Raw genomic sequence first — 113,619 nt, 5'->3', positions numbered from 1 at the left:
CGACTTCGGTCCGACCGTCATCGGCATGCTGATCCTCTCGCTCGCCCCCTTCTGCACCTGGGTATCACTGGCACTCGCCGGAGTGCTCTCGGCGGCCGTCGTCTCGATCCTCGTCGTCGGGGCGTCGATGTACACGGTGTCCGATGCGCCGGTCGCTGCGCTCATCACCCTGAACTCCGCATCCGTGCTCGCGATGTCCGCCGCGGCGGCCGGCTACTCCTACGGGATCGTCGCCGAGACGCTCGCGTGGCAGCGGGAGGCCAACAGGGCCGCGCTGCAGCGCGACGCGGAGCTGCGTGCGGGCATCGCCCGTTCGGTGCAGCAGAGCCGCGTATCGGTGCTCGGGCGGGAGGTGCTGCCATTCCTCGCGGGCGTCATGATGGCGGAGCGCATCACGGTGGCCGACGCCGATCGGGCGCGCGAACTCGCCGAGGCGCTCCGTCGCGCGCTGCGAGCGGGAATCGAATCGACGTGGCTCGACGATCTCGCCGCGAACATCCGGTTGAATCGCGGCGTCGACACGATCGTCGACGACCCGACCGGCGCCGCAGCGGCACTCACCGCCGACCAGCGCTCAGCGCTGACCGCGCTCATCTCATGGCTCGGCGATGCCGCCCGATCGCGGCTCATCAGAGTCGCCTTCACCGGCAGGGGCGAGGGCGAGGCGCACGGCGACATCGTGCTCGTCGCTGATGCAGGAGCATCCCCGCCCAGCCGGCGCGAGCTCGACCGCTTCGTCGCAGTGGCGCGTGCGGTCGCATTGCGAGCGGATGCGGCCCTGACGCGAGAGAATGTGACGGTGGGGTTGAGTTATGACATCGATTGAGCACGCACCGAAACAGGGTCCGGCATCGCCGTATCGACTGGCGCTGCTCGACGATCACGAACTCATCGTCGACGGACTCGCCCGTTGGTTCACCGATGTCGCCGCCGACTTCACGGTCGTGATCCGTGCGACGAACTGGATGGACCTCATCCGCGACCCCGAGTTCCCCGTCGACCTCGTGCTGATGGACCTGCAGCTCGGTGACACCGTCTCGATCGAGTCGCGCATCCGGGTGTGTCGAGCTGCCGGAGCGAAGGTCGTCGTCGTCACCGCGGTCGACGACGACGAGTCGCGCCGTCGCTCGCTCGACGCAGGCGCCGCGGGATTCGTCTCCAAGACACTGCCGGCCGACGAACTCGTCGACTACGCGCGGCGTGTGATGCGGGGCGAGCGGCTGCAGCGGCACGCGTCGTCTGCAGCACGCGCGGATGCCGCGGGCACGGTCGATCGCACTGACCGTCACGGCGTGGCGCTGAGCGCAGCCGAGGAGAAGGCGCTGCGCTACTACGCCCAGGGCCTCAGCACGGTCGAGGTCGGTCGGCGCATGGATGTCGGCTACGAGACGGCCAAGACCTATCTGCGGCGCGTGCGCGAGAAGTACGCCAAGGCCGGTCGGCCGGCGAGCCGCAAGGCCGAATTGATCCGCCGTGCGGCGGAGGACGGGTATCTCGAATAGATGGCGAAGCTGTACTTCCGCTATGGGGCGATGAATTCCGGCAAGTCGACGGCGCTGCTCCAAGCGGCCTTCAACTACGAGGAGCGCGGCCACGAGGTACTCCTGGCGAAGCCCGCGATCGACACCAAGGGCGACTGCGACATCGTGTCCCGACTCGGCGTCGTGCGCGAGGTGGATTTCACGATCGGGCCCGATTCGAGCGTTCGAGCGCTGTTCGCGGCGCATCGTGAGCGCGTGATCGAGCAGCGCGGGCGCGACGTGAGCTGCCTGCTCGTCGACGAAGCCCAGTTCCTGAATTCCGACCAGGTCGACGACCTGCTCCGCATCGCGCTCATCGACGGTGTTCCGGTGCTCGCGTACGGCATCCGTACCGACTTCCAGACCGTGGCCTTTCCCGGCAGCAGGCGCCTGCTCGAGGTCGCGCACAGCCTCGAGGAGCTGAAGACCATCTGCCGATGCGGCCGCAAGGCCATCTTCAACGCGCGGCTCATCGATGGCCAGTTCGTCTTCGACGGGGCCCAGGTCGCCATCGACGGCGAAGCGGTCACCTACGAGTCGCTCTGCGGAGTCTGCTACCTCGCCGAGAGCGGTGGAGTGCTGAACGGGCGTCACTGACCCTTCCCGACGACTCGATCGCGGATCGTTCGCAGCGCGGGACTGGTGCATTCGGCGCGCGGCGCGTGAAGATGGAGCAAGACTCCACGGAGGTGCGCCATGAATGAGATCGCAGTGGGTGTCAGCACGGGCGGCTCCGCCACCATGCGCGCCGTGCGCTGGGCGGCGGAACGTGCATCAGCATCGGGCAGCACCCTGCGGCTCGTGCATGTCGTCGACGAGGCGTCGGCCCTCGGAGCGCGCGCGGCGGCCTCACCGGAGCAGGCGACCGAGGCGGCGATCGCCGCCGATGCTCACCCGCGGGAATGCCTCGACCAGGCGGCGGCGCTCGCACTCGAGATCGACGACCGCATCGAGGTCGTCACGACGCTCGAGCGCGGTTCCCCCGTCGATGTCTTCGAACGCGTCTCGGCCGACGCCGAGATGCTCGTCGTCGGCAGCGACTGGCACGGCGGCCGTCGGGCCAGCCGCCGTCGAGTATTGAGCCTCCGCATCGCGGCGGTGAGCCGAGCCGCGGTCGCCGTCATCCCCGACCTGGAGCCCGTCGAACGCCGAGGCGTCGTCGTCGGGGTCGACGGCTCGCACATCTCGGATCACGCTCTCGCGTTCGCCGCCGACGAGGCCGACCGCATGGGCGAACCGCTCATCGCGGTGCATTCGTGGGACGTCGTCGCGATGGTCGGCGGCGAGTACGGCTACGGGGCCCCCCTCATCGCGGGCGACGACCTCGCCCGAGCCGAATCGGAGATCCTCGACGCAGCGCTCGCGCCGGTCGTCGCCGAGCATCCCGGCCTCGAGGTGGTCCGCTCCGTCGTCGCGGGCGACCCCGTGCACGATCTCACCGAGGCCGCGTCGGAGGCGAGCATGCTCGTGGTCGGCAGCCACGGACGTGGTGCGCTGGCGCGGTTCCTGCTCGGCTCCGTCAGCCAGGGCGTCCTCGCCGACCTCGTGGCGCCGACGATCGTGCTCAGGTGACCGACGCAGCTCGCCTCGACACCACGGCGTCCGTCGTGCCGGCCGCACGGAGGGTCGACGGCGTCGATGCCGCACGGGGCCTCGCCCTCATCGGCATGTTCGTCGCGCACGTCGCGCCCGCTGCGACATCCGCTGATCTGGCCTCGCTCATCGCGATCGCCGATGAGCGGCCCCGACTGCTGTTCGCGCTCACCGCCGGCATGGGGCTGGCCTTCATCTCGGGCGGCACCAGACCGTTGGCGATCGGGAGAGGGCTGCTGCGGCGCCAGATCGCGATCCGCGCGGTGATCCTCATCGTGCTCGGCCTGGTCATCGCCGTGACCCTGCATCCGCTCGTGTTCATCATCCTCGACGTCTACGGGGTCGCATTCCTCGTCATGCTGCCGCTGCTGTTCATCCCGGCGCGCGCGGCGCTCGCCATCGGTATCGCCCTGCTCGCCGTCATGCCGGGATTCGCCGAGCTCGCGAGCGCCTCCGATCTCGTGGTCGAACTGCAGCTCGGCCCGTTCGCGATCGTCGTCGACTGGTTCGTGAGCGGTGCGTACCCGGTCGTGGAGTGGGTGCCCGTCATGATGATCGGCCTCGCGCTCGTGCGCTTCGACGTCGCATCGCCGCGCGTGGTCACGTTCGCCGCGCTCGGCGGTGCTGCGACGGCCGCGATCCTGCTGCCGATCGTCGCGCTGATGCCCGGTGGGGTCGCTGCGGCATCCGAGGGCGAGACCGAACCCTGGATCTCGGCCCTTCGCACCTCGCTCGAGGCGCTCGGCAACGTCGGTGTCGGTGTCGTGATCGTGGCGGCGATGCTGCTGCTCACGTTCTTCGCACGTCCGCCGGTGCGACGGGTGGCAGGCGCCGTGCTCTCGCCGATCATCGCGATGGGGTCGATGCCGTTGACCGTCTACACGCTGCACCTCATCGTGCTCGCCGCATCGATCCGCGTCGAAGACGGCTTCTACACCGACGACTCGCTCGAACTCCTGCTCGGCTTGATCGTGGGATCGATGATCTTCGCCTGGCTCTGGCGACGCTACCTCGGCCGTGGGCCGCTCGAGCGCATGCTCAGGTGGGCGAGCGGTCGGAGTCGAGCGGACGCCGAGCGCGAGACCACCACAGGATGAGGCCGAGGCCGACCGCAGTGCCGATGGTGTTGGCGACGACGTCGGAGACGGACGGGAACCGGGTCGGCAGAGCGACCTGCACGACTTCGATCCCGATGCTCGTGAGTGCGCCGGCGAGGACGACCTTCCACCACCGGACTGTCGGGAAGGCGAGTGCGACGAGCACGCCGAACGGGACGAACAGGGCGATGTTCGCGAGGAACTCCAGCACGATCGCGCTGGCCTCCCTCGGCGCCCCGAGGTCGGCCAGTACGTCTGCAGCCCAGCCCACCACGCCGGTGATGCGGCCGGCCGCGGGCGCCGGGAGGAAGACGACGAGCCCGACCAGGACCAGGTACGGGGGCAGAAGCCACCGCGCGATGAGGCTCGCGACGCGATGGCGCGTCGCGCCCGCTGAATCGAGACGCGATGAAGCGTCCGCGTGCGAGTCCATCGGTTCAGGGTAGCGGCCCGTGGTCGGGCGAGCCTGCGGCGCGATTCCGGGCCGGTGGGCGATCCGGGAGTCGCGCGTGGGAATCGGGGATGCCGATGCACGCGTATGCAAGACTGGCTGACGGCAGCGCTGTGGGGGTGCGCCGACCGAGAGGACGTTCCGTGGAACTTCGCGACTATGTGCGCATTCTTCACAAGAACTGGGTGCTCATCGTCGCGAGCATGCTGCTCGGAATCGGCGCCGCAGCCGTGTACTCCCTCGCAGTCACGCCGAAGTACGAAGCGGCCACGGAACTCTACGTCTCGGTGCGATCGGGCGACACCGCCGTCACCGGCGACCTCGTGCAGGGCACGAACTTCGCTCGCCAGGCGGTGACGAGCTACGTCGACGTCGTCGACAGCGCGATCGTGCTCGACCGTGTGATCGCAGAGCTGGCGCTCGACACCTCGAGCGGCGCGCTCGCCGGCCAGATCGACGCGAGCTCGCCGTTGAACACCGTGTTGATCCAGATCTCAGTGACCGACAGCGATCCCGAGCTGGCCGCCGAGATCGCGAACGCGACCGGCCGCAACTTCGCCGACGTCGTGGTCAACGACCTCGAGAAGCCCGACGGCGACGGCGCCAGTCTCGTGAAGATCGAGACGATCCAGCCGGCGACGGTTCCGGCGGCACCGTCGAGTCCCAACGTCGGGCTCAACCTCGTGCTCGGTGCGCTCATCGGCCTGGCGGTCGGCATCGGCGTCGCGGCCTTGCGAACCGTGCTCGACACGCGCATCCACTCGCTGCACGACATCGCCCAGGTCACCGACAAGCCGCTGCTCGGCGGCATCGCCCTCGACCCGGATGCGAAGCGGCGGCCGCTCATCGTGCACGCGGACCCCCGCAATCCCCGCGCCGAATCGTTCCGCAGCCTGCGCACGAACCTGCAGTTCGTGAACATCGAGGGCGGACCGCGCAGCTTCGTCGTGACGAGTGCCCGCCCCGGCGAGGGCAAGTCCACGACCACCGCGAACCTCGCGATCTCGCTCGCCGAGACGGGCGCCAAGGTCGCACTCGTCGACGGCGACCTGCGCATGCCCAAACTGGCCGATTACCTCGGCGTCGAAGGCGGTGTCGGCCTCACCGACGTGCTCATCGGTCGCGCGCAACTCGTCGACGTCTTGCAGCGATGGGGCCGAGGGCAGCTCTACGTGCTGCCGGCCGGGCGCATCCCGCCGAATCCGAGCGAGCTGCTCGGCTCGGCCGCGATGGCGCGGCTGCTCGAGACCCTCACCAACCAGTTCGACTACGTCCTCATCGATGCTCCGCCGCTGCTGCTGGTAACGGATGCCGCGGTCGTCTCGAAGCTCGCAGGCGGAGCGATCGTCGTGGCGGCATCGGGATCGACGAAGAAGCAGGAACTCGCCGGTGCCGTGCGCGCCCTCGACGCGATCGGCAGCCGACTGCTCGGCATCGTCGTCACCATGCTCCCGACGAAGGGGCCCGACAGCTACGGGTACGGCGCGTACACCTACGGAATGACCCACGACCTGTCCGGGGAGTTCGACGTCGAGGCTCAGGCGGGCGGGCGACCATGACCTTCCGCATCCTCACGGTCTGCTCCGGGAACATCTGCAGGTCGCCGCTCGCCGAACAGTTGCTGCGCAACGGACTCGCCGATGTCGAAGGCGTCTCGGTGGGCAGCGCCGGCACGATCGCCATGGTCGGAGAACGGATGCCGCCGGAGGCTGCCGCGCTCGCCGCTCGCTTCGGTGCGACGGATGCCGCGGCGCACCGCGCGCGTCAACTCGACGAGCAGCTCATTCGTGATGCGGATCTCGTGCTCGCCCTCGCGCGGGAGCATCGTCGCTTCGTGGTGGAGACCGTGCCCGCAGCCACCCGTACGACATTCACCCTCCGGGAGTTCGCGCACCTCGCGGCATCCGTGAGCGAGGCCGATCTCGCCGACATCGATCCCGCTCCGCGAGGTGAGGGTGTGCGGCAGTGCTTGGGGGCTGTCGTTGCGGCGACGGCGGCGCTGCGCGGCGTCGTGGAGCCGCTCGCATCGGTCGATGATCTCGATGTGATCGACCCGTATCGTCGCGGTGCGTCGGTCTACGAGGAATCCGCGGCACAACTCGTGCCAGCTGTCCGGTCGAGTGTCGACTTATTCAGACGTGCCGCAGGGCGGACAGCCGCTGGGCGGACGTAGGAGCAGCGTTGGGGGGACAGCGTCGAAATTCGGGGGGTCGTCGTACGACGACGTGGGCATGGAGCGGTCTCGCGGCGCTCGCAACGGGTGTTCTCGTGCTGTCGATCATCGCCCTCGATCGTCATCGCCCGATGACGGTGGAGGGTGGAGTGCCGGGCGGGGCGCTCACGGCGGTCGCGACGGATGCCGCCGAGGCCACTCCGGAGCAGCCGGAGGTCACGGCCACGCCGACGACGGTCGGGAGCCGCGTGCTCGCCTCGCTCGATGCGAATACGGCGGTGCGGGCGTCCGTCACGACGTGCCCGACGCCGACCAGCATCGAGGTGACGGCTGACGGCGGCGCGACCTGGGAGGCGTTCACTGCAGACCGCATCGCCGCGGTGCAGCGCATCACGGTCGGCGCCGACGCGTTCATCGGAATGCTCGGACTCGCGGTCGAGGGTTGCACGCCCACATTCGAGCGCTCGTTCGTCGGCGGAGCTGCGTGGGAGGCGGCCCCCGGGGAAGCCGCATCGTCGTGGTACGTCGACGCCTCGAACCGGGGCGTCCTTCACACGCCCACCGGTGACCGATCTGCACCATGCGCAGCCGCGGTGCAGATCGCGGTTGTCGATCAGCTCGCCGCCGGGGTGCTGTGCGATGACGGCACGCTACACGCGACGGCCGATGCAGGGGTGAACTGGATGCCGCCGATCTCGATGCCCGGCGCGGGTGCCATTGCAGCGGGCGGCAGCGGGTACCTCGTCGTGGATCTGCACCCCGACGAGTGCGCCGGGGCCAGGTTGATCGAGGTGTCCATCGCGGTCGGCGGCCTCAGTCATGGCGCTGCAGGCGCATGTCTCACGGCGACGGCCGCGGCCGGCGAGGTCGCGATATCGACGGCCGCGGATGGAACGACGTGGTTGTGGGCGGGCGACGCACTCGGCCGAACCGACGACGGGGGCACGACATGGCTGTGAAACGCGAGCGTGCGGGCATTCTCGAGCGTGGATACCGGGTGCTGCCGGTGCGGTTCGGCACGCAGTTCGGGCTCGACGCCGTCTCTTGGGCTCTGGCGATCGCACTCGCCGAAGTGCTCAGGTACGAGTTCGAGCTGAGCCGGATCTCGATCGCCCCGATGATCCTGCTCATCGCGTGCGCGGTGGTGCTGCAACTCGCGGTCGGGTGGATGTTCAGCCTCTATCAGGGGCGGTTCACCTACGGCACATTCGAGGAGGTCCGAGCGCTCGGGGCAGCGGTGCTCGTCGTCGCGGGGATCCTCTCGGTGCCGGTCGTACTGTTCGGAACCTCCGTCGGCGTGCCTCGGAGTACTGTTCTGATCGCCGTGCCGATCGGATTGCTCCTGATGTTCGCCGCCCGCTACCTGAAGCGGCTGTACGTCGAGCACCAGCAACGGCCGCGTGCGGACGCGGATCGCACGCTCATCTACGGGGCGGGCGATCTGGGTGCGTCCCTCGTACGCCGCATGAAGACCGAGACCGAGTCCGGATTCCTGCCGGTCGGCCTGCTCGATGACGACGCGACCTACAGCAATGTTCGCCACAGTAACGTTCCGGTTCGCGGTACGCTCGCGGATCTCGACCAGGTCGTCCTCGACACGAAGGCGACCGTCCTCGTCGTCGCGATCGCCCGAGCGGATTCGGCGATGCTCCGACGGGTCTCCGACGAGGGCCGCCACCTCGGGCTGCAGGTCAAGGTTCTTCCCAGGCTCGACGAGATACTGGCTGGTGGGACCGGTCTCCACGAAGTTCGAGATGTCTCGATCGAAGACCTCATCGGGCGGAACCCTGTCGACACCGATGTCGGGTCGATCGCTGGGTATCTCGCGGGCAAGCGAGTACTGGTGACTGGCGCGGGCGGCTCCATCGGATCGGAGCTCTGCGGACAGATCCTGAAGTACGCTCCTGCCGAGCTCATCATGCTCGACCGCGACGAGACCGGGCTGCAGGGTGCCCAACTGCGCACCGTTGGCCATGGGCTGTTGGACACTCGCGATGTCGTACTCGCCGACATCCGTGACGGCAGGGCGATCGATGGGCTGTTCGAAGAGCGGCGGCCGGAGGTCGTCTTCCATGCGGCGGCGCTGAAACACCTGCCGATGCTCGAGCAATATCCCGATGAAGCCTGGAAGACGAACGTGCTCGGCACCCTGAACGTGCTGAACGCGTCGCGTCGTGTCGGCGTCGAGACATTCGTCAATATCTCGACCGACAAGGCGGCGAATCCCACGAGTGTGCTCGGGCGCTCCAAACGGGCTGCCGAGAAGCTGACCGCCTGGATGGCTTCCGAAACCGGTCTCCGCTACCTGTCTGTGCGGTTCGGCAATGTGATCGGCAGCCGCGGTTCGATGCTGCCGACGTTCCATGCGCTCATCGAGGCAGGCGGACCGGTGACGGTGACACATCCGGAGGTGACTCGGTTCTTCATGACGATTCCGGAGGCGTGCCAGCTCGTGGTGCAGGCCGGCGGCATCGGTGCGCCGGGAGAGGTGCTCATCCTCGACATGGGAGAACCAGTACGTATCCTCGACGTCGCGAAGCGCATGATCGAGATGTCGGGCAAGGAGATCGCGATCGTCTTCACCGGGCTGCGGGATGGTGAGAAGTTGCACGAAGAACTCGTCGGCGCCGCCGAGACGACGGAGCGTCCGCGTCATCCGAAGATTCGGCACGCCATGGTTAAGGGCGCTTCGCCGACTGAACTCGAACTCGATGGTTGGCAGGCACTCGTCGGGGTGGTGCGGGGTGAAGGCGATTCCAGGCGCGATCTCCGTGTTCAGCCCGACGCACACGGGAAGGGCAGAGATGTCTGACCGGATCTACCTGTCGTCGCCCGACATCGGCTCGCTCGAGGAGGAGTTCGTCGTCCGTGCCCTGCGTTCGGGTTGGATCGCTCCATTGGGTCCTGAGGTCGACGGCATCGAGGCCGACTTGGCTGCACGCGTGGGCAGGCAGCACGCTGTCGCGCTCTCATCGGGAACGGCTGCACTGCACCTCGGCCTCGTTGCACTCGGTGCAGGCGTTGGAGACGTCGTCGTCACCTCGACGATGACATTCGTCGCAACTGCGAACGCCATCGTCTACACGGGCGCTGAGCCGTACTTCGTGGACTGCGATCCGACGACCGGCAATATGGATCCCGCCCTGCTCGCCAGGGCGCTGGACGAGCTGATCGACGAAGGGCGTCGGGTCGCGGCGGTCGTGCCGGTCGACCTGCTGGGCAAGTGCGTCGACTACACCTCGATCGAGAGCGTCGTCGCCGACCGAGGGATCCCGTTGATCGCCGACGCTGCCGAATCGCTTGGCGCTTCGCATCGCGGTGGGGCGGCCGGTTCGTTCGGACACGCGGCGGTCTTCTCGTTCAATGGGAACAAGATCATGACGACGTCAGGCGGTGGGATGCTGCTGACCGATGACCCATCGCTGGCGGAGCGCGTGCGGTACCTGTCGACGCAAGCGCGGCAACCGGTGGCCCACTACGAGCACACCGAGGTCGGCTTCAACTACCGCATGAGCAATGTGCTCGCCGCATTGGGGCGGGCGCAGGCTACCCGGCTGGACGAGATGATCGCGCGGCGGCGCACGCACCGTGAGCGGTACGCGGCACAGTTCGCCGGTGTCGCGGGTGTGGAGATATTCGGAGCGGAAGGCGACGAGCACGACAACGTGTGGTTGACCGCGATCATCGTGGATGAGAACGTCACCGGGTGGAGCCCGACCGACCTCACGAGCTGGCTCGACGCTTCATCGATCGAGTCGCGCCCGCTGTGGAACCCGATGCATCGGCAGCCGGTGTTCGCGGGGGCTCGCAGGAAGCTCTCCGGCGCCGCCGACGAACTGTTCCGCACTGGACTCACGCTGCCGAGCGGGTCCGCGCTCACGCCAGAGCAAGTGGAACGTATCGATGATCGCATCGAGGCTTTTCTGGAGGCGAGGGCGTGACGACGGTACGAACCTATGATCCCGTCAAACGCGCGCTGGATGTGATCGGAGCAGCGGTCGGCCTGATCGTGCTCTCACCGGTGATGCTCGGCGTCTCGATCGCCGTAGTGGTCCGATTCGGCCGGCCGATCCTTTTCACGCAGGAACGTCCCGGACTCGGCGGAAGGCCCTTCCGGCTCGTCAAGTTCCGCAGCATGCTCGACGCGGATCCGGTCAGGGGGCTGACGAGCGACGCGGACCGGCGCACGCCTTGGGGGAACGCGTTCCGTTCGACGAGCCTCGATGAGCTGCCCGAACTCTGGAATGTGCTTCGCGGAGAAATGAGCTTCGTCGGACCACGGCCATTGCTGCCCTCTTACCTCGATCGGTACACGCGACAGCAGGCTCGCCGGCATGAGGTGCGGCCTGGCATCACCGGTCTGGCGCAAGTGAACGGGAGGAACATGCTGTCCTGGGATGACCGTCTCCGCCTCGACGTGGAGTACGTCGATCATCGGAGCTTCCTCTTCGATATCCGGATTCTGGCACGAACGGTCCTACCGGTGCTCCGAGGCGCGGGCGTCACCGGGCCCGGAGGCGCAGCATCGGAGGAATTCCTGGGCACCGCCGAGAGTGCCGCGGAATGAGTGTCGATATCGTGATCGTCGGTGCTGGCGGGTTCGGTCGCGAATGCGCGAGCATCGCCGCCGCGCGGAACCGTGCTTTCCCGGACTCGGTCCGAGTCCTCGGCGTGCTCGACGCATCGCCGTCGACGCGAAATCTGGAACGACTCGAAGCACTCTCGATTCCCTACCTCGGAACCCCCGAAGACTGGATCGCCGGCCAGGTCGATGCCGAGCACGTGATCGCGATCGGCGATCCGATGGTCCGATCACGGATTGCGGAGCAGTTCGCCGTGCAGGGCCGTACCGCGCATACCCTCGTCCATCCGGGGGCGTCGATCGGTGAGGAATCGGTGCTCGCGCCGGGCGTCGTCGTGTGCGCCGGAGCGACTGTCTCGACAAACGTCATCCTCGAGCGAATGGTCCACGTGAACCCGGGCGCAGTCATCGGGCATGACAGCATCCTGCGCGAGTACGTCTCCGTGAACCCGGGCGCAGTGATCTCCGGCGACGTGCTGGTCGAATCGCAGGCGCTCGTGGGCGCAGGGGCGGTTGTTCTCCAGGGGATTCGAATCGGGACGAGAAGTGTGGTGGGTGCTGCCGCCTGCGTGGTTCGGGACGTGCCGGACCGAGTGACAGTGAAAGGAGTGCCCGCCAGATGACCCGTACGGTACTGATCACCGGCGGAGCCGGCTTCATCGGCTCGAATCTGGCTCGCCGCCTCAGCGATGACGATTCAACCGACGTTCGGGTGCTCGACGACCTCAGCACCGGTCGGATCGAAAGCGTGCGCGATCTCGGCGTCGATGTGATCATCGGGTCGATCCTCGATCGCGCCGTATTGAGCGATGCGATGCACGAGGTCGATGCTGTCGTGCATCTCGCCGCACTCGGCAGCGTGCCGGCATCGGTCGCCGACCCGCGTATGACCCACGACGTCAACGTCAATGGCACGCTCAACGTATTGGAGGAAGCGAGAGTCGGTCGCCCGCACGTGATCTTCTCGTCTTCGAGCGCTGTGTTCGGCAGCAATCCCAAAGTGGCGAAGGATCCCGATGACTGGACACGCCCGATCAGCCCGTATGGGGCCAGCAAGCTCGCGGCCGAGGGGTACGTGAATGCCTACGCGACGAGCTACGGGCTATCGACACTGGCACTGCGATTCTTCAACGTGTATGGTCCCGGCCAGTACGCCGACCACGCATACGCCGCGGTGATTCCCCGGTTCGTCGAGGCCGCGCTCACCGGCGACCCACTGGAGATCCACGGAGACGGACTGCAATCGAGGGACTTCACCTTCGTCGACACGGTGTGCGACGTGATCGTCGACGCCCTCGATCGTCGCTTCGAGCTTCCGCATCCGGTGCACTTGGCCTACGGCACGTCGGCGTCGCTCCTCATGGTCGTCGATGAACTCGAGCGCGCAGTCGGCCGGCCGCTCGATCGTCGATTCGTCGCTGCGCGCATCGGAGATGTCCGGGCATCGCAGTCGAACACCGCCGGCGTCTTCGAGTACTTTCCATCCGTGTCCTCGATCGGCCTGGAAGACGGCCTCGCTCGGACGCTCGAATGGGCGAGGATGCAGCCTCGATGACCCGTGTCGCCGTCATCGTGAAGACAAGCGAAGGCGCGAGATGGATCGTGCCGCAGATCAAGTCGCTGCTCCTGCGCGGAGGCGAGGTCGTTGCAGTGATTCCGTCGGGGCCGGGTCGGCTGGCGACGGAACTCGACCGGCTTGCAGCAGACGAACGCCGGTTCGAGGTGATCCGCACGCCGTTCGACTTCAGATTCGCGCCGCACATCCGGACACTGCGGGGGCTCCTGCATCTTCGCCGGGCCCTCCGCCGGGTCGACGCAGATGCTGCGCTCTACCACCTGTACGCGAGCGCGCTTGCGAGTCGTTTCGCGCTCTCAGGCACCCGAACCCGACGGGTGCACATGGTCGCCGGCCCGCTGTATCTCGAATCGCCGGTGATCAGGACGGTCGAGCGTCTCGCCGCACGCTGGGACGATGTGCTGATCGCGGGCAGCGACTACACAGCGCGACGTTACGCCGCGCTGGGCGTCGCATCCGACCGGATCTACTCGATTCCATACGGCGTCGACGTCGAGCGATTCGCCCCGGGCGAGCCGAGCGGGGCAGCCCCGCCCCCGGGCGTCGTGCAACGTGGGGCCTTCCGAGTCGTCATGGTCGCCTACGTGTACGCGCCGAAGCGACTCGCGCACGCAGGTCGGGGCATCAAAGGCCACGACGTGATGCTCGAGGCCTGGAGCCGATTCTCGCGACGACATGGGGAAGCGGAGCTCCACTTCGTCGGCGGCGGATTCGACGCGGCGGGGGAACGCTACCGTCGGCGGGTGATATCCGAGTTCGAGTCGGTCATCCTCGACCGGGGGATCACCTGGTCGGAGTCGCTCGATGAAATCCGCACCGCATACGCGCATGCCGATCTGAGCGTCAGCCCGTCGTTGTCGGAGAACCACGGTGCAGCACTGGAGGCTTCGGCGATGGCCGTGCCATCGATCGTCAGCGACGCGGGAGGCCTGCCGGAGACGGTGCTCCCCGATACGGGCTGGATCGTCCGCGCTGGATCCGTCGATGACCTCGACTCTGCTCTCGAGTCCGCCTATCACGAGTGGCGCAGTGGTGCATTGGCCGATCGCGGTCGGCGAGCAAGGATGTACATGACACGACGGTTCGATGGGCGCGCCGCAGCCGACCGCGTCGCTGATGTGGTGCTTGATTCGGGCGGAGTCCGCCGATGAGCGGCCGGCGTGACGGCGCCATCGCCCTCTTCGTCGAATCTCGAGCGACGCGGGGGGACGGCGGCCGGGGCACGTACACTCGCGATGCCGGAGTGAGCGGGCGGAATTGGCAAGCGGACCTTCGTGAGCACCAGGATCTTCGTCTCGTGCTCCGCGTCGATGACGCGACGGCTCTCGAGGGCGTGCAGATCGATGGCACGGTCGTGGCTCTCCCCACATACGTCGGACTCGCAGCGATGGTGCGGAGACTGCCGAGGCTCGTCATGTCGGTGGATCGCGCCGTACGGAACTCCGATGTGACCTGCGTCAAGCTTCCCGGGATCATCGGCCTGATCGCAGTCTGGCGGGCGTACCGCCGACGGCGGCCGATCGCTGCGCAAGTCGTGGGAGATATCGACGATGTATTGCGAACCGGGGTGGCCGGGAAGGTCGGCTCGATGCTCGCACCGCTCGCCGTTCGACTCACGCGTCGTGCCATCCGTCGTGCTGACACTGTGCGCTACGTCACCGAGCAGTCACTCCAGCGCAAGTACCCGGCCCGTACCGGAGCTGTGCGCGTGGCCTATACCGACGTCCGTGCCGAACCCATCGCCGTGCCGGGATCGCGCGTACGCATCCCAGGAAGAATCATCGCGGTGGGGTCGCAAGAACAGTTGTACAAGGGGCACCAGGTCCTCGTCGACGCCGTCGCAGCCCTCGTGCGAGACGGGATCGATGCCCAGCTCGATCTTGTCGGCGACGGGCGGAGGCAACCGGAGCTGAGCGCACTCGTCGGCTCGCTCGGCATCGCTGGTCGGGTGCGCTTCCTCGGGCACATCGACGATCGATCGTCGTTGCTCGCGCTGCTCGACCAGGCGGAGGTCTTCGCGATGCCGTCACTGACAGAGGGTCTGCCGCGGGCGCTGATCGAGGCGATGGCCAGGGGCCTCCCGTGCATCGGCTCCGATGTGGGAGGCATCCCGGAATTGCTGCCGCGGGCAGCGCTCGTGCCGCCCGGCGACGTGATCGCACTCACGAGAAAGCTTCGGCGCGTGCTCACCGACCGGTCGTTTCAGGCCGACCTCGAGGCTGCGGCGATCGAGTCCGCGGAGCGATTCAAGCCCGAAGCGCTCGAGCGCAGGCGACAGATCTGGTCCGCGAGTGTCGGTGCCCTCGTCAGCGGTCGCGGGAGCAGCTCATGAGCACCACCACCGTGGTCCACCTCATCGGTTCTCTCGACCGAGGCGGCGCGGAGTCGGTCGCGCTCGACCTCTGTCGTCGAATCCCTGCTGGGGAGGTGCAGCAGGTATTCCTGTGTCTCTCGGGCAGAGTCGGGATGCTCGCGCCATCGTTCGAGACTGCTGGGGCGATCGTCGAGGCGATGAATGTCCGCTCTCCGATCGAGGCCGCGAGACTCGTACGAGCGGCGGTGCGGCGTTACCGACCTGACGCCGTCGTATCGCACGTGTCACTCGCGAGTGGATGGTTGTTGACAGCGGCATGGGCGGCCGGCGCGAGGATCAGGATCGCTCGCCTCCATTCGGTCGGCGATGGACGGGGCAATGACTTCGGACGTCGGGTCTACCGTGTCGTATCGCGTCTTCTCATGGTCGGCTTCGCGACACGGATCGTTGCAGTCTCTCGCTCGAGCCTCGAATTCGGCCTCGGAAGATGGGCGCCGTTCATCCCTCAGCGTCGATCGTTCGTTCTGGGGAACGGCGTGGACACAGAGCGATTCGCTCCGTCCGTCGATGTCCGACCTGAGGGGGAACCGCGAGTGATCCACGTCGGCCGCGGCTCCCCGGAGAAGAACCGAGCGGCACTCGTGCCCATCTTCCTCGCGCTCGAGCGAACGATTCGCACTCGCTGGTGGATTGTCGGCCCGGGCGACACAACGGATCTCGGGACGCTCCCCGGAGATCGTTTCGAGGTGCTCGGGGACAGGTCGGACGTTCCATCGCTGCTCGGAAGGTCAGATGTGCTCGTACTTCCCTCGCTCCGCGAGGGCCTCCCCGGAGTCATCCTCGAAGCGCTCTCCACGGGTGTGCCGGTCGTCGCATCCGATCTGGAGACGCTCAGAGAGCTCGCGACGGTTCTCCCTGGCATCCGGCTGGTACCGCCGCGCGCCGCGCCGAAGGTCTGGGCGGACGCGATCGCCGAGGTGATCGCGCTCGATCGTTGTGACGCGGAGGGGCTTCGATCCGCCGTGGTCGACTCCGAATTCGCCATCGAGAGGAGCGTGCGTGACTGGCGTCACCTATTCGGCGCCCGGTGACACGCTCGTGAATGACGAGCGAGTCGCGGGCAGTCCACTTCGCCGCATGTTCGGAATCGCATGCAGCGCCGCAGCGCTCGTGACACAGCTGAGTGTTCCGGCAACGTTGCAGCTGTCGGCTTTGGTGCTCGCCGTGAGTCTGCTCGGCGCGATGATCGTCTCCTGGCGGCGCGACCGCGGCGTCGGCGGGGCGGCGTTCATCTACACCCTGGTGTTCGGGCTGTTCCATGGCGGGCTCGTATTCGCCGTCGCCCTCGGTGGTGAGAGCATGATCATCGGTCAGGGCAACAACGATTGGGTGCTCTCGAGCGAGGTGCACAGCGCCGTGACGGCTGTCTGCGTGGCTGTCATCGCTTGGGAGTTGGGTCTGCTCGCGAGCCTGCCGAGTCGACGGGCACCGCAATCGGGTGCGGCGCGGACGAGTCGGAGCAGGACGGATCTCGTCGGGTACGCGGGGGTCCTCCTCGGTCTCGGTCTCATCACGCTCGCTCTGCAGCCGGGCGGGGGCATCGGTGTGCTGTTCTCCGGATATCTCGTGTTCCTCGAGAAGGTGGCGAACGACGGCATCTTCGGATATGGAATCGTGATGCTGGGGTACGGAGTGGGATTCCTCGTCGCCAGCGGCGGGCGCGCGCGTCTGATCGGGTGGGCCGTGATGGCGGCGATCGCGCTCGTCGGCCTTCCGCTCGGCCTGCGCGGCACCGTCCTCTTCCTGCTCGCCACGGTGCTGGTCGTGGAAGCGAAGCGCACACGGATTCGCTCTGGATTGTTCGCGCTCGCCGCGTTGCTCGTCTTGGCTCTCGTGTCCGTGCTGCGGACGACGCGGACCGGCGGCCTCAGCGCTCTGCTCGATGACGGTCTTGCGCGCGCGACGCCGCTCGAAGCCGCGGCGGAGATGGGGTACTCGCTGTATCCGGTCGTCGTGGTGCAGCACTGGCTCGACAGCGGCGTCGAGGTTCGCGGTGGAGTCACCTTCGTTGCACCGATCGTGAGATTCGCCGAAGGCTTACTCGGAATGGATACGGTGCCCGGCGCGAGCGATCTTCGCATCTTCAACGTCGAGATGCTCACACTCCAGGGGCCGATCGGCGGGTCACCAGTGGCGGAGGGGCTGCGTAACGGCGGAATCCTCGGGGTCTGCCTCCTGATGGGGCTGTTGGGCTGGGTGATCGGCCGTGTCGACCGCCTGCCAGCGACCGCCGACGGCGGGGCGCTCACGGCGGTCGTCTTCCTGCCGCTCATCATCGCGGTGCGGAACTCGTTCGCGCCGGTGCTCGTGCAGCTCGCGATCGGCTTCATCATGCTGTTCGTTGCTCGGATGATCGGTCGGAACCATCCGAGGGGTGAACCGTGACGAAGGAATCGGGGGTTTCGTTCATCCGCAATGTCGGCGCGCTGCTCGTCGGCTCCGGTACGCAGCTCGTCGCCAGCGTCGGCGGTGCCCTGCTCACCACCCTCGTGCTGCCTGTCGATCAGCGGGGTCTGATGGTCATCGTCGTCACCATCGCCTCGATGGTCGCGCTGATCGGCGCCGCCGGTATCGGCAACGCGTACCGGCATCGTCACCCGGGTGAAGTCGACCAGGATGCACTCTCGGCGGACTTCACCACAGTGTCGATGGTGCTCATCGTCGTGTCCGGTCTCGGCGGTGCCGTTGCCTGCGTCGCAATGGCCGGACTTGCAGATGCCCGCCTGCTCGAATGGAACTACGTGCTGGGCGCAGCGCTTGCGGCGTCGGCCCAGGTTGCGACGCTGCTCGTCACGGAAGCGCGATTCGCGCTCGGGCAGTTCGTCGAGGCGTCGCGGTGGGCAGCGGCTTCGGCAATCGTCGGATTCGCCGGCGTCGCTGTCGCCCTCGCGGTCGGTGGCGATGCCGCAGCCGTCATCACCTCCCAGGCTTGCTGCCAGTTCGTCGTCGTCGTCGCGGCCGCGGTTGCTTCCACGCGTGCGCGAGCCCTCGTGTGGGCCTCGACGAGCCGGCGCCGTGCGGGTGTGCTCCTCAGCCACGGCATGCGATCCCTCGTGCTGCCGGTTGCGATCGTCGTCATCTCGCGGTTCGATCGTCTCGTGGTCGCCGCGTTCGACACCGCCGACGCCGTGGCGGTCTACGCGCTGGCGGCGACGGTCGTCGAGGTCGCCCGTCTTGCGCCGACGGCGATCGGTCAGCTGGCCACCAGGGAGGTCGCTACTGGCTTGGCCTGGCGCGCGTTTCGGAGTCGACTCCTGCTCGCCACGCTCGCTGCGGCGCTCGTCGGTATCGTGCTCGTCGCCTCGGCATTCTTGATCGTTGTGCCCGTGTTCGGCATCGATTACGCCGAATCGCCCTTCTTGGCGGCGGTGCTGCTCTGGTCGGAGGTCGCGTATGCCGTGATCGTCGTCGCGAACCTCGCGATCATCGGCGGGGGGTGGTCGACGGCCGCGCTTCGGCTCGGTATCGCCGCGATGGGCATCGCGATCCCGCTCTACATCGCAGGAGCCGCGATCGCCGGGCCCTTCGGTGTGGCGTGGGCTCGGCTTCTGGTCTTCGTGCTGATCGCGGTGCTGATGCTCGCCTCCATCAGGAGTCGGCTCGCTCGCGTCGCGGCGTGAGTTCCCGAGCCGGAACACCGGCCACGGTGCTACCAGGGCGGACGTCCTTCGTCACGACGGCGCCGGCCGCGATCGTCGCACCGTCCCCGATCGAGACGCTGCTGAGGATGATTGCTCCTGCGCCAACCCAGACGTCCGCGCCGATCCTCACCGGTGCTGCGGTGAAGCGCATCGCTCGAAGCGGGACGGTGTGGTCATGGTTGCCATCCCGGACCACCGTCCGTTCGGCGAGTTTCGAGCCCGGGCCGATCCGTATCGAACGTCGGGCGACGATCGTGGAGGAGGGACCGATGTAGTCGGCCTCGATCCGAAGATCGGCGTCAGGACCAGCGGTGACGACGCATCCGTGTGAGATATGGCATCCATCGAGCACGAGTCGGCCCGCTCCTTGGACGCTGATTTCGCAGTTCTTGCCGATGAACACCTCACCGTGCACGATGAGGCCGGGGTACATGGCCCGCAGTATGAGCAGCCGAGTGCGCGATGCGAAACGCTGCGCTACGAGTCTCGATCCGCGAAGGATGCGTGCGGAGGAGGCGCGCGCCCAGCTGTGGTCGACGATGACGACCTTCGCAGGGCGGCCCGGATCCTCGCCGGCGTCGTGCATAGAGCTCCTCAGTCGGTGACGATCCATGGACGGGTCTGTCGTTCGACACTACGCCGCCGGCCATTGCGGAGTGCCCGCCACGCTGCGGAGGTGGATCTTCGTCACCGACCGTGCGATCGGGGTGCTCTCTACGAGCGGACTCCGGAGGTCATGCCGATTCACGCACCGAAGCGCGAGGCCGTGACGAGGAGGCCGCTTCATCAACAGGATCCGCTTCGCACTTGATTGGCGACGACGCACTGAACCGACACCGGTGTCAACGCACGTCCGCGCGCTCGTGTCGGCTAGCGTGGTCGAATCATGGAGCGCCGCGAAGGGGAGTCCCGCCGACCGTTGATTCGGCGGCCCGTGTTCTGGGTGCCGCTGGCGGCGCTCGTGCTGCTCATCGTCGGCGGGGGCATCGTCGCGGCGGTCCTCGTGCCGCGGGCCCTGGACGCCCGAGACCGGCTCCAATCGGCGCCGCAGCTCGTCGTCGAAGTTCAAGAGCGCATCCTCGCCGGCGATACGCAGGGCGCGACGCAAGCCGCCGCCGAGCTCGGTGTTCTCACCGATTCGGCCCGAAAGCAGACCAGCGGGAGGCTCTGGCAGGCGTTCGAATGGGTGCCCTTCGTCGGCCAGAACCTCCACGCCGTGCGCATGGCAGCCGCTTCGGCCGACGTGATCGCACGCGATGCAGTCGTGCCCGCGGCATCCCTCAGCCTCGATGCTCTCAAACCGGTCGATGGACGCATCGATCTCGGAGCGGTGACCGCCGCCGCCGCGACGGTCGATGGCGCGGCCGATGCGGTCACCGAGGCGACATCGATGCTCGAATCGGTGGATCGCTCGATGCTCGTGCCCGAAGTCGCTTCGGGGCTCCAGCGCCTCGACGGCGCGACCTCGTCGGCGCAGCAGGTGCTCGAGCCGGCGCGCGCGGTCGTCTCCGTACTTCCCGGCCTGCTCGGCGCCGATGGTCCGCGTGACGTCCTGTTCCTGTTCCAGAACAACGGTGAGGTCATGCCACGCGGTGGCACCGTGGGCTCCCTCGCGCAGATGCACATCGAGAGCGGGGCGATCACGCTCGTCGCGCAGTCGTCGGCGGCGCCGATCGACATGCCGATGTACGACGAGGATGTCGTCCCGATCGCGGCGGATGTGCGAGCGACCTACCCGAGCGGGCTCGGACGCTATGTGCAGAATCTGACCCGGACACCACGGTTCTCTCTGACGTTCGACATCGCGAAGGAGATGTGGGAGCGCACCCATGGCGTCGAAGTCGACATGGTCGTCGCGATCGACACGGTGGCGCTGAGCTACTTCCTCGATGCGACCGGGCCGATCGATCTCCCTGGCGGCCTTCAGCTGACGAGCGCGAATGCCGTGCCGATGCTGCTCGGCGACCTCTACCAGGCATTCGAGCCGTACGAGGTCGATGCGATCAACCAGGCCTTCGCCGCCACGACGATGTCGCGGCTGATGTCCGGAACCGTGGACGTACGTGCCCTGGTCTCGGTGGTGCAGCGCGCTGCCGACGAGCGCCGCATCCTCGTTCGGAGCGAGCGGCCCGCGGAGCAGGACCTCATCGCCGGCTCCCCGTTCGAAGGCGAGCCGCCGAGTGAGGATGCCGCCGCCGATGGGTTCGGTGTCTACTTCATCGACTCCACGCCGGGCAAGATGCAGCGCTTCATGACGCAGAACGTCGATCTCTCGCAGGCGGTCTGCGCCGCCGACGGACGACGGAATGTACGAATGACGGTCGTGCTGGGAAACGCAGTCGATCCGGCGAGTGTCGAGAGCCTGCCCGGCTACGTCACCGGTGGCGGGCAGGCGATCGAGGTCGGGAGCATGCGAGTCGAGGTGCTGGCGTACTCGCTGCCCGGCTACGAACTCGTCGAGCAGAAAGCGGATGGGAACACCGATGCCGTTCGCACGGGCACCGACGGCGAGTTCGCGGTGGCGCAGCAGACGGTCACGATCGCCCCGCAGCAGACTCGGACACTGACGTTCGACTACGTGTCGGCGGATCCGGCCGAGGTCGAGCTCGTCGCCGACGTCACACCGGTCGTGTCGCCGACTCAGCTCACGACCGGGTCGCTGGACTGCGCGATGATCACGGCGGGGTGACCAGGCGCCCCGAGGCCGTCTGTACGGCAGAATGGAAGCCGTTCGACAGAGACGAAGGGTCGGCATGCGCATTTCGGTCATCGGCTGCGGTTATCTCGGCGCGGTGCACGCCTCCGCGATGGCCGAACTCGGCCACGACGTCATCGGCATCGACGTCGACGAACGCAAGATCGCGGCGCTCGCGGCCGGCCTGCCAGCGTTCTACGAGCCCGGGCTGCCCGAGATCCTCGCGACGGCGACGGCGAGCGGGCGACTCCGCTTCAGCACCGACATCGCCGACGTCGCCGATGCCGAGGTGCACTTCCTGGCCGTGGGCACGCCGCAGGCCGCCGAGACGGGCGCCGCCGACGTGTCGTACGTCGATGCGGCGTTCACCGCGTTGCTGCCGCACCTGGCCGACGGCGCCCTCGTCGTGGGCAAGAGCACGGTGCCCGTCGGCACGGCCGCTCGTCTCGCCGAGCGGCTCGCGGCCGAGGCCGGCCACGCCGGGCTCGCGTGGAACCCCGAGTTCCTGCGCGAAGGGTTCGCCGTGAAGGACACGCTCTCGCCCGATCGCCTCGTGTACGGCGTCGCGGAGGGCGACGCCCACGCGACATCCGTGCTCGATCACGTCTATCGCGCCGCGATCGAAGCCGGGACGCCTCGCATCGTCACCGACTACGCCACGGCCGAACTCGTGAAGGTCGCCGCGAACGCCTTCCTCGCGACGAAGATCAGCTTCATCAACGCCATGTCGGAGATCGCCGATGCGACTGGTGCCGATGTCACCGCGCTCGCCGACGCGATCGGCCACGACGTGCGCATCGGCCGGCGGTTCCTCAACGCCGGCGTGGGCTTCGGTGGCGGCTGCCTTCCGAAGGACATCCGCGGGTTCATCGCGCGTGCCGAGGAGCTCGGCCTCAACGACACCCTCGCCTTCCTCGGCGAGGTCGACGAGACCAACCTGCGGCAACGGCGTCGAGTGGTCGAACTCGCGGTTCGAGACCTCGGCGGTTCGGCGGTCGGCAAGAAGGTCGCGGTACTCGGCGTGACCTTCAAGCCCGACTCCGACGACGTCCGCGATTCGCCGGCGCTCGACATCGCGATCCACTTGCAGGAACTCGGTGCTGAGGTCGTCGTCACCGACCCTGAAGGGCTCGAGAACGCCCTCGCGCGGCGCCCAGATCTCGGCACGGCGTCGACGACGCGAGAGGCGCTGTTCGGAGCGGATCTGGTGATCCTCGCCACGGAATGGAACGAGTACCGAACGCTCGATCCCGAGGCGACCGGGCGGCTCGTGGGGGAGCGCCGGATCATCGACGGACGGAACGTGCTCGATCCCTCGGCCTGGCGTTCGGCCGGCTGGCAGTACCGCGGGATCGGCCGGCCGTAGCGGGATCGGCAGACCGTGGCGGCGTCAGCTGCCGCGGTCATGCTCCCGTCGGCGGTGCGGGTGACCGCTCTGCACCGGACATGAGAAAACCCCCTCCCGAAGGAGGGGGTTTCACCCGGTCGGGGTGACAGGATTTGAACCTGCGACCTCGTCGTCCCGAACGACGCGCGCTACCAAGCTGCGCCACACCCCGGATCGGCCCTTGCGAGCCTCAACAAGAATAGCCGATAAATCGAGCCCGCCAGACCAACCGGCGCGCGAGATGGTGAGGGTTCCGCAGATCTTGCCGCGGGGGATCGGCTACGCGGTGGGGACGAGTGTCAGCAGCGTCGCCTCGGGCGGGCAGGCGAAGCGCACCGGGGCGTAGATCGAAGTGCCGAGACCCGCTGAGACGTTCAGGAACGCCGACCGCAATCCGTGGCGCCACACGCTGAGGCCCTTCACCTGATCGCGTGGGATGTCGCAGTTGGTGACGAGCGCACCGAACCCAGGGACGCACACCTGGCCGCCGTGAGTATGTCCGGCGAGCAGCAGTTGCGCGCCGTGGTTCACGAACGAGTTGAGCACCCGCTGGTACGGGGCGTGGGCGACCCCCACGGTCACGGTGGGGCGAACGGCGGCGGATGCCTCGTCGGGCCACGTCTCATCACCGAGCGGGTCTTCGGCACGCAGGTCGTCGATCGCCGCGGTGATGAGGTCGAGCCGGTCGTATCCCCGGTGCGGGTCGTCGACTCCGAAGAACTCGAAATGCGTGCCGCGCAGGTCGAGGGCCGTCGCGGTGTTGTCGAGGTCGCGCCATCCGAGCTCGGCGAAGTAGGCGTGCAACTCGCCGATGTCGAGGGACTTCGCACGAGGGCCGAAGCGGGACGGCCCGCTGAAATAGGCGAGCGGGTTCTTCAGGACCGGCCCGAAGTAGTCGTTCGAGCCGTTGACGAAGACTCCGGGGACGCCGCGGAAGGGCTCGAGCGCTCGGCGGATCCCCTCGATACCGCGTTCGTGTCCGAGATTGTCACCCGTGTCGACGACGAGGTCGGGTTGCAACGCCGCGAGGCTGCGCACCCACTCCTGCTTGTCGCGCTGCCACGGCGCCATGTGCAGGTCGGAGAGGTGCAGCACGCGGATCGGTTCGGCGCCCGGTGGAAGCACGGGCACATCCACTCGGCGAAGCGTCCACCGAGTGCGCTCGACCAGCGAACCGTATGCGAAGGCGGCAGCACCCGCCGCGGCGACCGCCAGAGCGATCGTCGCGACGGGTGGGATCCGAGTCGTCGCCATGTATCGCGACTAGTCGTCGCCGGGAGCGTTGCCGCCCCCGCCGAGCTTGCCGACGATGATGGTGATCTGGTCGCCGGGTTTGGCATTGCCGCCCCCGGCCGGGTTCTGCGAGAGCACGACCCCGACCTTCGTCGGATCGACGGTGTCCTCGTTCTGACGCTGGACACGGAACCCGGCCTGCTTGAGCGCCGCCTCCGCCTGGTCCTGCGTCATGCCCACGACGTTGGGCACGCCCGTCATCGAGCCGTTGCTCGTGAAGATGCGGATCGTCGACCCCTTGCCCGCCTGACCTGACGGGTCGGTGCCGGTGACGGTGCCCGCCGGAAGGTTGGAGTCCTGCTGACCGCCGTCTTCCGCGACGAAGCCGGCCGACTCGATCGCCTGCTTCGCAGCGTCGAACGAGAGACCTGCGACCTGTGGGACGTCGGAGAGCACCTGCTTGAACGCGGACTGGTCGGGTTCGGGGAAATCGGTGCCGCCGTACTTGTTGTCGGCGAGCGTCATGATCTGCTTCCACATGCGGTGACGGGCGGTTGCCGCCGCACCGCTGTCGAAGCTCAACTGCCGAAGGTTGGCGTGGCCCGTGACGTTGCCGACCCAGACGGCCGTCGCCACGCGGGTGGAGGCGCCGTTCATCCAGGTGCCCTCGTTGTTGTCGGTCGTGCCCGTCTTGCCGATGTGCGGCACGCCGGAGCCGGTGTTCGAGGCGCTCGCGGTACCGCTGAAGGTCTGCGCCATGGCGTAGCCCATCGCATGTGCGACTTCGGGAGTCACCGACTGCGGGCAGGTGGTCTGCGGTACGGGTTGTTCCTCGCCGTCGCTGTTGACGATCCGGGCGATGGCGATGGGAGTGCACGTCGCGCCGTTGTTGGCGACGCCCGCGAAGGCGCTCACCATGCTGAGCGGCGAGACCTCTTCGGTACCGAGGATCGCGCCCGGGCCGAAGATGGCGTCGGGATTGATCGAGCGCGTGCCGTCTTCGGCGTACTGGTACTGCTGACCGAGGTCGAGACCGTCGGCGCGACGGACACCGAACGCCTGCGCCGTGTCACGGATCTTGCAGAGGTCGAGCTGCTGCGCCATCGCGATGAACGCGGTGTTCACCGAGTACTTCGTGGCGTCGACGGCGTTGTTCGCCCCGGTGCCGTCGTCGTTCTTGGGGTCGTAGTTCCCCTTCCACCCGCCGTAGCAGGCGGCAGGGAATGAGGTGAAGTTCCGTCGGCTGCCGTTGAACGACTCTCGCAGCGAATGCCCCTCGTTCAGCCACTCCGCAAGGGTGAACACCTTGAACGTCGATCCCGGCTGGAAGCCGAGCGAACCGCCGTACGCGTAGTCGGTGCTGTAGTTGATCGAGCTGTAGTCACCGGCGCTGGCGGCGATGACGTCGGGGTCCTGCGTGTAGTTCTTGTTCTGGGTCATCGCGAGGATCTTGCCCGTGCCGACCTCCACGCTGACCGCCGCGGAGCCGACATCGAACCGCGGATCGGCGAACGGGACGTTCTCCTTCATGGCCGCTTCGGCTTCGAGCTGAAGGTCGAGGTCGAGCGTCGTGTAGATGTCGAGTCCGCCCTTCTGCAGCATCTGCGTGCCCTCGTTGACGTCTTCGGTCTCAGGCTTGTCGAACTCGTTCTTGATCACCCAGGTGACGTAGTCGCAGAAGAACGCCGAACCACCTGCCGACTGGCAGCCGGTGCTCGGCGGATTGATCACCGGTGCCACCGGAGTCGCGACTGCCGCGTCGTGCTCTTCGGGGGTGATCTTCTTGTACTCGAGCATCTTGTCGAGGATGTAGTCGCGACGATCCTTGTTCGCGGCGTACGGCGTCGGTTCGCCCTTGGCGTTGACCGACGCAGCGCCGTTCGTCTCGTCTTCGGGCTGGTCGAGACGCAGTGCCTCGGGGAAGTTCACGATGGCGATGAGGCTCGCCGCTTCGGGCAGCGACAGGGTCGCCGCCGTCTTCGAGTAGTAGTACTGGGCGGCGGACTCGATGCCGTACACCCGGCCGCCGAAGGCGGCGATGTTCAGATAGCCCTTGAGGATGTCATCTTTCGAGAACTCCTTCTCGAGCGCGATCGCGTAGCGGATCTCCTTGAGCTTGCGCGAGACGCTGACTTCGGTGGCCTCGTCGTACGCCTTCTCGAACTCCTCTTCCGTCGTCGCCTTCGCCGTGTTGTTGTTGATCAGCACGTTCTTGACGTACTGCTGCGTGATCGAGGAGCCACCCTGCGTGTCCTCGCCGCTGAACGTCTTCAGTGCGCCGCGCACGGTGCCCTGGATGTCGACGCCGCCGTGCTCGTAGAAGCGGGGGTCTTCACCTGCGATCGCTGCGTCTTTCGCGTACTGGCTGATCGCGTCCCACTCGACTTCTTCGCGATTGTCGTCGAAGAAGGAGGCGAGGACCTGCTGCGAGCCGTCGGCCCGCGTCACGTAGATGTTCGACCGCTGCGCGAGTTCGGCCGGCTCGAGGTAGCCGGGCAGGTTCTCGAAGAGCGAGATGCTGTTGTTCGCGGCCATGCCGGTGACGGCGAGGGCCGGAGTCACTGCGGCGGTGACGAGCACGCCGGCGAGAGCGCTCATGCCGACGAAACCGAGGATTCCGGCGCCGACGTCGCTCATCGTACGTTTTTGGGCAGACATATAGTGGAGCTTAACGGAGAAGGCTGACAAATCCCGCTATGCAGGCTGAAAGCCCGATCATTGCGGAGGCGCGCCGATTCGTGCGAATCCCGCGCTCCGTTCGACACCGCGGCATGAGACGGCCGCGACCGCCGAGCGCACGCGACACAGAGACGAGGAACAATGACGACCTGGGAGTACATCACCACTCCGCTGCTGATCCACAACACGGCGGCGATCCTGAACAACTGGGGATCGGAGGGATGGGAGCTCGTGCAGATCGTGCAGGGTCCCGAAGGCGGCCTCGTCGCCTACCTGAAGCGCCCCACCGGCGGTGAGTCGTCCGCCGCCGCATCCGCCGGCGCAGCTGCCGCAGCGCAGGCCGCCAAGCAGTTCGAGGGCGAAGCCTGATGGCCGCCGTCGAGGCGCGTCTCGCCGAGCTCGGCATCGAGCTGCCCGACGTCGCACCGCCGGTCGCGGCGTACGTGCCGGCCGTCGTCACCGGTTCCCACGTCTACACCTCGGGTCAGCTGCCCTTCACCGCCGGCGCGCTGCCCGCGACCGGCAAGGTCGGCGACGGCCACGGACTCGTGCCCGCCGACGACGCGAAGGCCTACGCCCGCACCGCGGTGCTCAACGCCCTCGCGGCCGTGCGCGCCGAGATCGGTTCCCTCGACCGGGTCACCCGCATCGTGAAGCTCGTGGGCTTCGTGGCATCCGACCCCGCGTTCTCCGGTCAGCCGGGCGTCATCAACGGGGCATCCGAGGTGCTCGGCGAGATCTTCGGCGACGCGGGGCGTCACGCCCGCTCGGCGGTCGGCGTCGCGGTGCTGCCGCTCGATTCGCCCGTCGAACTCGAACTGGTGGTCGAGTTCGCGTAGTCGAACCCACCACGAACTCGGATGCCGCGTCGGGAGCGATCCCGACGCGGCATCCGTCATTGCAGGGGCTGTGCAGCCCTACTTCACCTGTTCGCTGATGACCTGCATGATCGAGGTGTCGGCGAGCGTCGTCGTGTCGCCGATCTCGCGCCCCTCGGCGAGGTCGCGGAGCAGGCGCCGCATGATCTTGCCGGAGCGCGTCTTCGGCAGCTCGTTGACGATGAACACCTGACGAGGCCGGGCGATCGCACCGATCTGCTGGGCGACGTGCTTGCGGAGCTCGTCGCTCGCTGCCGCGATGTCGGTCACCTGGTCGGCCTGGCTCGACTTCAGGATCACGAACGCGACGACGGCCTGGCCGGTCGCCTCGTCGGACGCGCCGACGACCGCGGCCTCCGCGGTCCACGGGTGCGCGACGAGCGAGGACTCGATCTCGGCCGTCGAGAGGCGGTGGCCCGAGACGTTCATGACGTCGTCGACCCGGCCGAGCAGCCAGATGTCGCCGTCTTCGTCGCGGCGGGCACCGTCGCCGGCGAAGTACTTGTCGCCGAACTTCTCCCAGTACGTCTCCTTGAAGCGCTCGGGGTCGCCCCAGATGCCGCGGAGCATCGACGGCCACGGCTCGGTGATCGTGAGGAGGCCGCCGCCCTCGCCCTCGATCGGAACTCCCTCGTCGTCGACGATGTCGATCGAGACGCCGGGCACCGGAACCTGGGCCGAACCGGGCTTCAGGTCGGTGATGCCGGGCAGGGCGGAGATCATGATCGCGCCCGTCTCGGTCTGCCACCAGGTGTCGACCACCGGGATGGAGCCGCCGCCGATGACGTGGCGGTACCAGATCCAGGCCTCGGGGTTGATCGGCTCGCCGACCGAGCCGAGGAGGCGCAGCGAGCGGACGTTGTAGTCGCGCACGACGTCGCGGCCCTGCTTCATGAACGAGCGGATGGCGGTGGGCGCCGTGTAGAGGATCGAGACCCGGTACTTCTCGATGATCTCCCACCACCGGCCGGGGTGCGGGGTGTCGGGCGTGCCCTCGTAGAGCACCTGCGTGGCGCCGTTGGCGAGCGGCCCGTAGACGACGTAGGAATGGCCGGTGATCCAGCCGACGTCGGCGGTGCACCAGTACACGTCGCGCTCGGGATGCAGGTCGAAGACGTTCTTGTGGGTGAAGGCCGTCTGGGTGAGGTAGCCGCCCGAGGTGTGCAGGATCCCCTTGGGGTTGCCGGTCGTTCCCGAGGTGTAGAGGATGAACAGCGGGTGCTCGGCGTTGAAGCCCTGCGCCTCGTGCTCGGCGTCGGCCGCGGCGAGCTGCTCGCTCCACGACACGTCGCGCCCCTCGACCCAGGCGACGTCGTCGCCCGTGCGGTTCACGACGAGCACCGATCGGACGGTGGTCTCCGCGGCCTCGATGGCCTCGTCGACCGTGGGCTTCAGCGGGAAGGCCTTGCCCTTGCGGTAGCCGCCGTCGGCGGTGATGACGACCTCGGCCTGGGCGTCGTCGATGCGCGACTGCAGGCTCTTGGAGGAGAATCCGCCGAAGACCACGGAGTGCACGGCGCCGATGCGCGCGCACGCGAGCATCGCGATGACGGCCTCGGGGATCATCGGCAGGTAGATGGCGACGCGGTCGCCCGCCTGCACGCCGAGCGCGAGGAGCGCGTTCGCTGCACGCTTGACCTCGGCCGTAAGTTCGGCGTAGGTAACGGAGCGGGTGTCGCCGGGCTCGCCCTCGAAGTGGAGCGCGACGCGGTCGCCGAGGCCGGCCTCGACGTGACGGTCGAGGCAGTTGTACGCGACGTTGAGCTCGCCGTCGTGGAACCACTTGGCGAAGGGCGGGTTCGACCAGTCGAGGGTCTTCGTGAACGGGGTGCTCCAGGTGAGCAGGTCGCGGGCCTGGTCGGCCCAGAATCCGAGCCGGTCGTTCGCGGCGTCTTCGTAGAGGCGCTCGTCGGCGACGGCTTGGGCGGCGAACTCGGGGCTCGGGCGGAATCGCCGGATCTCCTCGAGCGCGTGATCGATCTGAACGGTCATGGTTCTTCAGTCGCTCCTTCGCGAGTGTTCTTCGGATGGGTCGCCTGCCCCACGCAGCACACTACCCGCCGCTCCGATCAGGCGCGGAATCGTGTCGACGTGTAGCGTCGCAGAGGGGAATTCCGGCCGAACGGCGCGCGTTCCTGTGTCTAAGCGCAGAGAATTCTGTATGTCGGCACAAATGAGGACAAAAAATGCTTGCGCATCCTTCCGCAGGCCGTATGCTGAGTACCGCCCGAACACTCGTTTCGTGGCCTGCAGCGCTCGCGATTCCCCCCAATCCTTGCGCTGCCGAGGCGGCACCTGTTCCCCCCAATGGGTGCCGCCCCCTTTCGTTAAACAGGCATCGCACGTTGTGCGCTGCAGCACGATCGAGTCCTCCTCCACAACGATGTGGGGGAGGCTCTTTCCGTCTCAGGGGTCGATCGGATGCCGCGGGACCGGCGTCGCTTCCTACGCTCGCGACATGACCCATCCCTTCGTCGCGTCGCCGTCCTGGCAGCGTGAACCGTCGGTGTCGCCCGCCACCGAGCGCACCTTCGGGCCGAGCGTCCCGTCGTCGCCGCGCGACCCGGCATCGCCCGACCCGGCATCACCGCGCGCATCGCGCCCGGGGCCCGTGCTTCGGAGCGGCCTCGATCTCTCGTTGCTCGGTCCGCTCGAGGCCTTCGCCGTCGACGGACCGGTCACCGATCTCTTCGTGAACGGCGAGCGGGGGCTCTGGATCGATCGCGGTGGCGGTGCCGAGAGGGAGCCGGCATGGGCGGCCGACGAGGCAGAGGTGCGCGCGCTCGCCGTGCAGCTCATCGCCCGCGGCGGGCGTCACATCGACGAGGCGACGCCCGCGGTCGATGTGCGATTGGGCGCCGGCATCCGGGTGCACGCGGTGCTGCCGCCCGTCTCGGTGAGCGGGACGACGATCTCGGTACGTGTGCCGCGGGCCGGCGGGTTCTCGCTCGCGGCGCTCGCGCGAGCCGGCATGGTCGGTGCCGCACAGGAGGCGATGCTGCGAGAAGCAGTCCGTGCACGCCAGAACCTCCTCGTGACGGGCGCGGGCGGTACCGGCAAGACGACGCTGCTCGCCGCGCTGCTCGCCGAGGCGCCCGATGGCGAGCGGCTCGTCGTGATCGAAGACGTCGCAGAGCTCCAGGTCGATCACCCGCACGTGATCTCGCTCGAAGCGCGGCAGGCGAACCTCGAGGGCACGGGCAGGGTCGGGCTCGACGCCCTGCTCCGGGAGGCGCTGCGCATGCGCCCCGACCGCCTGGTCGTCGGCGAATGCCGAGGGGCCGAGCTCCGCGAGCTCCTCGCCGCGCTCAACACCGGGCACGACGGAGGTGCGGGCACGCTGCACGCGAACTCCCTCGCCGACGTCCCGGCGAGGCTCGAGGCGCTCGGCTCGATCGCCGGTCTCTCCCCGGATGCGCTCGCCCGGCAGACCGTGAGCGCCTTCGATCTCGTGCTCCACCTCGATCGCGTCGGCGGCCGCCGCCGGCTCGCCCAGATGGGGCGATTCGAACAGCAGGGCGACCGGCTCGTCGTCGAGGCGATGTGAGCGAGCGGATGCCTCGGCCGCCGCGGTTCCTCGAACGCCTCACCGGTCGCCGGCACGTTGACCCAGCGGCCGAGGTCGACGCGATCGCCGCCGTCACCGAGCGGCTCGCGGTGCTGCTCGCTGCCGGTGTGCCGGCGGTGAGCACGTGGAGCAACGTGGGCGACGACTCGGTCCCGCCTGACGATGCCGCGGTGCTCGCGATCGCCGCATCGGCCGCGCGGGGCGGAGCCCCCGTCGCACCGGCCATCGCCGGGTCCCTCTCCGCCCACCCGACTGCGTCGACGGCATGGCCGGTGCTCGCAGCGGCATGGGCGGTCGCGTCGGAGTCGGGCGCACCGCTCGCCGGGAGCCTCCGCGAACTCGCGGCGGTGCTGCGCGACGAGGCGCAGCTGCGCCGGGAGGTGCGGGCGGCGCTCGCCGGTCCCGCCGCGAGTGCTCGCCTCGTCATGGCGCTGCCCGCCGTCGCTCTGCTGTTCGGTGCGACGCTCGGCTTCGACACGCTCGGCGTGCTGTTCGGCAATCCGGTCGGACTCGCCTGCCTCGCGCTCGGGGTCGCGTTCCTCTGGGGCGGCCACCGATGGAACCGGACGCTCGCCGCACGAGCACGGCGTTCTCGTGTCGATGCCGGCCTCGAACTCGAGCTGCTGGCGATCGCGATGTCGAGCGGAGTGTCGATCGATCGGGCGCGAGCGCTGACCCGCGACACGATCGTGCAGTTCGTTCCACATGCCGGCGATGGCGCCGAGGTCGATGCGGTGCTCGGGCTCGCGGCGCGAGCGGGCGCTCCGGTCGCCGAGCTGCTGCACGCCGAGGCGTTCCGGTTGCGCAGGGCCGCGAGATCGGCCGGTGTCGAGCGGGCGGCCGCGCTCGGCGTGCGCCTCATGCTGCCCCTCGGCCTCTGCGTGCTCCCGGCCTTCGTGCTGCTCGGCGTCGCACCGCTCATGATCTCGGTCGTCACCGGCACCCTCGGCGGTACCCGGTGACCCGACTCGACTCGTGCCACTCGAGAGCCGGTCAACCGGCACAACAGAAGGGAACACCATGCACGAAGACGTCAGCATCGAACACCGCGACGGGCGTATCCGACGAAGTCGGGCTCTCCTCCTCGCCAGGCGGGTCGGCCGCCGTGTCGCGGGCGAGCGCGGAGCCGCGACCGCCGAGTACGCCGTGGCGACGATGGCGGCGGTCGGGTTCGCCGGGCTCCTCGTCCTCATCCTCCGCGGAGACGAGGTGCGCGGCATCCTCACCGACCTCGTACGGAATGCGCTCACGGTCGGCTGAGCGCGAACGCGGCAGCGTGACCGCGGAGTTCGCGGTCGCGCTGCCTGCCATCGTGCTCGTGCTCGCCGCGTGCCTCGCCTCGGTGCAGTTGGCGGCGCAGCAGGTGCGACTGACGGATGCCGCAGCAGACGCAGCCCGAGCGCTCGGGCGCGGCGAGTCCGACACCGTGGCGGCGGCCATCGCCGATCGCGTCTCGGGCGGGGCGGCGCTCTCGGCGGCGACCGACGGGCAGTTCGTCTGCGCCACGCTCAGCAGTTCCGGCGGCGGGCTGCTCGCCGCGATCGAGCTGCGCGCCGAGTCGTGCGCCGTGACGGGAGGCCGGTGATGGTTCGGTGCGCCAGGGGAGCTCGGGGCCGCATGGCCGCTCGTGATCGCTCGACGAGATGGGAGGGAAGGGAGAGGGGAGCGGCTTCCGTGCTCGCCGTCGGCATCATCGGAGCGATGACGGCGCTCGCCGTGGCGCTGCTCGTGCTCATGGGCGTCTTCGTGGTGTCACAGCGCGCGGCCAACGCCGCCGATGCCGCCGCGCTCGCCGCGGCGGATGCGATGTCGGGTGCCGTCGCGGGCGTGCCGTGTCGGCTCGCTGGCGAGGTCGCCGCCCGCAACGGAGCACGGCTCGGCGCCTGCGAGGGCGATGGCGCCGTGGCATCCGTCACGGTCGTCATCGACGCGGCGCCGGGGTTCGCGCTCACCGCATCCGCGCGAGCCGGACCGCCCGGCCGGCCGGGCGCCGTGCCGCCGTGATCGTGATCGATCAGTCGAACACGGTCTCCACGAAGCGGTACTCGACGGCCGAGGGGCGGTCGTCTCCGGGCGCCGCGAACTCCATGCCCGCTGCACGCGAGTACACGTAGTGCTTGCCCTGGTCGGTGTTCAGCTCGATTCGCGGTCGAGGGTCGCCCGACTCGAGGAAGGCGGTGGCCACCGTCTTTCCCTCGAGCGGCCCGTCGATCAGCATCGCCGTGTACGAACTCGTCGTTGAGGTGTCCATGATGGCCATTCTCCTCAGCGCTCCGGGAACCGCAAGGGGGTGCGGGGAGGGTCGCCGAACCGGTTCGGCCCTGCCGTCCGTGCGCCTCCTCTCGGCCAGTGTGTGTATGGTGTGGCTGTCGGCGCAGCAATTTCGCCGGCTGATGGCACACCGCTCGGGGGCGCGGCTTCGAATGTGCGTTCTCGTCCCAATTGTCAACAAAGAGGAGTCTGGTGTCAGGCGCGAAAAAACTGGTCATCGTCGAGTCGCCCACCAAGATGAAGTCGATCGCCCAATACCTGGGCGACGGCTACGAAGTGCTGTCCTCCGTCGGGCACATCCGCGATCTCATCGAGCCGAAGAACCTGCCCGCCGAGCTCAAGAAGGGCCCGCTCGGCAAGTTCTCCGTCGACGTCGACAACGGCTTCGAGCCGTACTACGTGGTCTCCGACTCCAAGAAGAAGACCGTCGCCGAACTCAAGCGCGCGCTGAAGGGTGCCGACGAGCTCCTGCTCGCAACTGATGAGGACCGCGAGGGCGAGGCCATCGCGTGGCACCTCCTGCAGGAACTGAAGCCGAAGGTGCCCGTGCGCCGAATGGTCTTCCACGAGATCACGAAAGACGCCATCCAGAAGGCGAAGGACAACACTCGCGAGCTCGACACCGCGCTCGTCGACGCGCAGGAGACCCGACGCATCCTCGACCGTCTCTACGGATACGAGATCTCGCCGGTGCTCTGGCGCAAGGTCGGTCCAGGCCTGTCCGCGGGTCGCGTGCAATCGGCGGCGACCCGGCTCGTGGTCGACCGCGAGCGCGAGCGCCTCGCCTTCGTCGCTGCCGGATACTGGGACCTCGCAGCGCGGTTCTCGGCCGAGGCCTCCGACAACGCGACCTCGTTCGAGGCCAAGCTCGTGCGCCTCGGCGGCGAGCGGGTCGCGACCGGCCGTGACTTCGACGACGCCGGCACGCTGAAGAGCAAGGCCGTCGTGCTCGACGAGGCGACGGCCGCTGCGCTCGTGACGGCGCTCGCCGACGACGCCGTCTCGCGCACCGTCTCCAAGGTCGAGTCGAAGCCCTACTCGCGCCGCCCGGCGGCGCCCTTCACGACGTCGACGCTGCAGCAGGAATCCGCTCGCAAGCTCCGGCTCTCGGCGAAGGACACGATGCGCGTGGCGCAGTCGCTCTACGAGAACGGCTACATCACCTATATGCGCACCGACTCGAATTCGTTGTCGCAGCAGGCGATCACCGCCGCCCGCGCGCAGGCGACCGCGCTCTACGGAGCCGATTCGATTCCCGACAAGCCCCGCGTGTACGCCGGCAAGTCGAAGAATGCGCAGGAGGCGCACGAGGCCATCCGCCCGTCGGGCGAGGTGTTCCGCACGCCGGCCGAACTGCAGAGCGTGCTGCGCGGCAGCGAGTTCAAGCTCTACGACCTCATCTGGAAGCGCACGGTCGCCTCGCAGATGGCCGATGCCAAGGGTCAGACGGCCACCGTCACGATCGAGGTCGGGCCGACGGCAGCTGATGCTCCGGCTCCCGCCGAGGCGTCGGTTCCCGTGGGCGGCACGATCGCCGAGTTCACCGCGAGCGGTACCGTCATCACCTTCCGCGGCTTCCTCGCCGCGTACGAAGAGAGCCGTGACGAGGAGCGCAACGCCGACGAGACGCCCGGTGAGGCGAAGCTGCCGCCGTTGAAGGAGGGCCAGTCCCTCGCCATGGCCGACCTCGAGGCCAAGGGTCACGAGACGTCGCCGCCGCCGCGCTACACGGAGGCGAGCCTCGTGAAGCGGCTCGAGGAGCTCGGCATCGGCCGACCCTCGACGTTCGCCTCGATCATCTCGACGATCATCGACCGCGGATACGTCACCCTGCGCGGTCAGGCGCTCGTGCCGAGCTGGATCGCGTTCTCGGTCGTGCGCCTGCTCGAAGAGCACTTCGGCGACCTCGTGGAGTACGACTTCACCGCCGAGATGGAGGACGACCTCGACCACATCGCCGCGGGCGACGCCGATCGGGTCGACTGGCTCTCGAGCTTCTACTTCGGCTCCGACAAGCATCGGGGCCTCCGCCAGGTCGTCGACAACCTCGGTGAGATCGACGCCCGTGAGATCAACTCTGTGCAGATCGCGCCCGACATCACGCTGCGCATCGGCAAGTACGGTCCGTACCTCGAGATCGTCGAAGAGGGCGCCGCGCCCGACGCGACGCCCCGCCGGGTGAACCTGCCCGAGGGCCTCGCCCCTGACGAGCTCACCGAGGCGAAGGCCCGCGAGCTCATCGACGCGCCCGTGCAGGAGGCTCGCGTGCTCGGCGTGAACCCCGAGAACGGCAAGGAGGTCGTCGTGAAGGACGGCCGCTTCGGGCCGTACGTCACCGAGCTCGATCCCGAACCCGCCGCAGCGCCCGAGACCGTGGCCGAGGCTTCCGTCGATCCGGCCACCGGTGAAGTGGTCGACGCACCGAAGCCGAAGGCCAAGCGCGCCGCGAAGAAGCCCGCGGCCGAGAAGCCACGCACTGCATCGCTCTTCAAGAGCATGCAGGTGGCCGAGATCGACTTCGAGACGGCCTTGAAGCTCCTGAACCTGCCGCGCGTCGTCGGTGTCGACCCCGAGACCGAGACCGAGATCACGGCGCAGAACGGTCGCTACGGGCCCTACTTGAAGAAGGGCACCGACACGCGAACCCTGCCGAGCGAAGACGCGATCTTCGAGATCGGCCTCGACGGTGCACTCGAGCTCTTCGCGCAGCCGAAGTACGGCGGCCGCGCCGCATCGAGCGCGCTGAAGGAGTTCGAAGCCGACCCCGTGAGCGGCAAGCCCATCAAGGTGAAGGACGGCCGTTTCGGGCCGTACGTCACCGACGGCACCACGAACGCGACCATCCCGCGCGCCGAATCGGTCGAGGAGATCACGTTCGAGCGCGCCGTCGAGTTGCTCCAGATCAAGCGCGACAAGGGCCCGGCGGCGCCGCGCGCCAAGAAGGCTCCCGCCAAGAAGGCTCCGGCGAAGAAGGCTCCGGCGAAGAAGGCCCCCGCGAAGAAGGCGGCGACCGAGAAGTGAGCGACGGGCTCTTCATCACCCTCGAGGGCGGCGACGGGTCCGGCAAGACGACCCAGGCCGAGCTGCTCGGCACCTGGCTCGTCGAGTCCGGACGCACGGTCGTGCGGACTCGCGAGCCCGGCGGCACCGAGGTGGGCGTCGAGGTGCGCGAGATCGTGCTGCACCACCGCGGTGACATCGCGCCCCGCGCCGAGGCGCTGCTCTACGCGGCCGATCGGGCGCATCACGTCGCGACGGTGGTGCGGCCGGCGCTCGCCCGCGGCGACGTCGTCCTCCAGGACCGGTACATCGACTCGTCGGTCGCCTACCAGGGCGCAGGACGGGTGCTCGATGCAGCGGCCGTCCGCGGGCTCTCCGAGTGGGCGACCGAAGGGCTCGTTCCCGATCTGACGATCCTGCTCGATCTCGACGCGGCGTCGGCGCGCACACGTCTCGACGACGCACGCACGCGCTACGACCGGCTCGAGGCCGAGGCGTCCGAGTTCCACGACCGGGTGCGCGGGGCCTACCTCGAGATCGCAGCCGCAGAGCCCGAGCGCTTCCTCATCGTCGACGCGGCGCGGCCGGTCGAGGAGATCGCCGCGGCGATCCGCGACCGAGTGGCCGGTCTGCTCTGAGCACGCCGAGTACATCGTCAGCCGCTGACGGTAGCGTTGAACCGTGAGCGTGTGGACTGAGTTGACCGGGCAGGATGCCGCGATCGCACTCTTCCGGGCCGCAGCGGAGTCGGCCGGCGCAGCCGAGGCATCCGGGCCGGGCGCCCAGCAGATGACGCACTCGTGGCTCGTGACGGGCCCCCCGGGGTCGGGGCGCTCGAACCTCGCATACGCCTTCGCGACGGCGCTCATCTCGGGGGTGCCCGACGGCGACGAGCGAACGCAGTCGCAGGTCGAGGCGCGCAGCCACCCCGACCTGCACGTGCTCGCGACCGAGGGTGTCATCATCAAGCGCGACGACGTGCGCGACATCGTGCGCCGCTCGCACTACGCGCCGTCGATCGGCAGGCACCGGGTCATCATCGTCGAAGACGCCGATCGCATGACCGAGCAGACCTCCAACTTCCTCCTGAAAGAGCTCGAGGAACCGCCCGAGCGCACGGTGTGGATCCTCTGCGCGCCGAGCGAGGCCGACCTCATCCCGACGATCCGTTCACGCGTGCGTTCGGTGCGACTCCAGGTGCCGAGCATCGCGGACGTCGCGGCGCTCCTCGAACGCCGCGACGGCGTCGACCCGGTGCTCGCCGAGCGTGCCGCCAGGGAGGCGCAGAGCCACATCGGCATGGCGCACCGGCTCGCCACGAACGAAGAGGCGCGTCGACGCCGCTCCGAGACGCTCGAGCTCGCGCTCGCCGTGCGATCGGCTTCGGGCGCGGTCGCCACCGCCGCGCGGTTCATCGAGATCGCCGGTGAAGACGCCAAGGCCATCGGCGAACTGCGCGATGCCGAAGAGCGCGCGCACGCGCTGCACTCGCTCGGCGTCGCTCCCGGGCAGGCCGTGCCGAACGCCCTGCGCCCGCAGTTGAAGGCGCTCGAAGACGACCAGAAGCGCCGCGCCACGCGCAGCCTCCGCGACGGCATCGACCGCATCCTCGTCGACCTCGCCTCGCTCTACCGCGACATCCTGCTCATCCAGCTCGACGCCGACGTGCCGCTCGTGAATCGCGAGCTCGAGGCGGGCATGCAGCGGGCCGCGACATCCGCAACGCCTGCTCGCACACTCGCGACGCTCGACGCGATCCAACAGGCGCGCACGCGCATCGACGGCAACGTCTCGCCGGCGCTCGCGCTCGAGGCGATGCTCGTCTCCGCCATCCGACGAACGACCGAACGAGGGGCCGCATGACCGAAACGACCAGCGCACGACGACGGATGCCGCGCGGCACGCGCGCGATCGCGATCGTCGGCGCCCTCGCGGCCATGCTCGCGCTGAGCGGCTGCGTGCCCGAGTTCCTGAGCCCGAAGCAACCGGTCTCGACCCCGACGGGCGAAGAGGTCTCGGCCGATCTCGAGCCCTTCTACACGCAGGTGCTGGAGTGGGAGCGCTGCGGAGACGGCATGGGCTGCGCCACGGCGAAGGCCCCCCTCGATTGGAACGACCCCTCGGCCGGCGAGACCGAGCTCGCCCTCGTTCGTCATGTGGCCACGGGCGAGAAGCTCGGCTCATTGCTCGTGAACCCGGGCGGCCCGGGCGGATCGGGCTACGACTTCGTGATGGACTCGCTCGACTACGCGGTGGGCCAGCCCCTGCAGGAGCGGTTCGACGTCGTCGGCTTCGACCCCCGTGGCGTCGGCCGCTCGTCGGGAGTGGCCTGCTACGACGCCCCTGAGATGGACGAGTACCTCTACGGCATCACGCCGGGCGTTCGAGGCAGCGACGAGTGGATCGCCGAGGTCGAGGCGACCGAGCGGGCCTTCGGCGAGGCGTGCGCCGAGAACACCGGCGAACTGCTCGGCAACGTCGACACCGAGAGCGCGGCGCGCGACATGGATCTGCTTCGCGCGATCCTCGGCGACGAGCAGCTCAACTACCTCGGCTTCTCGTACGGCACGTTCCTCGGCGCGACCTACGCCGAGCTGTATCCCGACAAGGTCGGCAAGCTCGTGCTCGACGGTGCGCTCGACCCCTCCGCCAGCGAGACCGAGGTGGGGCAGGCGCAGGCCGTGGGCTTCGAGAACGCGCTGAAGGCCTACCTCGAGTACTGCCTCTCGGACAGCGAGTGCCCGTTCGACGGCACCGTCGATGACGCGCTCGACGAGATCAGCCGGCTCCTCGCCTCGGTCGATGCGAGCCCGCTGCGCGGCAGCGACGGTCGCCTCGTCGGCGCAGACACCCTCGTCACGGCGATCATCTACCCGCTCTACAGTGCGGATTCCTGGCCGTACCTGGGCGACATGTTCGAGTCGGTCATGTTCGGCGACGCCGATATGGCGCTCGCCTTCGCCGACGGGTACAACGGCCGCAGCGAAGACGGCACCTACCTCGACAACTCGGCCGAGGCGTTCACCGCGGTCAACTGCCTCGACTACACATACCAGTCCGACGTCGCGGTGATGCGCGAGAACGCGGCGGCGACCGCCGAGGTCGCACCGATCATCGGGCCCTACTTCGGGTTCGGAGACCTCGGCTGCATCAACTGGCCGTACCAGAGCGACGTCGAACGCTCCGAGATCCATGCCGCGGGCGCTGCGCCGATCCTCGTGATCGGCACGACGGGTGATCCTGCGACGCCGTACGAGTGGGCGCTCGCCCTCGCCGAGCAGCTCGACAGCGGCGTGCTCATCTCGTACGAGGGCGAAGGTCACACGGCCTACAACAAGTCGAATGCGTGCGTGAACGACGCCGTCGAGGCGTACTTCATCGACGGCATCGTGCCCGCAGGCGACCCGAAGTGCTGAAGGTGGTCATCGAGGCTCCCGAAACCCGCTAACATGGATTCTCGTGCCAGTCGGTGCGCTTCCAGCGCTCCGGATGCCACGCCGCCTTAGCTCAGTCGGCAGAGCGTCTCACTCGTAATGAGAAGGTCGTGGGTTCGATTCCCACAGGCGGCTCCATCAGCAGAAGGGCCCGGAGAGATCCGGGCCCTTCTGCGTTTCGTGCGGCGAATTCGGCATTGTTCGACGCGGGAGGCGGCTCAGTGCCAGCCCTGACATTCGAGCCGGCGCCTCGCACCACGTGCCAGCGCCCCGCTAGTGTCCAGCCATGCGTACATCAGCCTTCGTCACCGCCATCGCCGCGGTGCTCGTCCTCGCGGGGTGCTCTTCCTCCGCCGAGGGGTCGACTCCGACTGCTTCCGTCCCGTCGACGACCACCCCGCCTGCCGCTTCGGAGCCGGTCGAACCCACCCCGGTCGACGTCGACGACCCCTCGACGTGGATCATCGACGGCGCCGGAATCGGGCCGATCGAGCGCGGCGCGGCGCTTCCCGCGCAGGGGAGCAGCCTGGGGCCGTACACGACCGTGCAGGACGACTGCCCGAACCCCGGAGTACGCCGCTTCACCGCCGACGCTTTCCCGAATCTCACCGTCGTCGACGGTGACGGGGATGAGCTGGTCAAGTGGGTCGGTGTCGACGGATGGAACGTCGACGGCGCACTCGAGAACTCGCCGTCGACGGCAGCCGGCATCGCGCTCGGTTCGGACCTCGCCGAGGTGGAGTCGGCGTACCCCGACCTCGAGCTCACGCGCGAATACGGCACTACGAGTTTCCACAGCATCGCTGATTCCGGCGCCTGGATCGTCTTCACCGTCGAGGACGGCGTGGTGGCCGCGATCACCTCGTCGCCGGATCCCACCGTGCCCACCGAGTACTGCGGCTGAGATCTCGCCCACGCGCACGAACGGCCCGGGGTCTCCGGGCCGTTCGCCTGCGCAGGAGAAACAGGCGCTACGCCGAAGCTAACCTGAACACCGCGCGGCCGCAGCTCCCCGTACAGGGGGCGTTGCCGTGGGCGACGCGGTCGAGCCGTGGGCGCAGGCGGCATAGGCTGTCGGCATGACGGAACGACTGCGCTGGGGCATCCTCGCGACGGGCGGCATCGCGCACGCCTTCACCAACGACTTGAAGCTCAACGGATTCACCGTGCAGGCGGTGGGATCCCGCTCGCAGGAGAGCGCCGACGCATTCGCCGCCGAGTTCGACATCCCGAACGCGCACGCCAGCTACGAAGCGCTCGTCGCCGACCCCGAGGTCGACGTGATCTACGTGTCGACACCGCATCCGATGCATGCCGCCGGGGCTGCACTCGCGCTCGAAGCCGGCAAGCACGTGCTCGTCGAGAAGGCGTTCACCGTCAACGCGGCCGAGGCACGAGCCCTCGCCGAGCTCGCCTCCGCCAAGGGGCTCCTCGTGCTCGAGGCGATGTGGACCAGGTATCTCCCGCACATGGCGCGCATCCGCGAGATCATCGCGGCCGGCACGCTCGGCGACGTGCGCACGCTCATCGCCGACCACACGCAGCTGCTCTCCGATGACCCGGCGCACCGCATCAACGCGCTCGAGCTCGGCGGCGGCGCACTGCTCGACCTCGGCATCTACCCCATCTCCTTCGCATGGGACCTCTTCGGTGCGCCAGCGACGACGCAGGCGTCGGCGACCTTCAAGTCGACGCGTGCCGACGCGCAGGTGGCCGTCGTCTACGGGTACGAGGGCGGGCGCATGGCCTCGACCCTTTCCGCGAGCGATGTGAAGGGGCCGAACACCGCCGTCGTGCTCGGCACGAAGGCCCGTATCGAGATCGACCACGTCTGGTACACGCCGACGACCTTCCGGGTCATCGCCGCCGACGGCACGCAGCTCGAGGAGTATCGTTCGGAGGTCGTCGGCCGCGGCATGCAATTCCAGGCCGAGGCGGTCGAACGGCTCGTGGCCGCAGGCACCCTCTCGGGCGACCTGCTGCCGATCGACGAGACCGTCGCGATCATGGCATCGCTCGACGAGATCCGCCGGCAGATCGGACTCGTCTACCCGGGCGAGTGATCGGCATGCTCCTGATCGACGAGCTCGATCGGGGGCATGATCAGGTTCTCTTGAGGATGGCTCGCGTAGGATCACCCGGGTGATCGACGAGACGGATGCCACGGGGGAGACCCCCGACGACGGCGACCCCTCGCACGTGCGCACTGACACGGACGTGCCCGCCGACTCGGACGTGCCTGCCGACACGGACGTGCTCGCTGACTCGGACGTGCCTGTCGACGCGGAAGCACCCGTCGACGCCTCGGCGGCCGCCTCCCCGAAGACCGGCGTGCTCGCCTCGATGTCCGCATTCGCCCGCAAGCACCGGCTGCCGCTCATGATCGCGGGCGGCGTCGTCGCCTTCGGCCTGATCGGCGGCGGCGCGGTCGCGGCCGGCATCGCGAGCGGCGGCGGCGGAGCGGCATCCGTTGCAGCCATCACGACCGCGACGCCCACGCCGACCGTCGACCCGGCGCGGCCGGTGCCCGAGACGATCGCGGCGGCGGCGCGCCTCCGCACCTGCTCGGTCGCCGATCGCGCAGCAGACGGGCGTCTCGCGAACTTCCAGGCGCAGGTCGTGAACGCCGCGACGGGTGAAGTGCTGTACGACCGCGGCGGCACGACCGCGTCTCGCACCGCGAGCGTCATGAAGGTGCTGACCTCGGCCGCGGCGCTCTCGGTGCTCGGGCCCGACTACCGCACCCCGACGACCGTCGTGAAGGGCTCGGAGCCCGGTTCGGTCGTGCTCGTCGGCGGTGGCGACGCCACCCTCTCGCGCACCTCGAGCGGCACCGAGACCGTCTACCCGGGCGCCGCGCACCTCGATGACCTCGCTGCACAGGTCGAGGCCGCGTGGGCCGCCGACCCGGCGAACCCGCCGCTCACGAAGCTGATCCTCGACGCGAGCTACTTCAGCGGCGACGAATGGGAGCCGAGCTGGGCTCTCAAGGAGCGCGACGACGGTTACATGTCGAACATGGCAGCGCTCATGGTCGATGGCGACCGCGACAACCCGGGCGCGAACACCTCATCGCGCAGCGCCGACCCGGTCGGCAGGGCCGGTGACGCGTTCGCGAGCGAGCTCGGCGGCATCAGCGTGGTCGAGCGCGGCGTCGCTCCCGCCGGGGCGCAGCAGCTCGGACAGGTGCAGTCGCCGACCGTCGCGCAGCTCGTCGACAAGGCGCTCGTCGTCTCCGACAACACCGCGGCCGAGATGCTCGCCCGCCTCGTGGCGATCGAGACGGGCGCCGGCAACTCCTTCGGCGCCATCAACGCCGGCGTGCTGCAGGGCCTCGCCGCCTACGGCATCGACACCGCGGGCATCACGATCGTCGACGGCTCCGGCCTGTCCGACAACAACGCCGTGCCGCCCGCGTACCTGACGCGCCTGTTCGTGAAGATCAACGCCCGCGAAGGCAACCTCGGCGTGCTCATGGACGGCCTGCCGGTCTCGGGCGAGCGAGGCTCGCTCAGCTACGACGACCGCTTCTCGGGCGACAACGCCGTCGCCGACGGTGCGGTCTCGGCGAAGACCGGATGGATCGACACCGGCTACACGCTCTCGGGCGTCGTGCGTGCGCAGGACGGCTCCACCCTGACGTTCGCGATCTACGCCCTCGGCGACGTCACCGATGAGGCGAAGCAAGCGATCGACACGCTGACGACCGGCTTCTACCTCTGCGGCGACAACCTCTCGAACCAGTGATCGCGCGGTTCGCGGAACGCTGAACACTGCGCCTCGACGCCGATCGCTGGAAGAATGGGTGCATCGGCCGAGCAGTGCCGTCTTCAACGTGCGAAGGAGCGAGCCATGACCCGGGCCCTGTTCATCATCGACGTGCAGAACGACTTCACCGAGGGTGGTGCCCTCGGCGTCGACGGGGGAGCCGCCGTCGCCGCCGGCGTCACGCGCCTGCTGCAGCAGCACCGGGGCGAGTACGCGCTGGTCGCGGCATCCCGTGACTGGCACTCGGGCGCGCACGACAACGGCGGCCACTTCGCCGTCGATGCCGAACCCGACTTCGTCGACACCTGGCCGCCGCACTGCGTCGAGGGCACTCCGGGGGCCGAGTACCACCCCGATTTCGACACGTCCGGCGTCGAGGTGCACATCCGCAAGGGGCAGGGAGTGCCCGCCTATTCGATCTTCGAGGGCACGGATGATGCGGGCGCGAGCGTGAGCGACGTGCTCGCCGCCCGGGGCATCACCGACATCGACGTCGTCGGCATCGCCACCGACTACTGCGTTCGAGCGAGCGCGCTCGACGCGGTGGAGCACGGCCAGCACGTGCGCGTCTTCACCGACCTCATCGCGGGCGTCGCCGCGGAGTCGTCGGCGTCCGCGCTGGCAGAGCTCGGCCACGCCGGCGTCGTCATCGCCGAGTCGACGGTGCTCGACGAGGCCGCCTCGTGAGGCAGGCCGGTACGGCGACGACCCCGACCCTCTATGCGGAAGCCCCCGACGGGGTGCTCATCGGATACCGCGTGCACGCCGTCCAGACGGATGAGCCGGCCGACGGGCGCGCAGCGCCGGTCGCCGCGCTGCCGCCGGTGCTGCTCGTGCACGGCTTCGCGTCGGACGCCGCGATCACGTGGGAGGGCACCGGCTGGGTGCGCGCCCTCGAAGACGCCGGCCGAACGACGATCACGCTCGACCTGCGCGGCCACGGTACGAGCGACAAGCCGATCGATGCCGCGTCGTATGCCCCCGGGCTGCTCGGGGCCGACCTCGTCGCGGTGCTCGACTCCGCCGGCGCCGACGTGGTCGACGTCGTCGCGTACTCGATGGGCAACCGCGTGGTCTCGGCGCTGGCGACGAGTTCCCCCGAGCGGGTGCGCCGGGTCGTCGTGGGCGGCGCAGGCCCGAACGAGCTCTTCGCCACGTGGGCGATCGACGACGCGCGTGCGGTGCTGCTCCGCGACGAGGCGCCTCGCGACCCGGTGATCGGGCAGGTGCTGCGCCCCGCGATCGCGGCGGGCGCCGACCGCGACGCACTGCTCGCCGTCATCGAGGGCGTCTCGGGTGCGCCGCTGTCGATTCCCGGTGGCATCCCAGTGCTCTTCGTCGTGGGTGAGAACGACCCCGTGCCGGTCGGCGCGCAGGAGCTCGCCCGCGAGTGGGGCGCCGACTTCGTCTCGGTGCCGGGTCGCGATCACGTCTCCGCGCTCACGTCGAGGGCGTTCAAGGCGGCCGCGATCGCATTCCTCGCCGAGGGCGACCGCGATGCCGAGACCGACCGAAGCCGACCCGAGGCGTAGCCGACGAGCGGCCGCGGGGCGGGCGGTCGCATTCGCGTCCCCCCGCCCCGCCGCACGGTTCCGCCGAACGTCAGATCGCCGCCTGCTTTGGCGCGAGCGGCGTCGGTTCCATCGGCTGGTCGTTCGCCGTCAGGTCGATGCCGTAGTCGCGTGCGTAGACGACGCGCGTGGCGATGTCGACCTCGTCGCCCGCCTGCGTGAGCTCGAACACCCGGCCGCCGCGCATGCGGTTGCGCTCCTCCCCGGCCAGCCCGTAGGCGCCGAAGCCCGTACCGGGCGCATAGCCGAGCAGTACCCCGTAGTAGTTGCCCACGTAGTCGTTGACGTGGTCGTGGCCGACGAAGACGCCCTTGACGTCGCCGCGCTCGAGGATCGCGTTGTACATGCCCGAGTTGAAGGGGCCGGGGCACTCGTCCTCGTTGCGCTCGCCGACGATCGCGTGACGGGTGCGTCCGCGCGCGGCATCCGCTTCGGTGCGGGTGTCGACGCCGCCCCACCACATGAACCGGTGCTCCCAGAGCGCGATGTGGATGAACATGAGGCCAGGCACCTTGCGCTTGAACTTCTTCTCGAGGCGCTGCGATTCCTCGCGGTACCACGAGACCTGGTCCATGCGCAGCCAGTCCCACGTGGGGTAGCCGGCGAAGTCCTGCCCGTCGATGTCGCCGGGCGCGTAGCGACCCGAGTCGAGGAGCCAGAGGCTGAACGCGGTGTCGTTGCCGCGACCCGCGGCGCGGATCGGCACGATCGTGTTGCCGGTGCCCGTGACACCGGCGATGTTCTCGGCGTTCATGTTGAAGTCGTAGCTGCGGTAGAAGTCGAGCATCATGGCCTCGTCGACGCCCGACTGCGGCAGCGAGTCCTCGTCGTGGTTGCCGTAGGTGACCGCCCACGGGATGCCGCGGCTCTCCATCGGCCAGACGACGTTGTTGATCGCCTGCTTCACGGCGAGGCGGGTCTCGCAGCCGCCCGTGATGACGTCGCCGTTGATGAGCACGAAGTCGGGCGCCTCGGCGTCGAGGGTCTTCTCGATCAGCTCGACGGTGCGCCGGTCGGTCAGCTCGTCGTCCTGCGTGTCGTTGAACTGCACGACCTTGAAGGTGCCGTCGGCACGGAAGCGCAGCTTCGGCGCCTTGGCGCGCGGGCCGCCGGTGGCCCCGCGCTCGACGTCGCCGGCTTCGGCGTGTGCGGCCGTCGGGAGCGCAGCGGCACCGAGCACGCCGAGGCCTCCCGCGGTGAGGATGGTCCTGCGGCTGATGGGCGACTTGCCTGGCATCGATCGATCTCCTGTTCGTCGGTGGCGCGCGGTCGGGCGCGCCCTCACCGACGGTAGGGATGGCGGATGACCCGCGGGCGACCTGAAGGTGAACGGTGCGGAGCGACTCGCCTCGGGGGCGACGCGGATCGCAGGGTCGCGGAGCGCGGTGATGCGGACCGCGGTGATGCGGATCGCATTGCCGCGGAGCGCGGTGATGCGGACCGCGGTGATGCGGATCGCAGTGCCGCGGAGCACACCAGAGGCCGCGGTATCGGCAAGAATGGTGCAATGGGAGACACGACCGCCGATCAGACGCCGAAGTCCGGCGTCGTTCGCCGAACGCGGTCGCCCGCAGGCTCAGTCCGCCTCGCGGAGGTCGCCGCGATCGCGGGTGTCAGCGAGGCCACCGTGAGCCGGGTGCTGAACCGCAAGTACGGTGTCTCGGCGAGCACCAGGGAGCAGGTGGAGCGCGCACTGGCGAAGATCGGCTACGAACGGCCGGTCAAGGGTGAGATCGTGCTGCTGCTCGTCCCGGCGCTCAAGGACGCGATCTTCGCTGCGATGTGCACCGCGGTCGAGAGCGAGCTGAGCCCGCACGGACTCCGTGCCGTCGTCTGTCCCGTCGTTCCGGGCTCGGTCGTGGAGCGCGACTACATCGAGGTCATGCTCGACGCGGGCATCGCGGCTGCGGTGTTCCTCTCGTCGAGCAATACGCTGCGCAACGCCGATCCCGTCGCCCGGGAGCTGCTCGAGTCCCGCGGCATCCCGTACATGAGCGTCAACGGCGCGTTCGTCGACTCGCGCACTCCGGTCGTCTCCACCGACGATTGGCAGGCTGCCGAGATCGCGGTCTCGCACCTGTACGATCTCGGCCATCGGCGCATCGGGATGTGCGCCGGGCCGGTCGGCAACACGCCCGCCGATCGACGCGTCGAGGGGTTCCTCGAGGCGATGGATGCGCGCGGGTTGAGCGACGCGGAGGACCTCGTGGTGCGACATCACTTCAGCGTCGACGGCGGACGCCACGCCGCCGAGGAACTGCTGCAGCTCGGGGTCACGGCGATCGTCGCCTCGAGCGACGACATGGCGCTCGGCGCGATCCGGGCGGCGACCCGGCGCGGCCTCGAGGTGCCGAAGGACCTCTCCGTCATCGGCTACAACGATTCCTACCTGCTCGACTTCACCGATCCGCCGCTCACGACGGTGCGCCAGCCGATCGAGAGCCTCGCCGAGAGCTGCGTTCGAACCCTCGTCACGATGATCCAGAACCGCGCGGTGCAGACGACCGAGGCGCTCATCGACCCCGAGCTGCGGCTGCGGCAGTCGACCGGCCCCGTGCCGGTCTGACGTCGATCGAACGCTCGACGTCAGAGCGGGATCGAGCGCCGCTCGCCGGGCGCCACGCGATACGAGCCCTCCGAGTGCGGCGGGCCGAGTGCGTGCGGCCCGCCGAGGTGCGGGTCGTGGAACCGGTCGTCGCGGGCGACGACCGGGCTCCATTCGAGTTCGCGTGAGGTGAGGTTCTCGAGCCAGAGTTCATCGTCGAGCTGCACGCCGACGCCGATGAGGCCGTCGCCGAAGGGGATGCCGGATGCCGCGAGGCGGCGGACGCCGCTCGGCAGCGCGTGCCGCGTGGTCACGGCCGAGGCGGCCGCGTTCGGCTCGAGACCGAGGAAGCCCGCGACGATCTGCGCGACGAGGGTGAACGACACCTCGGGGTAGTCGCCGTTCGCACCCTGCGCGGCGACCTCGTGCTGCTCATCGCGCGCGTGGTACACCGTGCGCATCCACTCGTACGCGGTGTCGGGGCGTCCGTGCCGCAGGAAGACATCGGGCAGATAGCTCAGGGCCTCGATGTTGCGCGGAACGGTGGTGTCGTGACGGCATGCGCGGTCGATGTGCTCGAGCACCGCGGAGCGGTTCGGGTGGTCGGCGTCGACGAGCCCCTTGAGGGGCGGGAACCAGTTCGCCTCCTTCAGCCATTCCCGCAGCGGCGTCCCCTCGGCATCCCATGCGGAGACGAGTTCGCCGGCCGATCGACCAGCAGCGCCCCACTCGTCGACGAAGACCGCGGCGAGCCGCTCGGCGGCCGCCGCGAACCGGTCGGCTGCTTCGAACTCGCCGAGTGCGGACTCGAGGCTCGCGGCATGCAGGTTCGCCGCATACTGCGCCGCGAACGCATCACCGGCCTCCAGCAGCGCTCCCGCGGGTCGCTCGTTGTAGCTCGCGGCGCCGTCGAAGATGCCGGGTCCGTCGGCTTCCGCCACTCCGTTCGGGAGGACCCGGTCGTGCGCGGCGACGAAGTCGGTCAGCGTGCGCCGCCAGTACCCGTGATGCTCGAGGAGAGCCGGATCGCCCGTCCAGCGATAGAGCACGTGCACGAGCTCGACGAGCTCGAAGACGGCGGGAAGCTCGCGCACGAAGCGGTCGGGGCCGCGATAGTCGATGGCGAGCGGGGTGACCCGGTCGAAGTTCAACGCCCACACCGGCCAGCCGCCGTGCTCGGGCGTCGCGGTGCGGACGAAGCTCTCGATCATCGAGGCATTGTGCGGTGCCAGCCCGAGCAGCTGGGCACCGACCGCCTGATGCGCGAAGTCGCGGAGGTAGTAGCCGCTGCGGAACCGGTAGCCGGCGTGATAGCTCGCCCGGTAGTCGGCCGTACGGTACGGGCCGGGGTCGGACTCCGACACGTCGAGCGGCCCGCGGTCGCCGTCGGCCACGACGAAGCGGGCGGCGGCCTGCATCGCCCAGCCGAACATCTCCGCGAGCGATGCGTCGTCGGTCGCGATGCGGAGCCCGGTCACAGCGCGACCAGTTCGATCAGTCCGGCCTCCTGGGGGCGGAGGATCGGCATCGGCAGCCCCACCTCGGCGAGGACGGCGCCGGGCCAGACGCCCGCCTCCGACCACCAGTCCGGCTGTCGGCGGGTCGACGTCGGGTCGGCGGCGACCTCGGGGCGCACCCGGGCCACGCGGTAGCTCGCCGCGGGGTCGAGTCCCGCGAGCCGGAGTGCAGGTCCGGGCAGGTGCGCGGGGGAGTCGATCGTCGCGATCGTCGCGACCGCATGCCGCCGGTCGGCTGAGACGATGGTCTGGGCGATGATCGCCGGCTCGCTCTCGAGGCGGTGCAGCCTGCCGCGTTCGATGAGCGGTCGCAGGCGTACGAACTCGGAGATCCATCCGGTGAGCGCGGCACGCTCGTGGGGGGTCGCCTGACGCAGGTCCCATTCGATGCCGAAACTGCCGATCATGGCGGTGATCGCTCGGAAGTCGATCGAGCTGGTGCGACCGGTGACGTGGGCGGTCGCCGCGCCCACGTGCGCTCCGAGCAGTTCGGGCGGCATCAGGAGGCTCGTCCAGCGCTGGATGCGCTGACGCTCGAGCGGGTCGTTCGAGTCGCTCGTCCAGAACCGGTCGGTGCGCTCGGCGATGCCGAGGTCGATCCGGCCGCCGCCGGCCGAGCACGATTCGATCTCGAGCCATGGGCAGGCCGCGCGGATCTCGTCGATGAGGGCGTAGACCGCCTGCGTCTGGCGATGCACGCCCGCCCGGCCGGTCAGGCGATCGACGGGTTCGACGAGGTCGCGATTGTGATCCCACTTGACGTAGTCGATGCGGTGCTCGGTGACGAGCTGGACGATGCGATCACGCAGGTGGGCTCGCGCGTCGGGGTGGCCGACGTTGAGCACGAGCTGCTGCCTCGCGAGCGGGGCGTCCCGGTGCTGCGGCGAGAGGATCCACTCGGGGTGGGCGCGAGCGAGCCGGGAATCGGGGTTGACCATCTCAGGCTCGAACCAGATGCCGAACTGCATGCCGAGCCCGCGGACGCGATCGACGAGCGGCGCGAGTCCGTGCGGCCACACGTCGGAGTCGACGACCCAGTCGCCGAGCCCGGCGCGGTCGTGCCGGCGGCCGAGGAACCATCCGTCGTCGAGCACGAACCGCTCGACGCCGACCTCGGCGGCGATCTCGGCGAGTTCGTGGAGCGGCTCGAGCGTGTGGTCGAAGTACACCGCCTCCCAGGTGTTCAGCGTGACCGGCCGTCCGACGGCGGGGTGCGTCGGCCGGGCGCGCAGGGCGTCGTGAATGCGAGCGGATGCATCGTCGAGGCCGACGCCGTATGCGGCGTACAGCCAGGGCATCTCGTACTCCTCGCCGGGATCGAGCTCGACCTCGCCGGGCAGCAGGAGTTCGCCGCCGCCGAGGGCGGTCCGTCCGCCGTTCGTGCGGTGCGCCCAGAGACGTTGGTTGCCCGACCAGCCGAGGTGCACCGCCCAGACCTCACCGCGGTCGAAGGCGAAGCCCTCGGTGCCGGCGACGAGCAGCGTCGTCGCGTCGGGCCCGGGGCGGCCGCGGCGCTGTTCGCGTACGTGGGTGCCGTCGGTGATCGTCGCGCGCTGGGGGCGGCGTTCGCCGCCGTGCCGACCCGAGAAGTCGAGCAGCTCGGCCGTGCGGCCGGGCACGGGGAGGGCGAGGTCGAGCCCATCGAGCCGGTACCGCTCCTCGCCGTCGTTGCGGACGACGGCGTGCACGCGCAACAGGCCGGAACGGAGGAGCTCGAACTCCAGACGGACGGCGAGCCGATTCGCGGCATCCGTCGCCGTTGCCACGAGCCGGTGCGCGATCGTCGCCGAGTCGACCTGTTCGACGTCGACGACGACGTCGTCGAAGTCGGGGAATCCAGCGCGCCCGGCGCGATCGCCGGTGAGTCCGGGCGGACCCATCCAGGCCTGATTCGGCTCCGGCAGCACGCCGACCGCGATGGGCTGGTCCGGTTCGCTCGTCACGCGGGTGGCGTGCGCATGCTCGGCGACCCGGGCGAGGGCGCGCTCGTCGAGCGGTCCGAGGTCGCGTCCCCAGTGACAGATCACGGGCAGCGTACTGCCCGATGCCTCGATGACGACGCTCACGCCCCCCGTACGCAGATGGAACACCGATTCAGCCATATTCGCCTCCGTTGTAAGTTTGCAGACTCTTGCTGCATATATACACGCAATATGTTACTGTCGCCGAGTCGCCGATGACGCGACTCACCGAGAAAGGACTGCGAACAATGAGGTTCACATTGAACAAGCGATCACGCGGGGTGGCGGTCACAGCAGCCGCCATCGCGACCGCTTCGGCACTCGTCGGATGCTCGGCCGCCTCGGCCGACACCAGCGCAACCGATGGCGACGTATCGGGCAAGATCACGATCTGGACGTGGGATGCTCCGGGCGACGGGCTCAAGGCGGCGATCCCCGCCTTCCAGGAGCTCCACCCCGATGTCGAGATCGACGTGCAGGACGTCGGCAACCCGGCGATCTGGGAGAAGATCACGACCGGCATGGCCGCCGGGGGCTCGGGATTGCCCGACGTGCTGAACATCGGCATCGACTACATGGGCAACTACGTCGAGAAGTTCCCCGGCGAACTCGTGGACCTTCGCGAATTCGGCGCGGACGAGCTCGCCGACGACTTCGCGTCGGGAGCGTGGAAGAGCGGCTCGGGCGCCGGCGGTGCCGTCTACGGCATTCCGTACGAGGTCAACGCCACCGGCTTCTTCTACCGCACCGACGTCTTCGAGCAGGCCGGCGTCGACATCGACTCGATCGAGACGTGGGACCAGCTGCTCGAGGCGGGCGTCACGATCAAGGAGAAGACGGGCGTCAACCTCTACAACCAGGACAAGGCGGCGTCCGCGGCGGACTCGGCCGGACTCTGGCAGCTGCTCACGGCGCTGCAGGGCTCGTTCTACTTCGACGAGCAGGGCGAGATCACGATGAACGACGAGGCCGGCGTGCACGCCCTCGAGCTCATCAAGAAGGCGAACGACCTCGGCATCGTCGGCGACCAGCAGGGCAGCTGGGACACGCTGCTCGAGTCGCTCCGAGGTGAGACCGATGTCGCGATCATGCCGTCGGGCGGATGGATGGCCGGCGTCATGGAGAACGAGGCGCCCGACATGGCCGGAAACTGGGGCGTCCGCCTCCCACCGGCTGTCGAGCCCGGTGGCATCACGGCTGCGGTGAACGGCGGCACCTACCTCTCGATCCCGACCGAGAGCAAGAACCAGCGCACGGCATGGGAGTTCGTGAACTTCGCGCTCGGCACCCTCGAGGGGCAGAAGGTCGTCTACGACGGCGGAGGCATGTTCCCCGGCTACAAGCCGATGCTCGAGTCCGAGGGTTTCGCAGAGCCGAGCGAGTACTTCAACGGGCAGTCGCCGAACGAGATCTTCATCGCCGAGCTGGCGCAGGACACCCCCGTCGTCAACTTCACGAGCGACTACGCGCGCGCGTTGAAGGCCCTCACCGACGCGCAGACGCGCGTGCTGCTCTCCGGGGCCGACCCGCAGGACGCGCTGGATGAGGCCGCCGAACAGGTGGCGCAGCAGACGAACCGCAAGCTCGCGTCCGACTGACCGGCCGGGTGCGCCGGCGCGACCCGCCGGCGCACCCCCTGACGAAGCGACTCACACGTGAACGCACTCCTCGAGACCATCGACGAGCGGCCGGCGACCGACCGCCGCCGTCCGCCGTCGCGCCGCCGCCGTTCCTCGATCGGCCACCCCCGGCTCACGCCGTACCTCTTCCTCCTGCCCACGATCCTGTTGTTCCTGGGCTTCAAGCTCTATCCGTACCTCTCCGCATTCTGGGTCAGCCTGACGCAGAACGTCGGCGGCGTCACCGCCTTCGTCGGCCTCGACAACTACATCCGCCTCGCGCAGGACCCCCTCTTCTACACCGCACTCGGCAACACGTTCCTCATCCTCGTCGTGCAGGTGCCGCTCATGCTCGCCCTCGGCGTCGTGCTGTCGGTCGCGTTCAACTCGATGCTGCTCAAGTGGCGGGCGTTCTGGCGCACCACCTACTTCGTGCCGATCGTCATGGGCCTCGTCGCCTACGGCATCCTCTTCAGGGCGCTGTTCGACTCAGGGGACGGCGTCGTCAACGAATTGCTCGGCGCGATCGGCATCGGTCCGATCCCGTGGCTCGTCGACCCGTTCTGGGCGAAGATCTCGATCGTGCTCGCGATGACCTGGCACTACACGGGCCAGAACGCGATCATCTACCTCGCGCAGCTGCAGTCGATCCCGGGCGAGCTCTACGAAGCCGCCCAGGTCGACGGCGCGAACGGGTGGCAGCGCTTCTGGAACATCACGATGCCCGGGCTGCGACCCGCGCTGCTGCTCACCGTGATCCTCTCGACCATCGGCACGCTCCAGCTCTTCGACGAGCCGTACGTGCTGACGAACGGCGGGCCCGACAACGCGACGCTGACGATCGGCATGTACCTCTACCAGAACGGGTTCAGGTACTTCGACTTCGGCTACGCCTCGGCGATCGGCTATGCGCTCACGCTCATCATCGCCGTGATCTCGCTCATCCAGTTCCGCCTCTTCAAGGAGAAGACCCGATGACCGACGCACTGGTCGGAGTCCGCGGCCGACGCACCAGATCGCTCGTCCTCACGACGGTGATCGCCGCGGGCAGCATCGTGATGATCCTGCCGTTCTACTGGCTCATCATCGCGACGACGTATCCCTCGAGCGAGATCTTCGCCTCGCCGCCGAACCTGCTGCCCGGCCCCGCCTTCTTCGACAACCTCTCGGGCCTGCTCACCGAGACGCTCTTCGGCCGTGCGATCGGCAACTCCGTGCTCGTGGCATCCGTGTACACCGTGCTCGGCCTCGTCGTCTGCACCGCCGCGGGCTACGCCTTCGCGAAGTTCGAGTTCCGCGGGCGCGGCGTGCTGTTCGGCGCCGTGCTGGTCACGCTCGCCCTGCCCTCGCAGGTGACGCTCGTGCCGCTCTTCCAGATCATGGTGACCCTCGGCTGGCTCGACACCTATCAGGCCCTCATCCTGCCGAGTCTCGCGATGCCGTTCGGCATCTTCCTCATGCGCCAGACGATGCTCGCCGTACCCGACGAGCTGCTCCAGGCGGCCCGGGTCGACGGCGCGGGGGAGTTCCGGGTGTTCAGCAGGATCGTGCTGCCCACGGTGCGTCCCGCGATCGCCGCCCTCGCGATCTTCCTGTTCCTCGGCCAGTGGAACGAGTTCGTCTACCCGCTCGTCGTGCTGCGCACGCCGGAGTCGTTCACCATCCCCGTCTCGCTCGCCTCGTTGCAGGGCATCGGCACCACGGACTACGGGCAGCTGATGACGGGAACGCTCCTGTCGGTGCTGCCGATCCTGGTCCTGTTCCTGTTCCTGCAGCGTCATTTCGTCGCCGGCATCCTCGCCGGCGCAGTCAAGCAATAGGAGTCCTGCACGTGCTACTTGAAGACCATCACCTCTCACTGATCGAGTGGACCGAGCTCCCCAGGGGCATCCGCCTCGGCACCGGAGGCGCGGTCCGAGTGTCCGAGCGGGCCGAGGACGGCGGTCTCGTGCGGATCGGCCTCGCCGTACAGGGCGAGGGGCAGGTCGTGCTCGAACTCCCGTTGGGAACCGCCGCCGGCTACTGGAATCCCGGACTCTCGGCCGATCGCGGTCTCCCCGCCGACTGGAAGGGGCGCGATCGCTTCAGCGCGGTGAGGTCGGCGCCGATCGGGGTGCTCTACGACGCCGACGGCGACAGCCGGCTCGCCTTCGGCTTCGACTGCCTGGTGCACGAGGGCGAACTGCAGTACGGCGTCTCCGAGGAGGAGAAGACCTTCGTCGTGCGCCTGCCGATCGAGGGGCGGCTCGCCGAGCTGGAGGACGGACTCGGCCTCGTGATCGTCGGCGAGGCGATGCCGTACGTGCGCGCGGTCCGGGCGATCTCAGGGGCGGTGCGCGCCGATCTGCCGGTGCGACCCGCGTCGACGGCCTCGCGGGAGCCGGTCTACTCGACCTGGTACGCCTACTCGCAGCGCATCTCGGAGCAGATCATCGAGTCGGATGTCGCGGTCGCGGCAGAGCTCGGCTGCCGCTCCGTCTTCATCGACGACGGCTGGCAGCGTTTCGGCGACGGCCGCTGGTACGCGGGCTGCGGGGACTGGGTGCCCGACGAGTCCAAGTTCCCCGACCTCGCGGCACTCTCGGGCCGGCTGCACGCGCAAGGTCTCGACGTCGTGCTGTGGGTCGCACCGCTCCTGCTCGGCGAACAGAGCGAGGCGTTCGATCGGCTGCGTCCCTTCGCGACGCACTACGCCGAGGGGCTGCGGGCCTGGGTGCTCGACCCGAGGCATCCCGAGGTGCGCGCGCACCTCGTCGAGACGTGCGCTCGGCTCATGCGGGTCTACGACCTCGACGGGCTCAAGATCGACTTCCTGAACAACGCCATGGCGTACGCGGGCGAGCCGTCGACCGGCGACCTCGCCGACGTGGGGGAGGCGATGACCGTGCTGCTGCGGGGTGTCGCCGACGCCGTCGACCTCGAACGGCCCGGCGCCCTGATCGAGTTCCGTCAGCCGTACGTCTCCCCGGCGGTCGCGTCGTACGCCGACGTCGTGCGGGCCGACGACTGCCCGGCGGACGCCTTCCAGAACCGTCGGTCGATCCTCGACCTCCGGCTGCTCGCGAGCGGGCAGGTCGTGCACGCCGATCCCGTCATGTGGGATCCGTCGGCGACACCCGGTGCCGCGGCACGGCAGTTGTTCGGCGCCTTCTTCGGCGTGCCCCAGATCTCGATGCCGCTCGCCTCGCTCCCGGCGGCGCATCGCGACGAGGTCGCCGCGGTGCTCGGGGTGTGGCGCGAGCTGCGCGACGTGCTGCTCGACGGCGAGATCACGGCTGGCCTTCCCGTCGACGGCTATCCGTCGGCGGCGGCCCGCCTCGGCGACACGCTCGTGGTGGGCGCGTACAGCGGAAGCGTCGTCGACCTCGACCTCGAGGGGGTGCGCCGGCTCGTCGTCCTGAACGCGTCGGAGTCGTCGCACGTGGCGTATCGGCGTGTCGCGCGTGCGTCGTCGACGGCCGAGCTCGCGATCCTCACGGGTTCCGCGGGTGCGGTCCCGGTGCGGGTGGAGCTCGCGACGCAGGGCTTCCTGGCGATCCCGCCGTGGTCGATCGGCGAGCTCGTCATCGACTGAGCACGGCGCAGAACGCGAACGCCGCCCGGTGGCCCCGGAGATCCGGAGCCGCCGGGCGGCGTCGTCGCGCGTCGTTCGCGCCTACAGCGTGTTGCCGAGCTTGAAGCCCTGCTCCTCGTCGCCCGAGCGCGTGTACGAGAAGCCGTCGGCGCCGATCGTGACGGCCATCTCCGATGAGTCCGTGCGGGCGACGACGGGCTTGGGGTTGCCGTCGAGGTCGAGCACCAGCGAGGCATCCGTGTACCAGCTCGGGACGACGGGGTTGCCCCACCAGTCGCGGCGCTGGTTGTCGTGCACGTCCCACGTGATGACGGGGTTGTCGGGGTCGCCCGTGTAGTAGTCCTGCGTGTAGATCTCGACGCGGTGGCCGTCGGGGTCGCGCAGGTACAGGTAGAACGCGTTCGAGACGCCGTGACGGCCGGGGCCGCGCTCGATCGCGTCGGAGCGCCGGAGCGCGCCGAGCTTGTCGCAGATCGCGAGGATGTTGTGCTTCTCGTGCGTCGCGAAGGCGACGTGGTGCATGCGGGGGCCGTCGCCGCCCGTCATGGCGGTGTCGTGCACCGTGGGCTTCCGACGCATCCACGCCGCGTAGACGGTGCCCTCGTCGTCCTGGATGTCCTCGGTGACGCGGAAGCCGAGCGACTGCATGAAGTTCACGGCGCGCGGTACGTCGGGAGTGACCTGGTTGAAGTGGTCGAGGCGCACGAGCTCGCCCGGCGTGTGCAGGTCGTAGCGCCACGAGAGCCGTTCGACGTGCTCGGACTGGTAGAAGAACTCGTACGGGAAGCCCAGCGGGTCCTCGACGCGCACCGAGTCGCCGATGCCCTTCGTGAAGCCCTCCGCCCGACGCTCGATGCGGCAGCCGAGCTCGGAGTAGAAGGCGACCGCCCGGTCGAGGTCCTCGGGGGTGCGCACGCGGTACGAGAACGCGGCGACGGCGGCGACGTCGCCCTGGCGCAGCACGAGGTTGTGGTGGATGAACTCCTCGGTCGAGCGGAGGTAGATCGCCTCGTCGTCCTCCTCGGTCACGTACAGGCCGAGCACGTCGACGTAGAAGATGCGCGAGGCGGCGAGGTCCGTCACGACGAGTTCCATGTAGGCGCAGCGGAGGATGTCGGGAGCGGGGACCGACGGGGTCGGCACCGGGTTGTCGCTGTGGATCGGGGCCTCCTGGCTCACGTAGAAGCCGGAGGAGGTCTTGACTCGGTCGTTGAGTGCAGACATGTGGATTCGTCCTTCAGTTGTGATGCGGTCGAGCAGTTGCGATGCGGCCGAGGGTGGGCGGGGAGGGCCTACTTCGTGCCGAAGCGCGGCGAGTGCGCTTCGTTGAGGGTGATGTGCACGGCCTGCTGGTCGGTGTAGAAGTCGATCGAGCGGTAGCCGCCCTCGTGCCCGAGGCCCGAGGCCTTGACACCGCCGAAGGGGGTGCGGAGGTCGCGCACGTTGTTCGAGTTCAGCCAGACCATTCCGGCCTCGACCGACTGGGCGAAGTTATGGGCGCGCTTCAGGTTGTTCGTCCAGATGTAGGCGGCGAGACCGTAGCGCGTGTTGTTCGCGAGTTCGAGCGCCTCCTCGTCGGTGTCGAACGGCGTGATCGCGACGACCGGGCCGAAGATCTCCTCCTGGAAGATGCGCGCGTCGGGCGAGACATCCGCGAACACCGTGGGGGCGACGTAGTTGCCGGTGTCGAGCCCCTCGGGGCGGCCGCCGCCGGCGACGAGCCGGCCCTCGCCCTTGCCGATCTCGACGTACGACATGACCTTCTCGTAGTGCTCGGGGTGCACGAGCGCCCCGACCTCGGTCTTCGGGTCGTGCGGGTCGCCGACCACGATGTTCTTCGCACGCTCGGCGTAGCGGGCGACGAAGTCGTCGTAGATCGAGCGTTCGACGAGCACGCGGGAGCCGGCGGTGCAGCGCTCGCCGTTCAGCGAGAACACGCCGAACACCGTCGCGTCGAGCGCCGAGTCGAGGTCGGCGTCGGCGAAGACCACGGCGGGCGACTTGCCGCCGAGCTCCATCGAGAGGCCCTTCAGGAACGGCGCCGCGTTGCCGAAGATGATCTGGCCGGTACGGCTCTCGCCCGTGAACGAGATGAGGGGCACGTCGGGGTGCTTGACGAGCGCGTCGCCGGCCTCTTCGCCGAGGCCGTTCACGAGGTTGAAGACGCCGTCGGGCACACCGGCCTCGCGGAAGATCTCCGCCCAGAGCGAGGCCGACAGCGGCGTGAACTCGGCGGGCTTCAGTACGACGGTGTTGCCGGTGGCGAGCGCCGGGGCGAGCTTCCACGACTCGAGCATGAAGGGCGTGTTCCACGGCGTGATGAGGCCGGCGACGCCGATGGGCTTGCGGTTGACGTAGTTGACCTGGCGACCCGGCACCTTGTAGGTGTCGTCGCGCTGGGCGACGATCAGGTCGGCGAAGAAGCGGAAGTTCTCGGCGGCACGCTGCGCCTGGCCGAGCGCCTGCGTGATGGGCAGGCCGGTGTCGAAGGTCTCGAGCTCGGCGAGCCGGGCGTCGCGCGCCTCGACGAGGTCGGCGATCCGGTGCAGCACGCGCGAACGCTGGCGGGGGAGCATGCGGGGCCAGGGCCCCTCGTCGAACGCGCGCTTCGCTGCGGCGACGGCGAGGTCGATGTCGGCCTGCTGGCCGGCGGCCGCCTGTACGTAGGTCTCGTTCGACACCGGGTCGAGCACGTCGAACGTCTCGCCGCCGACGGAGTCGACGAACTCGCCGTCGATGAAGTGGCGGATGCGGTCGGGCAGGCCCTCGGGGATGTAGTGCGTCATGTCATTCGGCTTTCGGTGTGTCGGGACGGGAAGCGTGTCGGAGAAGGCGGTTCAGGGCGCGGGCAGCGGATGCCGCGACTGGGCGGCGAGCACCGCGTCGAGCGTCGCGGTGCGGTGGTGCCGTGCGGCCAGCTCGATCTCGAGGGCGTCGGCGCCTGATTCGATGAGCGCGAGGATGCGTTCGTGCTCCTCGACCGACTCGTGGGCGCGGCCTGGCACGAAACTGAAGGACGAGTCGCGCAGCACCTTCATGCGGTTCCAGCCGCGGTGCACGAGGTCGAGGATGTGCGGGTTCGGGCACTCCTCGAAGAGCACGGCGTGGAACTCGAGGTTGAGTTCGGTGAACCGCGTCGGCTCGAAGTCGTCGAGCGTGCGACGCATCCGCTCGTTGATCTCGCGGGCCCGCCTGATGTGGTCGGGCGAGATGAACGGCGCGGAGAGCGCCGTCGCCGCGCCCTCGACGAGCGCGAGCGTCTCCATCGTGTGCAGGTACTCGGTCTCCTTGACGAGGGCGACCTGGGCGCCGACGTTCCGCTCGAACGTGACGAGGCCCTCGGCCTCGAGCAGTCGGATCGCCTCGCGAACCGGCACGACCGAGACGTCGAGCTCGCGGGCGATCGCCCCGAGCACGAGTCGGTAGCCGGGCACGTAGCGGCCGTCGTCGATGCGCATGCGGATGAAGCGGTACGCCTGCTGCGACTTGCTCTCGGTGGAGCGGATCGTCTCGGTGTTCATCATGCCTCCATCGCTGCTCGGTAGCGGGCGAGCCATTCGGCGTTCATGGGGAAGAGTCCGTCGACGGATGCCCCGGCAGCGACCTGCTCGGCCACGTACGCCTCCTGCCGCTCCTGTTCGAGCGCCTCGGCGAGCACCTCCTCGACGAGCTGCGGCGGAATCACGATGACGCCGTCGCCGTCGCCCACGATGACGTCGCCGGGCTGCACCGCCGCGCCGCCGCAGGCGATCGTGACGTCGACCTCCCACGGCACGTGGCGCCGGCCGAGCACCGAGGGGTGGGCGCCCTGCGAGAACACGGGGATCTCGAACCCGGCCACGGCGTCGAAGTCGCGCACACCGCCGTCGGTGACGATGCCGGCGGCGCCGCGCACCTGGGCGCGGAGGGCCAGCACGTCGCCCACGGTGCCGGTGCCGCGCTCGCCGCGGGCCTCGACGACGAGCACCTCGCCGGGCGCGACGGTGTCGAAGGCGAGCTTCTGGGCGTTGTACCCGCCGCCGTGGCTCTGGAACAGGTCGGGCCGGAACGGGACGAACCGGAGCGTCTTCGCACGGCCGACGATGCGATCGCCGGGGTGATTGGCGGCGACGCCCTCGATGAAGATGTCGTGGTACCCGCGCTTGCGGAGCACCACCGAGAGGGTCGCGACGGCGACGCGGCCGAAGGCGGCGCGGAGCTCGTCGGTGAGCTCGAAGGCGGGAGCGGCCGTGGTCGCGGTGTTCGCGACCTCCGTTGCGCCGGCCGGAGCGGGCGCCGAAGCGCGGCCGGCAGCGACCGCCGCGGCGAGCTCCTCCTCGCCGCCCCAGGCCTCGACGCGCTGGAGGTCGTCGGTCGCGGGCCTGGTTCCGAACTCGCCGAACTCGGCGTCGCCCTGCGTGATGGTCGTGACGAGTCGGCCCGTGCTCGGCGCGCCGGGAGCGCCCGGGGCGTCGACCTCGACCTCGACGACGTCGCCCGGCAGCACGACCGACGAGCCGGCCGGCGTTCCGGTGAGGATCACATCGCCGGTCTCGAGGGTCATGAGCTGCGACAGGTCGGCGATGAGACGGCCGAACGGGAAGAGGAGCGTGTCCGAGGTGTCCTCCTGCACGAGCTGCCCGTTCACCCAGGTGCGGACGCGCCAGTCGCCCTCGGCGATGCCGGCCGCGGGGATCGCGACGGGACCGATCGGCGTGAAGCCGTCGCCGCCCTTCGAGCGCACGTTGGAGCCCTTGTCCGCGGCCCGCAGGTCGTAGAGGCCGAAGTCGTTGGCCGCGGTGACGGATGCCACGTGGTTCCAGCCGTCGGCGGGGGAGACGCGGCGGGCGGGCTCGCCGATGACGATCGCGATCTCGCCCTCGAACGCGAGCAGCTCGGTGCCGGCGGGGCGTTCGAGCGCGGCGCCCGTGGGGGCGAGGGAGGAGGCCGGCTTCAGGAAGTAGCTCGGCTGCGCGGGCGTGCGGCCGCGCTGGGCCGCCCTCGACGGGTAGTTCAGGTGCACGGCGATGATCTTGCCGGGGGTGGCGATGCCGAAGGTCATTGACGTCCTCGTCTCTTGATATCTGAAATAATATACGATCTATACGACCCTGTCGAGCGGTGATCGAGCCGGCTCGTCAGTAGCTCGCTCGAGGTGCCGACGCATCCGCCGGGATGAAGCGATCGGCGAACGCCTCGGAGGCGCGGGCGACGATCGCGACGTCCGCCCCCACGGAGACGAACGCCGCGCCGGCGGCGAGGTAGCGATCTGCGTCTGCGGGCACGAAGGCGTTGACGCCGACGGGCTTGCCCACGGCCGCGCCCGCGCGGATCGAGCGCAGCACGCCCTCGACGACGTCGGGGTGCGACTGCTGGCCGAGCAGGCCCATCGAGGCGGCGAGGTCGGCGGGCCCGACGAAGAGGGCGTCGACGCCGTCGACCGCGGCGATCTCCTCGACCGCCTCGACGGCGGCGGCGGACTCGATCTGCACCGTGAGGCTGATCGTCGACGCGGCGTTCTGCAGGTAGCGGTCGACCCGGTTCCAGCGCGATGAGCGGGCGAGGGCGGCGCCGACGCCGCGCACGCCGTCGGCGGGATACCGCACCGCGCGGGCGAGCTCGACGGCCTGCGCCGCGGAGTCGACCATCGGCACGAGGAGGTTCTGCACGCCGAGGTCGAGATACTGCTTGATCAGCACGGTGTCGCCGATCGGCGGGCGCACGACGGGTGCGACCGGATACGCCGAGACCGCGTAGAGCTGCGCGAGGATCGACTCGAGTCCGTTGGGGGAGTGCTCGGCGTCGATGAGCACCCAGTCGAGGCCGCTGCCGGCTGCGAGCTCGGCCATGATCGGGCTGCCGGAGCAGACCCACATGCCGACGAGCGGGCGGTCGGATGCCGCGATGCGGGCCGTGAGTGTCTCGGGGAGGTTCATTCGAATCGGCATGTCACTGCTCCAAGCTGTCCGTAGTCGGCGTGCACGGTGTCGCCGCGCTCGACCCACATGGGTCGGGTGAACGAACCGGCGAGGATGATCTCGCCGGCCTCGAGCGACTGCCCGTGCTGGGCGAGCTTGTTCGCGAGCCAGGCGACGCCCATGGCGGGGTGTCCGAGCACCGCCGCTGCGACACCTGACTCCTCGATCGTCTGGTTCCGATAGAGCAGCGCCGAGATCCAGCGGAGGTCGACCTCGTCGACCTTCACCGGACGGCCGCCGACCACCATGGCGCCCATCGCGGCGTTGTCGGAGATCGTGTCGACGATCGTGCGACCCTCGAGCTCGATGTGCGAATTCAGGATCTCGAGCGCCGGCACGACGTAGGCGGTGGCGTCGAGCACGTCGAAGATCGTGACATCCGGACCCTGCAGGGGCGTGTCGAGCACGAATGCGAGCTCGACCTCGATGCGCACGTTCGAGAACCGGTCGAACTCGACGGATGCTCCGGATTCGACGACCATGTCGTCGAAGATGACCCCGTAGTCGGGTTCGGTGATGCCGGTGGCGACCTGCATGACCTTCGAGGTGAGGCCGATCTTGCGGCCCACCACACGGTGGCCGGCGGCGGCGCGGCGCTCGGCCCAGAGCTGCTGCACCGCGTACGAGTCCTCCACGGTCATCTCGGGGTGCCGCGCGGTGAGCCGCGGCACGATGGTGCGGTCGCGATCGGCGACGAGGAGCTCGTCGGCGATCGCCTCGATGGTGGACTGGTCTAGCACACGGGCTCCACTTCGTCGTCAGGGCGTGGCTTGATCGTATACGATCACCGCTGCCCACGACATCCCGAGTCATCGTCGTATTTCAAATCGTATATTATGACCGGATAGCTCGTCTCGAGCTCGACGACGAGCTGCCCATGACCGCGGACCCGACAGAGGAGTCGCCCCCGCATGACCACGACATCCGCCCCCGCCCCGGCCCAGAGCGACGCGCGACGACGGGAGCTCCGCCGCGTCGCGTTCGCCACCGTGATCGGCACCACCATTGAGTGGTACGACTTCTTCCTCTACGCGAGCGCCGCCGGCCTCGTGTTCCAGGTGCTCTTCTTCGCGCCCGCAGGCCCCGAGTTCGCGACGATCCTGTCGTTCGCGACGATCGGCGTGAGCTTCCTGTTCCGGCCGCTCGGCGCATTCCTCGCCGGCCACTTCGGCGACAAGATCGGCCGCAAGGCGATGCTCGTCGTGACGCTCGTGCTCATGGGCGCGGCGACGACCCTCATCGGCGTGCTGCCGACCTACGAGCAGGTGGGCATCCTCGCACCGCTCCTGCTCGTCGTCCTGCGCATCCTGCAGGGCCTCTCGACGGGCGGCGAGTGGGGCGGCGCGGTGCTCATGGCGGTCGAGCACGCGCCCGACGGCAAGCGCGGCCGCTACGGCGCGTTCCCGCAGATCGGCGTGCCGATCGGCCTGCTCCTCGCCTCGGGCGTGCTCGCCCTCATGACGGGCGTCATCTCTCCCGGCGACGCGTTCCTCGAGTGGGGCTGGCGCATCCCGTTCCTGCTGAGCTTCGTGCTCATCATCGTCGGCATGATCGTGCGCCGATCGGTCGACGAGAGCCCGGTCTTCACCGAGATCGCCGCTCGCAAGGAGCAGACGAAGACGCCGATCGCCCAGCTCTTCAAGCGGCACTGGCTGCTCGTGCTCCTCGCCGCGCTGACCTTCGCCGGCAACAATGCCGCGGGCTACATGACGACCGGCGGCTACATCCAGAACTACGCCACCACGCCGATCGCCGACGGCGGCCACGTCGGGATGGAGCGCACGCCCGTGCTGCTCGCGGTCGCGGCATCCGCTGTCGTGTGGCTCATCGTCACGTGGATCGCCGGCTCGGTCTCCGACCGGATCGGCCGCCGGAACACCTACATCATCGGCTGGATCGCCTTCCTCGCCACGGTCTTCCTGCTGTTCCCGCTCGTGAACACCGGCAACGTGTGGCTGCTCTTCGCCGGCCTCGCGCTCTTCACGATCGGCAACGGCTTCACCTACGGGCAGCAGGCCGCGTACTTCACCGAGCTGTTCCCGGCGTCGATCCGCTACTCGGGCGTCTCGATCACCTACGCCCTCGGCGCGATCCTCGGCGGTGCGTTCGCGCCGATGATCTCCGCGGCGCTCGTGCAGGCCACCGGCACCGCGACCTCGGTCGCGTTCTACATCGCGGGCATCATGGTCGTCGCGTTCATCGCGACCCTGCTGCTGAAGGACCGCACCGGCATTCCGCTCGGCCCCGACCACGAGGCCGAGCAGTCCGCGAGCGCCATCTACGGCGTGAAGTAGCAGCTGCCGGTACACGATGCCCCGGCGGGAACGTTCCCGCCGGGGCATCCGTCGTCTTCGGCCCTCGGCCGCCCGCGTCAGCTGTTCACGCGGATGATCTCCTCCTGGTACGGCGCGATGACGGTGCCCGAGATGCGGCAGTCGAGCAGGAGGAACGAGCGCTCGGTGACCGGGCGTGCCGCCCAGGCTGCGAGCGCCTCGAGGTCGGCGAGCTCGCGCACGACGACTCCTTCGGCGCCGAACGCGGCGGCCGCGGCGGCGAAGTCGGCCTCGGGGATCCGCATCGGACCCTCGGCGAGACCCTTGAGGCCGTAGAGGTTCACCTCGGCGCCGTACGCGGCGTCGTTCCAGACGACTGCGATACCGCGGCCCCCTGCGGTGCGCACTGCCGTCTCGAGGTCGGCGAGCGCCATGAGCCCGCCGCCGTCTCCGGTCGTGAGCACGACCGTGGCGTCGGGCTTGGCGGCGGCGGCGCCGGCGACGCTCGGAAATCCCTGCCCGATCGACTGGAACGCCGTGCCGATCATCATCATGCGGTCGGGCGAGGCCACGGGCCAGTACATGTTGGCCCAGCCGATGAAGTGCCCGCCGTCGGAGACGACGACCCGGTCTTCGGGCAGCAACTCGGCGATGCGCGACGCGACCGCGCGCGGGTCGAGCCGGCCGTCGTCGGCGAGGCCGTCGGTGCGCGCGGGGAGCGCCTGGGCGCGGAGCGGTGCGATGTCGGCGATGGCGTCGCGCCAGCCCGACGACTCCGCTCCGAGCGCGGCGAGCTCGTCGACGAGGCGTCGCGCGACGACCGCGGCATCGCCGCGGACGAACCCGCCGACGTGCGGGTGCGTGGCCGCCGTCGCCACATCGACCTGGAACACGCGCGTGCCGGGTGCGAAGAGGTCGCCGAAGCGCATCGTGAACTGGTTGAGCGAGGCGCCGAACACCACGGCGACGTCGGCCTCGCGCACGAGTTCCATCGCGGCCTCGGCCCCGAAGCCGCCGGTGACGCCGAGGTCGTAGCGGGCCTCGGGGAAGACCCCCCGGCCGAGCGCCGTCGAGGCCGTGACCGCGCCGGTCGCCGCGGCGAGGTCGCCGAGGGCATCGCCGGCGTCGGCGAGCCAGGCCCCGCGTCCGGCCAGGAGGAACGGCCTGGAGGCGCCCGCGAGGGCGCGTGCGACCTCGGAGACGGCGCGCCGAGCGAACTCGCCGACCGGCGAGAGGGGCAGCGGATGCCGCGGCGCGGGCGCATCGGCGAGCGGTCCGGCGTCGACCGATGCGACGTCGTAGGGGATCGCCAGCACCACCGGCACCCGATAGCTCAGCGCGTGCTCGACGGCGATCACGGTCGTGGCAGGGGCGTCGGTGCGCCCGACGGTGTACGTGCGCGCGCCGACCGCCGAGGCGAGGGCGATCTGGTCGACGTCCCACGGACGACGCCCCGAGGTCGGCTCGTCGCCGACGACGAGCACGAGCGGCACTCGGGCCTGCGCCGCCTCGGCGAGCGAGGTGAGGGTGTTCGTGAAACCGGCCCCGTAGGTCGCCGTCGCGGCGGCGAGCCGCTTCGACGCGCGGAAGTGGGCGTCGGCGGCGACCACGCCGCCGGCCTCGTGCCGCACGGCGGTGAAGGAGGCATCCGTCTCGCGCTCGAGCGCATCGAGGAAGTAGGCGTTGCCGTTGCCCATCACGCCGAAGACGTGATCGACGTGGGCGGAGAGGGCATGGGCGACGTGCGCGGACACCGAGGGCATGGTGAAGCCTTTCGAGACGTGACGGGATGCTGGGATTCCGTATGTGTCTCGCTCGGTGGCGGGGAAACCCGTCGGTCGGCTTCGTGCCCATTTTTCGAGCACCGGCGCGGCTGAGCGCCTGGACGAAGTCGAGTATACGACGACGTTCGCGCGTCGAGCCTGCTCGTCGGGCCGTCAGGCCGGCGGGCCGTCAGAGCGTCGGCGGGCCGAGCGCCTCGAAGGCGGCGCGCCAGAACTCGGCACGGGAGGCGCTGTCGGCGGCCGCGTCGGTGTCGGGGAATGCCGGCAGGTACGGATCGAGGGGGATGGAGTGCGAAGCGCCGTCGCCCGTCAGCGCGGTCACGTCGAGGCCCGCCGCGGAGGCTCGACGCGCGGTGCGATCCATCAGGAGGCAGGAGTCCCAGACCGCGTCGTGGGTGCCGCACGCGAGCACGACCGGCCCGTCGATGCGGGCGAGGTCGATGATCGAATCGGGCGGCGGCGCCGCCGGATCCATCGAGCAGGGGGTCGCGATGCCGGCGAGGGTCCACGCCGAGCGGGTTCCGTCGGGATATCCGCACCACAGCTCGCCCGCGCCGACCGGTGCGATCGCACCCCGCACGAGCGAGGGGTGCTCCGCGGCGAGCCAGAGCGCGGCCTCCCCGCCGCGTGAGGCGCCGAACGCGGTGATGCGATCGGGGTCGACCCCGTCGCGCGCCGCCAACCATTCGGCGCCCGAGACGAACGTCTCGAGCGGCACCTCGTCGAGCTCTGCAGGCTGCCCTGGAGAACCGAAGTAGCTCACCGCGAGGGCCGGGTATCCGGCGGCCGCGAGCTGACGAGCGAGGAGGCGAGCGAACTGGATGCCTCCGTCGCTGCCGGAGAACACGAGGACCGCGGCTCGCGGCCCGGTCTCTGCCGTCGCGGATGGCGCGGGACTCGCGTAGGCCCCGACGAGCCCGCCATCGGTCACCTCTTCGACCGCCACGGCGCCCGGAGCGATGCCGCGCTCGACCGTCGTGCCCGCGAGCACGGTGCCGTCGGCCCCGGTGAGCGTGAGCTCGACGTCGAACTGGTCGGCGTAGGCGGCGAGGAAGGCGAGCTCGCCGCTCTCGGGGGCGAGTGCCCAGAACGGCGCCATCGAGGCCGCCGTCGACCAGTCGCCGTCGACCGGTGCGTGGTCGTCGAGGTCGACCTCTCCGGACTCGTCCGCGATGAACACGGCCTCGGAGCGATGCGCGATCCAGTCGACGTTGGCTTTTGCGGTGAGGGTGACCTCGGAGCCGGGTGCGAGGCCGGTGAACCGGATCGAGAGCGGATCGAACGGACCGTCGAGCTCTTCGATGGCGATGGCGGCTCCGCGCCGGTCGGCGAGCGGAGAGCAGCCGACCATCGACGTCGTCGCGAGGAGCGCCGCGAACGCGGCGACGGCCAGCACCGAGCTGGATGTGCGCATGGCCGATTGTCGTGCACCGGCATCGGCGGGGTCAACCGTTCGTGCGGGCCGCTCAGCGGCCGAAGACGCGCGCGAAGGACCACGCGCACGGCATGATGGTCGGATGAAGACCACCCAGCTGCGCCGGTACGTGATCGTCGATGGACTCTACGAGGAGTTCGTCGCGTGGTGGCAGGAGGCCATGCCCGTGCTCCGGCCCGCGATGGGGTTCGCCATCGAGTTCGCCTACGGCTCGCCCGAGACGAACGAATTCACCTGGGCGGTCAGCGTGCCGGGCGATGCCGACGAGTTCGAGCGGGTGGATGCCGCGTACAAGGTCTCGCCCGAACGTGCGGCGGTCTTCGAGGGGCTGCCCGATCGCATCGCGTCGATGCAGCTCTCGTTCATCCAGGCGTACTGAGCCGATCCGGCGCGCGAGCGACGTTCCGGTCGATCGAGTCCATGCCGGCCGCAGCCTGAGCGAGACCGCGATGCCCGCGGGTCGTGAACGCGGCGACGATGCTCGCGACGGCGAGCGCAGCCGCGACCGTTCCGCCGAACTGGCCGGCGAGGAGGAGCAGGCTGTAGCCGCCGATCCCCACGAGGAACCGGACCCCGCGCCAGATCACGGTCGGAACACGATGCTCGCGGACGTCGATGAGCACGGCCCGTTCGCCGAGCGTGACGCCGCCGATCAGCACCGACACCGCCTGCGTGCCGATCGCCGCCGCCGTCGCGATCGCCGCGACCGCATCGGACACCTCGAGCACGAGGTCACGGCCCGCCAGCACGAGGATCGCGGAGTTGACGGCGACCGAGAGCCCGGCAGCGGTGAGCCACACGCTCGCGACGTCGACCAGCATTGCGAGCAGGCGCCGCCCAGAGGTGACCGGCCGCGCCGGCGCTGCCCCTGTCGCGGCCGCGCCACGGTGACGGCGGAACACCGGGAACGCCAGCAGCGCGCCAAGTGCCGCGCCGATGGTGTTCGCAGCGAGATCTCCCGTGTCGAACAGTCGATACGCGCAGGGGAAGACGCCCCAGACGCCGGTCAGCTGGGTGAGCTCGATCGCGAGCGAGACGAGTGCGCCGGCCGCGACCGCGACGGCGATGCCGCGTTCGAACAGCGCACGCGCGAAGAAGCCGAGCGGCACGAACAGCAGCACGTTGAACGCGAACTGCTGCACCGCGGCATTCGCGAGCAGCGAGCCGCCGTGCTCCGCCTGCAGGCGGATGACATCCCGCACGCTCTCGAGCGGATCCAGCACCACTCCCGCGCAGCGGAAGTCGTCGCCGTCGGGCAGCGGCAGCAGCGTGTACGCCCAGAGCCCCATCACGTAGAAGAGGAGCGCGACCCAACCGGTCATGCGGAGGGCCGAGAACCCGCCGCGGCGACGGTAGCTGAGCGCCACGAGCGGAACGAACACCACGACGAGCACCATCGAGCCGAACAGGATGGCGATGATCCCCGGCATGATGCGATCCACTCCGAGAGTCTACGATCGCCATCGGCATGCTCAGCGGCCGCCGCGGCAGGTCGGTCTCACCGTACTCGACTCGGTGTACAGGGCATCTGCAGCGAGACATCCGTAGAATCGACCCATCCCCGGAAGAGAATGCGGCCGATGCTGCCCACCGGCAGGCTCGCCCGCGAGGACCTGGTCGACGACGCCCACTGCACGTTCGACCGAGAAGGAAGATCGTGAGCCACGAGTTCGATGCACGCCGCACGGAATGGATCGCCAAAGAGGAGCTCGCCGAGCGGATGATCCCGCTCATCGGCGGCCTCTACCGAGACCACGGGGTGGTGACCTCCATCCACGGGCGGCGGCTCATCAACCGTTCGCCGATCGCCCTCCTGAAGGCGCACCGCTTCGCCCGTCAGGCCGGTGAGGTCGAACTCGACCTCGTCGACACCATGCGCGTGCTCGAGGTGCTGCGCGAGATCGCTCCCGGCCCCGCCTCGATCGACGTGGCCCGCCTCGTCGCCCGCTACTCCGACGCCGTCGGCGAGGGCGACGCGCGTGAACTCGCCGACTTCGTGCGCGACGAGCTCTCCTCCGTCATCGCGGCCGAGGGCGAGCCCGAGGCATCCGGCACCGATGTCGTGCTCTACGGCTTCGGCCGCATCGGGCGCCTGCTCGCACGGATCCTGATCGCGCACGCCGGCAACGGCAAGGGCCTGCGCCTCCGCGCGATCGTCGTGCGCAAGGGCTCCGACAACGACCTCGTCAAGCGCGCGAGCCTGCTGCGCCGCGACTCGGTGCACGGCCCGTTCGCCGGCACGATCGAGGTCGACGAGGAGGCGAACACGATCCTCGCGAACGGCACGCTCATCCAGGTGATCTACTCGAACGACCCGGCGGCGATCGACTACACGGCCTACGGCATCGACGACGCGATCGTCGTCGACAACACGGGTCGCTGGCGCGACGAGGCGGGGCTGTCGCAGCACCTGCAGGCGAAGGGCGTCGCCCGGGTCCTGCTCACGGCTCCCGGCAAGGGCGCGATCAAGAACATCGTGCACGGCATCAACCACGACGACATCACCGATGCCGACGCGATCCTCTCGGCCGCCTCGTGCACGACGAACGCCATCACGCCGGTGCTGAAGGCCATCGAGGACGCCTACGGCGTCGTGCGCGGCCACGTCGAGACCGTGCACTCGTTCACGAACGACCAGAACCTCATCGACAACTTCCACTCGGGCGACCGGCGCGGGCGCTCGGCCGCGCTCAACATGGTCATCACCGAGACGGGCGCCGCGAAGGCCGTCGCCAAGGCCCTGCCCTCGTTCGCGGGCAAGCTCACCGGCAGCGCGATCCGCGTGCCGACGCCCGACGTGTCGCTCGCGATCCTGAACCTGCAGCTCGAGCAGCCGGCAGAGAAGGCGTCGCTCAACCGCTACCTCCGCCAGGTGTCGCTCACCTCGCCGCTCCGCCAGCAGGTCGACTACATCGAGTCGCCCGAGGTCGTCTCGACCGACTTCGTGGGCTCGAACCGCGCCGGCATCGTCGACGGGCTCGCGACGATCGCCGACGGCACCGACGCGATCGTCTACGTCTGGTACGACAACGAGTACGGCTACTCCTGCCAGGTCGTGCGGGTCATCGAGGCGATGGCGGGCACGCACCCCGTCGTGCTGCCCGAGCGCCAGTCGGTCGTCCTCGAGCGCGAGGTCGTCGCCGCGCTCTGAGCTCGGCTTCAGAACGAGACGGATGCCCCGTGCGCACGCCCGCGCACGGGGCATCCTTCATTCTGCTCCCAAGCGAGCGCTCGGTTGGCCGTAGGGTGGAGTCATGAGCACTGAAGCCGTCATCGTCGACGTCGTCCGCACGCCCGTGGGGCGCGGCAAACCCGGGGGACTCCTCTCCGGCATCCACCCCGTCGACCTCCTCGCGGGGGTGCTCGACACCCTCGTCAATCGCAGCGATCTCGACCCGGCGCTGATCGACGACGTCATCGGCGGCTGCGTCAGCCAGATCGGCGAGCAGAGCTACAACATCACGCGCAACGCCGTGCTCGCGGCCGGCTTCCCCGAGCACGTGCCCGGCACCACGATCGACCGTCAGTGCGGCTCGAGCCAGCAGGCGGCGACGTTCGCGGCGCAGGCCGTGCTCGCCGGTCAGGCCGATATCGTCATCGCGTGCGGCGTCGAATCGATGAGTCGCGTGCGGCTCGGCTCGAGCGCGGCAGGCGCCGACCCCTATGGCTCGCGCATCCGCACGCGCTACCCCGACGGGCTCGTGAACCAGGGCGTCTCGGCCGAACTGATCGCGGCCAAGTGGGGCTTCGAGCGCGACGAGCTCGACGCCTATGCGGCGCGTTCGCATGAGCTCGCCGCCGCTGCGCAGAGTGCCGGCGCCTTCGCGAGCGAGGTCGTGCCCGTGCCCGGCATCGACTCGTTGACCGACGAGACGGTCCGCCCGGGCACCTCCGCGGAGTCGCTCGGCGGCTTGAACGCGGCCTTCCGCACCGACGACCTCGCCGGACGCTTCCCGGAGCTCGACTGGCGCATCACGCCCGGCAACTCCTCGCCGCTGACCGACGGCGCCTCCGCCGCCCTCATCATGAGCGCCGAGCGCGCCGAACAGCTCGGCCTCACGCCGCGGGCGCGGTTCCGTGCGTTCTCGGTCGTCGGCAGCGACCCGCTCTACATGCTGACCGGCGTGATCCCCGCGACCGAGAAGGTGCTCGCTCGCTCCGGACTCACGCACGACGACATCGACGCCTACGAGGTCAACGAGGCGTTCGCGTCGGTGCCGCTCGCCTGGCTTGCAGAGACCGGGGCGGATGTCGCGAAGCTCAACCCCCGCGGCGGCGCCATCGCCCTCGGGCATGCGCTCGGCTCATCGGGCACGCGACTGCTCACGACGCTCGTGAACCAGCTCGAGGCCACCGGCGGACGCTACGGGCTGCAGACGATGTGCGAGGGCGGCGGCATGGCCAACGCCACGATCATCGAACGCATCTGACGCTCCGCCCCTCCTGACCAGACTCGGAACCATCCCGAAGGGACGCACCACATGCAGTTGAACGGAACAGGCGCGATCGTCACCGGCGGCGCATCGGGACTCGGGCGCGGCACGGCCGCCGTGCTCGCCGCCGCGGGCGCCGAGGTCGTCATCGTCGACCTTCCGGGCTCGCCCGGCGAGCAGACCGCGAGCGAGCTCGGCGAGCGCGTGCGCTTCGCGCCGGCGGACGTCACCGACGAGGCATCCGTGCAGGCGGCGATCGACCTCGTGCAGGAACGCGCACCCCTTCGGGTCGCCGTGAGCTGTGCGGGCATCGCGACCGCCGGGCGCACGGTCGGGCGCGACGGCCCCCTCGCGCTCGACGCGTTCGAGCGCACCATCCGCATCAACCTCATCGGCACGTTCAACGTCGCTCGGCTCGCGGCGGCGGCGATGGCGGCGAACGAGCCCGTCACGGCGCAGTCGCTGCCCGGCGTGCCCGAGACCGCCGAGCGCGGCGTCATCGTGAACACCGCCTCGGTCGCGGCGTTCGACGGGCAGGTCGGACAGGCGGCCTACTCGGCGTCGAAGGGCGGTGTCGCGGCTATGACCCTGCCGCTCGCCCGCGACCTCTCGAAGCTGCTCGTGCGGGTCGTCACGATCGCGCCCGGCATCATGCAGACGCCGATGATGGCCGGCATGCCGCCCGAGGTGCAGGCCTCGCTCGAAGAGCAGATCCCGCACCCGTCGCGCATGGGCACGCCCGCCGAGTACGCGGCGCTCGTGCGGCACATCATCGAGAACCCGCTGCTGAACGGCGAGACGATCCGCCTCGACGGCGCGATCCGCATGGGCCCCAAGTAGGGCGACGGATTCTCGCGGCCGCCCGGAGACGGGGAGAGGGGCGGATGCTGCGGCATCCGCCCCTCTCCCGTGCCGTGCCGGCCGCCGCAGGGTCAGACCCGCTCACTCCGCGGGCTGCGGTTGCCCGGGAAGTCGAGCGTGCCGCGGCCGCCGCCACGCGCGGCCTTGATGAGGCCGTCGATCGCGTCCCACACGCTCACGCCGATGACGACGGCGACGAAGAGCACCGACAGCACCCACTCGGCATCGGCGTCGAGGTGCGGCTCGATCAGGGCGAGGAACTCGGGGCTGAAGAGCCGTCCCTCGATGAAGAGCCAGATGACGGGAATCGCGAAGGCGGCGTTCAGTGCCACGTTGACGAGTGCAGCCGCCCAGCTCCAGTCGCTGCGGTAGATCCACACGGCGAACACCGCCTCGAGCACGACGAGCAGGAGGAGGTACGGCAGCCAGAACGACCACAGGTCGGGGTCGAGCAGCGGCACCGACGAGCGTTCGCCGCCGATCCACACGATGCCGAACTGCTGCCACACGAGGAACCCGGCGGCGATCGCGAGCCAGGCCAGGCTGGCGATCAGGTCGCTCCGCCGATGCGGGCGACGCAGCTCGGGCAGCTGGGGGAGCTGCTCCGGAGTCCAGCCGAGCGTGTCATCCACGCCCTTGCCGGTGCCCGTGTCGTACCGCTCGATCAGGGCGAACACCAGCGTCACCCAGAACGCCAGGTGCATGGCCACGGTGATGCCGATGCCGATCGCGGAGCCGATGACCTCCCAGCCGCCGCCGGAGATCACGAGTCCGAGCGCGGACGCGCCGGCCGCGATGGCCGGGATGAATGACTCGAGGAAGATCAGCAGGCGCTTCCAGGTGAGGAAGTACCTCGGTCCGATCAGCACGAGGGGCCGGTCGCTGTAGGTCGCAGCGAGGGCCGCCGGATGGCCGAGCTCGACGAGCGCGTCGCGCTCGGCCGACTCGGGGGTCGAGGCGCCCGAGTCGACGCGGGCCTCGATCGTGTCCGCGATGCGCTCGGCGAGATCGCGGGAGAGCTCCTCGCGTTGCGTCGCCGGGAGCGTGCGCGTGGCCGCGAAGAGGTAGCGGTCGGTGAGCTCGGTCATGATTCGTCTCCGGTCGTGAGTCCGGCGAGCGCGTCGTCGATGCGCCGCCAATCGGTCATGAGTGCGTCGGCGAGCAGTTCGCCGGTGGTGCTCGTGCGGTAGAACTTGCGGGGCCGGGCCTCGTCGGTGTTCCACTCGCTCGTGAGCAGGCCCTGCTTCTCGAGTCGCCGAAGCAGCGGGTACAGGGTGTTCGCGTCGACGAGGATGCCGAGCGTGTTCAGCGACTCGAGCAGCGCGTAACCGTAGTCGGGCGTGCGCAACCGCACGAGGCAGGCGAGCACGACGGTGCCGCGACGGAGCTCCTGCAGGTGCCCGGCGGTCGTCTCATCGAGGTTCATGAGTCACACGATACTGTGTGTCACACACTAATGCAATAGAAACTTCATAGTGCAGCGGATGCCGCGGCTCGCCCGCCGCCCGTCGCCCGCGCGTGGGTCCCGTCCGCGCGAACGCCGAGTCGCCGGATGAATCGCACGACACGCCGCTTCGCCACGGCGTGTCGCGCGTTTCGTCCGGCGACTCGGCGCGGCGGAGGGGGCGGCGAAGGGCGAGAGGCGGGACGAGGGGCGGAGGCGTCAGCGGAGGCGTCAGCGGGGGCGGGGACGAGCGGGAGGGCAGGGGAGGAGTTGGGCCTACTGCTCGGCGTGCGCCTCGAGGAACCGGTAGACCGCGGAATCGTCGACGCCCGGGAACGTGCCGGAGGGCAGCGGCGAGAGCACGTGCGCGTGCAGGCGGGCGCTCGGCCACGCCCGCCCGGCCCAGCGCTCGGCGAGCTCCGACGGCGCACGGCGGCAGCACGACTCGTCGGGGCAGGTCGAGACGGCGCGCTGGGTCGTCTCGCGCCCGCGGAACCACTTGGCCTGGTTGAACGGCACGCCGACCGAGATCGAGAACTCCGCGGCATCCGTGCGCCCCGTCTGCGTCGCGCACCAGAAGGTGCCGGCGGGGGTGTCGGTGTACTGGTAGTTCTCGGTCGTGCGGTTGGTGTGGCCGAACGCGGTGCGGGCGCTCCACCTCTTGCACACCCATTGGCCCTCGATCGATCCGGTGACGTCGGTCGGCAGCGGCAGGCCGTCGTTCTCGTACCCCTTCAGCAGGGCGCCGTCGCCCGCGACGCGGAGGAAGTGCAGCGTCATGTCGAGGTGGCTCGTCGCGAGGTTCGTGAAGCGCAGCGCCGCCGCCTCGTGCGTGACGCCGAAGGCGTCGCGGAAGTCCTCGATGGCGAGTCGCTTCTCCTTCTTCGCGGCCTGCAGGAACGAGACGGACGCCTCGCGGGGCATGAGGCACGCGGCGGCGAAGTAGTTGATCTCGAGCCGCTGCCAGAGGAACTCCGCGTAGCTCGCCGGACGCTCGTGCCCGAGCAGTCGGTGCGCCATCGCCTGCAGCGCCATCGACCGCAGGCCGTGGCCGCCGGGGATCGACGCCGGCGGCAGGTAGATGCGCCCGTTCGCGATGTCGGTGATCGACCGCGTCGAGTCGGGCAGGTCGTCGACGTAGATGAGCTGGAAGCCGAGCTTCTCGGCCATGACGCTCACCTCGCGGTGCGTGAGGGCGCCCGAGCGGTGGCCTGAGGAACGCACCTGATCTTCGGCGAGCTGCTCGATGTCGGGGAAGTAGTTGTCGCGCTCGCGCATGCGCTCGCGCAGCTCGGTGTTGGCGCGCCGCGCCTCTTCGGGCGTCGCGATGGCCTCGCTCGCCCGTCGCTGCAGCTCCTGGTGGAGCCCGACGATCGCCTCGAGCGATTCATCGGTGATGCCGCGGCCGGGGCGGATCGCGGGCAGCCCGAGGCTCGCGTACAGCGGGCTCGACTGCGCCCGCCCGAGCTCGAGCTCGAGGGCGGCGCGCCGGCTCGGCGCCTCGCGGGAGAGGAGGTCGGCCAGCTCGACGTCGAGCGAGGCCGCGAGCGAGTCGAGCAGCGAGAGCTTCGGCTCGCGCTTGCCGTTCTCGATGAGCGAGAGCTGGCTGCCCGCCATGCCGACCGCATCGCCGAGCTGGTCGAGCGTGAGTCCGCGCTGGCTGCGGAAATGGCGGATGCGCTGGCCGAGGGTCGCGAGATCGGGGGAGCCTGCCTTCATGGCTTAAGGATAGCGAAAGAACGCGCATTCTTAACGACCGATTTGGCCGAACGGATGCTCCAACAGCCCGCATTCTTGAAGTACGAACCAGTTCCGGCCCTCGGTCGGCACCTTTTGGAAGGGACGAAGATGACCATCTCCGAGTTCTCGATCGGCACAGAGGCATCCGACTCGGCCGGCAGCATCCGTCGCGGAACCACCGACGCAGCCCTGCGCGCGTGGGTCGACGAGATCGCCGGCCTCACCAAGCCCGATGAGATCGTCTGGTGCGACGGTTCGCAGCACGAGGCCGACCTGCTGACGAAGCAGCTCGTCGCGGAGGGCAAGCTCATCAAGCTGAACCCCGAGTGGCGGCCCAACAGCTTCCTCGCGCGCACCGACCCGAAGGACGTCGCGCGCGTCGAGGATCGCACGTTCATCTGCTCGACGTACGAAGAGGACGCCGGCCCGACGAACAACTGGCGCGACCCGCGCGAGATGCGCGCCGAGCTGACCGACGTCTTCGACGGCTCGATGAAGGGTCGCACGATGTACGTCGTGCCCTTCTCGATGGGCCCGCTCGGCGGCCCCATCTCGCAGCTCGGCGTCGAGATCACCGACTCGCCCTACGTCGTGCTCTCGATGGGCATCATGACCCGCATGGGCGACGCCGTCTACCGCCTCATCGAAGCCGGCGAGCCGTGGGTGCGCACCGTGCACTCGGTCGGCTACCCGCTCATCGACGGCGTCGGCCACCGCCGCGCCGAGGCCGACTGGCCCTGCAACGACACCAAGTACATCGTGCAGTTCCCCGACTCCCGCGAGATCTGGTCGTACGGCTCCGGCTACGGCGGCAACGCGCTGCTCGCCAAGAAGTGCTTCGCGCTGCGCATCGCGAGCGTCATGGCGCGCGACGAAGGCTGGCTCGCCGAGCACATGCTGCTCATCAAGATCACCTCGCCCGAGGGCAAGGCGTACCACGTCGCCGCCGCATTCCCGTCGGCGTGCGGCAAGACCAACCTCGCCATGCTGCGCCCGACGATTCCCGGCTGGAAGGTCGAGACGATCGGCGACGACATCGCCTGGATGCGCCCCGGCGACGACGGTCGCCTCTACGCGATCAACCCCGAGGCCGGGTTCTTCGGCGTCGCGCCGGGCACTGGTGAGACCACGAACCCGACGGCCGTGCAGACGCTCTGGGGCAACACGATCTTCACGAACGTGGCGCTGCGCCCCGACGGCGACATCTGGTGGGAGGGACTGACCGACGAGGCGCCCGCCGAGCTCACCGACTGGCAGGGCAATCCGTGGACGCCCGACTCGGGTCGCCCCGCCGCGCACCCGAACTCGCGCTTCACCGTGGCGGCAGCCCAGTGCCCGCAGATCTCCGACGACTGGGATGCCCACGACGGCGTGCCGATCGACGCGATCCTGTTCGGCGGCCGCCGCGCGACGAACGTGCCGCTCGTCGCCGAGGCGCGCAGCTGGAAGCACGGCGTCTTCATGGGCGCGACGATCTCGTCGGAGAAGACCGCCGCTGCCGAAGGCACCGTCGGCGAGCTCCGCCGCGACCCGTTCGCGATGCTCCCGTTCTGCGGTTACAACATGGCCGACTACTGGGGTCACTGGGTCAAGATGGGTCGCGTGCTCGGCGAGAACGCGCCGAAGATCTTCCAGGTCAACTGGTTCCGCAAGGGTTCCGACGGCTCGTTCCTCTGGCCCGGGTTCGGTGAGAACTCGCGCGTGCTCGAGTGGATCGTCGGACGCATCGAGGGCACGAGCGACATCGTCGAGACGCCGATCGGCCTGATCCCGGCATCCGGTTCGCTCGACCTCGACGGCCTCGAGATCACGGATGACGCGCTCGAGCAGCTCTTCGACGTCGACCGCGACTCGTGGCTCGCGGAGTGCGAGCTCACCGACGAGTACTTCGGCCAGTTCGGCGACCGGGTGCCCGCGGCGCTCCGCGCCGAGCTCGCGAGCCTGCGCTACCACCTGCAGCACCAGGGCGCGTAGCGTCCACGGAGGCGCCACCACCGCCTGATCGCGGGGGTGGCGCCGCCGTGCCGCCTGCGGATGCCGCGGACGTCTGCGCTCGGGAAGGCGCGCGCCCGCGGCATCCGTCGACGGCACGTCGGCACGCCTGACGCGGCTGCACGCCCGCCCGCGCTACCGTGTGCGCGAGGGGGCGATCATGGAGTTCGGCACGGTCATCGAAGCGATCGGCGAGGTCATCGACGTGCTCGGCGTCGCGGCGATCGTGATCGGCATCGTCTACGCGGTGGTCGACGCGGCGGTGCGGGGACTCCGCCGGGTGAACCCGGTGTACACGCGATTCCGCCGGGTGCTCGGGCGGGCGATCCTGCTCGGCCTCGAACTGCTCGTGGCCGCCGACATCATCAAGACCGTCGCGGTCACCCCGACGCTCGACTCGGTCGCGGTGCTCGCGATCATCGTGCTCATCCGGACGTTCCTCAGCTGGTCGCTCGAGCTCGAGATCTCCGGCCGCTGGCCGTGGCAGAAGCGCAGCTCGCCCGAAGACGAGCCTTCGCTCGCGCAGACCGAGGCGGGCTGACGGCTCGCCACCTTGGTCGTCAGTCGGGCAGCGTCGTCCGCGGCGCATCGCCGGTGACGGAGGCCTCGCCGAGCGGCCACGCTCCGAGCACTCGGCGATGATGCGCGCCCGTCGACGGTCGCATGTCGACGAGGGCGAGTTGCCGGAGCACCACCCGGTCGCCGGGAGCCACCCCGCCGTGGCGCTTGACGGTGACGTGCGGGCGGTAGTCGGTGCGGACGTGGCCCGCATCGATGTCGGCGGCGGCGAGCGCCGCAAGCGCGGTGACACGGAGTGCGGCGAGCTCGCCGCCGTCCCGGATGAGGGTCACGGGAACGTCGTGTCTGCGACCGAACATCGCGGGCTCGCCCGCCGTGCAGCTGATGGTCCGGGCGGTGCGGCCCACCCCGCCGAGCGCGACTGCGACGACATCGGCGGGCCGGTCGGTTGAGAACGGCTCGACGAGGGTGACGTGCAGGGGCCAACCCGCGACGGTGAACGATTCGTCGGCAGCGAGCGGCGACAGCGGCAGAACGACGACGAAGCGCGCCATCCACCGATTCTCGTCTGCCACGGGCGGCGCGTACAGAGGCTGTCGGTCGCGGCGGAGGCCGAGTCCGACGAGGACGTGAAATCGGTCGTCGGTGTGCTGAGTAATTCTCGACAATGACGAGGTCGGGGGGCACAATGGGCATGTGACGAGCGCTCACGCCCAATTCGTGGCCATCGGCGTCGCGCTCGTCCTGGTCGGGGCGATCAGCGGCTGTGGTGTCACCGCCACGCTCCACGCCGAGGCTACCCCCAGCCCCAGCCCCGTCTTCACGCCCCGTCCGAATCCGATGGCCACCGTGGGGGAGGGCTGGATCGCGTACTCCACCCCTGGGCCAGAGGAGGACATCTTCTTCGTCGAGGCAGGTTCCGTTCCGCACCTCGTCCTCGAGTCCGACGGCGCCTCTCGCGGTCAGGTGTGCCCCGCGTTCTCCCCCGACGGCACCCGGCTCGCTTCCGGGCAAGGTGGCTACGGGCAGATGAATCCGCAGGACGGCGCTCTGGTGATCACCGACCTCGACGCGAAGGGTCACGTCGCCGCCTCCGAGGTGATCCCGCTCGACGGGCTGCGTCAGCAGCCGTGCCCGATCTGGTCGCCGGACGGCCGGTGGGTTGCATTCGGTGTCGGATCGGCGGTGAACTTCCACACCTGGGCCTATGGGGTGGCCAGGGACGTCTGGCTGTTCGACACGAAGACGAGTGAGATTCGCCGGCTGCCGAAACTTTCGGCGACCGATATCGAGTGGGCAGGTGACAGTTCCCAGGTGTACATCGCGGCCCGGAACGGCATCGAGGTCTACTCATTGGCCGACGATCGAACCCGCCTCCTCGACGACAGTCGGGGTGTCGTTGCCCTGAGCGCCTCGCCGGACGGCGGCTCACTCGCCGTGGAGCGACGACGAGATGGCCCGGTCGGACTCACCGACCACTTCGAGCTCGTGCTGATGCGGGTCGACGGCACCAACCGGCGCGTCCTCGTCGAGGACTACGCGCACAATCTCGGGATCGGTCCGGTGTGGTCACCGGACGGGAATCGGATCGTCTTCCAGGGCGGAGAGGGCGCCCCATTGTTCTTCCGAGCGGGCGAGTCGTTCACCGACGGCGAGAAGGACGAGGTCATCGTCGTGATCGTCGGCGACGACGACGCGCTCGGACCGTTCGGAACGCAGACGGTGCTCGCCCCCATCCAGACCACCGAAGGCGAAGGAACCCGACACTGGCTCCCCGCTGCGGTCAGTTGGGCTCCCGACAGCGCCGCCCTGCGCTTCATCGGCTGGGAGTTGCTGGTGCCCGAGGGAGGTCCAGCAAGCTCGGCACTGCTCGTCGTGCCCGTCGAAGGCGCGGCAGCGCCCGAGATCCTGTGGGAGGGTGCTGCCACCGGACCGCCCACGAGTGTCCCGCAGAACGACTTCCAGGGCTGGAGTCGATAGGGAAGCGGACACGCTCCTACGAGGTCAGGCGACATGCGGTTCGTCGAGACGGCCGAGCAGCCGCAGCATCGCGGCGGGCGCGTAGCGGAACTCGATCGTGCCGCTCGCGCCCGGATCGGTCGGCCCGATCCACGTGCTCGAACCCTCGTGCACGCGCACCCAACCGTTCTCGAAGAGCAAGTCGGTGCCGATGACGAAGGCCATCGCCGGGGACTCGCCCTGGCGCACGGCGATCGAGCCCTCGAAGACCTGCGACGCCGAGGCGTCCTGGTCCTCGCGGCACTGCACGCCGACGAGGGGGCGTGCGATCGGCGTGGCGAAGCCGGTGACGTGGAACGGGCTGGCCTTCGCGACGTCGGCGACGACGCCGAAGTTCACGCTCGTCGAGACGAGGCTGAGCGCGGCCTGCCCATCGAGCACGAGGCGGCTCGAGACGCGGAATCGGTAGAAGAGCCGGCCGGACTCCCGTGCCGGCGGCAGCACGGCGAGGCTCGCCCAGTTGCGCGACCACGCGAGCGGCTCGCCGTCGCGGTTCGGCGGGTCGTAGAGGCTCGCGGTCAAGCGCACGGCGCCATCGGGCTGCGTCGAGGCGGCCTGCAGCGATGAGCGGCCGCGGTCGTCGTCGGGCATGACGTCCCGCACGGCGGTGAATGCCGGCAGCCGCAGCGGCTCCCAGTGCCGGAGCCAGCCCTGGATGCCGGCCTGGACGCGATCGAAGGAGTTGCCGAGACCGCTTCGGGTCGTGGCCGTCTCCGCGTCGTCCCTCGAATCGGGCAGCTCGTCGATGAGGTCGACGGGCAGTTCGTCGAGGTGTGCGAGATCGCGCTCGTTCGAGACGGTTGCGATGGTCATGGTGGTCCTCCGTGGGGCATGGGCGCTTGGCATCCAGTGGGGGATGCGGGAGTCCACGCTACGAAGGTCGCGCCGGTACGCCATCCGAGCAAGCACTGAGTTTCGCTCGGGTTCGCACTGAGGCCGGCATCGCCGCAGCTCCTCGAGGAGCCACGGCGACGCGCACGTCACACGAGCAGCTGGTGCGCCGCCAGATCGCGGTAGAGCGGCACCGCGGCGACGAGCTCGGCGTGGGTGCCCTCGCCGATCACGCGCCCCTCGTCGAGCACGATGATGCGGTCGGAGTCGATGACCGTCGAGAGCCGGTGCGCGATCACGATGAGCGTGCGACCCTCGGAGACCGCGTCGACGGCATCGCGCATCATGCGCTCGTTGACGCCGTCGAGCGATGAGGTCGACTCGTCGAGCAGCAGGATCGGGGGAGCGGCGAGCAGCGCGCGGGCGATCGCGAGTCGCTGGCGTTCGCCGCCCGAGAGCATGATGCCGTCGTCGCCCACCGCGGCGTCGAGGCCGGCAGGGTCGCGATCGAGCACGCCGCCGAGGTTCACGGCGCGCAGCACCTGTTCGCACGCCGCGTCGCTCGCGTCGGGGCTGCCGAGCTTCAGGTTGTCGCGGAGGCTGCCGGCCAGCACCGGGGCATCCTGTTCGACGTAGCCGATCTGCGCGCGGAGCTCTGCGCGGTCGATCGATCGCAGGTCGAGGCCGCCCATGCGCACCGTGCCGACCGAGGGATCGTAGAACCGCTCGACGAGTGCGAGGATCGTCGACTTGCCGGCGCCCGAGGGGCCCACGAGCGCGATGCGCTGCCCTCGCGGCACCTGGAAGGAGACGCCGCGCAGGACCGGCTGGCGGTCGGTGACGTCGGGTTCGGGCAGGTGCTCGTCGGCGGACTCGTTCGCCGGGTCGGCCGGGTCCTGCCGCGTCGCCGCGTAGGCGAAGGTGACGTCGTCGAAGGCGATCGCCGGGGCATCCGGCAGCACGCCCGCGTTCGCCTCGCCGACCATGAGGGCGAGCGGTGCGAGTTCGCGGTCGTGCGCGTCTTCATCGGGCAGATCGAGGATCTCCTGGATGCGGCCGAGCGCACCGAGCGCCTGGTTCACCGAGGTGATCGCGCCGAAGAACAGGCCGAGCGGCATGATCATCATGAACAGGAAGAGGATGAAGGCGACGAGGTCGGCGACCTCGAGAGCGCCGGATGCCACGCGGAAACCGCCGACGCCGAGCACCACGAGGAACGACACCTGCATCGCGATGCCCGCGACCGGCACGATGAGGGCGGAGATCTTCGCGACCTTCACGCCCATCTGCCAGGCGCCCTCGGCGTGCGCTTCGACGTCGCGGATCTCGCGTTCGGTCGCCCCGGCAGCGCGGATGGTGCGCACCGCGCCGATCGCGCGTTCGACCGATGCCGCGACGTCGCCGACCTTCGCCTGCGCCTCGTGCGACGCCTCGCGCACGTGGCGCGACAGCAGCGTGACGGTCGTGATGGCGACGGCGATGACGAGCACGGTGAGTCCGAGCAGCACGGGGTCGATGACGAGCATCGCGATGAGCGCGCCGATGAACGTGACCGTGCCGCCGATGGCCTCGACGAGGCCCTGCGTGAGCACTGCGCGCAGCATCGTGGTGTCGCTGCCGACGCGCGAGACGAGGTCGCCGGTGCGACGCGTGTCGAACTCGGCGATCGGCAGCCGGAGCAGCTTGCCGATGAGGCGCTTGCGGCTCGAGAGCACGACGCCCTCACCGGTGCGTTGCAGCAGGTAGTGCTGGTAGCCCGTGATGACGCCGCTGACGATGACGAGGGCGACGAGCGCCCAGACGATGCCGCCGAGTGCGGCGCCGGACTCGACGACCTGGATCACCTGGGCGACGAGGAGCGGTTGTGCGAGGCTCGTGAGCGCGCCGACGACGGAGAGGATCGCGACCCAGATGAGCACCGGCCGGTGCTCGAAGATGAACGGCAGCAGCTGCCGGAACGTGGCGCGAGGGCCGGTGGCCTCGCCGCGCCGCGAGAAGGGGGATCGTCGGGTCCGGGTGTCGCTCATGTCCTCTTCCTGGCCTGCGCGACGGGCGGATGCCGCATCCGCCCGAGTGTCGCAAAATCGCCGTCTTGCAGCTTACGTGCCCTACCTGCGTCCGTACTTCTTGTGCACCGCCTGCTTGGAGACCTCGAGCGCGAGGGCGATGAGCTGCCAGCTCGCCCCGGTCGCACGCGCCCGCCGCACGGCGGTGGCCTCGGCGCGGTCGAGCTCGCGGGTGAGTTCGATGCGCGCGTGGTGGAGCGTGCGGAGCGCGCGATACGGGTCGTCGCCGTCTGCGGCCGCGATCGCGGTTCGAATGGTGTTGTCGTCCATGGGCGTCAACGGTAGTTGACGTTCCGCCCTTCGTCAATGCGGGTTGACGTGCGGCGACGGTTGCGGCAGGGCACGATGGGGGGATGGACCCGACCACGGCCGCACTCGTCGGCATCTCGCACGGCACCGCATCGCCCGACGGGCAGGCCGCGGTGCAGCGGCTCATCGACGCCGTCGAATCGTCGGCGTCGGCCGCGTCGCCGGTCACGGTGCGCCTCGGCCACGTCGACGTGCAGCAACCGGATGTCGCGGCCACCCTCGCCGCGCTCCCGCCCGAGTCGCCCGCGGTCGTCGTGCCGCTGCTGCTCTCGGCGGGGTACCACGTGCATGTCGACCTTCGACGCGAGATCGAGGCCGTCGTCGATCGCCCGGTGCGGCTCGCCGCCGCCCTCGGCCCCGACGACCGACTCGTCGAGGTGCTTCGCCGCCGTCTCGACGAGGCCGGCGCGACGCCGGACGATCTCATCGTGCTGGCGGTCGCCGGGTCGAGCGACGCGCGCGCCGTCGACGACTGCCGGGACATGGGCGAGCGACTCGCGTCCGCGCTCGGTGCCCCGGTGACGGTCGGCTTCCTCTCCGCGGCGGAACCCAGGCTCGGCGAGGCGATCACCGAGGTGCGAGCGGCCGCCGGCTCGCGCCGGGTCGTCGCGGCGAGCTACCTGCTCGCGCCGGGGTACTTCCAGGATCTCGCGGCGGCCGCCGGCGCCGACCTCGTCACCGAGCCCCTGTTGACCCCCGACGACGCCCCCGACGAGCTCGTCGACGTCGTGCTCGACCGATTCGCAGTGGCGGTCGCAGCGGCGGTCACGCCAGCGGACTCGGAGGGCTCCCGACCGGCGCGGAGAGCATAGCGCGAGTCGCCCCGCCGCACCGATTGTGACGCAGCATTGCCGCGATTGACGCCGTGTTGCCTTCCTTGCCGTGATGTGACGGCGCTCGTTCCGGCGTGCTTCCAACCCGCCTAGCCTCGGTCCAACCCGCACTCAGCGGTGACCGAGGAGACACATGACGCAGGAGACGATCGAGGCGCCGAACCGCCCGGCGACCCGCTCCGGCGAGCGTCCGCCCCGCCCGGCGAGCCGCCCGCACGGGCAGTGGAAGGTCGACGGCACGGCACCGCTCAACGGCAACGAGGAGTGGAAGCAGGTCGACAACGGCCTGAGCGTGCGCGAGCGCATCGAGCGCGTCTACTCGAAGGGCGGATTCGCGTCGATCGATCCGACCGACCTGCACGGGCGCTTCCGGGTCTGGGGGCTCTACACGCAGCGCAAGCCCGGCATCGACGGCGGTCGCACCGCGATGCTCGAGCCGCACGAGCTCGAAGACGAGTACTTCATGCTGCGCGTGCGCATCGACGGCGGCCAGCTCACGACCGAGCAGCTCCGCGTGATCGCCGACATCTCGATCGACTTCGGACGGGACACCGCCGACCTCACCGATCGCCAGAACATCCAGCTCCACTGGATCCGCGTCGAGGACGTGCCCGAGATCTGGCGGCGCCTCGAGGCCGTCGGGCTCGGCACCACCGAGGCCTGCGGCGACGTGCCCCGCGTCGTGCTCGGGTCACCCGTCGCCGGCATCGCCTCCGACGAGCTCATCGACCCGACCGCGCAGATCGACGAGATCACGAGCCGCTTCATCGGCGACGAGACGCTCGCGAACCTGCCCCGCAAGTTCAAGACCGCGGTCACCGGGCACCCGAGCCAGGACGTGGTGCACGAGATCAACGACGTCGCGTTCGTCGCGGTGCAGCATCCCGCGCTCGGCATCGGCTACGACCTCTGGGTCGGCGGCGGGCTCTCGACCTCGCCGCGCCTCGCCGAGCGCCTCGGCGTCTTCGTCGCCCCCGAGCAGGTCGCAGACGTCTGGCACGGCGTCGCCCAGATCTTCCGCGACTACGGCTACCGGCGCCTCCGCAACAAGGCGCGCCTGAAGTTCCTGCTCGCCGACTGGGGCACCGAGAAGTTCCGCGAGGTGCTCGAGACCGAGTACCTCGACGCCCCGCTGCCCGACGGGCCCGCGGCCCCCAAGCCGCTCGCGCACGGCGACCACGTCGGCGTGCACCGCCAGAAGGACGGCCGGTTCTACGTCGGCGCCACGCCGATCGTCGGCCGCGTGTCGGGCCCGACGCTCAAGAAGCTCGCCGAGCTCATCGAGGGGCACGGTTCGACGCGGCTGCGCACCACGCCGCACCAGAAGATCGTGATCCTCGACATCCCCGAAGACCGGGTCGAGTCGCTCATCACCGGCCTCGACGAGCTCGGCCTCTCGGCCCGGCCGAGCCTCATCCGCCGCGGCACCATCGCCTGCACGGGCATCGAGTTCTGCAAGCTCGCGATCGTCGAGACCAAGGCCTTCGCCACCGCCGCGGTGCTCGACCTCGAGCGCACGCTCGACGGCTTCGACCTGCCGCACCCGATCAGCCTGCACGTCAACGGCTGCCCGAACTCGTGCGCCCGCATCCAGACGGCCGACATCGGCCTCAAGGGCCAGCTCATCATGAACGACGCCGGCGAGCAGGTGCCCGGGTACCAGGTGCACCTCGGCGGCGGCCTCGCGACGGCCGATCGTGACGAGGCGGGCCTCGGCCGCACCGTGCGCGGGCTCAAGGTCGAAGCCGACGGCATCGCCGGCTACGTCGAGCGGGTCGTCAAGCGATTCCTCGACGATCGCGACGCCGTCGCCGACGAGACGTTCGCCGAATGGGCGCACCGCGCCGACGAGGAGGTGCTCCGATGAGCGTCTCCCTCGCACCGCGCGCCACGGCGCTGCGCACCCACGACGAACTGCGCGCGCTCGCCGCGTCGGGCGACGCCGAACTCCGCAGCCTCGCCGCCGACGAGGCATCCGCCTACGAGGTCATCGCCTGGGTCGCACGCAACTTCGACGCGGATGCCGCTGCTGTCGCCTGCTCGATGGCCGACGCCGTGCTCCCGCACGTCGTGGCCCAGTCGCTGCCGGGCGTCGACGTGCTCTTCCTCGACACCGGCTACCACTTCGCGAAGACCTACGAGACGCGAGATCGGGTCGCGTCGGCGCTCGACGTCCGCGTGGTCGACGTGCTGCCCGAGCTCACGGTCGCCGAGCAGAACGCGAAGTACGGGCGCGACCTGTTCGCCCGCGACGCCGCCGAGTGCTGCGCCATGCGCAAGGTCGCACCCCTGCACGATGCGCTCGGGGGGTACGAGCTGTGGTTCACGGGCGTGCGCCGCGACGAGGCGCCGACCCGCACGAACACCCCGCTCGTGACGTTCGACGATCGCAACGGACTCGTGAAGGTCAACCCGCTCGCGGCGTGGAGCTTCGACGAGCTGATCGACTACTCGAGCGCCTTCGGCGTCCCCGTGAACGAGCTGCTGACCCAGGGCTATCCGTCGATCGGCTGCGAGCCGTGCACCCGGCAGGTGGCCGAGGGCGAAGACCCGAGGGCCGGCCGCTGGTCGGGTCTCGACAAGACGGAATGCGGGTTGCACGTATGAGCGCCATCGACACCTTCCCCGTCGAGACCGGCATCGACGCGCTCGACGCCCTCGAGTCCGAGGCGATCCACATCATCCGCGAGGTCGTCGCCGAGTTCGAGCGGCCCGTGCTGCTCTTCTCGGGCGGCAAGGACTCGGTGCTCGTGCTGCACCTCGCGGCCAAGGCCTTCTGGCCGGGCAAGGTGCCGTTCCCCGTGCTGCACGTCGACACGGGACACAACTTCCCCGAGGTCATCGACTTCCGCGACCGAACGGTCGAGCGGCTCGGGCTGCGCCTCGAGGTCGCCTCCGTGCAGGACTACCTCGACGACGGCCGGCTGCAGGAGCGGGCCGACGGCACGCGCAACCCGCTGCAGACGCAGCCGCTGCTCGACGCGATCGCGGCGGGCCGGCACGACGCCGTCTTCGGCGGGGCCCGGCGCGACGAGGACAAGGCGCGCGCCAAGGAGCGGATCCTGAGCCTCCGCGACGAGTTCGGCCAGTGGGATCCGCGCAACCAGCGCCCCGAGCTCTGGGACCTCTACAACGGCCGCCACACCGTGGGCCAGCACGTGCGGGCGTTCCCGATCTCGAACTGGACCGAGCTCGACGTGTGGCGCTACATCGAGCGCGAGCAGATCGAGCTCCCGCCCCTCTACTACGCGCACGAGCGCGAGGTCTACCGCCGCGACGGCATGTGGCGTGCGATCTCCGAGGTCTCGCCCCCGCGTGCCGACGAGCTCGTCGAGCGACGCACGGTGCGGTATCGCACGGTCGGCGACATGAGCTGCACCGGCGCAGTCGAGTCCGCCGCGGCATCCGTCGCCGACGTCGTGGCCGAGGTCGCGACCTCGACGCTCACCGAACGCGGTGCCACCCGTGCCGACGACCGCATCTCGGAGGCCGCCATGGAGGATCGCAAGAAGGACGGGTACTTCTGATGAGCGACGCACTGTTCCGCTTCGCCACGGCCGGTTCGGTCGACGACGGCAAGTCGACCCTCGTGGGCCGCCTCCTGCACGACTCGAAGGCGATCCTCGCCGACCAGCTCGAGTCGGTCGCCCGCACCTCCGCCGAGCGCGGCTTCGGCGGCGAACCCGGCGCGATCGACTTCGCGCTGCTCACCGACGGCCTGCGCGCCGAGCGCGAGCAGGGCATCACGATCGACGTCGCCTACCGCTACTTCTCGACCGGTCGCCGGTCGTTCATCCTCGCCGACTGCCCCGGGCATGTGCAGTACACGCGCAACATGGTGACCGGGGCCACCACCGCCGACGCCGTCGTCGTGCTCGTCGACGCCCGCAACGGCGTGCTCGAGCAGACCCGGCGCCACCTCGCCGTCGTCGCGCTGCTGCGAGTGCCGCACGTGATCATCGCCGTCAACAAGATCGACCTGCGCGGATTCTCGCAGGCCGCGTACACCGCGGTCGCCGACGAGGTCTCCGCGCTCGTCGTCGACCTCGGCCTGCCCGCGGCCCACGTCATCCCGGTCTCCGCCCTCGCGGGCGACAACGTGGTCGACCGTTCGGCGAACACGCCCTGGTACGACGGTCCGAGCCTCATCGAGCTGCTCGAGGCGCTGCCCTCCCTCGACGAGCTCGAGACCGAGCTCGAGGCGCTGCGGATGCCGGTGCAGCTCGTCATCCGCCCGCAGGGCGCCGTGGCGCACGACGTCGAGGACCCCGAGCGGTTCCGCGACTACCGCGCGTTCGCCGGGCGCATCGCCTCGGGCACCGTGCGGGTCGGCGATCGCGTGCAGGTGTTCCCCGGGGGTGCGACGACGACCGTGACGGGCATCGACGCCGGACCGCGCGAGCTCGACGCGGCATCTGCGCCCCGCTCGGTCTCGCTCCGGCTCGCCGACCAGCTCGACGCCGCACGCGGCGCCGTCATCGTGGCGGCCGGCGCACTGCCCGAACCGCGTCGCGAACTCGACGCCGCGCTGTTCTGGCTCGGGGCGGTTCCCCTTCGCCCGGGCGCCCGCGTGCTCGTGAAGTCGGGCACGACGACCGTGCAGGCGCTCGTGCCCGAGATCGTCGGACGCCGCGACCTCGACTCGCTCGAACTCGAGCCGGCCGCGCTGCTCGAGATCAACGACATCGGCCAGGTGCGCGTGCGCCTCTCGGCCGAACTGCCCGTCGAGGAGTACGCCGCACATCGCCGTGCCGGCGCGTTCCTCGTCATCGACCCGCAGTCGGGCGCCACGCTCGCCGCCGGGATCGTCACCGCACCGGTGACCCCAGACACCGGCGATGCCGGGAGCACCCGCACGACCACCGACACCGAAGGAGTAGCAGCATGACCGCAACATCACGCACCCGTTCCCGCCTCGGCCTGGTCGCGGGCATGATGCTCGCGGCGGCGATCGTCACGGCGGCGGTGCTCTCCCTGAGCGGCTGCGCGCCGCAGTCGGCGGCGGGGGAGGCGGCGGAAGCCTCGACCACGCCTGCAGCCGAGCTCCGACTCGGGTACTTCTCGAACGTCACTCACGCCCCCGCGCTCGTGGGCCTGCAGGAGGGCCTCTTCGCCGACGCGCTCGGCGACACGAAGCTCTCGACCCAGGTGTTCAACGCGGGCCCGGCCGCGATCGAGGCGCTCTCGGCGGGAGCCATCGACGCGACCTACATCGGGCCGAACCCGTCGATCAACACGTTCATCCAGTCGGGCGGGCAGTCGGCGCACATCGTCGCCGGCGCTGCGACCGGGGGAGCGGCGCTCGTCGTCCGCGACGGCATCGACTCGGTAAAGGACCTCGAGGGCACGACCATCGCGACGCCGCAGCTCGGCAACACGCAGGACGTGGCGCTGCGCTCGTGGCTCGCGGGCGAAGGCTACGAGACCGACACCACGGGCGGCGGCGACGTGCACATCACGCCGACCGAGAACGCGCAGACGCTCACGCTCTTCCAGCAGGGCGGCCTCGAGGGCGCCTGGCTGCCCGAGCCGTGGGTCTCGCGACTGATCGTCGACGCCGGTGCGCACGTGCTCGTCGACGAGGCCGACCTCTGGGAGGACGGCGCCTTCCCGACGACCGTGCTGCTCGTTCGCGCCGAGTTCCTCGAGGAGCACCCCGAGACGGTGCGGGCGCTGCTCGAGGGCCACGTGGCATCCGTCGCCTGGCTGGATGACCACGCGGCCGAGGCGCCGGCCGTCATCAACGCGGCGCTCGAAGCCGACACGGGCAAGCCGCTGGCCGACGAGGTCATCACCCGGGCGCTCGAGCACGTGACGTTCTCGGTCGACCCGCACGCCGAGACATTCGAGACCCTCGTCGCGAACGGACTCGAGGCGGGCACCCAGAAGGACGGCTCGATCGACGGGCTGTTCGACCTGCGGCTCCTGAACGGGCTGCTCGAAGCCGATGACGCCGACCCGGTCTCGGCCGGCGGCCTCGGCGAGGAGTAGAGCGATGAGCGGGCAGACGGCCATCCGCATCGAGCAGCTCGGCAAGCGCTTCGGCGCCGGCCCGCTCGTGCTCGACGACGTGAACCTTTCGGTCGAGACCGGAGAGTTCGTCTGCCTGCTCGGCGCCTCGGGATGCGGCAAGTCCACGCTCCTGAACCTCATCGCGGGCCTCGATCGCCCGACGACCGGAACGATCGACGTTCCGGCAGGGGGCGCCGCGGTGATGTTCCAGGAGTCGGCGCTCATGCCGTGGCTCACCGCCCGCCAGAACGTCGAGCTCGCGCTGCGCCTGCGCGGCGTCGCACGGTCGGCACGGCGAGGCGAGGCGCTCGAACTGCTCGACACGGTCAACCTCGCGGATGCCGCGGAGAAGCGCCCCCACGAGCTCTCGGGCGGCATGCGCCAGCGCGTCGCCCTCGCCCGTGCACTCGCGCAGGACCGGCCGGTGCTCCTCATGGACGAGCCGTTCGCCGCCCTCGACGCGATCACCCGCGACCTCCTCCACGAGGAGCTCGAGCGAGTCTGGCGCCGCACGGGGCGCACCATCGTCTTCGTCACACACAATGTCCGCGAAGCTGCTCGGCTCGGGCAACGGGTCGTCCTCCTGTCGTCCCGGCCCGGCCGAGTCGCGGGCGAGTGGCGCATCGCCGAGACCTCCGGCCGTCGCATCGAGTCGCCCGAGGTCGCGGCGCTCTCGATCGAGATCACGGAACAGCTCCGGAAGGAGATCCGCCGAAATGCCGCATGACATCGTGACCGAGGCTCCGCCGCTCGACGAGTCCGCGCTCGCAGGGGCCGAAGCCGGCACGCAGCTCCCGTCTCGAACCGCCCATGACGACCTCCGCAGCCTCGAGGCGGGCCTCGACCGCCTGCAGACCGACCCCGAGCACGCGCCCGGCATCTGGCAGCGCTTCGTCACGAGCGTGCTGCCGCCCATCCTCTTCGTCGTCGCCCTCGTCGCGGCGTGGCAGCTCTACGTCGTGATCGCGCAGCCGCGCCCCGACATCGTGCCCGGCCCGCTCGACGTCGTCGCCGCGATCGCCGGGGCGTGGGAGTCGGGCCGACTGCAGCTCGCCGTCGTCACGAGCCTCGAGCGCGGCGTCGTCGGATTCCTCATCGCCGTCGTCGTGGGCACCCCGCTCGGGCTCCTGCTCGCCGAGGTGAAGCCGCTGCGCCGCGCCATCGGCCCGATCATCTCGGGCCTGCAGGTGCTGCCGTCGGTCGCATGGGTGCCGGCCGCGATCATCTGGTTCGGCCTGACCGACGCGACGGTCTACTTCGTCGTGCTCATGGGGGCCGTGCCGTCGATCGTGAACGGGCTCATCGCAGGGGTCGAGCAGGTGCCGCCGCAACTCCGCCGAGTCGGCACGGTGCTGGGCGCGGGGCCGTCGCGTCTCGCCGCCTTCGTCGTGCTCCCCGCGGCGCTTCCCGGCTACGTCGCCGGACTCAAGCAGGGCTGGGCGTTCTCGTGGCGCTCGCTCATGGCCGCCGAGATCATCGCCGTCGGCGGCACGATCGGATTCGGGCTCGGTTCGATGCTCGACCAGAGCCGCGAACTCGCCGACCTCGCGGGCGTGCTCGCGACGATCCTCGTGATCCTCGCGATCGGCATCCTCATCGAACTCGTGGTCTTCGCCCCGCTCGAACGACGGATGCTGCGTCGCCGCGGCCTGCTGGGAGGCACCCGATGACCGCGGAGACGCTCGGCGACGTCGTGCTCGTCGGGGCCGGGCCCGGCGATGCGGGCCTCCTCACGATTCGGGGCCTCCGCGCGCTCGAGGCCGCCGACGTCATCGTCGCCGACCGGCTCGGCGCCCGCGGCGTGCTCGACGGGCTCGCCGCAGAGGGGGTCCGGCTCCGTGCCGAGGTCGTCGACGTCGGCAAGCTCCCCGGCCATCACGCCGTGCCGCAGGACGCGATCAACGCGCTCCTCGTCACGCTCGCCCGCGATGGCAAGCGCGTCGTGCGCCTGAAGGGCGGCGACCCGTTCATCTTCGGCCGCGGCGGCGAGGAGCTCGCCTTCTGCCGCGACCACGGCATCGATGTCGAGGTCGTGCCCGGCATCACGAGCGCCATCTCGGTGCCCGCGATCGCCGGCATCCCGCTGACGCACCGCGGCCTCGCGACGACGTTCACCGTCGTCACGGGCCATGACCAGATCCAGTCGCTCGGCGGCGGCCGCGACCACACGGTCGTGCTGCTCATGGGCATCGGCACCCTCGCGAACTCCGCGATCACCCTCGCCCGTGGCGAACGCGGCGGCGACTGCCCTGTCGCGATCGTCGAAGACGGCTACGGGCCGGCCCAGCGCGTCACCGTCGGTACGCTCGACACGATCGCCCTGCAGGCGGCGCGGCGCGGCATCCGCTCGCCCGCGGTCGTCGTCGTCGGCGACGTCGTGGCCCTGAGCCCGTACGCCGAACCCCTCGTCGAAACCAGCGAACCCCACCGAAAGGCCCAGCAGCAATGACCCGATCCCTCCGCGTCGCGATCGTCGGAGCCGGCCCGGCCGGCATCTACGCCGGCAACATCCTGAGCCGGCAGGTCGCCGAGGCCGACGGCGAGGTCGCGATCGACCTGTACGAGTCGCTGCCGGCGCCCTACGGCCTCATCCGCTACGGCGTGGCGCCCGATCACCCCCGCATCAAGGGCATCGTCAACTCGCTGCACGAGATGCTCGACGCCGGCACGATCCGCCTCATCGGCAACGTCGAGGTGGGGCGCGACATCACCGTCGACGAGCTGCGCGAGCGCTACGACGCCGTCATCCTCGCCACCGGCGCCCTGCGCGACGCTCCGCTCGACATCCCGGGCATCGACCTGCCCGGCTCCTTCGGCGCGGCCGACTTCGTCGCCTGGTACGACGGCCACCCCGACGTGCCCCGCACCTGGCCCCTCGAAGCGCAGTCCATCGCCGTCATCGGCAACGGCAACGTCGCGCTCGACGTCGCCCGCGTGCTCGCGAAGCACCCGAAGGACCTGCTGACGACGGACGTGCCGGCGAACGTCGTCGAGGGGCTCGAGGCCTCGCCCGTCACCGACGTGCACGTCTTCGGCCGCCGCGGGCCGGGCCACGTGAAGTTCACGCCCATCGAGCTGCGCGAGCTCGGCGAAGTGCCCGACGTCGACGTCATCGTCTACGACGACGACTTCGAGCGCGCCGCGAACGACCCGCACGCCGAGCAGCTGTTCGCCTCGAACAACCAGGTCAAGGTCATGACGCGCACGCTCAACGGCTGGCGCAAGCCCGAGGGCCACGAGTACACGGCGTCGCGTCGCCTCCACCTGCACTTCCTGCACGCGCCCGTCGAGGTGCTCGGCACCGACGCCGTCGAGGCCGTGCGCTTCGAGCTCACCCGCCCCGTCGGCGACGGATCGGTCGAGGGCACCGGCGAGTTCGCCGACATCCCGGTGCAGGCGATCTACCGCGCCGTCGGCTACGCGAGCTCGCCCGTCGACGGCGTTCCGTTCGACGACCGCAGGGCCGTCATCCCCAACGAGGGCGGTCGCGTGACCGACGCCACAGGTGCTCGCCTGCCCGGCGTGTACGCCACCGGCTGGATCAAGCGCGGGCCCGTCGGCCTCATCGGCCACACCAAGGGCGACGCGCTCGAGACCATCACGAACCTGCTGGCGGATGTCGCGGCGCAGGTGCTGCCCGAGCCGACCGTCGCCTCGGGGCCCGACGGCGACGAGGTGTTCGAACTGCTCGAGGCGCGGGGCATCCGCTTCACGACCTGGGCGGGCTGGCTCGAACTCGACGCGCACGAGCGCGGCCTCGGCGAGGCATGGGAGCTGGCGCTCGCCGCGCACCACGGCATCGTGCGCGAGCGCGTGAAGGTCGTGCCCCGCGATGAGCAGGTGGAGATCTCGCGCGACGGCGCCCTGGCGCTCTCGTGACGTACGTCATCGCGCTGCCGTGCGTCGACGTCAAGGACCGCGCGTGCATCGACGAGTGCCCGGTCGACTGCATCTACGAGGGCGAGCGTTCGCTCTACATCCACCCCGACGAGTGCGTCGACTGCGGTGCGTGCGAACCGGTCTGCCCGGTCGAGGCGATCTACTACGAAGACGACTTGCCGGATGTCTGGGCCGACTACTACAAGGCGAACGTCGAGTTCTTCGACGAGATCGGCTCGCCCGGCGGCGCGGCGAAGACCGGGGTGCTCGATTTCGACCACCCCCTCATCGTCGCGCTGCCGCCGCAGGCGGCCCACGCCTGACCCGTCGCCCGACGAGGCGGTGCTCGGGATCCGAGCCGTTCTCCCGCCGTTCGGCAGTTCGTTTCCGCGTATGACGGGCGCTCGGGACATCCGCTCGCCTGCGGCGTATCGTGGCCGCAACGAACCCCGAGGAGCCCTCATGTCGCACCGTGAACCGCAGACCCGCACCGAGCCGCACGCCGGCACGGTCATGGGCATGCGCGGTTGCGAGGCGGCTGCGACGTGCAGCAGCGATCGGCCCGGTCATCGGCTGCACGCGATGCAGGAGCGACTCGCCGGCGCGACGGCGAGCAAGTGGATCGACGCGATCGTCGTCGAGAGCGACGACGACGGGTTCGCGACCGTCGCCGAGTTCGCGAGCGGGCGGCTGCGCCGCGTGTGGCACCACGACGCCTTCGACGGCGTGCTGGTCGTCGGCGCGCCGGTCGCCGTGCACGACGTCTACGGTGTGCTCGCGCACGGCGGTCGCCGGTTCAGCGTCGCGACGGCCTGATCAGGCCCAGCGGTCTCGGCAGGTTGGGCGCGCCGATCGGGCTCAGGTCGTCGGCATCGCCCCGCTCATCGAGCCCATCATCTTCTCCATCGCCATGACGGCTTGATCGCACGCCATCGCGCAGAGCCGGCACTGCTCGCTCATGTCGGCGTGCGACATGCACTCGGCCGAGCAGGCGCGCGCCATCATGACGGTCGACTGCATCATCGACATCATCACCTGCATGTCCCAGCCGTGCATGCGCAGCATCATGCGCATCATCGTGCTGCACATGTCGGCGCAGTTCGCACAGAGACTCGAACACCGGCCCATGCCGGCGGCGGCGTCGGAGTCGGCGCACATCACGCAGGCCTGCATGCAGGCCGACAAGGCCTCCATGGTCTCCTGCATCATCGCCGGATCCATGCCCTGCATCGGCATCTCCGACGACGACATCGCGCCCTTCATCATGTCCATCGTCATGTTCATCGGCTCGACCCGCCGTCCTGGGCGCTGAGCGTCGACGATGCCGGCGGATGACTCGGCGACCCTGTTCGCAGCCATGCTACGCCCGCCCGTCACGGCCGAGAAGGGGTGCGCGTTTCGATCGCGTGAACGATTCCGTGGGGCCTTCGCCGAGTCGCAGGAGGAGCCCGGTGACACGCCGCGCCTCGCCGGCGTGGCGAGCGAGACGTCCTGCGACTCGGTGAGTTCAGGTGCGTCGGGTGAGAGCCGGGGACAGCGAAGGGCGGATGCCACGCGGCATCCGCCCTTCGGTCGCTCGGGATCAGGCGTCGATGTCGACGTCCTTCGTCTCCTTCGAGACGAGCAGGGCGATGAGCGTGAGCACCGCCATGGCCGACAGGTAGATGCCGACCCAGAACGGGCTGCCGCCACCGGCCTGCCAGAGCGCCACCGCGATGAACGGGGCCACGGCCGCACCGAGGATCGACGACACGTTGTACGAGATGCCCGAGCCCGTGTAGCGCACGTTCGTCGGGAACAGCTCGGGCAGGAGCGCGCCCATCGGGCCGAACGTCATGCCCATGAGCGAGAAGCCCACGACGAGCCAGAGCATGACGCCCCAGAAGCCGGCGCCGAGGAGCGGCACCCAGACGAGGCCGAACACGATGATGCCGAGCGTGACCCAGATGAGCGTCTTGCGGCGGCCCCATCGGTCGGCCCAGGGGCCGGAGAGCAGCGTGAACACGCCGAAGAACACGACACCGCCGATGAGCATCAGCACGAAGGTGTTGTACGAGTAGCCGAGTCCTGGCAGTGCGCCCTCGGCGGGCTCGACCGCAGCGCGACCGTAGCTCAGCGAGAACGTGGTCATCAGGTAGAAGAGCACGTAGGTCGCCAGCATGAAGAACGTGCCGAGGATGAGCTGCTTCCAGTGGTGCTTGAAGACCTCGCCGAGGGGGAGCTTCTTGAGCTTGCCCTCCTTCGACGCCTTCGAGAACGCGGTCGACTCGACGAGGCGCAGGCGCACCCAGAGGCCGACGATCACCATGACGACCGAGAACAGGAACGGGATGCGCCAGCCCCAGTCGAGGAAGGCCTGCGACGGCATCGTCGGATCGTCGGACGGCAGCACCGCCGCGATGATCAGGAAGAGGCCGTTCGCGATGATGAACCCGATGGGGGCGCCGAGCTGCGGGAACGTGCCGTACCAGGCGCGCTTGCCCTTCGGCGCGTTCTCGGTCGCCACGAGCGCGGCGCCCGACCACTCGCCGCCGAGCGCGAAGCCCTGAGCGATGCGCAGGACGACGAGGAGGAGCGGTGCGAGCCAGCCCACCATCGCGTACGTCGGCAGCAGGCCGATGAGGAAGGTCGCGATGCCCATCGTGAGCAGCGCGCCGACGAGGGTGGCCTTGCGTCCGTGCTTGTCGCCGAGGTGGCCGAAGATGACCGCGCCGAGCGGGCGAGCGACCATCGCGGCGCCGAAGACGGCGAACGAGGCGAGCAGCGCCGTGGTCGGGTCGCCGGTCGGGAAGAAGAGGTGCGGGAAGACCAGCACGGCAGCGGTCGCGTAGACGTAGAAGTCGTAGAACTCGATCGTCGTGCCGATGAGGCTCGCGAGGATGACGCGGCTACGCGGATTCGCGGGGGTTGCGGGGGCGGCCGTGGCCGCGGTTGAGGTGGACATCGTCTGCGAGGACTCCAAGGGGTGATCGATGCGCCCGTCTCCGGGCACGTCGGTCGGGCGTCGAGCGGAGTCGGTGGGGTGGAATCGTCGCTTGTGGCAACCGCACTAGCCTACGCCTCGATCGTTGACGATCCCCCAGATCGAGGGGCCGACGTGCGACGAACGGTGGTATCGGCGCGATGAACGGCGCTCGCCGGCCGAGCGGGATGGATCGAACGACGGATGCCGCGGCATCCGCCTCGTCGTTAGGCTGAGCCCATGGATACCCTGATCAGCATTCTGCACGTCGCCGGCGCCGTCTTCATCGTCGGCCCGATGGCGATCCTCCCGATGACCGCGATGCGGGCGGTGCGCGCCGGCAACGGGGCGCAGGTCGCTGTCCTCGCGAAGTCCACGACGATCTTCGCGTGGCTGTCGCTGCTCGTCTTCGTGTTCGGCTTCGGTGCGATGAGCATGGCGCCCGAGGAGTTCGACCTGTCGATCACGACCCCGTGGATCCTCTGGTCGATCATCCTCTACATCATCGCCTTCGCCCTGACGCTCTTCGTCGTCGTGCCGTCGATGAAGAAGGCCGCAGCGGCGCTCGGCGCCGATGGCGCAGGCGCCGCGGCAGGCGCCGACGCGCCGAAGGCGAGCTACCCCGCGATCGCAGCGGGCAGCGGCATCTCGTCGCTGCTCCTCGTCGCGGTCGTCGTGCTGATGGTCTGGAAGCCGTAGCCTCAGCTCACTTCAGCGCCCCTTCGGCGCCCGCTGCGCCACACGACGCGGAGCAGCGGCCGCCGAAGTGGCGCAGCGGCCCGCCTACGATCAGCCCGCGAGCCCGCGCAGTGCGCGAACCGTCGCGACAGCGGCCTCGGCCGCCTCGCGACCCTTGTCCTCCTTCGAGCCGGGCAGGCCGGCGCGGTCGAGCCCCTGCTGCTCGTCGTCGAGGGTGAGCAGGCCGAAGCCGACGGGCTTGCCGGTGTCGAGCGCGACTCGCGTGAGCCCGTCGGTCGCCGCCGCCGAGACGTACTCGAAGTGCGGGGTGCCGCCGCGGATGATCACGCCGAGCGCCACGACCGCGTCGGCTCCGGCGTCGAGGGCGGCCTTCGCGACGACCGGCAGCTCGAAGCTGCCGGGCACGCGAACGAGCGAGAAGTCGGCGCCGGATGCCTCGAGCGTGCGCGTCGCCCCGGCGATCAGGCCGTTCGTGATCTCGTCGTGCCAGCTGCCGGCGACGATCGTCACCGTCAGGCCGCGTCCGTCGACGTCGAGTGCGGGGGATCCTGCTCCGCTCATGATGGGTGTCCTTCCAGGAGGGTTTCGGCTGCGCCGTCGGTGAGTTGCCGGTCGTCGATCGCGTGCCCCATGCGGTGCCGCTTGGTGTCGAGGTAGCCGGTGTTGCCGGTGCCGACGCCGACGACGAGCGGCAGCCGCTCGCTCACCGTGATGCCGTGCGCCTCGAGCTGTCGCACCTTCTCGGGGTTGTTGGTCAGCAGCCGCACCCGATCGACGCCGAGGTCGGTGAGGATCGCGGTCGCCGCGCTGTAGTCGCGCGCGTCGATCGGCAGCCCGAGCGCGAGGTTCGCGTCGAGCGTGTCGAGGCCGTCCTCCTGCAGGCGGTAGGCCCTGAGCTTGTTGATGAGGCCGATGCCGCGCCCCTCGTGGCCGCGGAGGTAGATGACGACCCCGCCGTCCTCCTGGATGGTCTCGAGCGCGGCGTCGAGCTGCGGTCCGCACTCGCACTTGAGCGAGCCGAACGCCTCGCCCGTGAGGCACTCGGAGTGCACGCGCACGATCGCGCCGTCGGTCGCGGCAGCGGGGTCGCCCGCGATGATCGCGACGTGGTCGGCGCCCGTGGCGCGGTCGCGATAGGCACGCACGCGGAACTCGCCGTGCTCGGTCGGCAGTGCCGTCTCGACCTCGAAGTCGACCGACGAGCTCTCGGGCACCGCTTGGGCCGGAGGAGTCGCTGCGAGGTCGTGGCCCGCATGGTGCTGTTCGAGCCAGTCGATGAGCGCCGCGACCGTCGTGACGGGCAGTCCCTCGCGCTCGCCGAGCTCGATGAGACCGGGCAGGCGCATCATCTCGCCGTCGTCGGCGATGATCTCGCCGATGACGCCGACGGGCGCGAGGCCCGCGAGCCGCATGAGGTCGACCGCCGCCTCGGTGTGCCCCGCCCGCTCTCGAACGCCGCCGTCGACCGCGCGGAGCGGGATGACGTGGCCGGGCCGGATGAGCCGGTCGGGGGTCGACGTGCGATCGGCGAGCACGCGCAGCGTGTGGGCGCGATCGGAGGCCGAGATGCCCGTCGATGTGCGATCGGCGGCGTCGACCGAGATCGTGTAGGCCGTGCCGCGCGCGTCTTCGCTGCGCTCGGTCATGAGCGGCAGCGCGAGGCGGTCGGCGAGCTCGTTGGGCATCGGTGCGCAGAGGTATCCGCTCGTGTTGCGCACCATCCAGGCGATCCACTCCTGCGTCGCGAACTCGGCCGCCATGATGGCGTCGCCCTCGTTCTCGCGGGCCTCGTCGTCGGCGACGATCACGGGCTTCCCGGCACGGAGGGCCTCGAGCACCTCGGGCATCGTTGCGAGGCTCATGCCGCGCCTCCGTTCGTCGGCTGCGGTTCGGAGAACGGCGTCGCCTGGAACCCGATGACCGAGCTCGCGCGCGTCTCGGGCTCGCCCGCCCAGCGCGCATCGAAGCGGAGCATGCGGGCCACCTGCCGCGCGACGATGTCGGTCTCGATGTTCACCCGGTCGCCGATCGCGCGCTCGCCGAGCGTCGTCGCGGTGAGCGTCTCGGGGATGAGGGAGACCTCGAACCACGAGCCGCCGGGCTCGTCGCCGACGGCGCTGACGGTGAGCGAGACGCCGTCGACCGCGATCGAGCCCTTGTCGACGACGAGCGGGGCGTGCTCGGGGTCGAGCGAGAAGCGCACGACCCGCCAGGCCTCGCCCGGGCGGATCTCGAGCACCTCCGCTGTGCCGTCGATGTGGCCCTGCACGATGTGTCCGCCGAGGCGGTCGCCCACTCGGGCTGCTCGTTCGAGGTTCACGGCGAGCCCCTCGCGCACGGCGTCGAGGGTCGACATCGCGAGCGTCTGGGCCATGACGTCGGCCGTGAAGCGCTCGGCGTCGAACTCGACGACGGTCAGGCACACGCCCGACACGGCGATCGAGTCTCCGTGCTGCACGCCTTCGACGGCGAGCGGGCCTCGCACCGTGAGCCGCGCGGCGTCGGCGGTGCGCTCGACGCGCTCGACCGTGCCGAGCTCCTCGATGATTCCGGTGAACATGTCAGTTCCCTTCCGTGGGCTTGGGTCTGGCGACGAGCAGCACGTCGTCGCCGAGCCGTTCGATGACGGCGAAGTCGAAGCGGAGCGCCGCGTCGATCGATGGGACGCCGAGCTCGCCGAGGGCGAGGCGCGGACCCCCGATGAGCGCAGGCGCGAGGTAGACCAGGAGTTCGTCGACGAGGCCGGCCGCGATGAAGGCGCTCGCGAGCGTCGGGCCGCCCTCGATGAAGAGCGAGCGGATGCCGCGGCGCGCCAGCTCGGCGAGGTCGGCGTGCAGGTCGGTGCCTTCGAAGAACAGGGGCGCGTGGGGGTGGCGGGTGATCGCGGCATCCGACGGCGTCGCCCGGCGCCCGAAGACGACCGGCACCGGCTGGGCGTCGAAGAACTCGCCGCCCGGTGCTCGCGCGGTGAGCGACGGGTCGTCGGCGAACACGGTGCCGGTCCCGACGGCGATCGCGTCGGCGGCCGAGCGGCGGCGGTGCACGTCGGCGCGCGCTTCGGCCCCGGTGATCCACTGGCTCGTGCCATCGGCTGCCGCGGCACGGCCGTCGAGGCTCGACGCCCACTTCACGGTGACATGGGGTCGGTGGTTGCGGGCCGCGAAGAGCCAGTCGTCGAGCATGGCCTCGACCTCGTCGCCGAGCACGCCCGCGGTGACCGCGATCCCGGCGGCTCGCAGCGTCTCGGCGCCGCCGGAGGAGTGCTCGCCGGGGTCGCCGACGGCGTACACGACACGGCCGATGCCGGCATCGATCAGGGCGACGGCGCACGGGCCGGTGTGTCCGGTGTGGTTGCAGGGTTCGAGGGTCACGACCGCGGTCGCGCCCCGCGCCGCGTCGGGCTCGAGTTTCGAGAGCGCGTCGACCTCGGCGTGCGCGGTTCCTGCGCCGCGGTGCCAGCCCTCGGCGACGATCTCGCCCGCGGGGGAGAGGATGACGCAGCCGACCCGCGGGTTCACGCCCCGCGCCGGGCCGCGAACGGCGAGTTCGAGCGCACGGCGCATCGCCGCGGCATCCGCTGCCTGCTGCTCTTCCGCACTCATCCGTGATCCTGTCTCAGGGCTCCGGGGTGCTGGGCGGCGCCGACGCTCGTCGACGACCTACGCCGGCGGCGCGAAAGCGCTGCCGACACGTGCCCCTCCCATCCGGACTTTCACCGTCGGTACCGGAATTCCACCGGTTCGACCACGGGTGCGGGGCCTCTCGACCTCGCGCTCGCAGTTCGCGGACTGTCACCGCCGGTTCGGACTTACACCGACCCCGGAGCACGTTTCTGTCTTCGATTCTAGGTCAACGCCTGGGGCGCCCGGCTATTCCCGGACTTCGGGCGACTCGACGAGCGCTCGCGCGGTGCCCTCGTCGACGATGAGGTCGGTGATGAGTCCAGCGGCGAGCGCGCCGCGGAGGCTCGCGAGCTTGGCCCGGCCCGAGACCACGCAGATGCGGCGGGGTGCGCGCCGCAGCACGGCGAAATCGGGGCCGGTCGCGCGCTCGTTCAGCGAGATGCCGTCGGTCGAGCCGTCGGCGCGGTAGAACACCGTCGCGACGTCGCCGACGGCGCCCTCGCGGGAGAGGCCCTCGTAGTCGGCCCGCTCGAGGTAACCGCCCTGGTAGACGTGGCTCGGCACCTCGGCGAACGGGGAGCCGACGCCGAAGAGCGCGACGTCCATGCGCTCCTGAAGGTCGAGGAGGCGCCGCGTGCTGCGTTCACGCCAGAACGCGCGGCGCGTCTCGGGGTCGTCGAAGAAGGCGGGCACGGGGAACTGCTGCACGCGGGCACCGAACGCGTCGCCGAAGCGCCGCAGCAGTTCGCTCGCGTAGACGATGCCGGTGGTGCGGCCGTTGCCGGCGCCGTTGAGCTGCACGACCTCCGAGTTGTGGGTGGCCTTCGGCACGAGGTGCCGGCTCATCGCGCTCATCGTCGAGCCCCACGCGATGCCGATCGTCTGGTTCGAGTCGACGAATCGTCCGAGAATTCGTGCAGCCGAGAGGGCGACGCGGTCGAGTCGGTCGACGTCGCTCGCGTGGTCGGGCACCGGGATGACGTGCGCGCCGACCGCGAAGCGCTCGAGGATCTCCTGCTCGATGCGGCTCGGAAGGTCGAGCGGGGAGTGGATCGAGATCTCGACGAGGCCGCTGGCCCTGGCATGGCTCAACAGGCGCGAGACCGAGGATCGCGAGGTGTGCAGCTCGTGCGCGATGGCATCCATCGTGAGGTCCTGCATGTAGTAGAGGTGGGCCGCGCGCAGTGCGTCGCGGGTCTTCCCGGGCACCGCCTCGGTGCCGTCCTCGACGGGAATCGTCGCCTGCTCATTCATCCTGGCCATCCTTGCACGTTTGTTCACCCGGCTTGCAAGTTCGTTCCGCCGTGTTCACGATGTATTCATCCACACCAGGCATGCTCGTGCAAGCCGCCGTTCCACACCCCGAGAGGACAGCGATGTCTCCGCAGCAGACGATCCCCACCACGCCCCGCCCCGGTTCCGGCGGCGAGCGAGCGGATGTCGCGGCCATCCGAACCCGGCCGAAGGCCTCCGTGCTCGTGATCGGCGCCGGCATCAACGGCATCGCGACCTTCCGCGACCTCGCCCTGCAGGGTGTCGACGTCGTGCTCGTCGAGCGCGGCGACTTCGTCTCCGGGGCGTCGGCCGCCTCGTCGCACATGATCCACGGCGGCATCCGCTACCTCGAGAACGGCGAGTTCCGCCTCGTGAAGGAGTCGGTGACCGAGCGCAACGCGCTCATCCGCATCGCGCCGCACTACGTGAAGCCGCTCGAGACGACGGTGCCGATCTTCTCGACCTTCTCCGGCATCCTGTCGGCGCCGCTGCGCTTCCTCACCCACAAGTCGGGCAAGCCCACCGAACGCGGCGCCGCCCTCATCAAGACCGGTCTCACGATCTACGACGCCTTCTCGCGCGATGGCGGCTCCGTTCCGCGCCACCGCTTCCACGGTCGCAAGCGCTCGCTCGCCGAGCTGCCGGCCCTGAACTCCGGCATCAAGTACACGGCGACTTACTACGACGCGAGCATGCACGACCCCGAGCGCCTCGCACTGGACGTGCTCTTCGACGGCCTCGCCGCAGGCGACGCCCGTGCAGCGAACTACCTCGAGGCCGTCGGCATGGGCGCAGAGGGCGTGCGCCTGCGCGACACCCTGACCGGCGCGGAGTTCGACGTCGCCGCCGACGTGGTGGTGAACACCTCGGGGCCGTGGACCGACCTCACGAACGAGGAGCTCGGCCGCCCGACCTCCTTCATGGGTGGCACCAAGGGCTCGCACATCGTGCTCGACAACGACGAGCTCCTTTCGGCCACCGGCGGCCGCGAGATCTTCTTCGAGCACGAGGACGGCCGCATCGTGTTGATCTACCCGTTGAAGGGCAAGGTCATGGTCGGCACGACCGACCTCGAACACGACATGCGGGAGCCCGCCGTGTGCACCGAGGCCGAGGTCGACTACTTCTTCGAGCTCATCGCGCACGTTTTCCCAGCGGTGCCCGTCGACCGCTCGCAGATCGTCTACCGCTTCTCGGGCGTGCGCCCGCTGCCGCGTCACGACGACGAGGCCCCGGGTTTCGTCTCCCGCGACTACCGCATCGAGCGGGCGGATGTCCCCGAGCGCCCGGGCACCACGCTGCTGAGCCTCGTCGGCGGCAAGTGGACCACCTTCCGCGCCCTCGCCGAGCACCTCTCGGACGAGGTGCTGGCCCTCCTCGGACGTGACCGCACCCGCTCGACGGCGGGCCTCGCGATCGGCGGCGGCGCCGGCTACCCGACGACCGACGACGCGCGTCGCGTCTGGACCGTCACCCACGGCGACGAGGTCGGCCGCCCCCGCGCCGAGGAACTGCTCGAGCGCTACGGCACCCGCGCCGAGGCGTTCATCGCCTCGAGCGAGGGGGAGCGCGACGAGCCACTCGCCCACCACGCGGGGTACAGCCGGCGCGAGATCGCCTGGCTCGCCCGCACCGAGCGGGTCGTGCACCTCTCCGACATCGTGCTGCGCCGCACGAGCATCGCGTTCACCGGTGCGCTCACCGCACCCCTCCTCGACGAGCTGGCCGAGGTCGTCGGCGCGGAGCTGGGCTGGGACTTCGAGCGTCGCGCCGTCGAGATGGCGACCACGAGGGAGTTGCTCGCCGAGCGTCACGGGGTCGAGCTGGAGGCATCCGCCACCCTCGTCTGAGTCGCGCGCAATCTGCACGGATGTGCACCGGAATCCGCACGATTCGGGCTGAAACGCCCGATAGCTTCGACGGAGCCTCCCGGTCGACGGTCGACACGGTGGCCGGCACCACACCTCAAGAAAGAAGGTCAACGTGGACAATCTCGGAATCGTCTTCCTGTCCGAACTCGTCGGTACGGCGATGCTCGTGCTCCTCGGCTGCGGCGTCGTCGCGAACGTCATCCTCGCCAAGACGAAGGGCTTCGGCGGCGGCACGCTCATGATCAACTTCGGCTGGGGCCTCGCGGTCTTCGCCGGCGTCATCGTGTCGTACGCCTCGGGGGCGCACTTGAACCCGGCCGTGACGGTCGGCCTCGTCGCCAACGGCGCGACCGAGTTCGGCAACGCTGCAGCGGGCATCGAGGTGCCCGTCGGCGTCGTGTCGGTGCTGACGTACATCGGCGCCCAGATGATCGGTGCCTTCCTCGGCGCGGTCGCCTGCTGGCTCGCGTACAAGCAGCACTTCGACGCCGAGCCCGAGGCCGGCGCCAAGCTCGGCGTCTTCTCGACCGGCCCCGCTATCCGCTCCTACGGCTGGAACCTCGTCACCGAGTTCATCGCCACGTTCGTGCTCGTCTTCGTCGTGATCGGCTTCGGCGGCGGACGACAGGGCGACGGCGGACTCGCGGCGCTCGGCGCGCTGCCCGTAGCGCTCCTCGTGATCGGCATCGGCGCCTCGCTCGGCGGCCCGACCGGCTACGCGATCAACCCGGCCCGTGACCTCGGCCCGCGCATCGCGCACGCCATCCTCCCCATCGAGGGCAAGGGCGGCAGCGACTGGTCGTACTCGTGGGTGCCCGTCGTCGGTCCGCTGCTCGGTGGCGTCGCGGCAGGCTGGGCGGCGATCCCGCTGCTCCCGCTGCTCGGCTGACCCGCACCCCCAACCCCCACCTCACCCATTCGTTTCACTGACAGCAACGGAGTTCTCAGATGGCCGACTACATTCTCGCGATCGACCAGGGCACGACCTCGTCGCGCGCGATCATCTTCGACAAGGCCGGATCGATCATCTCGACCGGGCAGCTCGAGCACGAGCAGATCTTCCCGAAGGCGGGCTGGGTCGAGCACGACCCCGCCGAGATCTGGCGCAACACCGGCGAGGTGATCGGCCAGGCCCTCGGCAAGGTCAACCTGACCCGGCACGACATCGCCGCCGTGGGCATCACGAACCAGCGCGAGACCGCGGTGGTGTGGGACAAGACCACCGGTGAGCCGGTGTACAACGCGATCGTCTGGCAGGACACGCGTACGCAGCCGATCGTCGACCGGCTCGCGGCCGGCGGCGGCGTGGAGCGGTTCAAGCAGCAGGTCGGCCTGCCGCTGGCGACCTACTTCTCGGGCACGAAGATCGTCTGGATCCTCGAGAACGTGCCCGGTGCACGTGAGAAGGCCGAGGCCGGCGATCTGCTGTTCGGCACGACCGACACCTGGGTGCTGTGGAACCTCACTGGCGGCGTCGACGGGGGCGTGCACGCGACCGACGTCACGAACGCCAGCCGCACGATGTTCATGGACCTCGAGACCCTCGCCTGGGACGACGACATCCTCGCCGCGTTCGGCGTGCCGAAGTCGATGCTCCCCGAGATCAAGTCCTCCTCCGAGGTCTACGGCATCGCGAACGAGCACTCGCTGCTTCGCGGGACCCCCATCTCGGGCATCCTCGGCGACCAGCAGGCCGCGACGTTCGGCCAGGCCGCGTTCGAGACCGGCGAGGCGAAGAACACCTACGGCACGGGCAACTTCCTGATCTTCAACACGGGCGAGGAGATCGTCCACTCGAAGAACGGGCTGCTCACGACCGTCGGCTTCAAGCTCGGCGACGAGCCCGTGCACTACGCGCTCGAGGGCTCGATCGCGGTCACGGGATCACTCATCCAGTGGCTCCGCGACAACCTCGGCCTCATCTCCTCGGCCGCCGAGGTCGAAGAGCTCGCCAAGTCGGTGGAGGACAACGGCGGCGCGTACTTCGTGCCGGCGTTCTCGGGCCTGTTCGCACCGTACTGGCGTCCCGACGCCCGCGGCGCGCTCGTCGGCCTCACGCGCTTCGTCAACAAGGGCCACATCGCCCGCGCAGCCCTCGAAGCCATCGCCTTCCAGACGCGCGATGTCATCGAGGCCGTGAACGCCGACGCAGGAGTGGATCTGACCGAGCTCCGCGTCGACGGCGGCGCCACCGCCAACGACACGCTGCTGCAGTTCCAGGCCGACATCCTCGGGGTGCCGGTCGTGCGTCCCGTCGTCGCGGAGACCACCGCGCTCGGCGCGGCCTACGCGGCCGGCCTCGCGGTCGGCTTCTGGTCGAGCCTCGACGAGCTGCGGGCCAACTGGCAGGAGGACAAGCGCTGGACCCCGTCGATGGACGAAGCCGAGCGTGCACGCCTCGACCGCAACTGGAAGAAGGCCGTCACGAAGACCCTCGACTGGGTCGACGAAGACGTCGTCTGATCGTCGGCCGTGTGTCTGCGAGCTGGGAGCGCGCAGACACACGGCTTGTGATGACGGTTCGATCGACCGTGCCGAAGTACGGTTGACGAGCGGGGCCGGGCGCATGGGGGTGCGCCCGGCCCTTCTCATGTCCGCTGCTCATATCCCCGATCCCGCGCCGTCGTGGCGCTGACGAGGCGACCGTGGTCAGTCGGCGAGGAACGGTTCGAGCAGGCTCGGCAGCTGGGCGAGCGAGGCGATCTCGAGCACTCCGGATGCCACGGCGCTCGGCGTCTGCGCATCGCCGGTGCGATTCAGCCAGACGCCGATGAGTCCGGCCTCGGCGGCGCCGATCGCGTCGGTCTCGAGGCGATCGCCGATGTACGCGGCTCTGCCGGCGGGTGCCTCGAGGCCGAATCGCTCGAGCGCGATGCGGAAGATCTCGGCATCGGGCTTCGTCACCCCGACGTCGCCCGATGCGACGACGTACTCGAATCGATCGCCGATGCCGAGCCGCTCGAGCTTGGCGAGCTGGAAGTCGAGCTCGCCGTTGGTGATGATGCCGAACCGGGCACCGGGCAGCGCCCGGGCGAGCGCATCAAGCGCCGGAAGCGCGTCGTCGTGCAGCGCCCACGATTCGCGGTAGCGCTCGAAGTAGCGATCGAACCAGGCGCCCGCTGCGAGGTCGTCGAGCTCGTCGCCGTGGGCGACGGCGAAGTCTCGCGCACGCGCCCTGCGCTGCCCCTCGAACGTCAGCCGGCCCGCGAGATAGGAGTGGTAGTGCTCCTCTTCGAGGTCGTGCCAGAGGTCGGATGCCGCGGCGGCCTCGCCGTCGTATGCCAACTCCTGCATGTGCAGCGCGATGCCGGCGCGTACCGCGGCGCGGTGGGCCATGAGCGTGTCGTCGAGGTCGAACAGCACGACCGGTGCGGAGGTGTGCGAGCCGGCAGGATCGCTCATGTCGTCTCCCCGAGGATCGGCTCCCACGTGGCGAACGCGCCGGGTTCCATCTCGGCGCGGCGCTCGGCATGCCACGCGGCGAGCGGGCTCCCGTCGCGCCCGGGCACGGTCGCGATCTTCGGGGTGGTGCGCCGGAATCCCGCTGCACGCGCGACATGCGCCGAGGCGAGATTGCCCTCGTTCGCCCGCCAGAGCATCGCCCCGTCGCCGGCGATCGCACCGCCGAACGCCCAGTCGCAGACGGCGTTCACGGCTTCGGCCATGAGCGCCTCGCCCCGATGCTCAGCACCGAGCCAGTAGCCGATCTCGTGGTTCCGCCGGAGGCCGACGACGCCGAGCAGCGGTGCGCCGTCGGCGCGCCGGATGGCCCACGTCAGCTCGTCGCCGGATGCCCACGCCGCCGGTACATACTCCGTGAGGAATGCTCGCGCATGTTCCACGGTGTACGGCCAGGGCGTCGTGAGGTACTTGAGGAAGAGGGGGTCGGCGCAGTAGTGCGCCACGAGCTCGATGTCGGTCTCGACGGGGAGGTCGAGCACCAGTCGTTCGGTGCGGAGCACGACGGGGAGCATGGTCAGCGCGCGCGCCGGAGGAAGCCCACGCGGTCGTAGACCGTTGCAAGCGTGGCCTCGGCGACCCCGCTCGCCCGGTCGGCGTTGACGCCGAGCAGGCGGTCGAGTTCGGCCGGGTCGTCGAGCAGTTCGAGGGCCCGTGACCGGATCGGCTCGAACGCGCCCACGACGACCTCGGCGAGCGCCTTCTTGAAGTCTCCGTAGCCGCGGCCCGCGAACTCCTGTTCGATGTCGACGATGGTGCGGCCCGACAGCACGGAGAAGATCGTGAGCAGGTTCGAGACGCCCGGCTTGTGCTCGCGGTCGAAGCGCACCTCGCCGTCGGTGTCGGTCACGGCGCGCATGATCTTCTTCGCGGTGACCGCGGGCTCGTCGAGCAGCCACAGGATGCCGGCCGGGGTCTCGCCCGACTTCGACATCTTCGACGTGGGGTTCTGCAGGTCGTAGATGCGTGCCGTCTCGCGCTGGATGACCGGCTCGGGCAGCACGAAGGTGTCGGCGCCGAACCGCGCATTGAACCTCGCAGCAAGGTCACGGGTCAGCTCGACGTGCTGCTTCTGGTCGTCGCCGACGGGCACGACCTCGGTCTGGTACAGCAGGATGTCGGCGGCCATCAGCACGGGGTACGCGAAGAGTCCGACGCTCGTGGCGTCGGCACCCTGCTTCTGCGACTTGTCCTTGAACTGCGTCATGCGCCCGGCTTCGCCGAAGCCCGTGATGGTGTTCAGCACCCATGCGAGCTCGGCGTGGGCTGGAACGTGCGACTGCACGTAGAGCGTCGAGCTCGAGGGGTCGATGCCGGCGGCGATGTACTGGGCGGCCGTGCGGCGGGTCTTCTCGCGAAGTTCCGCCGGGTCTTGGGCCACGGTGATGGCGTGCATGTCGACGACCGAGAAGAAGGCGTCGTGCGTGGACTGCAGCTCCTTCCACTGGAGGAGGGCGCCGATGTAGTTGCCGGCGTGGAGCGAGTCGGCCGAGGGCTGCATGCCCGAATAGAGGCGGGGCTTCTGCGTCATGGGGAGTTCCTTCGAAGTGTGCGGCCGCGATGCGGCAGGTCAGATGGCGTAGTCGACGACCACGGGAGCGTGGTCGGACCATCGCGTGTCCCAGGAATCGGCCCGATCGATCACGTACGAGACGGCGGTCTCGGCGAGCGCGGGAGTCGCGAGCTGGTAGTCGATGCGCCATCCGGTGTCGGTGTCGAAGGCCTTGCCGCGCTGCGACCACCACGTGTACGGGCCGTCGACCTCGCCGGCGAAGCGGCGGCCGAGGTCGATCCAGCCGAGACCGGCGCCTGCGTTGTAGTCGTCGTCGCCCTCGGCGCCGACGAAGCGGTCGAAGTAGGCACGCTCTTCGGGCAGGAACCCGGCGCGCTTCACGTTGCCCTTCCAGTTCTTGATGTCGAGGGTGCGGTGGCCGACATTGAGGTCGCCAACGATCACGGCGAGCTCGGAGTGCTCGGCGAGCCGCGGCATCCGCTCGACCATCGCGTCGAGGAACTTGTACTTCTCGACCTGCTTCGGAGTGTCGACCACGCCGGAGTGCACGTACGCCGACACGACGGTGACGATGCGGTCGCCGACCTCGTAGTCGGCTTCGAGCCAGCGGCCCGCGCTGTCGAAATCGGTCGCGCCGAGCTCGACCCGGTGGATGCTCGCACGGTTGCGGCTCGCGATCGCGACCCCGGCGCGACCCTTGGCGGTGGCCGGGTCGTGCAGGATGTCCCACTCGTCGCCGAGGAGGCCCTGCAGGTCTTCGGTGGAGGCGCGCACCTCTTGCATGGCGAGGATGTCGACGTCTCTCGCGGCGAGCCATTCGCCCATGCCCTTGCGGAATGCTGCGCGCACTCCGTTGACGTTGACGCTGGCCAGACGGAGGGGCTTCGCTGAGGGCATGGATCGATCCTACGGGAGGCCCCCGACGTCGCTTCGCCGCCCGGCCTGGGGCGCCGACGCCTCGAGATCCGCGAGCTGCTGCTCGGCCTTGAGGAGTCGGCGCCGAGCCGGGATCCGCTCGAACCAGTTGGCCCCCTCGAGCGCCGTGCGCGCCTCGCGGGCCCGGACCTGCGCCGCCGTCACGAGCGCGCGCTGCTCGCGCTCGAGCTGTTCGGCCGCGAGCTGCTCGGGCGTGACCATGCGCAGCGATTCATGCGCGTCGGATGCCTCGACGGCGATCCAGCTCGCGGCGACCAGGATCACGATGCTCGTGAGCCGGAACCACAGCAGCAGGGCGATGAACACGGTGAAGGTCGCGAGCAACGGGTTCGTGCCGGAGCGCGAGAGCAGGGCGCCGCCGACGATCTGCAGTACCGAGAGCGCGGCGGAGCCGAGCAGCGAGCCGACCCACATGCGATGCCAGGGCATCGCGGCACCCGACAGGAAGCGGAACATCACGGCGAGCGCGAACGTGTCGATCGCGAAGACCACGATCAGCGAGCCGCCCTGCACGAGGAACCCGTACCAGCCCGAGTCGTCCGAGAGCCCGAGCAGTTGCGACAGCCAGCCGAGGAACGAGGTGGTCGCGACGGAGACCACCGTGGCGAGGAGCAGGATCGCGCCGAATCCGAACCCGGCGAGGAAGTCGCGAGCCTTGAGGAAGACGTAGGCGCGACGGTCCTTGGGGAGTCCGAAGATGCTGCGCACCGCCATGCGGGAGTACGTGATCCACCCGATCGCCGTCCAGATGAAGCCGGCCAGGGCCACGGCGCCGGTCCAGCCGAAGAGGCTCGTGCTGGAGGCGGCGATCTGCGTGAGCTCTTCCGTCGGGATGACGCCGTTGTCGCCGATCAGGCCCGGAGCGTAGGTGTTGAGCAGCGCGATGAAGGCGTTCAGGGTCTCGTCGTTGCTCGTGAGCCAGATGCCGAAGACCGCGAAGGCGACGTAGACGGCGGCGAAGATCGCGAAGAGGGCCTGGTAGCTCATGCCCGACGAGAGGATGAAGCCGTTGCGGTCGAGGAAGTGCCGCCACACGCGCACCGGGAAGAGGGCGAGTGTCTTCTGCGTCAGCGTGCTGACCTTGCTGATCGGCTCTTCGAACCGGTCGCGGATCGGCTGGCTCATCGCGTCGAACCGCTCCTTCGCCGAAGGGGAGTGGTCGTCGAGGCCCAGCGGATCCCGGCCGGCGCGTTCGTCGAACGTCTCCCCGTGGTGGGGGGCTCCCGACCCGCGCTCGCTCACGCTCCAACCCTAGCGAGGGCGGGGCTGCCGGCCGGTCGGAGCCCCACCCGAACGGCGATCCCTGACGATCCGATCCTCTCGTCGGTTCCGGCGTCGTACCCCGCGAATTGGGGGACGCCAAGACATGAGAAATCCTTGAGTTCTGCGGAAATGTGCGAGGAGACTGGTGCCGCTGACCCGAGAATTCGCCCGAGCCGGCCTTTCAGCACCCGAACGTGGAGTTCGTCATGCATCGCAGACTGCGCACTCGATCCGCCGCCCGTTCCGATGAATCGGCACCACCGCCGTCCTCGCCGATCCGAGCGCTGCTCGCCGTGGTGACGGTCGGCGCGCTGATCCTGTTCGGCGGCCCGACGCTCGCCGCCGCCGATGAGCTGGCGACCCCGCCCGCAGCATCGGACGAGGCCGCGACTCAGGCGGACGAACCGGCCGCGACGGAGGCGGCGGAGCCGCCCGCAGAGGAGACACCGCCCGCAGAAGCGGTCGAGCCGCCGGCCGAGGAGGCAGCGCCTCCGGCAGCTGAGGAGACACCACCCGCAGAAGCGGTCGAGCCTCCCGCGGAAGCGGTCGAGCCGCCGGCCGAGGAGGCAGTGCCTCCGGCGGGCGATGCCGCAGGACAGCAGGTCGCGGCGCCCGCGCCCGTCGACTGCATGGCGATCCCGATCGGCAATGACGACCGCAGCGCACGCGACGCATGCCTGGCCGAACAACAGGCCGGTCTCCGCAGCTTCGCAGCCACCACCACATCACCGAGCCCGGCGCCGAACCCCGACCTGCCCGACAGCTGCGGACTCGACTTCGCCCTCGTGCTCGACAAGTCGGGCTCGATCGGCGATGCGGGCATCGCGAACCTGAAAGACGCCGCTGACGCGTTCACCTCGGCCCTGAAGGACACGGGCTCCGAGGTCTCGGTCACGTCGTTCGACCAGGACGCGAGTCTCCTGC

General features: G+C 69.7%; 103 protein-coding genes, 2 tRNA genes and 1 riboswitch (2 of these 106 cut by a window edge). Of the genes, 67 read left to right on the top strand and 38 right to left on the bottom strand.

Annotation, left to right across the window (positions count from 1 at the left end):
• The 5 genes from ACFCVM_RS04975 to ACFCVM_RS04955 form a co-directional block, all read left to right on the top strand.
• On the top strand, positions 1-826 hold the 3' portion of the coding sequence (locus ACFCVM_RS04975; RefSeq protein WP_375834616.1) for a hypothetical protein. Its footprint begins 326 nt before the window's first position; 826 of the gene's 1,152 nt are visible here — the last part of the coding sequence; its start codon lies beyond the left edge, outside the window; the stop codon is at positions 824-826.
• Complete coding sequence (locus ACFCVM_RS04970) at positions 813-1,502, top strand: response regulator (protein ID WP_375834613.1); 690 nt, start codon at positions 813-815, stop codon at positions 1,500-1,502. The genes ACFCVM_RS04975 and ACFCVM_RS04970 overlap by 14 nt, the downstream gene beginning before the upstream one ends.
• Positions 1,503-2,117 carry a thymidine kinase gene (locus ACFCVM_RS04965; RefSeq protein WP_375834611.1) on the top strand — a complete coding sequence of 205 codons (615 nt, stop codon included), beginning with the start codon at positions 1,503-1,505 and terminating at the stop codon, positions 2,115-2,117.
• Between the two features lie 99 nt (positions 2,118-2,216).
• Positions 2,217-3,092 carry a universal stress protein gene (locus ACFCVM_RS04960; RefSeq protein WP_375834609.1) on the top strand — a complete coding sequence of 292 codons (876 nt, stop codon included), beginning with the start codon at positions 2,217-2,219 and terminating at the stop codon, positions 3,090-3,092.
• Entirely contained in the window at positions 3,089-4,210 is a 1,122-nt protein-coding gene (locus tag ACFCVM_RS04955) for a DUF418 domain-containing protein (protein ID WP_375834607.1), read from the top strand. The genes ACFCVM_RS04960 and ACFCVM_RS04955 overlap by 4 nt, the downstream gene beginning before the upstream one ends.
• Here ACFCVM_RS04955 and ACFCVM_RS04950 read toward each other — a convergent pair.
• The gene (locus ACFCVM_RS04950) at positions 4,152-4,643 is read right to left on the bottom strand and encodes a VanZ family protein (RefSeq protein ID WP_375834604.1); all 492 of its coding nucleotides are present in this window, start codon (positions 4,641-4,643) and stop codon (positions 4,152-4,154) included. The genes ACFCVM_RS04955 and ACFCVM_RS04950 overlap by 59 nt on opposite strands.
• A gap of 161 nt (positions 4,644-4,804) precedes the next feature.
• Here ACFCVM_RS04950 and ACFCVM_RS04945 point away from each other — a divergent pair, with 161 nt between their 5' ends.
• The 13 genes from ACFCVM_RS04945 (at position 4,805) to ACFCVM_RS04885 (ending at position 18,986) form a co-directional block, all read left to right on the top strand.
• Complete coding sequence (locus ACFCVM_RS04945) at positions 4,805-6,220, top strand: polysaccharide biosynthesis tyrosine autokinase (protein ID WP_375834601.1); 1,416 nt, start codon at positions 4,805-4,807, stop codon at positions 6,218-6,220.
• Positions 6,217-6,834 (top strand): low molecular weight phosphatase family protein, encoded by a 618-nt coding sequence (locus ACFCVM_RS04940; RefSeq protein ID WP_375834598.1) that lies wholly within the window; start codon positions 6,217-6,219, stop codon positions 6,832-6,834. The genes ACFCVM_RS04945 and ACFCVM_RS04940 overlap by 4 nt, the downstream gene beginning before the upstream one ends.
• A gap of 95 nt (positions 6,835-6,929) precedes the next feature.
• Positions 6,930-7,793 carry a hypothetical protein gene (locus ACFCVM_RS04935; protein ID WP_375834596.1) on the top strand — a complete coding sequence of 288 codons (864 nt, stop codon included), beginning with the start codon at positions 6,930-6,932 and terminating at the stop codon, positions 7,791-7,793.
• Positions 7,784-9,646 (top strand): polysaccharide biosynthesis protein, encoded by a 1,863-nt coding sequence (locus ACFCVM_RS04930; protein ID WP_375834593.1) that lies wholly within the window; start codon positions 7,784-7,786, stop codon positions 9,644-9,646. The genes ACFCVM_RS04935 and ACFCVM_RS04930 overlap by 10 nt, the downstream gene beginning before the upstream one ends.
• Complete coding sequence (locus ACFCVM_RS04925) at positions 9,606-10,775, top strand: DegT/DnrJ/EryC1/StrS family aminotransferase (protein ID WP_375834590.1); 1,170 nt, start codon at positions 9,606-9,608, stop codon at positions 10,773-10,775. Before ACFCVM_RS04930 ends, ACFCVM_RS04925 begins: the two co-directional genes overlap by 41 nt.
• Complete coding sequence (locus ACFCVM_RS04920; protein ID WP_375834587.1) at positions 10,772-11,401, top strand: sugar transferase; 630 nt, start codon at positions 10,772-10,774, stop codon at positions 11,399-11,401. Before ACFCVM_RS04925 ends, ACFCVM_RS04920 begins: the two co-directional genes overlap by 4 nt.
• Complete coding sequence (locus ACFCVM_RS04915) at positions 11,398-12,039, top strand: NeuD/PglB/VioB family sugar acetyltransferase (protein WP_375834585.1); 642 nt, start codon at positions 11,398-11,400, stop codon at positions 12,037-12,039. The genes ACFCVM_RS04920 and ACFCVM_RS04915 overlap by 4 nt, the downstream gene beginning before the upstream one ends.
• Positions 12,036-12,971 (top strand): NAD-dependent epimerase/dehydratase family protein, encoded by a 936-nt coding sequence (locus ACFCVM_RS04910; RefSeq protein WP_375834583.1) that lies wholly within the window; start codon positions 12,036-12,038, stop codon positions 12,969-12,971. Before ACFCVM_RS04915 ends, ACFCVM_RS04910 begins: the two co-directional genes overlap by 4 nt.
• Positions 12,968-14,143 (top strand): glycosyltransferase family 4 protein, encoded by a 1,176-nt coding sequence (locus ACFCVM_RS04905; protein ID WP_375834581.1) that lies wholly within the window; start codon positions 12,968-12,970, stop codon positions 14,141-14,143. The genes ACFCVM_RS04910 and ACFCVM_RS04905 overlap by 4 nt, the downstream gene beginning before the upstream one ends.
• A 146-nt stretch (positions 14,144-14,289) precedes the next feature.
• On the top strand, positions 14,290-15,324 hold the full coding sequence (locus ACFCVM_RS04900; RefSeq protein ID WP_375834578.1) for a glycosyltransferase: 1,035 nt from the start codon (positions 14,290-14,292) through the stop codon (positions 15,322-15,324).
• Positions 15,321-16,397: a glycosyltransferase gene (locus ACFCVM_RS04895; protein WP_375834576.1), complete on the top strand. Its 1,077-nt coding sequence runs from the start codon at positions 15,321-15,323 to the stop codon at positions 16,395-16,397. Before ACFCVM_RS04900 ends, ACFCVM_RS04895 begins: the two co-directional genes overlap by 4 nt.
• A gap of 46 nt (positions 16,398-16,443) precedes the next feature.
• On the top strand, positions 16,444-17,751 hold the full coding sequence (gene wzy, locus ACFCVM_RS04890) for an O-antigen polysaccharide polymerase Wzy (protein WP_375834573.1): 1,308 nt from the start codon (positions 16,444-16,446) through the stop codon (positions 17,749-17,751).
• On the top strand, positions 17,748-18,986 hold the full coding sequence (locus tag ACFCVM_RS04885; RefSeq protein WP_375834570.1) for a lipopolysaccharide biosynthesis protein: 1,239 nt from the start codon (positions 17,748-17,750) through the stop codon (positions 18,984-18,986). Before wzy ends, ACFCVM_RS04885 begins: the two co-directional genes overlap by 4 nt.
• On the opposite strand, the gene ACFCVM_RS04880 is transcribed toward ACFCVM_RS04885, so the two are convergent.
• Entirely contained in the window at positions 18,955-19,593 is a 639-nt protein-coding gene (locus ACFCVM_RS04880) for an acyltransferase (protein WP_375834567.1), read from the bottom strand. The two genes, ACFCVM_RS04885 and ACFCVM_RS04880, sit on opposite strands and share 32 nt — an antisense overlap.
• Positions 19,594-19,893: 300 nt before the next feature.
• Between ACFCVM_RS04880 and ACFCVM_RS04875 the strand changes: the two genes are divergently transcribed.
• Both ACFCVM_RS04875 and ACFCVM_RS04870 read left to right on the top strand, forming a co-directional pair.
• A complete protein-coding gene (locus tag ACFCVM_RS04875) occupies positions 19,894-21,696 on the top strand; it encodes a DUF4012 domain-containing protein (protein ID WP_375834564.1) in 1,803 nt (600 codons plus the stop codon).
• Positions 21,697-21,760: 64 nt separating this feature from the next.
• The gene (locus ACFCVM_RS04870; RefSeq protein WP_375834561.1) at positions 21,761-23,068 is read left to right on the top strand and encodes a UDP-glucose dehydrogenase family protein; all 1,308 of its coding nucleotides are present in this window, start codon (positions 21,761-21,763) and stop codon (positions 23,066-23,068) included.
• Positions 23,069-23,187: 119 nt separating this feature from the next.
• On the opposite strand, the gene ACFCVM_RS04865 is transcribed toward ACFCVM_RS04870, so the two are convergent.
• The 3 genes from ACFCVM_RS04865 to ACFCVM_RS04855 all read right to left on the bottom strand — a co-directional run bounded on the left by ACFCVM_RS04865 (position 23,188) and on the right by ACFCVM_RS04855 (position 26,959).
• Positions 23,188-23,261, bottom strand: a tRNA-Pro gene (locus ACFCVM_RS04865).
• Positions 23,262-23,368: 107 nt separating this feature from the next.
• On the bottom strand, positions 23,369-24,343 hold the full coding sequence (locus ACFCVM_RS04860; protein ID WP_375834558.1) for a metallophosphoesterase: 975 nt from the start codon (positions 24,341-24,343) through the stop codon (positions 23,369-23,371).
• A gap of 9 nt (positions 24,344-24,352) precedes the next feature.
• Positions 24,353-26,959: a transglycosylase domain-containing protein gene (locus ACFCVM_RS04855; RefSeq protein ID WP_375834555.1), complete on the bottom strand. Its 2,607-nt coding sequence runs from the start codon at positions 26,957-26,959 to the stop codon at positions 24,353-24,355.
• A gap of 183 nt (positions 26,960-27,142) precedes the next feature.
• On the opposite strand from ACFCVM_RS04855, the gene ACFCVM_RS04850 reads away from it, so the two are divergent.
• On the top strand, positions 27,143-27,370 hold the full coding sequence (locus tag ACFCVM_RS04850; protein WP_056010205.1) for a hypothetical protein: 228 nt from the start codon (positions 27,143-27,145) through the stop codon (positions 27,368-27,370).
• The gene (locus ACFCVM_RS04845; protein ID WP_375834551.1) at positions 27,370-27,840 is read left to right on the top strand and encodes a RidA family protein; all 471 of its coding nucleotides are present in this window, start codon (positions 27,370-27,372) and stop codon (positions 27,838-27,840) included. Before ACFCVM_RS04850 ends, ACFCVM_RS04845 begins: the two co-directional genes overlap by 1 nt.
• Positions 27,841-27,918: 78 nt before the next feature.
• Here ACFCVM_RS04845 and acs read toward each other — a convergent pair whose 3' ends face one another.
• Positions 27,919-29,871, bottom strand: coding sequence for an acetate--CoA ligase (acs, locus tag ACFCVM_RS04840; RefSeq protein ID WP_375834549.1), 1,953 nt, complete (start codon positions 29,869-29,871; stop codon positions 27,919-27,921).
• A gap of 466 nt (positions 29,872-30,337) precedes the next feature.
• Here acs and ACFCVM_RS04835 point away from each other — a divergent pair, with 466 nt between their 5' ends.
• From ACFCVM_RS04835 to ACFCVM_RS04815, 5 genes are read left to right on the top strand one after another with little or no spacing between them, the layout of a single operon-like run.
• Positions 30,338-31,426 carry a TadA family conjugal transfer-associated ATPase gene (locus ACFCVM_RS04835; protein ID WP_375834546.1) on the top strand — a complete coding sequence of 363 codons (1,089 nt, stop codon included), beginning with the start codon at positions 30,338-30,340 and terminating at the stop codon, positions 31,424-31,426.
• Between the two features lie 8 nt (positions 31,427-31,434).
• The gene (locus ACFCVM_RS04830; protein ID WP_375834543.1) at positions 31,435-32,409 is read left to right on the top strand and encodes a type II secretion system F family protein; all 975 of its coding nucleotides are present in this window, start codon (positions 31,435-31,437) and stop codon (positions 32,407-32,409) included.
• Positions 32,410-32,467: 58 nt separating this feature from the next.
• A complete protein-coding gene (locus ACFCVM_RS04825; RefSeq protein ID WP_375834541.1) occupies positions 32,468-32,707 on the top strand; it encodes a DUF4244 domain-containing protein in 240 nt (79 codons plus the stop codon).
• Between the two features lie 16 nt (positions 32,708-32,723).
• The gene (locus ACFCVM_RS04820; protein ID WP_375834538.1) at positions 32,724-33,032 is read left to right on the top strand and encodes a TadE family type IV pilus minor pilin; all 309 of its coding nucleotides are present in this window, start codon (positions 32,724-32,726) and stop codon (positions 33,030-33,032) included.
• 32 nt (positions 33,033-33,064) lie between these two features.
• Positions 33,065-33,451 (top strand): Rv3654c family TadE-like protein, encoded by a 387-nt coding sequence (locus tag ACFCVM_RS04815; RefSeq protein ID WP_375834535.1) that lies wholly within the window; start codon positions 33,065-33,067, stop codon positions 33,449-33,451.
• A 10-nt stretch (positions 33,452-33,461) separates the two neighbouring features.
• On the opposite strand, the gene ACFCVM_RS04810 is transcribed toward ACFCVM_RS04815, so the two are convergent.
• Positions 33,462-33,698 (bottom strand): hypothetical protein, encoded by a 237-nt coding sequence (locus ACFCVM_RS04810; RefSeq protein ID WP_375834533.1) that lies wholly within the window; start codon positions 33,696-33,698, stop codon positions 33,462-33,464.
• Between the two features lie 212 nt (positions 33,699-33,910).
• Here ACFCVM_RS04810 and topA point away from each other — a divergent pair, with 212 nt between their 5' ends.
• The 10 genes from topA (at position 33,911) to ACFCVM_RS04760 (ending at position 45,452) form a co-directional block, all read left to right on the top strand.
• Positions 33,911-36,739, top strand: a complete 2,829-nt coding sequence (gene topA / locus ACFCVM_RS04805; RefSeq protein WP_375834530.1) for a type I DNA topoisomerase — start codon at positions 33,911-33,913, stop codon at positions 36,737-36,739.
• Positions 36,736-37,356, top strand: coding sequence for a dTMP kinase (gene tmk / locus ACFCVM_RS04800; RefSeq protein ID WP_375834528.1), 621 nt, complete (start codon positions 36,736-36,738; stop codon positions 37,354-37,356). The genes topA and tmk overlap by 4 nt, the downstream gene beginning before the upstream one ends.
• Positions 37,357-37,399: 43 nt before the next feature.
• On the top strand, positions 37,400-38,581 hold the full coding sequence (locus ACFCVM_RS04795; RefSeq protein WP_375834526.1) for a DNA polymerase III subunit delta': 1,182 nt from the start codon (positions 37,400-37,402) through the stop codon (positions 38,579-38,581).
• The gene (locus ACFCVM_RS04790; protein WP_375834523.1) at positions 38,578-40,134 is read left to right on the top strand and encodes an alpha/beta hydrolase; all 1,557 of its coding nucleotides are present in this window, start codon (positions 38,578-38,580) and stop codon (positions 40,132-40,134) included. The genes ACFCVM_RS04795 and ACFCVM_RS04790 overlap by 4 nt, the downstream gene beginning before the upstream one ends.
• 80 nt (positions 40,135-40,214) lie before the next feature.
• A tRNA-Thr gene (locus ACFCVM_RS04785) sits at positions 40,215-40,290 on the top strand.
• Positions 40,291-40,438: 148 nt separating this feature from the next.
• Positions 40,439-41,056: a hypothetical protein gene (locus tag ACFCVM_RS04780; protein WP_375834521.1), complete on the top strand. Its 618-nt coding sequence runs from the start codon at positions 40,439-40,441 to the stop codon at positions 41,054-41,056.
• A gap of 175 nt (positions 41,057-41,231) precedes the next feature.
• The gene (locus ACFCVM_RS04775) at positions 41,232-42,215 is read left to right on the top strand and encodes a Gfo/Idh/MocA family protein (protein ID WP_375834518.1); all 984 of its coding nucleotides are present in this window, start codon (positions 41,232-41,234) and stop codon (positions 42,213-42,215) included.
• Between the two features lie 79 nt (positions 42,216-42,294).
• Positions 42,295-43,899: a D-alanyl-D-alanine carboxypeptidase/D-alanyl-D-alanine-endopeptidase gene (locus ACFCVM_RS04770; RefSeq protein WP_375834516.1), complete on the top strand. Its 1,605-nt coding sequence runs from the start codon at positions 42,295-42,297 to the stop codon at positions 43,897-43,899.
• Between the two features lie 105 nt (positions 43,900-44,004).
• The gene (locus ACFCVM_RS04765) at positions 44,005-44,607 is read left to right on the top strand and encodes an isochorismatase family protein (protein WP_375834513.1); all 603 of its coding nucleotides are present in this window, start codon (positions 44,005-44,007) and stop codon (positions 44,605-44,607) included.
• Positions 44,604-45,452, top strand: coding sequence for an alpha/beta fold hydrolase (locus ACFCVM_RS04760; RefSeq protein ID WP_375834511.1), 849 nt, complete (start codon positions 44,604-44,606; stop codon positions 45,450-45,452). The genes ACFCVM_RS04765 and ACFCVM_RS04760 overlap by 4 nt, the downstream gene beginning before the upstream one ends.
• A 70-nt stretch (positions 45,453-45,522) precedes the next feature.
• Here the strand turns inward: ACFCVM_RS04760 and ACFCVM_RS04755 are convergent, their stop codons facing one another.
• The gene (locus tag ACFCVM_RS04755; RefSeq protein ID WP_375834508.1) at positions 45,523-46,728 is read right to left on the bottom strand and encodes a metallophosphoesterase; all 1,206 of its coding nucleotides are present in this window, start codon (positions 46,726-46,728) and stop codon (positions 45,523-45,525) included.
• 270 nt (positions 46,729-46,998) lie between these two features.
• On the opposite strand from ACFCVM_RS04755, the gene ACFCVM_RS04750 reads away from it, so the two are divergent.
• Positions 46,999-48,057: a LacI family DNA-binding transcriptional regulator gene (locus ACFCVM_RS04750; protein WP_375834506.1), complete on the top strand. Its 1,059-nt coding sequence runs from the start codon at positions 46,999-47,001 to the stop codon at positions 48,055-48,057.
• Positions 48,058-48,077: 20 nt separating this feature from the next.
• Here the strand turns inward: ACFCVM_RS04750 and ACFCVM_RS04745 are convergent, their stop codons facing one another.
• A complete protein-coding gene (locus ACFCVM_RS04745; RefSeq protein ID WP_375834504.1) occupies positions 48,078-49,514 on the bottom strand; it encodes a hypothetical protein in 1,437 nt (478 codons plus the stop codon).
• On the bottom strand, positions 49,511-51,655 hold the full coding sequence (locus tag ACFCVM_RS04740; protein WP_375834501.1) for an alpha-galactosidase: 2,145 nt from the start codon (positions 51,653-51,655) through the stop codon (positions 49,511-49,513). Before ACFCVM_RS04740 ends, ACFCVM_RS04745 begins: the two co-directional genes overlap by 4 nt.
• Before the next feature lie 107 nt (positions 51,656-51,762).
• Between ACFCVM_RS04740 and ACFCVM_RS04735 the strand changes: the two genes are divergently transcribed.
• From ACFCVM_RS04735 to ACFCVM_RS04720, 4 genes are read left to right on the top strand one after another with little or no spacing between them, the layout of a single operon-like run.
• Positions 51,763-53,112: an ABC transporter substrate-binding protein gene (locus tag ACFCVM_RS04735; protein ID WP_375834499.1), complete on the top strand. Its 1,350-nt coding sequence runs from the start codon at positions 51,763-51,765 to the stop codon at positions 53,110-53,112.
• 57 nt (positions 53,113-53,169) lie between these two features.
• Positions 53,170-54,111, top strand: a complete 942-nt coding sequence (locus ACFCVM_RS04730) for a carbohydrate ABC transporter permease (RefSeq protein ID WP_375834497.1) — start codon at positions 53,170-53,172, stop codon at positions 54,109-54,111.
• Positions 54,108-54,953 carry a carbohydrate ABC transporter permease gene (locus ACFCVM_RS04725; RefSeq protein ID WP_375834494.1) on the top strand — a complete coding sequence of 282 codons (846 nt, stop codon included), beginning with the start codon at positions 54,108-54,110 and terminating at the stop codon, positions 54,951-54,953. The genes ACFCVM_RS04730 and ACFCVM_RS04725 overlap by 4 nt, the downstream gene beginning before the upstream one ends.
• A gap of 11 nt (positions 54,954-54,964) precedes the next feature.
• Positions 54,965-56,707: a glycoside hydrolase family 36 protein gene (locus ACFCVM_RS04720; RefSeq protein ID WP_375834491.1), complete on the top strand. Its 1,743-nt coding sequence runs from the start codon at positions 54,965-54,967 to the stop codon at positions 56,705-56,707.
• An 81-nt stretch (positions 56,708-56,788) separates the two neighbouring features.
• Here the strand turns inward: ACFCVM_RS04720 and hpaD are convergent, their stop codons facing one another.
• The 6 genes from hpaD to hpaH form a co-directional block, all read right to left on the bottom strand.
• A complete protein-coding gene (gene hpaD / locus ACFCVM_RS04715) occupies positions 56,789-57,931 on the bottom strand; it encodes a 3,4-dihydroxyphenylacetate 2,3-dioxygenase (RefSeq protein ID WP_375834489.1) in 1,143 nt (380 codons plus the stop codon).
• 68 nt (positions 57,932-57,999) lie between these two features.
• On the bottom strand, positions 58,000-59,493 hold the full coding sequence (hpaE, locus tag ACFCVM_RS04710; RefSeq protein ID WP_375834486.1) for a 5-carboxymethyl-2-hydroxymuconate semialdehyde dehydrogenase: 1,494 nt from the start codon (positions 59,491-59,493) through the stop codon (positions 58,000-58,002).
• Positions 59,494-59,544: 51 nt separating this feature from the next.
• Positions 59,545-60,228, bottom strand: a complete 684-nt coding sequence (locus tag ACFCVM_RS04705; RefSeq protein ID WP_375834483.1) for a GntR family transcriptional regulator — start codon at positions 60,226-60,228, stop codon at positions 59,545-59,547.
• The gene (locus ACFCVM_RS04700) at positions 60,228-61,748 is read right to left on the bottom strand and encodes a fumarylacetoacetate hydrolase family protein (protein ID WP_375834481.1); all 1,521 of its coding nucleotides are present in this window, start codon (positions 61,746-61,748) and stop codon (positions 60,228-60,230) included. Before ACFCVM_RS04700 ends, ACFCVM_RS04705 begins: the two co-directional genes overlap by 1 nt.
• 76 nt (positions 61,749-61,824) lie before the next feature.
• Complete coding sequence (locus tag ACFCVM_RS04695; protein ID WP_375834479.1) at positions 61,825-62,634, bottom strand: HpcH/HpaI aldolase/citrate lyase family protein; 810 nt, start codon at positions 62,632-62,634, stop codon at positions 61,825-61,827.
• Entirely contained in the window at positions 62,619-63,404 is a 786-nt protein-coding gene (gene hpaH / locus ACFCVM_RS04690; protein ID WP_375834477.1) for a 2-oxo-hept-4-ene-1,7-dioate hydratase, read from the bottom strand. The genes ACFCVM_RS04695 and hpaH overlap by 16 nt, the downstream gene beginning before the upstream one ends.
• A gap of 171 nt (positions 63,405-63,575) precedes the next feature.
• On the opposite strand from hpaH, the gene ACFCVM_RS04685 reads away from it, so the two are divergent.
• Positions 63,576-64,958 (top strand): MFS transporter, encoded by a 1,383-nt coding sequence (locus tag ACFCVM_RS04685; protein ID WP_375834474.1) that lies wholly within the window; start codon positions 63,576-63,578, stop codon positions 64,956-64,958.
• Between the two features lie 77 nt (positions 64,959-65,035).
• Here ACFCVM_RS04685 and ACFCVM_RS04680 read toward each other — a convergent pair whose 3' ends face one another.
• Both ACFCVM_RS04680 and ACFCVM_RS04675 read right to left on the bottom strand, forming a co-directional pair.
• Entirely contained in the window at positions 65,036-66,700 is a 1,665-nt protein-coding gene (locus ACFCVM_RS04680) for a thiamine pyrophosphate-binding protein (protein WP_375834471.1), read from the bottom strand.
• A gap of 190 nt (positions 66,701-66,890) precedes the next feature.
• A complete protein-coding gene (locus ACFCVM_RS04675) occupies positions 66,891-68,135 on the bottom strand; it encodes an acyl-CoA thioesterase/BAAT N-terminal domain-containing protein (protein ID WP_375834468.1) in 1,245 nt (414 codons plus the stop codon).
• Positions 68,136-68,238: 103 nt separating this feature from the next.
• Here ACFCVM_RS04675 and ACFCVM_RS04670 point away from each other — a divergent pair, with 103 nt between their 5' ends.
• A complete protein-coding gene (locus ACFCVM_RS04670) occupies positions 68,239-68,535 on the top strand; it encodes a hypothetical protein (protein WP_375834465.1) in 297 nt (98 codons plus the stop codon).
• Here ACFCVM_RS04670 and ACFCVM_RS04665 read toward each other — a convergent pair.
• Positions 68,519-69,598, bottom strand: a complete 1,080-nt coding sequence (locus tag ACFCVM_RS04665) for a VanZ family protein (protein WP_375834462.1) — start codon at positions 69,596-69,598, stop codon at positions 68,519-68,521. The genes ACFCVM_RS04670 and ACFCVM_RS04665 overlap by 17 nt on opposite strands.
• A gap of 251 nt (positions 69,599-69,849) precedes the next feature.
• On the opposite strand from ACFCVM_RS04665, the gene ACFCVM_RS04660 reads away from it, so the two are divergent.
• From ACFCVM_RS04660 to ACFCVM_RS04650, 3 genes are all read left to right on the top strand, one after another.
• Positions 69,850-71,307 carry a glyceraldehyde-3-phosphate dehydrogenase gene (locus tag ACFCVM_RS04660; RefSeq protein ID WP_375836654.1) on the top strand — a complete coding sequence of 486 codons (1,458 nt, stop codon included), beginning with the start codon at positions 69,850-69,852 and terminating at the stop codon, positions 71,305-71,307.
• A 103-nt stretch (positions 71,308-71,410) separates the two neighbouring features.
• On the top strand, positions 71,411-72,586 hold the full coding sequence (locus tag ACFCVM_RS04655) for a thiolase family protein (RefSeq protein ID WP_375834459.1): 1,176 nt from the start codon (positions 71,411-71,413) through the stop codon (positions 72,584-72,586).
• A 51-nt stretch (positions 72,587-72,637) separates the two neighbouring features.
• Positions 72,638-73,429: an SDR family NAD(P)-dependent oxidoreductase gene (locus tag ACFCVM_RS04650; RefSeq protein ID WP_375834457.1), complete on the top strand. Its 792-nt coding sequence runs from the start codon at positions 72,638-72,640 to the stop codon at positions 73,427-73,429.
• 92 nt (positions 73,430-73,521) lie between these two features.
• Here the strand turns inward: ACFCVM_RS04650 and ACFCVM_RS04645 are convergent, their stop codons facing one another.
• From ACFCVM_RS04645 to ACFCVM_RS04635, 3 genes are all read right to left on the bottom strand, one after another.
• Positions 73,522-74,538, bottom strand: a complete 1,017-nt coding sequence (locus ACFCVM_RS04645; RefSeq protein WP_375834454.1) for a permease prefix domain 1-containing protein — start codon at positions 74,536-74,538, stop codon at positions 73,522-73,524.
• Positions 74,535-74,876 (bottom strand): PadR family transcriptional regulator, encoded by a 342-nt coding sequence (locus tag ACFCVM_RS04640; protein WP_375834451.1) that lies wholly within the window; start codon positions 74,874-74,876, stop codon positions 74,535-74,537. The genes ACFCVM_RS04645 and ACFCVM_RS04640 overlap by 4 nt, the downstream gene beginning before the upstream one ends.
• Positions 74,877-75,170: 294 nt before the next feature.
• Positions 75,171-76,613 (bottom strand): helix-turn-helix domain-containing protein, encoded by a 1,443-nt coding sequence (locus ACFCVM_RS04635; RefSeq protein ID WP_375834448.1) that lies wholly within the window; start codon positions 76,611-76,613, stop codon positions 75,171-75,173.
• A gap of 129 nt (positions 76,614-76,742) precedes the next feature.
• On the opposite strand from ACFCVM_RS04635, the gene ACFCVM_RS04630 reads away from it, so the two are divergent.
• Both ACFCVM_RS04630 and ACFCVM_RS04625 read left to right on the top strand, forming a co-directional pair.
• Positions 76,743-78,608: a phosphoenolpyruvate carboxykinase (GTP) gene (locus tag ACFCVM_RS04630; RefSeq protein WP_375834446.1), complete on the top strand. Its 1,866-nt coding sequence runs from the start codon at positions 76,743-76,745 to the stop codon at positions 78,606-78,608.
• Positions 78,609-78,786: 178 nt separating this feature from the next.
• Positions 78,787-79,167, top strand: coding sequence for a DUF1622 domain-containing protein (locus ACFCVM_RS04625; protein WP_375834443.1), 381 nt, complete (start codon positions 78,787-78,789; stop codon positions 79,165-79,167).
• A 19-nt stretch (positions 79,168-79,186) separates the two neighbouring features.
• Here ACFCVM_RS04625 and ACFCVM_RS04620 read toward each other — a convergent pair whose 3' ends face one another.
• Complete coding sequence (locus tag ACFCVM_RS04620; RefSeq protein ID WP_375834440.1) at positions 79,187-79,699, bottom strand: 2'-5' RNA ligase family protein; 513 nt, start codon at positions 79,697-79,699, stop codon at positions 79,187-79,189.
• A gap of 142 nt (positions 79,700-79,841) precedes the next feature.
• On the opposite strand from ACFCVM_RS04620, the gene ACFCVM_RS04615 reads away from it, so the two are divergent.
• Complete coding sequence (locus tag ACFCVM_RS04615; RefSeq protein WP_375834437.1) at positions 79,842-81,125, top strand: TolB family protein; 1,284 nt, start codon at positions 79,842-79,844, stop codon at positions 81,123-81,125.
• A gap of 24 nt (positions 81,126-81,149) precedes the next feature.
• On the opposite strand, the gene ACFCVM_RS04610 is transcribed toward ACFCVM_RS04615, so the two are convergent.
• The 3 genes from ACFCVM_RS04610 to ACFCVM_RS04600 all read right to left on the bottom strand — a co-directional run bounded on the left by ACFCVM_RS04610 (position 81,150) and on the right by ACFCVM_RS04600 (position 84,331).
• Complete coding sequence (locus tag ACFCVM_RS04610; protein ID WP_375834435.1) at positions 81,150-81,977, bottom strand: hypothetical protein; 828 nt, start codon at positions 81,975-81,977, stop codon at positions 81,150-81,152.
• 167 nt (positions 81,978-82,144) lie between these two features.
• On the bottom strand, positions 82,145-84,022 hold the full coding sequence (locus ACFCVM_RS04605; protein WP_375834433.1) for an ABC transporter ATP-binding protein: 1,878 nt from the start codon (positions 84,020-84,022) through the stop codon (positions 82,145-82,147).
• Positions 84,023-84,103: 81 nt separating this feature from the next.
• Positions 84,104-84,331 carry a hypothetical protein gene (locus tag ACFCVM_RS04600; RefSeq protein WP_375834430.1) on the bottom strand — a complete coding sequence of 76 codons (228 nt, stop codon included), beginning with the start codon at positions 84,329-84,331 and terminating at the stop codon, positions 84,104-84,106.
• An 83-nt stretch (positions 84,332-84,414) separates the two neighbouring features.
• Here ACFCVM_RS04600 and ACFCVM_RS04595 point away from each other — a divergent pair, with 83 nt between their 5' ends.
• The 12 genes from ACFCVM_RS04595 (at position 84,415) to ACFCVM_RS04540 (ending at position 95,910) form a co-directional block, all read left to right on the top strand.
• Positions 84,415-85,182: a sirohydrochlorin chelatase gene (locus ACFCVM_RS04595; RefSeq protein WP_375834427.1), complete on the top strand. Its 768-nt coding sequence runs from the start codon at positions 84,415-84,417 to the stop codon at positions 85,180-85,182.
• Positions 85,183-85,336: 154 nt separating this feature from the next.
• Positions 85,337-87,070, top strand: a complete 1,734-nt coding sequence (locus ACFCVM_RS04590; RefSeq protein ID WP_375834425.1) for a nitrite/sulfite reductase — start codon at positions 85,337-85,339, stop codon at positions 87,068-87,070.
• Positions 87,067-87,810, top strand: coding sequence for a phosphoadenylyl-sulfate reductase (locus tag ACFCVM_RS04585; protein WP_375834423.1), 744 nt, complete (start codon positions 87,067-87,069; stop codon positions 87,808-87,810). Before ACFCVM_RS04590 ends, ACFCVM_RS04585 begins: the two co-directional genes overlap by 4 nt.
• A complete protein-coding gene (cysD, locus tag ACFCVM_RS04580) occupies positions 87,807-88,730 on the top strand; it encodes a sulfate adenylyltransferase subunit CysD (protein WP_375834420.1) in 924 nt (307 codons plus the stop codon). Before ACFCVM_RS04585 ends, cysD begins: the two co-directional genes overlap by 4 nt.
• Entirely contained in the window at positions 88,730-90,091 is a 1,362-nt protein-coding gene (locus ACFCVM_RS04575) for a sulfate adenylyltransferase subunit 1 (protein WP_375834417.1), read from the top strand. Before cysD ends, ACFCVM_RS04575 begins: the two co-directional genes overlap by 1 nt.
• Entirely contained in the window at positions 90,088-91,194 is a 1,107-nt protein-coding gene (locus ACFCVM_RS04570) for an ABC transporter substrate-binding protein (RefSeq protein ID WP_375834414.1), read from the top strand. Before ACFCVM_RS04575 ends, ACFCVM_RS04570 begins: the two co-directional genes overlap by 4 nt.
• A gap of 4 nt (positions 91,195-91,198) precedes the next feature.
• Complete coding sequence (locus ACFCVM_RS04565) at positions 91,199-91,942, top strand: ABC transporter ATP-binding protein (protein WP_375834411.1); 744 nt, start codon at positions 91,199-91,201, stop codon at positions 91,940-91,942.
• Complete coding sequence (locus tag ACFCVM_RS04560) at positions 91,932-92,885, top strand: ABC transporter permease (protein ID WP_375834409.1); 954 nt, start codon at positions 91,932-91,934, stop codon at positions 92,883-92,885. The genes ACFCVM_RS04565 and ACFCVM_RS04560 overlap by 11 nt, the downstream gene beginning before the upstream one ends.
• A complete protein-coding gene (gene cobA, locus ACFCVM_RS04555) occupies positions 92,882-93,664 on the top strand; it encodes a uroporphyrinogen-III C-methyltransferase (protein ID WP_375834406.1) in 783 nt (260 codons plus the stop codon). The genes ACFCVM_RS04560 and cobA overlap by 4 nt, the downstream gene beginning before the upstream one ends.
• A complete protein-coding gene (locus ACFCVM_RS04550; RefSeq protein WP_375834403.1) occupies positions 93,661-95,094 on the top strand; it encodes an FAD-dependent oxidoreductase in 1,434 nt (477 codons plus the stop codon). Before cobA ends, ACFCVM_RS04550 begins: the two co-directional genes overlap by 4 nt.
• On the top strand, positions 95,091-95,417 hold the full coding sequence (gene fdxA, locus ACFCVM_RS04545) for a ferredoxin (RefSeq protein WP_375834400.1): 327 nt from the start codon (positions 95,091-95,093) through the stop codon (positions 95,415-95,417). Before ACFCVM_RS04550 ends, fdxA begins: the two co-directional genes overlap by 4 nt.
• Positions 95,418-95,556: 139 nt before the next feature.
• Positions 95,557-95,910, top strand: a complete 354-nt coding sequence (locus ACFCVM_RS04540) for a hypothetical protein (protein WP_375834398.1) — start codon at positions 95,557-95,559, stop codon at positions 95,908-95,910.
• 42 nt (positions 95,911-95,952) lie between these two features.
• Here ACFCVM_RS04540 and ACFCVM_RS04535 read toward each other — a convergent pair whose 3' ends face one another.
• Entirely contained in the window at positions 95,953-96,360 is a 408-nt protein-coding gene (locus ACFCVM_RS04535; protein WP_375834396.1) for a hypothetical protein, read from the bottom strand.
• 316 nt (positions 96,361-96,676) lie between these two features.
• Positions 96,677-98,038 (bottom strand): MFS transporter, encoded by a 1,362-nt coding sequence (locus ACFCVM_RS04530; RefSeq protein WP_375834393.1) that lies wholly within the window; start codon positions 98,036-98,038, stop codon positions 96,677-96,679.
• A 258-nt stretch (positions 98,039-98,296) separates the two neighbouring features.
• Between ACFCVM_RS04530 and ACFCVM_RS04525 the strand changes: the two genes are divergently transcribed.
• The gene (locus ACFCVM_RS04525; RefSeq protein WP_375834390.1) at positions 98,297-98,755 is read left to right on the top strand and encodes a DUF2269 family protein; all 459 of its coding nucleotides are present in this window, start codon (positions 98,297-98,299) and stop codon (positions 98,753-98,755) included.
• Positions 98,756-98,845: 90 nt separating this feature from the next.
• Here ACFCVM_RS04525 and ribH read toward each other — a convergent pair whose 3' ends face one another.
• The 5 genes from ribH to ACFCVM_RS04500 all read right to left on the bottom strand — a co-directional run bounded on the left by ribH (position 98,846) and on the right by ACFCVM_RS04500 (position 103,632).
• On the bottom strand, positions 98,846-99,316 hold the full coding sequence (ribH, locus tag ACFCVM_RS04520) for a 6,7-dimethyl-8-ribityllumazine synthase (protein ID WP_375834388.1): 471 nt from the start codon (positions 99,314-99,316) through the stop codon (positions 98,846-98,848).
• Positions 99,313-100,617 (bottom strand): GTP cyclohydrolase II, encoded by a 1,305-nt coding sequence (gene ribA / locus ACFCVM_RS04515; RefSeq protein ID WP_375834385.1) that lies wholly within the window; start codon positions 100,615-100,617, stop codon positions 99,313-99,315. Before ribA ends, ribH begins: the two co-directional genes overlap by 4 nt.
• Complete coding sequence (locus ACFCVM_RS04510; protein ID WP_375834382.1) at positions 100,614-101,315, bottom strand: riboflavin synthase; 702 nt, start codon at positions 101,313-101,315, stop codon at positions 100,614-100,616. Before ACFCVM_RS04510 ends, ribA begins: the two co-directional genes overlap by 4 nt.
• Before the next feature lies 1 nt (position 101,316).
• Positions 101,317-102,357, bottom strand: a complete 1,041-nt coding sequence (gene ribD, locus ACFCVM_RS04505; RefSeq protein WP_375834380.1) for a bifunctional diaminohydroxyphosphoribosylaminopyrimidine deaminase/5-amino-6-(5-phosphoribosylamino)uracil reductase RibD — start codon at positions 102,355-102,357, stop codon at positions 101,317-101,319.
• A gap of 86 nt (positions 102,358-102,443) precedes the next feature.
• Positions 102,444-102,586, bottom strand: a riboswitch (FMN riboswitch).
• 38 nt (positions 102,587-102,624) lie between these two features.
• Positions 102,625-103,632, bottom strand: coding sequence for a sugar-binding transcriptional regulator (locus ACFCVM_RS04500; RefSeq protein WP_375834377.1), 1,008 nt, complete (start codon positions 103,630-103,632; stop codon positions 102,625-102,627).
• 122 nt (positions 103,633-103,754) lie between these two features.
• Between ACFCVM_RS04500 and ACFCVM_RS04495 the strand changes: the two genes are divergently transcribed.
• From ACFCVM_RS04495 to glpK, 3 genes are all read left to right on the top strand, one after another.
• Positions 103,755-105,503, top strand: a complete 1,749-nt coding sequence (locus ACFCVM_RS04495) for an FAD-dependent oxidoreductase (RefSeq protein ID WP_375834374.1) — start codon at positions 103,755-103,757, stop codon at positions 105,501-105,503.
• A 181-nt stretch (positions 105,504-105,684) separates the two neighbouring features.
• The gene (locus ACFCVM_RS04490) at positions 105,685-106,413 is read left to right on the top strand and encodes an MIP/aquaporin family protein (protein ID WP_375836652.1); all 729 of its coding nucleotides are present in this window, start codon (positions 105,685-105,687) and stop codon (positions 106,411-106,413) included.
• Positions 106,414-106,472: 59 nt separating this feature from the next.
• Positions 106,473-107,987, top strand: a complete 1,515-nt coding sequence (gene glpK / locus ACFCVM_RS04485; protein ID WP_375834371.1) for a glycerol kinase GlpK — start codon at positions 106,473-106,475, stop codon at positions 107,985-107,987.
• A gap of 186 nt (positions 107,988-108,173) precedes the next feature.
• On the opposite strand, the gene ACFCVM_RS04480 is transcribed toward glpK, so the two are convergent.
• Genes ACFCVM_RS04480 through ACFCVM_RS04460 form a run of 5 tightly spaced genes read right to left on the bottom strand, consistent with a single transcriptional unit; the run spans position 108,174 to position 112,674 of the window.
• Positions 108,174-108,926, bottom strand: coding sequence for an HAD family hydrolase (locus tag ACFCVM_RS04480; RefSeq protein WP_375834369.1), 753 nt, complete (start codon positions 108,924-108,926; stop codon positions 108,174-108,176).
• Positions 108,923-109,486: a GNAT family N-acetyltransferase gene (locus ACFCVM_RS04475; RefSeq protein ID WP_375834365.1), complete on the bottom strand. Its 564-nt coding sequence runs from the start codon at positions 109,484-109,486 to the stop codon at positions 108,923-108,925. The genes ACFCVM_RS04480 and ACFCVM_RS04475 overlap by 4 nt, the downstream gene beginning before the upstream one ends.
• 14 nt (positions 109,487-109,500) lie before the next feature.
• Positions 109,501-110,514: a tryptophan--tRNA ligase gene (gene trpS / locus ACFCVM_RS04470; protein ID WP_375834362.1), complete on the bottom strand. Its 1,014-nt coding sequence runs from the start codon at positions 110,512-110,514 to the stop codon at positions 109,501-109,503.
• Between the two features lie 39 nt (positions 110,515-110,553).
• Positions 110,554-111,393: an exodeoxyribonuclease III gene (locus tag ACFCVM_RS04465; RefSeq protein WP_375834360.1), complete on the bottom strand. Its 840-nt coding sequence runs from the start codon at positions 111,391-111,393 to the stop codon at positions 110,554-110,556.
• Positions 111,394-111,402: 9 nt separating this feature from the next.
• Positions 111,403-112,674 (bottom strand): YhjD/YihY/BrkB family envelope integrity protein, encoded by a 1,272-nt coding sequence (locus ACFCVM_RS04460; protein WP_375834358.1) that lies wholly within the window; start codon positions 112,672-112,674, stop codon positions 111,403-111,405.
• Positions 112,675-112,901: 227 nt separating this feature from the next.
• Here ACFCVM_RS04460 and ACFCVM_RS04455 point away from each other — a divergent pair, with 227 nt between their 5' ends.
• On the top strand, positions 112,902-113,619 hold the beginning of the coding sequence (locus ACFCVM_RS04455) for a hypothetical protein (protein ID WP_375834355.1). 3,584 nt of this gene lie beyond the right edge of the window; 718 of the gene's 4,302 nt are visible here — the first part of the coding sequence; it begins with the start codon at positions 112,902-112,904; its stop codon lies beyond the right edge, outside the window.

The organism is Agromyces sp. NPDC056389 (assembly GCF_042262385.1).
Taxonomy (GTDB): domain Bacteria; phylum Actinomycetota; class Actinomycetes; order Actinomycetales; family Microbacteriaceae; genus Agromyces.
The sequence above is the reverse complement of the archived record's forward strand: the minus strand, read 5'-3'. Positions and strand labels throughout refer to the sequence as shown.

Bases quoted from the DNA above. Each gene is read 5' to 3' on its own strand.
- ACFCVM_RS04970 (WP_375834613.1), top strand. From the start codon at position 813: ATGACATCGATTGAGCACGCACCGAAACAGGGTCCGGCATCGCCGTAT.
- ACFCVM_RS04965 (WP_375834611.1), top strand. From the start codon at position 1,503: ATGGCGAAGCTGTACTTCCGCTATGGGGCGATGAATTCCGGCAAGTCG.
- ACFCVM_RS04960 (WP_375834609.1), top strand. From the start codon at position 2,217: ATGAATGAGATCGCAGTGGGTGTCAGCACGGGCGGCTCCGCCACCATG.
- ACFCVM_RS04950 (WP_375834604.1), bottom strand. From the start codon at position 4,643: ATGGACTCGCACGCGGACGCTTCATCGCGTCTCGATTCAGCGGGCGCG.
- ACFCVM_RS04940 (WP_375834598.1), top strand. From the start codon at position 6,217: ATGACCTTCCGCATCCTCACGGTCTGCTCCGGGAACATCTGCAGGTCG.
- ACFCVM_RS04930 (WP_375834593.1), top strand. From the start codon at position 7,784: ATGGCTGTGAAACGCGAGCGTGCGGGCATTCTCGAGCGTGGATACCGG.
- ACFCVM_RS04915 (WP_375834585.1), top strand. From the start codon at position 11,398: ATGAGTGTCGATATCGTGATCGTCGGTGCTGGCGGGTTCGGTCGCGAA.
- ACFCVM_RS04910 (WP_375834583.1), top strand. From the start codon at position 12,036: ATGACCCGTACGGTACTGATCACCGGCGGAGCCGGCTTCATCGGCTCG.
- ACFCVM_RS04905 (WP_375834581.1), top strand. From the start codon at position 12,968: ATGACCCGTGTCGCCGTCATCGTGAAGACAAGCGAAGGCGCGAGATGG.
- ACFCVM_RS04895 (WP_375834576.1), top strand. From the start codon at position 15,321: ATGAGCACCACCACCGTGGTCCACCTCATCGGTTCTCTCGACCGAGGC.
- wzy (WP_375834573.1), top strand. From the start codon at position 16,444: ATGTTCGGAATCGCATGCAGCGCCGCAGCGCTCGTGACACAGCTGAGT.
- ACFCVM_RS04880 (WP_375834567.1), bottom strand. From the start codon at position 19,593: ATGCACGACGCCGGCGAGGATCCGGGCCGCCCTGCGAAGGTCGTCATC.
- ACFCVM_RS04875 (WP_375834564.1), top strand. From the start codon at position 19,894: ATGGAGCGCCGCGAAGGGGAGTCCCGCCGACCGTTGATTCGGCGGCCC.
- ACFCVM_RS04870 (WP_375834561.1), top strand. From the start codon at position 21,761: ATGCGCATTTCGGTCATCGGCTGCGGTTATCTCGGCGCGGTGCACGCC.
- ACFCVM_RS04860 (WP_375834558.1), bottom strand. From the start codon at position 24,343: ATGGCGACGACTCGGATCCCACCCGTCGCGACGATCGCTCTGGCGGTC.
- ACFCVM_RS04855 (WP_375834555.1), bottom strand. From the start codon at position 26,959: ATGAGCGACGTCGGCGCCGGAATCCTCGGTTTCGTCGGCATGAGCGCT.
- ACFCVM_RS04850 (WP_056010205.1), top strand. From the start codon at position 27,143: ATGACGACCTGGGAGTACATCACCACTCCGCTGCTGATCCACAACACG.
- ACFCVM_RS04845 (WP_375834551.1), top strand. From the start codon at position 27,370: ATGGCCGCCGTCGAGGCGCGTCTCGCCGAGCTCGGCATCGAGCTGCCC.
- acs (WP_375834549.1), bottom strand. From the start codon at position 29,871: ATGACCGTTCAGATCGATCACGCGCTCGAGGAGATCCGGCGATTCCGC.
- ACFCVM_RS04835 (WP_375834546.1), top strand. From the start codon at position 30,338: ATGACCCATCCCTTCGTCGCGTCGCCGTCCTGGCAGCGTGAACCGTCG.
- ACFCVM_RS04830 (WP_375834543.1), top strand. From the start codon at position 31,435: ATGCCTCGGCCGCCGCGGTTCCTCGAACGCCTCACCGGTCGCCGGCAC.
- ACFCVM_RS04825 (WP_375834541.1), top strand. From the start codon at position 32,468: ATGCACGAAGACGTCAGCATCGAACACCGCGACGGGCGTATCCGACGA.
- ACFCVM_RS04815 (WP_375834535.1), top strand. From the start codon at position 33,065: ATGGCCGCTCGTGATCGCTCGACGAGATGGGAGGGAAGGGAGAGGGGA.
- ACFCVM_RS04810 (WP_375834533.1), bottom strand. From the start codon at position 33,698: ATGGACACCTCAACGACGAGTTCGTACACGGCGATGCTGATCGACGGG.
- ACFCVM_RS04790 (WP_375834523.1), top strand. From the start codon at position 38,578: ATGACCGAAACGACCAGCGCACGACGACGGATGCCGCGCGGCACGCGC.
- ACFCVM_RS04780 (WP_375834521.1), top strand. From the start codon at position 40,439: ATGCGTACATCAGCCTTCGTCACCGCCATCGCCGCGGTGCTCGTCCTC.
- ACFCVM_RS04775 (WP_375834518.1), top strand. From the start codon at position 41,232: ATGACGGAACGACTGCGCTGGGGCATCCTCGCGACGGGCGGCATCGCG.
- ACFCVM_RS04765 (WP_375834513.1), top strand. From the start codon at position 44,005: ATGACCCGGGCCCTGTTCATCATCGACGTGCAGAACGACTTCACCGAG.
- ACFCVM_RS04755 (WP_375834508.1), bottom strand. From the start codon at position 46,728: ATGCCAGGCAAGTCGCCCATCAGCCGCAGGACCATCCTCACCGCGGGA.
- ACFCVM_RS04750 (WP_375834506.1), top strand. From the start codon at position 46,999: ATGGGAGACACGACCGCCGATCAGACGCCGAAGTCCGGCGTCGTTCGC.
- ACFCVM_RS04740 (WP_375834501.1), bottom strand. From the start codon at position 51,655: ATGGCTGAATCGGTGTTCCATCTGCGTACGGGGGGCGTGAGCGTCGTC.
- ACFCVM_RS04735 (WP_375834499.1), top strand. From the start codon at position 51,763: ATGAGGTTCACATTGAACAAGCGATCACGCGGGGTGGCGGTCACAGCA.
- ACFCVM_RS04725 (WP_375834494.1), top strand. From the start codon at position 54,108: ATGACCGACGCACTGGTCGGAGTCCGCGGCCGACGCACCAGATCGCTC.
- hpaD (WP_375834489.1), bottom strand. From the start codon at position 57,931: ATGTCTGCACTCAACGACCGAGTCAAGACCTCCTCCGGCTTCTACGTG.
- hpaE (WP_375834486.1), bottom strand. From the start codon at position 59,493: ATGACGCACTACATCCCCGAGGGCCTGCCCGACCGCATCCGCCACTTC.
- ACFCVM_RS04705 (WP_375834483.1), bottom strand. From the start codon at position 60,228: ATGAACACCGAGACGATCCGCTCCACCGAGAGCAAGTCGCAGCAGGCG.
- ACFCVM_RS04700 (WP_375834481.1), bottom strand. From the start codon at position 61,748: ATGACCTTCGGCATCGCCACCCCCGGCAAGATCATCGCCGTGCACCTG.
- ACFCVM_RS04695 (WP_375834479.1), bottom strand. From the start codon at position 62,634: ATGCCGATTCGAATGAACCTCCCCGAGACACTCACGGCCCGCATCGCG.
- ACFCVM_RS04685 (WP_375834474.1), top strand. From the start codon at position 63,576: ATGACCACGACATCCGCCCCCGCCCCGGCCCAGAGCGACGCGCGACGA.
- ACFCVM_RS04680 (WP_375834471.1), bottom strand. From the start codon at position 66,700: ATGCCCTCGGTGTCCGCGCACGTCGCCCATGCCCTCTCCGCCCACGTC.
- ACFCVM_RS04675 (WP_375834468.1), bottom strand. From the start codon at position 68,135: ATGCGCACATCCAGCTCGGTGCTGGCCGTCGCCGCGTTCGCGGCGCTC.
- ACFCVM_RS04670 (WP_375834465.1), top strand. From the start codon at position 68,239: ATGAAGACCACCCAGCTGCGCCGGTACGTGATCGTCGATGGACTCTAC.
- ACFCVM_RS04655 (WP_375834459.1), top strand. From the start codon at position 71,411: ATGAGCACTGAAGCCGTCATCGTCGACGTCGTCCGCACGCCCGTGGGG.
- ACFCVM_RS04650 (WP_375834457.1), top strand. From the start codon at position 72,638: ATGCAGTTGAACGGAACAGGCGCGATCGTCACCGGCGGCGCATCGGGA.
- ACFCVM_RS04645 (WP_375834454.1), bottom strand. From the start codon at position 74,538: ATGACCGAGCTCACCGACCGCTACCTCTTCGCGGCCACGCGCACGCTC.
- ACFCVM_RS04640 (WP_375834451.1), bottom strand. From the start codon at position 74,876: ATGAACCTCGATGAGACGACCGCCGGGCACCTGCAGGAGCTCCGTCGC.
- ACFCVM_RS04635 (WP_375834448.1), bottom strand. From the start codon at position 76,613: ATGAAGGCAGGCTCCCCCGATCTCGCGACCCTCGGCCAGCGCATCCGC.
- ACFCVM_RS04630 (WP_375834446.1), top strand. From the start codon at position 76,743: ATGACCATCTCCGAGTTCTCGATCGGCACAGAGGCATCCGACTCGGCC.
- ACFCVM_RS04625 (WP_375834443.1), top strand. From the start codon at position 78,787: ATGGAGTTCGGCACGGTCATCGAAGCGATCGGCGAGGTCATCGACGTG.
- ACFCVM_RS04620 (WP_375834440.1), bottom strand. From the start codon at position 79,699: ATGGCGCGCTTCGTCGTCGTTCTGCCGCTGTCGCCGCTCGCTGCCGAC.
- ACFCVM_RS04610 (WP_375834435.1), bottom strand. From the start codon at position 81,977: ATGACCATCGCAACCGTCTCGAACGAGCGCGATCTCGCACACCTCGAC.
- ACFCVM_RS04605 (WP_375834433.1), bottom strand. From the start codon at position 84,022: ATGAGCGACACCCGGACCCGACGATCCCCCTTCTCGCGGCGCGGCGAG.
- ACFCVM_RS04600 (WP_375834430.1), bottom strand. From the start codon at position 84,331: ATGGACGACAACACCATTCGAACCGCGATCGCGGCCGCAGACGGCGAC.
- ACFCVM_RS04595 (WP_375834427.1), top strand. From the start codon at position 84,415: ATGGACCCGACCACGGCCGCACTCGTCGGCATCTCGCACGGCACCGCA.
- ACFCVM_RS04590 (WP_375834425.1), top strand. From the start codon at position 85,337: ATGACGCAGGAGACGATCGAGGCGCCGAACCGCCCGGCGACCCGCTCC.
- ACFCVM_RS04585 (WP_375834423.1), top strand. From the start codon at position 87,067: ATGAGCGTCTCCCTCGCACCGCGCGCCACGGCGCTGCGCACCCACGAC.
- cysD (WP_375834420.1), top strand. From the start codon at position 87,807: ATGAGCGCCATCGACACCTTCCCCGTCGAGACCGGCATCGACGCGCTC.
- ACFCVM_RS04575 (WP_375834417.1), top strand. From the start codon at position 88,730: ATGAGCGACGCACTGTTCCGCTTCGCCACGGCCGGTTCGGTCGACGAC.
- ACFCVM_RS04570 (WP_375834414.1), top strand. From the start codon at position 90,088: ATGACCGCAACATCACGCACCCGTTCCCGCCTCGGCCTGGTCGCGGGC.
- ACFCVM_RS04565 (WP_375834411.1), top strand. From the start codon at position 91,199: ATGAGCGGGCAGACGGCCATCCGCATCGAGCAGCTCGGCAAGCGCTTC.
- ACFCVM_RS04560 (WP_375834409.1), top strand. From the start codon at position 91,932: ATGCCGCATGACATCGTGACCGAGGCTCCGCCGCTCGACGAGTCCGCG.
- cobA (WP_375834406.1), top strand. From the start codon at position 92,882: ATGACCGCGGAGACGCTCGGCGACGTCGTGCTCGTCGGGGCCGGGCCC.
- ACFCVM_RS04550 (WP_375834403.1), top strand. From the start codon at position 93,661: ATGACCCGATCCCTCCGCGTCGCGATCGTCGGAGCCGGCCCGGCCGGC.
- ACFCVM_RS04540 (WP_375834398.1), top strand. From the start codon at position 95,557: ATGTCGCACCGTGAACCGCAGACCCGCACCGAGCCGCACGCCGGCACG.
- ACFCVM_RS04535 (WP_375834396.1), bottom strand. From the start codon at position 96,360: ATGATGAAGGGCGCGATGTCGTCGTCGGAGATGCCGATGCAGGGCATG.
- ACFCVM_RS04530 (WP_375834393.1), bottom strand. From the start codon at position 98,038: ATGTCCACCTCAACCGCGGCCACGGCCGCCCCCGCAACCCCCGCGAAT.
- ACFCVM_RS04525 (WP_375834390.1), top strand. From the start codon at position 98,297: ATGGATACCCTGATCAGCATTCTGCACGTCGCCGGCGCCGTCTTCATC.
- ribH (WP_375834388.1), bottom strand. From the start codon at position 99,316: ATGAGCGGAGCAGGATCCCCCGCACTCGACGTCGACGGACGCGGCCTG.
- ribA (WP_375834385.1), bottom strand. From the start codon at position 100,617: ATGAGCCTCGCAACGATGCCCGAGGTGCTCGAGGCCCTCCGTGCCGGG.
- ACFCVM_RS04510 (WP_375834382.1), bottom strand. From the start codon at position 101,315: ATGTTCACCGGAATCATCGAGGAGCTCGGCACGGTCGAGCGCGTCGAG.
- ribD (WP_375834380.1), bottom strand. From the start codon at position 102,357: ATGAGTGCGGAAGAGCAGCAGGCAGCGGATGCCGCGGCGATGCGCCGT.
- ACFCVM_RS04500 (WP_375834377.1), bottom strand. From the start codon at position 103,632: ATGAATGAGCAGGCGACGATTCCCGTCGAGGACGGCACCGAGGCGGTG.
- ACFCVM_RS04495 (WP_375834374.1), top strand. From the start codon at position 103,755: ATGTCTCCGCAGCAGACGATCCCCACCACGCCCCGCCCCGGTTCCGGC.
- ACFCVM_RS04490 (WP_375836652.1), top strand. From the start codon at position 105,685: ATGCTCGTGCTCCTCGGCTGCGGCGTCGTCGCGAACGTCATCCTCGCC.
- glpK (WP_375834371.1), top strand. From the start codon at position 106,473: ATGGCCGACTACATTCTCGCGATCGACCAGGGCACGACCTCGTCGCGC.
- ACFCVM_RS04480 (WP_375834369.1), bottom strand. From the start codon at position 108,926: ATGAGCGATCCTGCCGGCTCGCACACCTCCGCACCGGTCGTGCTGTTC.
- trpS (WP_375834362.1), bottom strand. From the start codon at position 110,514: ATGACGCAGAAGCCCCGCCTCTATTCGGGCATGCAGCCCTCGGCCGAC.
- ACFCVM_RS04465 (WP_375834360.1), bottom strand. From the start codon at position 111,393: ATGCCCTCAGCGAAGCCCCTCCGTCTGGCCAGCGTCAACGTCAACGGA.